Here is a 115343-nt window from a genome sequence, read left to right on the forward strand (position 1 = left end):
GGCCGGGAGGAACCGCGTCCGAGTGCCCGGACACGCGGACGTTCGGCGGGCGAAAGGGGGCGTCGGACGGCAGTCTGAACCCAGCGTCCGCACCCGCTGTCTCCTGGGCGTTCACCTGCTCATTCGGGCGCTCGTTCGGGGTCCTGAAAACTCATGTGTTGCAGGCGGCGGCAAGCGGGGTTCCGGCGGAAAAATGCGGCTCCCGCGAAGGTAGGCTCGACAGCGTCCGAGGGCATTTCCGGCCCCCGGCATTCGACATGTGGAGAGGAGCCCTGACCCAGGGTGAGCACCAAGCCGACCACCACAGGTCTTGAGTGGACCGAATTGGACCAGCGGGCTGTCGATACCGTCCGCGTTCTGGCCGCAGACGCCGTGCAGAAGGTCGGTAACGGCCACCCGGGCACGGCCATGAGCCTGGCGCCTGCCGCCTACACCCTCTTCCAGAAGGTCATGCGGCACGACCCCGCCGACCCGGACTGGACCGGCCGTGACCGGTTCGTGCTGTCCGCCGGCCACTCGTCCCTGACCCTCTACATCCAGCTCTACCTCGCCGGTTTCGGCCTGGAGCTGGATGACCTGAAGGCCTTCCGCACCTGGGGCTCCAAGACCCCGGGCCACCCGGAGTACGGCCACACCGTGGGTGTCGAGACCACCACCGGCCCGCTGGGCCAGGGCGTGGCCAACGCAGTGGGCATGGCGATGGCCGCCCGGTACGAGCGCGGCCTGTTCGACCCCGAGGCCGCCCCCGGCACCTCGCCGTTCGACCACCACATCTACGCCATCGCCGGCGACGGCTGCCTCCAGGAGGGCATCTCCGCCGAGGCGTCCTCGATGGCCGGGCACCAGAAGCTCGGCAACCTGATCATGCTGTGGGACGACAACCACATCTCGATCGAGGGCGACACCGAGACCGCGATCTCCGAGGACACGGTCAAGCGGTACGAGGCGTACGGCTGGCACGTCCAGCGCGTGGAGCCGAAGGAGAACGGCGACCTCGACCCCGAGGCGCTGTACGCGGCGATCGAGGCGGCCAAGGCCGAGACCGAGCGCCCGTCCTTCATCGCGATGCGCTCGATCATCGCCTGGCCGGCCCCCAACGCCCAGAACACCGAGGCCGCGCACGGCTCGGCGCTCGGCGGCGAGGAGGTCGCGGCCACCAAGCGCGTCCTCGGCTTCGACCCCGAGAAGGACTTCGAGGTCTCCGACGAGGTCCTGTCGCACACCCGTGCGCTGGCCGACCGCGCCCGTGACGCCAAGACCGAGTGGGAGAAGTCCTTCGGCGAGTGGCGGACCGCCAACCCCGAGCGCGCGCAGGAGTTCGAGCGCATCCGCGCCGGCAAGCTGCCGGCCGGCTGGGAGGACCAGCTGCCCTGCTTCGAGACCGGCAAGGCGGTGGCCACCCGTGCCGCCTCCGGCAAGGTCCTGCAGGCGCTGGGCGAGGTCATCCCCGAGCTGTGGGGCGGCTCCGCCGACCTCGCCGGCTCGAACAACACCACCATCGACAAGAACTCCTCGTTCCTGCCGGTGGGCAACCCGCTGCCGGAGGCCGACCCGTACGGCCGCACGATCCACTTCGGTATCCGTGAGCACTCCATGGCCGCGGAGATGAACGGCATCGCGCTGCACGGCAACACCCGCATCTACGGCGGCACCTTCCTGGTGTTCTCCGACTACATGCGCAACGCCGTGCGCCTGTCCGCCCTGATGCACCTGCCGGTCACGTACGTGTGGACGCACGACTCGATCGGTCTGGGCGAGGACGGCCCGACCCACCAGCCGGTGGAGCACCTGGCCTCGCTGCGCGCCATCCCCGGCCTCAACGTCGTCCGCCCCGCGGACGCCAACGAGACCGCGCTGGCCTGGGCCGAGATCAACAAGCGCTGGACCAAGGAGTTCGGCAAGGGCGCCCCGCACGGCCTCGCGCTGACCCGCCAGGGCGTGCCGACGTACGAGCCCAACGCCGAGGGCGTCGCCAAGGGCGGTTACGTCCTGTTCGACGCCGAGGGCGGCGAGCCGCAGGCGGTGCTGATCGCCACCGGTTCCGAGGTGCACCTCGCGGTCGAGGCGCGTGAGCAGCTGCAGGCCGCCGGCGTCCCGACGCGCGTCGTCTCGATGCCGTGCGTGGAGTGGTTCGAGGAGCAGGACCAGGCGTACAAGGACTCCGTCCTGCCGCCGGCCGTCAAGGCTCGCGTGGCCGTCGAGGCGGGCATCGGCCTGACCTGGCACAAGTACGTGGGCGACGCCGGCCGCATCGTCTCGCTGGAGCACTTCGGTGCCTCGGCCGACGGCAAGGTCCTCTTCCGCGAGTTCGGCTTCACGCCCGAGAACGTGGCCGCCGCCGCGCGGGAATCGATCGACGCCGCCGCGCGCTGACGCCCATAGACGACAAGTAGGAGATGCAATTCCCATGACAGACGCACTCAAGCGCCTTTCCGACGAAGGCGTTGCGATCTGGCTGGACGACCTGTCGCGCAAGCGCATCACGTCCGGCAACCTCGCCGAGCTGATCGACCAGAGCCACGTGGTGGGTGTCACCACCAACCCGTCGATCTTCCAGAAGGCGATCTCCTCGGGTGACGGCTACGAGCAGCAGGTCTCCGACCTCGCGGCCCGCAAGGTCACCGTCGAGGAAGCCATCCGCATGATCACCACTGCGGACGTGCGCGACGCGGCCGACATCCTGCGGCCGGTCTTCGACGCCACCGACGGCCAGGACGGCCGGGTGTCCATCGAGGTCGACCCGCGCCTGGCACACAACACCAAGGCGACCGTCGCCGAGGCCAAGCAGCTGGCCTGGCTGGTGGACCGCCCGAACACGCTCATCAAGATCCCGGCGACCAAGGCGGGCCTGCCCGCGATCACCGAGGTCATCGGCAAGGGCATCAGCGTCAACGTCACGCTGATCTTCTCGCTGGAGCGCTACCGCGAGGTCATGGACGCCTACCTGGCCGGCCTGGAGAAGGCCAAGTCGCTGGGTCTGGAGCTGGACAAGATCCACTCCGTGGCCTCCTTCTTCGTGTCCCGCGTGGACACCGAGATCGACAAGCGCCTGGACGGCGTCGGCACCGACGAGGCCAAGGCCCTCAAGGGCAAGTCGGCGCTCGCCAACGCCCGCCTGGCCTACCAGGCGTACGAGGAGGTCTTCTCCTCGGACCGCTGGGCCGCCCTGGAGAAGGCCGGCGCCAACAAGCAGCGTCCGCTGTGGGCCTCCACCGGCGTGAAGGACCCGGAGCTCAAGGACACGCTGTACGTCGAGCAGCTGGTCGCGCCGAACACGGTCAACACCATGCCGGAAGCCACCCTGGAAGCCTCCGCCGACCACGCCGACATCACGGGTGACACCGTGCGCGGCGGGTACGAGCAGGCGCAGGCCGACATCGACGCGCTCGCCAAGGTGGGCGTCTCGTACGACGAGGTCGTGCAGCTTCTTGAGGACGAGGGCGTCGACAAGTTCGAGGCGGCCTGGAACGACCTGCTCAAGTCGACCGAGGCGGAGCTGAAGCGCCTCGCTCCTTCGGAGGGCTGAGACTCTTGTCAAGCAGCAATCCGCTGCGTGACGCCGCGGACCGACGGCTCCCGCGTATCGCGGGGCCGTCGGGCCTCGTCATCTTCGGCGTCACGGGCGATTTGTCACGTAAAAAGCTGATGCCCGCCGTTTACGACCTTGCCAACCGCGGCCTCCTCCCGCCGGGCTTCTCGCTCATCGGCTTCGCCCGCCGCGACTGGGAGAACGAGGACTTCGCCCAGGTCGTGCACGACGCGGTCAAGGAACACTCGCGCACCCCCTTCCGCGAGGAGGTCTGGCAGCAGCTCAGCCAGGGCATGCGCTTCGTCCAGGGCAACTTCGACGACGACGCGGCCTTCGAGCAGCTCAAGTCCACGATCCAGGACCTGGACAAGGCGCAGGGCACCGGCGGCAACTTCGCCTTCTACCTGTCCGTGCCGCCCAAGTTCTTCCCCACGGTCGTCCAGCAGCTCAAGAACCACGGGCTCGCCGACCAGAAGGACGGCTCCTGGCGCCGCGCGGTCATCGAGAAGCCCTTCGGCCACGACCTGGAGAGCGCCCGCGAGCTCAACCAGGTCGTCCACGAGGTCTTCCCGCCCGAGTCGGTCTTCCGGATCGACCACTACCTGGGCAAGGAGACGGTCCAGAACATCCTGGCGCTGCGCTTCGCCAACACGATGTTCGAGCCTCTGTGGAACCGCTCCTACGTGGACCACGTACAGATCACGATGGCCGAGGACATCGGCATCGGCGGCCGCGCCGGCTACTACGACGGCATCGGCGCCGCGCGTGACGTGATCCAGAACCACCTCCTCCAGCTGCTCGCGCTGACCGCCATGGAGGAGCCCGCCTCCTTCGACGCGGACGCGCTGGTCGCGGAGAAGGCCAAGGTCCTCGGCGCCGTCCGGCTGCCCAAGGACCTGGGCAAGGAGACGGTGCGCGCGCAGTACGCGGAAGGCTGGCAGGGCGGCGAGAAGGCCGTCGGCTACCTCCAGGAAGAGGGCATCGACCCCCAGTCGAAGACCGACACCTACGCCGCGATCAAGCTGGGCATCGACAACCGCCGCTGGGCGGGCGTGCCCTTCTACCTGCGCACCGGCAAGCGCCTGGGCCGCCGCGTCACCGAGATCGCGGTCGTCTTCCAGCGCGCCCCGCACTCCCCCTTCGACCACACGGCCACCGAGGAGCTGGGGCAGAACGCCCTGGTCATCCGGGTGCAGCCGGACGAGGGCGTAACCGTCCGGTTCGGCTCGAAGGTCCCGGGTACCTCGATGGAGGTGCGGGACGTGTCGATGGACTTCGCGTACGGCGAGTCCTTCACGGAGTCCAGCCCCGAGGCGTACGAGCGCCTGATCCTGGACGTCCTCCTCGGCGACGCCAACCTCTTCCCGCGCACGGAGGAGGTCGAGCTGTCCTGGAAGATCCTCGACCCGATCGAGCAGTACTGGGACAAGCACGGCAAGCCCGCGCAGTACCCGGCGGGTACCTGGGGCCCCGTCGAGGCGGACGAAATGCTCGCACGAGACGGACGGAGCTGGCGTCGGCCATGAAGATCGATCTCACCGAAACCACGGCCAGCAAGATCAATAAGGCGCTGGTCCAGGGCCGCCGTGCCATCGGCACACCGGCCGTCGGCATGGTGCTCACCCTCGTCATCGTCACCGACGAGGAGAACGCCTACGACGCGGTCAGGGCCGCCAACAACGCCTCGCGCGAGCACCCCTCGCGCACCCTGGTCGTCATCAAGCGCGTCAGCCGCTCCCCGCGGGACCGCGCCAAGCCGCGCCTCGACGCCGAGGTCCGGGTCGGCGCGGACGCAGGTACGGGCGAGACGGTCGTCCTGCGGCTGCACGGCGAGGCCATCAACCACGCCCAGTCCGTCGTACTGCCGCTGCTGCTGCCGGACGCCCCCGTGGTGGTCTGGTGGCCCGTCGGCGGCCCGACCGACCCGGCCAACGACCCGCTCGGGTCGCTCGCCCAGCGCCGCGTCACCGACACCTACGCCACCGAGCAGCCGGTCCGGGAACTGACCGCGCGCGCCGCGGCGTACACCCCCGGCGACACCGACCTGGCCTGGACCCGCATCACGCCCTGGCGTTCGATGCTGGCCGCCGCGCTCGACCAGCAGCCGAGCGAGGTCACCTCGGTCACGGTCGAGGGCGAGGAGTTCAACCCCAGCTGCGAGCTGCTGGCCATGTGGCTCGCGGACCGGCTGCACGTCCCCGTCGAGCGGACGCTCTCCGCCGGCCCCGGCCTGACGGCCGTCCGTATGGAGACCAAGAACGGCCCGATCGTGCTGGACCGCCCGGACGGCGCGATGGCCACGCTGTGCATGACCGGCCAGCCGGACCGCGCGGTGGCGCTGCAGCGGCGGGAGACCGCCGAGCTGCTCGCCGAGGAGCTGCGCCGGCTCGACCCGGACGACACCTACGCGTCCGCGCTGAACTACGGCGTGGAGCGGCTGGGTTCGTACAAGGACGCCCAGCCCGGCGTCTCGGCGAAGACCGTCGAGGCCGCCGAGCAGGAGGCCGAGGCCGAGCCGCAGTCCGCCGAGGACGCCCCCAAGGGCAAGGCCGCAGCCAAGAAGGCGCCCGCGAAGAAGGCGGCCGCCAAGTGAGCGCGCCGCAGGTCGTCGTCCACCGCGACAAGGAGCTGATGGCCAAGGCCGCCGCGGCCCGGCTGATCACGAAGATCGTGGACGCCCAGGCGGCGCGCGGCTCCGCGTCCGTCGTCCTGACCGGCGGCCGCAACGGCAACGGGCTGCTCGCGGCCCTCGCCGAGGCGCCCGCGCGGGACGCGGTGGACTGGTCGCGGCTGGACCTGTGGTGGGGCGACGAGCGGTTCCTGCCCGAGGGCGACCCGGAGCGCAACCACACCCAGGCCCGCAAGGCGCTGCTGGACAGCGTCCCGCTGGACCCGGCGCGGGTCCATGTGATGGCGCCGTCCGACGGCGGGTACGGCAACGACGCGGACGCCGCGGCGGAGGCGTACGCCGCCGCCCTGGCGGCCGCCGCGGGACCGGAGGACCACGGGCCCGTCCCGTCCTTCGACGTCCTCCTGCTGGGCGTCGGCCCGGACACCCACGTCGCCTCGCTCTTCCCCGAGCACCCGGCGACGCGGGAGACCGAGCGGACGGTGGTCGGCGTGCACGGCGCACCCAAGCCGCCGCCCACCCGGATCTCGCTGACCCTGCCCGCCATCCGCGCGGCGCGGGAGGTCTGGCTGCTCGCGGCGGGCGAGGACAAGGCGAACGCGGCCGCGATGGCCCTCTCCGGCGCGGGCGAGATACAGACGCCCGCGGCGGGTGCGTACGGCCGCAGCCGTACGCTCTGGCTGCTGGACGAGGCGGCCGCCTCCCAGCTGCCGCGGGACCTGTACCCGCCGGCCTCGGCCTGAGGGACAGCGGCAGCCGCACGACGAACGGCCCGGCTCCCACGGTGGATTCACCGTGGGAGCCGGGCCGTCGCCGTGTCCGGGACCGGACGCGGCCGCTCAGCGGCTCAGCGGCTCACGAAGCGCGCTCCCGCTCCTGCCGCACCATGGCGTTGGCCAGCCGTGCCGGGTCCTGGAGGTCGCCCACCGCGACGCCGTCGACGTCCTCGTCGAGGGTGTTGTACGGGCCGAGAGCGGCCTCCTTGTCGCCCTGCTCCACTTCGAGGTGCCGGGCGGCCACCTCCTGCTGCTTGGCCGCGGGCTGGGCCACCAGCCACTCGCGGTTCTCCGGGGTCAGCAGGTTCAGAAAGCTCAAGAGCGCGTCTTCGTGCATCGCTGTCAGCGCCCCCGCATCTGGCGGTACGTGGCGACCAGCGACTTCGTCGAGGCGTCCAGGCCCTCGACCGCGGCCCCCTCGGTCAGTGCGGGCTCCACGCGCTTGGCGAGGACCTTGCCGAGCTCCACGCCCCACTGGTCGAAGGAGTCGATGTTCCAGATCGCGCCCTGGACGAACACCTTGTGCTCGTAGAGAGCGATCAGCTGGCCCAGCACGGACGGGCTGAGCTCCTTGGCCAGGATGGTCGTGGAGGGGCGGTTGCCCTGGAACGTCTTGTGCGTCACCAGCTCCTCGGGCACGCCCTCGGCCCGCACCTGCTCCGGCGTCTTGCCGAAGGCCAGCGCCTGGCCCTGCGCGAAGAGGTTGGCCATCAGCAGGTCGTGCTGGGCGACCAGACCGGGCTGCAGGTCCTCGACCGGCTGCGCGAAGCCGAGGAAGTCCACCGGGATCATCTTCGTGCCCTGGTGCAGCAGCTGGTAGTACGCGTGCTGGCCGTTCGTGCCGGGCGTGCCCCAGACCACCGGACCGGTCTGCCAGGACACCTCCTGGCCGTCCCGGCCCACGTACTTGCCGTTGGACTCCATGTCCAGCTGCTGGAGGTACGCGGTGAACTTGGAGAGGTAGTGGCTGTACGGCAGGACCGCGTGCGACTGCGCGTCCCAGAAGTTGCCGTACCAGACGCCGAGCAGGCCGAGCAGCAGCGGCGCGTTCTCCTCCAGGGGCGCGCAGCGGAAGTGCTCGTCGATCAGGTGGAAGCCGGCCAGCATCTCGCGGAAGTGCTCCGGGCCGATCGCGATCATCAGCGACAGGCCGATGGCGGAGTCGTACGAGTAACGGCCGCCGACCCAGTCCCAGAACTCGAACATGTTGGACGTGTCGATGCCGAACTCGGCGACCTTCTCGGCGTTGGTGGACAGCGCCACGAAGTGCTTGGCCACGGCCTCTTCACCGGCGCCCAGGCCGGCCAGCAGCCAGTCCCGGGCCGACTTCGCGTTGGTGATCGTCTCGATGGTGGTGAACGTCTTCGAGGCGATGATGAAGAGCGTCTCGGCCGGGTCCAGGTCGCGCACGGCCTCGTGCAGGTCGGCGCCGTCGACGTTGGAGACGAACCGGAACTGCAGGTCGCGGTCGGAGTACGCGCGCAGCGCCTCGTACGCCATCGCCGGTCCCAGGTCCGAGCCGCCGATGCCGACGTTGACGACGGTCTTGATGCGCTTGCCGGTGTGGCCCTTCCAGTCGCCGTGGCGGACCCGGTCGGCGAACGTGGACATCTTGGTGAGGACGTGCTGCACGGCCGGGACGACGTTCTCGCCGTCGACCTCGATGTCGGCCGAGCCGGGCGCGCGCAGCGCGGTGTGCAGCACCGCGCGGTTCTCGGTGATATTGATCTTCTCGCCGCGGAACATGGCGTCCCGCAGCTCGGTGACCTTCGTCGCGGCGGCCAGCTCGCGCAGCAGCCGCAGCGTCTCGTCGGTCACCAGGTGCTTGGAGTAGTCCAGGTGCAGGTCGCCGACCTGGAGCGTGTACCGCTCCGCACGGCCCGGGTCCTGCTCGAACAGCTCTCGCAGATGTGTGCTCGCGAGCTGTTCGCGGTGCTTCCCCAGGGCCGCCCACTCGGACGTCTGGTCGAGCCTGCTGCGGCCATCTGCGTTCATCTCGGACATCAGCCTTCTTTGGTCTCGTATCGGCCCCGCCATCCCCCAACCTAATTGATCAGGCGACGAGATGAGATGTCCGCCCGCCGTCGAACGGCTGACGCGCGGGTGTCCGTACCGCATTCACCTGCGAGGCCACTCGAACAGCGGAACGCGAGCGGCCCGGCAGGAAGGCCGAAACCCTCCGGCCGGGCCGGTGTACACGTCTGCCGATGCGTCGGTCGTCCTCAGATCTCGCCGCGGAGCTTGGCGAGCGCCTCCGCGAGAATCGCCTCGCCGTCCGCGTCCGTGCGGCGCTCCCGTACGTACGCCAGGTGCGTCTTGTACGGCTCGGTGCGCGGCGGGTCCGGCGGGTTGTCCCGGTCCTTGCCTGCGGGGAAGCCACAGCGCGGGCAGTCCCAGGTGTCAGGAATCTGCGCGTCGCCGGCGAAGCTGGGCTGCGTCTCGTGCCCGTTGGAGCACCAGAAGGAGATGCGGATGCGCGGCGCGGACTCGCCCCGCTCGGCCTCCCCCATCGGCCCCGCCCCGACCCGACTTCCTCGGATCGCGTTGCCACTTGCCACGGTCGTAACTCCCTGCGTCATGGTGCTGCGAAGCCTCGATGGGAGCCTCCGCTGCGGGCGCCCAGTCTACGTAAGGCCCAACGCGCGTCCAGTGACAGGAGTTACCCGGCCACGGAAGGACGCCGCACTCATGATAAGCCGCGTCCCCGACAGAGTGTCAGCTCTTGAGTGACAGACCGGCGTCGTCAGCTGTCCGGCTTCAGTCGTCAGCTGTCCAGCTTCATCAGGATGCCGAGGACGACGATGCAGGCGAACCAGAGCAGGCCGACGACGATGGTGATGCGGTCGAGGTTCCGCTCGGCGACGGAGGAACCGCCGACCGAGGACTGCATGCCGCCACCGAACATGTCGGACAGGCCGCCGCCCTTCCCCTTGTGCATGAGCACCAGCATCATCAGCAGCACGCTGAAGACGATGAGGGCGATCGAGAATCCCATGACCACTGGTGGACCAACTCTCTGAGGACTGGCGGACGGAAGAACAGGCGGATCTGACGCTGTGGGGCCGGGGCGGTGTCGTGTGACACCAGGACCCGGCCCCGACAGCCTACGACGGGCCGGGCCCGTCGTCATAGCTGCTGCTCACGGTGGTACGGAGCGCAGCGTGACCGCTACTGGTCGCGGAATCGAACGATCTTGACGAACTCGTCGGCGTCCAGCGCGGCGCCGCCGATCAGCGCGCCGTCGACGTCCGGCTGCGCCATGATCGCCCCGACGTTCCCGGACTTCACCGAGCCGCCGTACTGGATGCGCACCTTGTCGGCGAGCTCCTGGCTGTACAGCTCCGCGAGGCGGCCGCGGATCGCACCGCAGACCTCCTGCGCGTCCTCCGGGGTGGCGACCTCGCCGGTGCCGATGGCCCACACCGGCTCGTACGCGATCACGATGGTCTCGGCCTGCTCGGCCGGGACGCCCTCCAGCGCGCCGTCCACCTGGGCGAGGGTGTGCTGGACCTGGTTGCCCGCCTTGCGGACGTCCAGGCCCTCACCGACGCACAGGATCGGCGTGATGCCGTGCTTGAAGGCGGCCTTGACCTTGGCGTTGCAGACGGCCTCGTCCTCGCCGTGGTACTGGCGGCGCTCGCTGTGGCCGATGGCCACGTACGCGCACTTCAGCTTGGCGAGCATCGGGCCGGAGACCTCACCGGTGAAGGCACCGGAGTCGTGCGCCGAGATGTCCTGGGCGCCGTACTTGATCTTCAGCTTGTCGCCGTCGACCAGGGTCTGCACCGAACGGATGTCGGTGAAGGGCGGCAGGACCGCGACCTCGACGGCCTCGTAGTCCTTGTCGGTGAGCGCGAAGGCGAGCTTCTGGACGTGGGCGATGGCCTCGAGGTGGTTGAGGTTCATCTTCCAGTTGCCCGCCATCAGCGGGGTACGGCTACTCACGTTTGTTCAGTCCTCCAGAGCGGCGAGGCCGGGGAGCGTCTTGCCTTCGAGGTATTCGAGGCTGGCGCCGCCACCGGTCGAGATGTGGCCGAAAGCATTCTCGTCGAAACCGAGCAGGCGTACGGCAGCGGCCGAGTCGCCGCCGCCGACGACGGTGAAGGCTTCCGAGTCGAGCAGGCCCTGCGCGACGGCCTTGGTGCCGTTCGCGTAGTCCGGGTGCTCGAAGACACCCATCGGACCGTTCCAGAAGATGGTGGCCGCGTCCTTGAGCTTGGCGGCGTACAGCTCCCGGGTCTTCGGGCCGATGTCCAGGCCCTCCTGGTCGGCCGGGATCGCGTCCGCGGCGACCGTACCGGGGTTCGCCGGGGCCTTGGTCTTCAGGTCGGGGAAGTCGGCCGAGACCATGACGTCGACGGGCAGGACGAACTCCACGCCCTTCTTCTCGGCGCGCGCCAGGTACTCCAGGACGGCCGGGACCTGGTCCTCCTGCAGCAGCGACTTGCCGACCTCGTGGCCCTTGGCCTTGAGGAAGGTGTACGCCATGCCGCCGCCGATCAGGATGCGGTCGGCCTTCTCCAGGAGGTGGTCGATGACGCCGAGCTTGTCGGAGACCTTGGCGCCGCCGAGCACGACTGCGTACGGGCGCTTGACGTCCTCGGTGAGCTTCTTCAGGACCGTGACCTCGGCGGCGATCAGGTCGCCGGCGGCGTGCGGGAGGCGGGCCGGCAGGTCGTACACCGAGGCGTGCTTGCGGTGCACGGCGCCGAAGCCGTCGCCGACGTACAGGTCGGCCAGCTGCGCCAGCTGGTCCGCGAACGCGCCGCGCTCGGCGTCGTCCTTGCTGGTCTCGCCCGCGTTGAAGCGGAGGTTCTCCAGGACGGCCACCTGGCCGTCGGCGAGGCCCGCCACGGTCGCCCGCGCGGACTCGCCGACCGTGTCGGTGGCGAACGCGACGTCCTGGCCGAGCAGTTCGCCCAGCCGCTCGGCCGCGGGGGCGAGCGAGAAGGCCGGGTCCGGGGCGCCCTTGGGGCGGCCCAGGTGCGAGGCGACGACCACGCGGGCGCCCGCGGCGGCGAGCTTGGCGATGGTCGGCTGCACGGCGCGGATGCGGCCGTCGTCGGTGATGGTGGTGCCGTCCAGCGGCACGTTCAGGTCGGCGCGGACGAAGACCCGCTTCCCCGCTACCTGAAGGTCGTCGATCGTCTTCATGGTGACTCCGTGGCTCCGTTCGGAAAGTCAGTCATGGGACGGGGCCCGTACGACGCGTCATCACGTCGTACGAGCCCCGTCCTCACCGGTTCACTGATCTTGTCAGAGCTGGCCGCCGACGAAGACGGTCAGGTCGACCAGGCGGTTCGAGTAGCCCCACTCGTTGTCGTACCAGCCGACGACCTTGACCTGCTTGCCCTGGGCCATGGTGAGGCCGGAGTCGAAGGTGCAGGAGGCCGGGGTGTTCACGATGTCCGAGGAGACGATCGGGTCCTCGGTGAACTCCAGGTAGCCCTTGAGCTGACCCTCGGCGGCCTTCTGGAAGGCGGCGTTGATCTCGTCGGCGGTGACCTCGCGGTCCAGCTCCAGGACGAGGTCGGTGACCGAGCCGGTGGGCACGGGCACGCGCATCGCGATGCCGTCCAGCTTGCCCTTGAGCTGCGGGAGGACCAGCGCGGTGGCCTTGGCGGCACCGGTGGAGGTCGGGATGATGTTCTCCGCGGCGGCGCGGGCGCGGCGCAGGTCCTTGTGCGGGAAGTCCAGGATGCGCTGGTCGTTGGTGTACGCGTGGACCGTGGTCATCATGCCCTTGACGATGCCGAAGTTCTCGTCGAGAACCTTGGCCATCGGCGCCACACAGTTGGTGGTGCAGGAGGCGTTCGAGATGACGTCGTGCTTGTCGGCCTCGTACTTGTCCTGGTTGACACCCATCACGATGGTGATGTCCTCGTCCTTGGCCGGAGCCGAGATGAGGACCTTCTTCGCGCCACCGGCGAGGTGCTTGGCGGCGTCCTCGCGCTTGGTGAAGATGCCGGTCGACTCGATCACGATGTCGACGCCCAGCTCGCCCCACGGGATGTCGGCGGGGTTGCGCTCGGAGAGCACCTTGATGGTGCGCTCGCCGACGGTGATGGTGTCGGCGGTGTGCGACACGTCCTGCTTCAGACGACCCAGGATGGTGTCGTACTTGAGCAGGTGGGCGGTGGTCGCGGTGTCACCCAGGTCGTTGACAGCCACGATCTCGATGTCCGCACCCTGCTCAAGCAGCGCGCGGAAGTAGTTGCGACCGATGCGGCCAAAGCCGTTGATGCCTACGCGGATCGTCACGAAACCGATCTCCTCGTTGGTACGGCGGTTTGTGCACCGCCGAGCTGTATGGGATGTCCCCGACCGCCTCCGACCCTACCCCCTGTACGAGACGTACGTGACATTGACATGGGGCTCTCCATCTGCTCAAGTGAGCGCCCTTGAGCCCCTCTGACGCCCTTGCGTAAACGGCCCCTCATCAGTACGCACGCGCCCCCGGCACCCAGTGCGGGTGCCGGGGGCGCGTACTGACAAGTAGCGATCCGGTTCAGCCGACCATGCCCTCCGCGAGGTCGTCGGCGAGGTTGGATTCCGTACCCGGAATGCCGAGGTCCTGTGCGCGCTTGTCGGCCATCGCGAGGAGTCGGCGGATGCGGCCCGCGACCGCGTCCTTCGTCAGCGGCGGGTCGGCGAGCGCGCCGAGCTCCTCCAGGGACGCCTGCTTGTGCTCCATGCGCAGCCGGCCGGCCGCCGCGAGGTGCTCCGGCACCTCCTCGCCGAGGATCTCCAGCGCGCGCTGCACACGGGCCCCCGCGGCGACCGCGGCCCGCGCCGAGCGGCGGAGGTTGGCGTCGTCGAAGTTCGCGAGGCGGTTGGCCGTGGCCCGCACCTCGCGGCGCATTCTGCGCTCCTCCCAGGCCAGCACCGACTCATGAGCGCCGAGTCGCGTCAACAGCGCGCCGATCGCGTCACCGTCACGGACCACCACCCGGTCCACGCCGCGCACCTCGCGGGCCTTGGCCGCGATGCCGAGCCGGCGGGCCGCGCCGACCAGCGCGAGCGCCGCCTCGGGGCCCGGGCAGGTCACCTCCAGGGAGGAGGAGCGGCCGGGCTCGGTGAGCGAGCCGTGCGCCAGGAACGCGCCGCGCCAGGCGGCCTCCGCGTCACAGGTGGCCCCCGAGACCACCTGCGGGGGCAGGCCCCGGATGGGGCGGCCGCGGCCGTCGACCAGGCCGGTCTGGCGCGCGAGCTGATCGCCGCCCGCCACGACACGGACGACGTACCGGCTGCCGCGCCGCAGTCCGCCGGGCGCCATCACCACCAGGTCCGAGGAGTGCCCGAAGATCTCCAGGATGTCCTTGCGGAGCCGCCGGGCCGCGATGCCCGTGTCCAGCTCCGCCTCGATCACGATGCGCCCGCTGACCAGGTGCAACCCGCCGGCGAACCGCAGGATCGACGAGACCTCCGACTTCCGGCAGCAGGTCCGGGTGACGGGGAGCCGGGAGATTTCATCCTTCACCGCTGCCGTCATCGCCATGGGCCGATCCTTCCATGCATCCGAAAAATACGGTCGTACGCGGCAGCCAGCAGCTCCGGATCGTGCCGGGCGGAACCGCCACCGGGTTTCCCCTGGTGAGCGCTGCCTTGCGCGGCCACAGCCGCCAGCTCGACCGCGCTGCCGAACAGCTCCTTGGCCGCTCCGGTCAGAGACTCCCGGTCGGGCACGGCGTCCTGATCGGCCAGCACCACGTCGAAGGCGAGTTTAGGGGCGTGTCGGGCCAAAACCTCCAAATGACGCTGCGGGGAAAACCCGTCCGTCTCCCCCGGCTGGGGTGCGAGGTTCAACGAGAGAACCTTACGGGCCTTGGTCTCCTCCAGCGCCTCGCGCAGCTGCGGCACCAGGAGATGCGGGATCACGGAGGAGAACCAGGAGCCGGGGCCGAGCACCACCCAGTCGGCGTCCCGGACCGCCTCGACGGCCTCCGGGACGGCCGGCGGGGCCTCCGGGACGACGTGCACGGACTGCACCTCGCCCCGGGTGAGCGCGACCGTGGCCTGGCCGCGGACGGTGGAGACCTCGTCCGGGCGGTCCTCGTGATGGCCCTTGACCAGGGCCTGCAGCTCCAGCGGTACGGCGGACATCGGGAGCACCCGGCCGTGCGCGCCCAGCAGCTTGCCGACCAGGTCCAGCGCCTGGACGTGATCGCCCAGCTGTTCCCACAGGGCGACGATCAGGAGATTGCCCACCGCGTGGTCGTGCAGCTCGCCGCCGCTGATGAAACGGTGCTGGATAACCCGGGCCCAGGTCTGGCCCCAGTCGTCGTCACCGCACAGCGCCGCCAGGGCCTTGCGCAGATCGCCCGGCGGCAGCACGCCCAGCTCGTCGCGGAGCCGGCCGCTGGAGCCGCCGTCGTCGGCGACGGTGACCACGGCGGTCAGATCGCGCGTGATGCGGCGCAGCGCGGCGAGCGAGGCGGACAGGCCCATGCCACCGCCGAGGGCGACGACCTTCGGGGTCGCGCCCTTCTGCGTGCTGCCCCGTACGAGCCGGCTCACGCGGCGCATCCGGGGCGTACGGCTGGTCACTCGCGCCCCATGTCCCGGTGGACGACGACCGTCTCGACTCCTTCGGAGACCAGCCGGCGGGCGAGCTTCTCCGACATGGCGACGCTGCGGTGCTTGCCGCCCGTGCAGCCGACCGCGATCGTCACGTACCGCTTGCCCTCGCGGCGGTACCCCTCGGCGACGATGCGCAGCAGCTCGGCGTAGCCGTCCAGGAACTCCTTGGACCCGGGCTGGCTGAAGACGTAGTTCGACACCTCTTCGTTCAGGCCCGTGTACGGCCGCAGCTCCGGGACCCAGTGCGGGTTCGGGATGAAGCGGCAGTCCACCACGAGGTCGGCGTCGACCGGCAGGCCGTACTTGAAGCCGAAGGACATCACCGTCGCGCGCAGCTCCGGGACCTCCTCGCCGGCGAACTGGGCGTCCATCTTGGCGCGCAGCTCGTGGACGTTCAGGCTGGAGGTGTCGATCACCAGGTCGGCGTCGCCGCGCAGCTCGCGCAGCAGGTCGCGCTCGGCGGCGATGCCGTCGACGATGCGGCCGTCGCCCTGCAGCGGATGCGGGCGGCGGACCGACTCGAAGCGGCGGACCAGCGCCTCGTCGGAGGACTCCAGGAAGACGATCCGGCGCTTGACCTGCGCGGCGTCCAGCGCGGCCAGGGACTCCTTGAGGTTGTCGAAGAAGCGCCGGCCGCGGACGTCGACGACCACCGCGATACGGGCGACATTGCCCTGCGAGCGGGCGCCGAGGTCGACCATCGGAGGAATGAGCTCGGGCGGGATGTTGTCGACCACGAACCAGCCGAGGTCCTCCAGGCACTTCGCGGCCGTGCTCCGCCCCGCGCCCGACATCCCGGAGATGATCACCAACTCGGGGATCGCGGGGCTGCGGTCCTGGTCGTCACGGATCGGCTCCGCACTCGCCTGCGCGCCGTCTCTGCCGGTCTGCTGCTCGGGGCTGCTGTCGCTCATCGTTCCTGTCCCTGTTCCGAAGGCAACGCGGCCTGCGGTGCCTCCTCATCATCAATGATCTCTCCGGTGGCGGTGTTGACCGCCGGGGCGGCCGGAGCGGCCTGGGCCAGGGTCGCCGCGACGGTCTCGGCGGTCTTGCGCCCGACGCCGGGCACCTCGCAGATCTCCTCGATCGTGGCCCCCTTGAGTTTCTTCAGGGAACCGAAGTGCTTCAGGAGGGCCTGGCGGCGACTCTCGCCGAGCCCCGGCACCGTGTCCAGAGGGCTTGCCGTGAGCCGCTTGCCCCGCTTGTTGCGCTGGTAGGCGATGGCGAAGCGGTGTGCCTCGTCACGGACGCGCTGCAGGATGTACAGGCCCTCGCTCGTCCGGGGCAGCACGACCGGGTCCTCCTCACCGGGGACCCAGACCTCCTCCAGGCGCTTGGCCAGTCCGCAGACCGCGACGTCCTCGATGCCCAGCTCCTCCAGGGCCCGCTGCGCCGCGGCGACCTGCGGCCGGCCGCCGTCCACGACGACCAGCTGCGGCGGGTACGCGAACCGCTTCGGGCGGCCCTCCTCGTCCTTCGGGCCCGGCGCGGCCCCGGAGAGGTCCGCGGGGCCCGGCACGCCCCCGGAGACCAGGTCCGCGGCGTCCGGCCCGGTCTCCTCCTCCCACTCGCCGGTCTTCTGCTTCTCCGCGAGGTACCGCTTGAAGCGGCGGGAGATCACTTCGTGCATCGACCGGACGTCGTCCTGGCCCGCGAAGCTCTTGATCTGGAAGCGTCTGTACTCGCTCTTCCGCGCCAGCCCGTCCTCGAAGACGACCATCGACGCCACCACGTCGTCGCCCTGCAGATGCGAAATGTCGAAGCACTCGATGCGCAGCGGCACCGAGTCCAGCTCCAACGCCTCGGCGATCTCCTCCAGCGCCCGGGAGCGGGTGGTCAGGTCCGAGGCGCGCTTGGTCTTGTGCAGGGCCAGCGCCTGCTGGGCATTGCGCTGGACCGTGGCCATCAGGTCCTTCTTGTCGCCGCGCTGCGGGATGCGCAGCGAGACGTTCGACCCGCGGCGCTCCGCCAGCCACTGCTGGATCGGCTCGACGGGGTCGGGCAGCGCCGGTACCAGGACCTCCTTGGGCACGGCGTCGCCGCGCTCCTCGCCGTACAGCTGCTGCAGGGCGTGCTCCACGAGGGCCGCGGTGTCGACGTTCTCGACCTTGTCGGTGACCCAGCCGCGCTGGCCGCGCACCCGGCCGCCGCGCACGTGGAAGATCTGGACGGCGGCTTCCAGCTCGTCCTCGGCGAGCGCGATGAGGTCGGCGTCGGTGGCGTCGGCGAGCACCACGGCGCTCTTCTCCATGGCCCGCTTCAGCGCCTCTATGTCGTCACGCAGCCGGGCGGCCCGCTCGTACTCCATCTCCTCGGCGGCCTCCGTCATCAGCCGCTCCAGGCGGCGGATGTACGCGCCCGTGCGCCCGGCCATGAAGTCGCAGAACTCCTCGGCCAGTTCGCGGTGCTCCTCGGCCGAGACCCGCTCGACGCAGGGGGCCGAGCACTTGCCGATGTACCCGAGGAGGCAGGGGCGGCCGATCTGGGCCGACCGCTTGAAGACGCCCGCGGAGCACGTCCGTACGGGGAAGACCCGCAGCATCAGGTCGACGGTCTCGCGGATCGCCCAGGCATGGCCGTACGGACCGAAGTACCGCACGCCCTTCTTCTTGGCGCCGCGCATGACCTGGACCCGCGGGAACTCCTCGTTGAGCGTGACGGCCAGATACGGATAGCTCTTGTCGTCGCGGTACTTGACGTTGAACCGCGGGTCGAACTCCTTGATCCAGGTGTACTCCAGCTGGAGCGCCTCGACCTCGGTGGAGACGACGGTCCACTCCACGGACGCGGCGGTGGTGACCATCGTGCGCGTGCGCGGGTGGAGATTCGCCAGGTCCTGGAAGTAGCTCGACAGGCGCTGACGCAGGCTCTTGGCCTTGCCTACGTAGATCACCCGCCGGTGCTCGTCACGGAACTTATAGACCCCCGGCGAGTCGGGGATCTGTCCCGGCTTGGGTCGATAGCTGCTGGGGTCTGCCATGTCCGCCACCCTACTGGTGACCACTGACAACCCGGCGCCGGTCCGCGCTGCCGGCCCGCGAGCGTTGGCCCGAGCTCTCGCCCCCCGCCCCCACCCCCGCTCTCCCCCCTAAGGGGGGAGGAGAGCTGGGGGCGGGGGAGGGTAAGGGGGTGGGGGAGGGTAAGGGGGTGGGGGAGGCAGCCTCGACTCAGCGCCGCCGCAGCTTGCGCCCCATGACCGTGCCGCCGAGTGCCAGCGCGGCGAGGGTGCCGAGCGCGGTCAGCACGGCGACCAGCGGACCGCTGTCGTCCGGGGCCGCGGCGGCCGAGACCGGCTCCGGCGCGTCCTTCCGTACGGCGGGCCCGGACGCCGCACGCTCCCCGTAACCGCCCGCCTCGCCCCGCCGGTCGTAAGCCGAGCCGGGCAGCTTGTCCCCGTACGCCGCGTGCACCCGCTTCTGATACGCGGCGACGGTGGCCCCGGACGCGCCGACCGCCCGCTTCGCGTCCGCGTCCAGCGGCAGCACGCGGTCGCCGCGCTGGACGTACCAGGCGTCGATCTGCGGCTCGCGGAAGAGCGTGCCGCCCGTCGCCTCCGCCTTCGCCGCGTACGCCGTCTCGTCGGCGCCGGTGGCGATGTTCACCACCTTCCAGGTGTCCGCGCCCGCCGTCCGTACGGTCCACACCGACGCCTCCTGGCCGTCCACGGAGACGGCCTTACTGGCGAGGAAGTCCAGCTTCGCGACCGGGGCGCCGGAGCGGCCCCGTACGAAGTCCGGCGACAGCCCGTATACGGGCACGGTAGCGCCCTCGATGCGCGGCGCCGCGGCCTTCACGCCCACCTTGCCGTCGCGGGCGAAGAAGCGGGCGAGGGTCTTGAGGGTGCCGGGGGCGCTCGCCGCTTCGTGGGCGGCGGCCACGCTCGCCGCGGCCGGCGCCCTGGGCGGCGCGGGGGTGTCGGCGGCCGACGCGGCCTGCGGGGCGAGGGCGGCGAGCGCGGTGGTCAGCGCCGCGGTGAGGGCGCCCCGCTGCATGTTCCGGTACGTCATCGCCTCAGGCTCCGATCCGGTAGAGGGAGTGCGTCCAGGAGAACTCGCTGCCGTTGACGTAGTACCGGTAATCGCCCCAGTTGTAGCGGTGGTTGTCGGGCCAGGGGTCGCCCCAGTACACCCAGTTGTTCGCGGTGTCGAAGCCGTACAGGACGTGCATGTGGCCGCCCCCGGAGGACCACTGGATGCGGGTCTCCACGGGCCTGTTGGCGTTGATCTCGCTCTGTACGGTGCTGTAGTTGAGGTAGCCGCTGACGTAGCTGCCGGGGTTGATGCCGGCCCAGTCCAGGCCGTTCTGCACATCGCCGAGCGTGGCCTGGTTGTTGGGGCAGGTGGTGCCCTGCTGACGCCCGAAGGAGGCGTTGCAGAACTGGTTCTGGCTGTAGTTGCGGCCGAACCAGGTGGCGATGGTGTTGCCGGAGGCCGCCCAGCACCAGTTGCTGTACTGCTGGGCCTGCATGGTGATGTTCAGCTTCTTGCTCGCGAGCGCGGTGTCGGGGGCGGCCGTCGCCGTCGCGGCGGGGATGCCGGTGAGGACGGCGGCGACGGCCGCGATCAGGGGCCAGCTGCGGCGCGTGGCACGGGGAGGGGACTGGCGTGTGCGGCGGGACGTTCGGTGCATGGCGGTCCTCCCGAGGGGGGTGGGAAGAGGGAGAGGAACGCATCCGGATGATGCTGAGGAGCATCGGGTGTTGTCCGGGGCAGGTCAACACGCTTCAATGCGGGGTGACGCAGGGGTGTGGACGGACGGGCCCTGATGTGAACGTCCCCTGCCCGGCGATCTGCGAGGAACGGACCGCGCCGGCGGGATGTGTTGACTCCGGTTGTGAACGTTCACCCCGCGCACCGGAGGGTTGGCAATGGCACAGGACACCGCCGCATCGGCCGGGCTGGCGCAGGTGCTGCGCACCGGCCCGTTCCACCTGGCGCTGCGCGCTGCGCTGGCCGAACGCGGCCTCGCCCTGCACCGCGTGCAGTACAAGCTCGCGCAGCGCGGCATCAAGGTCGGCGTCACCAGCCTCAGTTACTGGCAGCAGGGCGCCCGCCGCCCGCAGCGCCCCGAGTCGCTGCGCGCGGTGACCGCGCTGGAAGAGGTACTGGAGCTGCCGGCCGGCGCGCTCACCAGGCTGCTGGAGTCGCAGACCCCGGTGTACCCGGACATCGAGCGCCCTACGGGCCGTTCGTACCGCACCCTGACCGAGGACTCCGACGTCGTACGGAAGCTCCTCGCCGACCTGGGCGCCCCTACGGACGGCGGGCTGCACACCGTGGGGCAGTCCGAGCGGGTCCTCATAGGGGCCCGCCGCGAGCTGCTGGACCGCGAGTCGCAGCAGGTGGTGCGCGCGCACCGGGACGGCGTCGACCGGTACCTCGCCATCCACTGCGGCGACGAGGGCGCCGACCCGGCGCGGATGACGGTCAGGGCGACGGAGAACTGCCGGCTGGGCCGCGTGCGGCACGTCCCCGAAGCGCCGCTGCTGGTCGCCGAGCTGCTCTTCGACACCCGGCTGCGGGCCGGCGACACGTACGTCTTCTCCTACGGGTTCCGCGATGGCACCGCGGGCGAGAGCAGCGAGTACTTCCGCGGCTTCCCCTTCCCCGGCGGGCAGTACGTCCTTCAGGTGCGCTTCGACGAGGCGGCGCTTCCTGTGCGCTGCGGCCGCTTCGCCCAGGCGTCGACGACCGCGCCGCGCACCGCCCGCCAGGAGCTGACGCTGAGCGGGCAGCACCGCGCCGTCCACCTGGTGGACCAGTCGGTACGGCCCGGACTGCTCGGGATCGAGTGGGACTGGGGGTGATGCGGCGCTGCCCTTCGGGGCGTGCGGACGAGGGCCCCCGAAGGGCTCAGCCCGCGATCAGCTTGCCGCCCTTGACCTTGACCGGGACCTCCTCCAGCGGCACGGTCGCCGGTCCCTGCACGGGCTTCCCCGTGGCCACGTCGAACCGGCTGCCGTGCAGCGGGCAGGTCGCCACTTCTTTGTCGAGCTTGTTCAGGACCGAGCCCGCATGCGTGCACACCGAGCTGAAGCACTTGAACTCGCCCTTGGCGGGCTGCGAGACGACCAGCTTCTGCTCGGGGTAGAGCTTGGCGCCGCCCACCGGTACCGCGTCGGCCGCGCCCAGCTCCGTCTCCTGGGTGGGCGCCTTCGGGACCGAGCCCGACCCCGAGCCGTCCGTGGAGCACGCGGCGGCGCCGACGCACGCGATCCCCGCGAGCGCGGCCCCTCGCAGCACGGTACGGCGGTGGAGGGGCTCGCTCATGGTCTTTACTCCTGCTCTCAGGGGGTGGCGCTGCCCGACGATACCGGGGCGGAATCCGCGGCCCCGACCGGGTCCGCGGTACCCCGGAGCAGGTCCTGTTCGATCTCCTCCAGGCTGCGCCCCTTCGTCTCCGGGAGCAGCTTCCGCACGAACACGAAGGCGAGGAAGGTCATCACCGCAAAGAAGAGGAAGTTGGCGCCTGCCCCGAAGGTGTCCAGGAGCGAGGGGAACGCCAGCGCGACCGCCATGTTGAACAGCCAGTTGAAGATCACGCACAGACCGACCGCCGCCGCGCGCAGCCGCATCGGGAACAGCTCGGGCAGCATCACCCACTGCACCGGCCCCCAGGAGACGGCGAACGACGCGATGTAGAGCCCGATCCCGAGGAGCGTGAGGGTGGACAGCAGCGCGCCGTACCCCAGCCCGCTCAGGTTGGTGACGGCCAGCACCACCATCGCCACGCACATGCCCAGCGCGCCCCACAGGAGCAGCGGCTTGCGCCCCTTGCGGTCGATCAGCCGCATGGCGGGCAGCGTCATCAGCATGTTCAGCGCGCCGACCCCCATGGTGGCGATGATCGCGCCGCTGTCCCCGAAGCCGACGTTGGTCAGCAGCCGGGGCGCGTAGTAGATGATCGTGTTGATGCCGACGAAGTTCTGGAAGAACACCAGCAGCATCCCGACCACGAAGACCGGCCGCAGCTTCGGCGACAGCAGATGCCGGAAGGTCAGGTCCTCGGTCTGCTCGCGCTCGGTCCGTACGGTCTCCTCGATCTCGGCCAGTTCGGCGCGGGCCGCCTCGCCCTCGCCGCGCAGTTGGAACAGCACCCGCCGCGCCTCGTCGCCGCGCCCCTTGCCGACCAGCCAGCGCGGGCTCTCCGGCTGCGTGATGATGCCGACCGCCAGCACCGCGGCCGGGACCACGCCGAGCCCGATCATCCAGCGCCAGGCGCCGGAGTCGTGGAAGAGGTAGTCGGTGACGTACGCGAGGAAGATGCCGACCGTGACCAGCAGCTGCATCAGCGAGGCCAGCCCGCCGCGCACATGCTTGGGTGCGAGCTCGGTCAGGTACAGCGGGACGACGACGGACGCGATGCCGACGCCGATGCCGAGGACGAAGCGGAAGACGATCAGCGCCCACACGTCCATGGAGAGCGCCGCGCCGAGCGTGCCGAGGATGAAGACCCCGGAGGCGGCGAGGATCAGCCGGCGGCGGCCCCAGGAGTCCGACAGCCGCCCGGACAGGCCGGCGCCCAGCATCGCGCCGACCAGCAGCCCGGAGACGACCATGCCCTCCAGTAGCGGGCTCATCGGGATGTCCCGCTTGATGTAGAGCAGCGCGCCGGAGATGACGCCCGTGTCGTAGCCCCAGAGGATGCCGCCGAGGGCGCCGAAGACCCAGATCAGCGCGTTCTTGAAGCGCGCGGCACCGGCGGGCGCGGGCGCGGTGCTCGTGGACATGCCCGTCATGCCTTCCTCACCTGGTTCGGCGCGATGTGGATCTTGCGGCCGGTACCGGCCTTGAAGCGCCCGACGGCCTCGTCGAAGTCCTCCAGCCCGAAGACGTCGCTGACCAGCGGGTCCAGGTCGAGCCCGGAGGCGAGTACGTCGATGGCGGGCTGGAAGCTGTTGTGCACGGCCATCGACCCGATGATGTCGATCTCGCTGTTGTAGACGAGGTACGGCGAGAACGCGGCCTTACGGGCCGGGTCGCTCACCCCGAACTGCAGGAACGTGCCGCCCTTGCGGACCCTGCCGAGCCCGTCCTCGATGGCGGGGATCGCGCCGGTCGCGTCCACGACCACCTCGAAGCCCGGTCCCTTGCCCCGCGCGAGCTTGTCCGCGCTGGTCACGGCCGCGTCCAGGCCGAACGACTCGGCGAACTCCAGCCGCTCCTCGTTCAGGTCCACCACCGATACGGAGGCGGCGCCCGCGGTCCGTACAAGCGCGGCCATCATCAGGCCCATCGTGCCCGCGCCGTAGATCAGGTAGTGCTCGCCGGGGCGGCGCGGCAGCCGGTTCAGCCCGTGCACCGCGCAGGACAGCGGCTCTATCAGCCCGGCCGCGGCCTCGGAGAACGACTCGGGGAGCACATAACAGCAGCGGGCCGGCACGGCGACCCGCTCGGCGAAGCCGCCGGCCTGCGTGACGCCGATCGCGCGGTAGTCCTCGCAGAGGTTGCCGCGGCCGATCCGGCAGTAATGACAGGCGCCGCACGGCATGTTGGGGTCCACGGCGACCCGGTCGCCGACGTTCGGCGCGGCGACGCCCTCGCCCACCGCGATCACCTCGCCCGTCAGCTCGTGCCCGGGGATCACCGGGTACGTCACGGGCGGCAGCTCGCCGCCGAGGATGTGCATGTCCGTCCCGCACAGCCCGCACGAGGAGACGCTGACGACGACCTCGCCGGGTTCCGGCCGGGGATCCGGCACGTCGGCCGGGGCGGCTCGGCCCGGCTCGGTGACCACGACAGCGCGCATACGGCGCCTCCACTTCGTTGTGTCGGTCTGCTGCTGGTGCCGCGTGTGCGGCTCGGTGCCGCGTAGTACGGCTCGGTGCCGCGTCCCTCGGCGGCTCGGTGCCGCGTTCTGCGGCGGCTCGGTGGCGGCACGCTAGCTCGCGCGTAAACGCTTACGCAAGCGTTTACGTCGTGCTTCCGATGCGTTACGGTTTCCCCACGATCAGCACGCCGTCGGACACGTCGGCCACTCGGGAGGACGGCATCGGATGGCGACGATGATGGATGTCGCGCGCCGCGCGGGGGTCTCCGTCGCGACGGTCTCGCACGTACTGAACGAGACCCGCCCCGTACGCCCCGACACCCGCACCGCCGTCCTCGAAGCGATCGACGCGCTGGGCTACACGCACAACACGCTCGCCCGCTCCCTCGTCACCTCCCGCACCCGCTCCATCGGCCTGGCCGTCTCCGCGATCAGCAACCCGTACTTCACCGAGATCCTCCAGGGCGTCGAGGCCGGCGCCCTGGAGGCCGGGTACAGCCTGCTGATCGCCGACCCGCACGACGACCCGGTACACGAACGCAAGGTCGTTCAGCTGCTGCACGAGCGCCGTGTGGACGGCATGATCGTCGCGCCGTCCGCGGAGCCCGCGGAGCTGGTGGAGTACGTCCGCCGGCGCGAGGTCCCGACCGTCTTCCTGGATCGCCTCGTCGACGACGCGTACGACCAGGTGTGCGCCGAGAGCACCGGGCCGATACGGCAGTTGGTCGAGCACCTGGCCGACCTCGGGCACACCCGGATCGGCCTGATCGCGGGCCTGCCGGGGCTGAGCACGACCACCGAGCGCGTCGCCGGGTACCGCGAAGGGCTGCGGTCCCGCGGGCTGCCGTTCGCGCCGGAGCTGCTCGCGGGCGGCAACTCCGAGGCGGAGGGCGCCGAGGACGCCACCCGGCACCTCCTCGCGGCGCCCGAACCGCCCACCGCCGTGATCACCGCCAACAACGCCATGACCATCGGGGCGTTGAAGGCCCTGCGCGAACTGGGCCTGGACGTACCGCGCGACATCGCCCTCGCCTGCTTCGACGACTTCTCCTGGGCGGACCTCTTCTCGCCCCGGCTGACCGCGATCTCCCAGCCCAGCAAGGAGATCGGCACCGCGGCGGTCGGCCTCCTGCTCGACCGCCTGGAAAACCCTGCGCGCACACCGCGCACGCTCCGACTGCCGTGCACGTTCGTGCACCGGGAGTCCTGCGGGTGCACGGGATGACGACCCGCGCACAACGGACGACCACCGCCGCCCGGCTCGTCCCCGCACCCGCCTGCGCCCGTTGCCGTACCGGAGCGCCCGTCGGCGCCCGTCGTCGTACCGCAGCGCCCGTCATCATGCGTCGCACCGCGCCCGTCGGCACGCGTAGTACCGCAGCGCCCGTCGTCACGTCGCGCCGGCCGGCGCGCCCGGACACCAGCCCCGCCTCGGAAAGGACCTCCTCGTGATCGTCGTCGCCGGCGAAGCCCTTATCGATCTCGTGCCTGCGAGCACGCTCGGCCCCGCGAGCGCGGCGGACGTCGGGCGCGCGCCCGCGGCCGGCGCGGACAGCACGCCGGGCGCGGACAGCGCGGCGCTGCCCGCGCTGTCACCGCAGCGGGGCGGCGGCCCGTACAACACCGCGGTCGCGCTGGGCCGGCTCGGCTCGCCCGCCGCCTTCTGCTCGCGGGTCTCGACGGACTCCTTCGGCGCGTCACTGCTGGACGGCCTGCACGCGGCCGGCGTGGACACCTCGCTGGTCCAGCGCGGCGCCGAGCCCACCACGCTCGCGCTCGCCGACATCAGCCCCGACGGCTCGGCCGGCTACGGCTTCTACGTCGAGGGCACCGCCGACCGCCTCTTCACCCTGCCGCCCGCCCTCCCCGACGACGTGCGCGCCCTCTCCCTGGGCACCTGCTCGCTGGTACTGGAACCGGGCGCGAGCGCGTACGAAGCGCTGATGCGGCGCGAGGCGGCCCGCGGCGTCTTCACCGCGCTGGACCCGAACATCCGCGCCGGCCTGATCCCCGACCCGGACGCCTACCGCGCCCGCTTCCGCTCCTGGCTCCCGCACATCGCGCTGCTGAAGCTCTCGGAGGAGGACGCCCGGTGGCTGGCCGGCGCGGAGGACCTGCCCGAGGCGGCTGCCGCCGACGCGGTGGCCGGATCGGTGAAGGAGTGGCTGGCCGCGGGGCCCGCTGCCGTGGTGCTCACCCGGGGCGGCGACGGCCTGACCGCCGCGACCCCGGCCGGCGAGGTGACCGTACCGGGCGTACGCGTCGAGGTCGTGGACACGATCGGCGCAGGCGACACGGTCAACGCGGCGCTGCTGCACCGCCTGGACGCACACCACGCGCTCTCCCCCACCGCGCTGGCCCGCCTGAACGCGGAGGCCTGGCGCGACATCCTCACCTTCGCCGCCCGCGCCGCGGCCCTCACCTGCTCCCGCGCGGGCGCGGAACCTCCGTACGCGTCGGACTTGGCCTGAGGGCCTGCTGGGGGCGGCGGGGCGGTTGCTCAGCGGCGGCGCCGCCGGGTGGCCGACTGCGGCCACTGCGCCCGACCGCGGTCGGTGCGTACCGCCCCCCGCCGCTCGGGCCGGCGGCTCGGGCCGACCACTCACCTCGGCCACCCACGCCGACCGCGTCGGCCACTCACGCCAGCGACAGGAAGAGCTTCTCCAGCTTGGCGCGCATTTCGTCGCGCTCCATCTGCGGGGCCGCGCCCTCGGCCTCGCCCGTCAGGCAGTGCTCCAGCCCCGTGGCGATGATCGCGAAACCGGCCCGGTCCAGCGCGCGGGAGGCGGCGGCCAGCTGCGTGACGACCTCTTCGCAGGACCGGCCCTGCTCGATCATCCCTATGACCCCGGAGATCTGCCCCTGGGCCCGGCGCAGCCGGTTGACGGCGCCTTTCAGTTCCTCTGCTGGCAGCTCCACGGCCTTTCCTTTCCACGAATACCCCCGCGGGTATGGTAGCGCTGGTCCTTGCACCCGCATTCCCGGTACGTCCGCGAGAGGAACCGCATGGCCACCCCCGCCGCACCCCTGTCGGTCGAAGATCTCCGCCCCCGTCTGCACGAGCTCACACTCATCGACGTCCGCACCCCCGGCGAGTACGCCTCCGGACACATCCCCGGCGCCCTCAACGTGCCCCTCGACCAGCTCGACCAGGCCGTACCGACCCTCCGCTCGGTCACCGCGCGCGGACCGCTCGCCGTGGTCTGCGCGGGCGGCAACCGTTCCGCCACCGCCTGCGACCTGCTCGCCGACGCCGGGGTCACCGCCGCCTCGGTGACCGGCGGCACCAGCGCCTGGGCCGCCGGCGGCCACCCGCTGGACCACCCCGCCGACGGCCGTGCCGTCTGGCCCATGGAGCGCCAGGTCCGGCTGGCCGCCGGGGCGATCGTGCTGGCCGGTGTACTCGCCGACCGCGTCCTGCCGGGTGCGAAGTACCTGTCCGCCGCCCTCGGTGCCGGCCTGGTCTTCTCCGCCGTGACCGACACCTGCGGCATGGCCAAGGTCCTCGGCAGGCTCCCGTACAACCGCCGCCCCGCCGCACTCCCATCCCTCACCACCACCCTCCGCACCCTGGAGAGCTGAGGCTCACGTCGGCCGCGCCCCCGGCGCGGAGGGCGGCCCCCCTTCCATCCCTCAGGACTTCTTCTTCGGCTTCACCGCCTTCGTCGCCGCCTTCTTCGTCGCCGTCTTCTTCGTCACGGTCTTCTTCGCCGGCGCTTCCGCGGCCACCGTCTTCTTGGCCGCGGTCCGCTTCGTCACCGTCTTCTTGGCCGCCGTCTTCGCCGCCGCCGACGTGGACTTCTTCGCCGTCGAGCGCTTCGCCGGCGCGCCCTTCGACGAGGCCGCGTCGCTGACCCGGTCGCCGAGGATGTCCCGCAGGAACTTGCCGGTGTGGCTGGCCGGGACCCCCGCGACCTGCTCGGGCGTGCCCTCTGCGACCACGAGGCCGCCGCCGCTGCCGCCCTCCGGGCCCATGTCCACGACCCAGTCCGCCGTCTTGATCACATCGAGGTTGTGCTCGATGACGATCACGGAGTTGCCCTTGTCGACCAGCCCGGACAGCACACGGATCAGCTTGTTGATGTCCTCGAAGTGCAGACCGGTCGTCGGCTCGTCCAGGACGTAGACCGTGCGTCCCGTGGACCGCTTCTGCAGCTCCGACGCCAGCTTCACGCGCTGCGCCTCACCGCCGGAGAGCGTCGGCGCGGGCTGCCCGAGCCGGACGTACCCGAGGCCGACCTCGTTGAGCGTCTTCAGGTGCCGGGAGATCGTCGGCACCGCCTCGAAGAAGTCCATCGCCTCCTCGATCGGCATGTCCAGCACCTCGGCGATGGACTTGCCCTTGTAATGCACCTCCAGCGTCTCGCGGTTGTACCGCGCCCCGTGGCACACCTCGCACGGGACGTACACATCCGGCAGGAAGTTCATCTCGATCTTGATCGTGCCGTCGCCCGAGCAGTTCTCGCAGCGGCCGCCCTTGACGTTGAAGGAGAAGCGGCCCGGCAGATAGCCGCGGACCTTCGCCTCCATCGTCTCCGCGAACAGCTTGCGGACGTGGTCGAAGACGCCGGTGTACGTCGCCGGGTTCGACCGCGGCGTGCGGCCGATGGGCGACTGGTCGACGTGCACGACCTTGTCGACCAGGTCGTCGCCCTCGACCCGGGTGTGCCGTCCCGGCACCGACTTGGCGCCGTTCAGCTCCCGCGCCAGGTGGGTGTAGAGGATGTCGTTGACCAGCGTCGACTTGCCCGATCCGGAGACGCCCGTGACGGCGGTCAGCACTCCCAGCGGGAAGGACACGTCGATGTCGCGGAGGTTGTTCTCCTTCGCGCCGTGCACGGTGAGGCGGCGCTCGAAGTCCACGGGCCGGCGCACGCCCGGCGTCGGGATGACCTTCTTCCCCGACAGATACTGACCGGTCGCCGACTCCTCGTTGGTCAGCAGCTCCTTCAACGGACCGCTGTGCACGACCTTGCCGCCGTGCTCACCGGCGCCGGGGCCGATGTCCACCACCCAGTCCGAGGTCTTGATGGTGTCCTCGTCGTGCTCGACGACGATCAGGGTGTTGCCGAGGTCCCGGAGCCGGACCAGGGTCTCGATGAGGCGGTGGTTGTCCCGCTGGTGCAGGCCGATGGACGGCTCGTCGAGCACGTACAGCACGCCGACCAGCCCGGAGCCGATCTGGGTGGCGAGCCGGATGCGCTGGGCCTCGCCGCCGGAGAGGGTGCCGGCCGCGCGGTTCAGCGAGAGGTAGTCCAGGCCGACGTCGACCAGGAACCGCAGCCGCTCGTTGACCTCCTTCAGCACCCGCTCGGCGATCTTCTTCTGCCGGGCGTCCAGCGTCATGTCGCGCAGGAAGTCGGCGCAGTCGCTGATCGACATGGCGGCGACATCGGCGATGGACTTGTCCTGCACCGTGACAGCCAGCACGATCGGCTTCAGCCGCGTGCCCTCACAGGCCGGGCAGGGCACCTCGCGCATATAGCCCTCGAAGCGCTCGCGGCTGGAGTCGCTCTCCGCCTCGGAGTGCCGCCGCCGGACGAACGGCAGGGCGCCCTCGAACGGGGTGGTGTACCGGCGCTCGCGGCCGTAGCGGTTCCGGTAGCGCACCTCGATCTGTGTGCGGTGGCCGTTGAGCAGGGCCTTCTTGGCGCGCTGCGGCAGCCCGGCCCACGGGATGTCGGTACGGAAGCCGAGCGCGTCGGCGAGCGCGCCGATCAGCCGGCCGAAGTACTCCCGGTTGTGGCCGTGCGACCAGGGGTGGATGGCGCCCTCGTCGAGCGACTTCTCCTCGTCCGGGACGATGAGCTCGGGGTCGACCTCCATGCGCGTACCGATGCCCGTGCACTCCGGGCAGGCGCCGAAGGGCGAGTTGAAGGAGAAGGAGCGCGGCTCCAGCTCCTCGAACGACAGGTCGTCGTACGGGCAGTAGAGGTGCTCCGAGTACATCCGCTCGCGCTGCGGATCGTCGGCGTCCAGGTCGACGAAGTCGAGGATGACCATGCCGCCGGAGAGGCCGAGCGCGGTCTCGACGGAGTCGGTCAGCCGGCGCTTGGCGGTCTCCTTGACCGTGAGGCGGTCCACGACCACCTCGATCGTGTGCTTCTCCTGCTTCTTCAGCTTGGGCGGCTCGGAGAGCTGGATCGTCTCGCCGTCGACCCGGGCCCGGCTGTATCCCTTGGCCTGCAGGTCGGAGAAGAGGTCGACGAACTCGCCCTTGCGCTCGCGGACCAGCGGCGAGAGCACCTGGAACCGGCTGCCCTCGGGCAGCTCCAGCACCTTGTCCACGATGGCCTGCGGCGACTGGCGGGCGATCGGCCGGCGGCACTCGGGGCAGTGCGGCTTGCCGATGCGGGCGAAGAGCAGGCGGAGGTAGTCGTAGACCTCGGTGATCGTGCCGACCGTGGAGCGCGGGTTGCGCGAGGTCGACTTCTGGTCGATCGAGACCGCCGGGGACAGGCCCTCGATGAAGTCCACGTCGGGCTTGTCCATCTGCCCGAGGAACTGCCGGGCGTACGAGGACAGCGACTCGACGTAGCGCCGCTGGCCCTCGGCGAAGATCGTGTCGAACGCGAGCGAGGACTTGCCCGACCCGGAGAGGCCCGTGAACACGATGAGGGAGTCGCGGGGGAGGTCGAGCGAGACGTTGCGGAGATTGTGCTCGCGAGCGCCACGGACGATGAGACGGTCTGTCACGCCGGTCGGCACCTTTCGTGAGAGGGGCGGGGTGCCGCGCACCCCCGCCCCAGGGTATGGGGGCCGCCGCGGCAATGTCTGTCGATGTCGTTTCGATGCCACACACGAGCCTATAGCACGTGCATTCGATTTACGGTCTCCGCCGACCGGGTTCACCCAAAGGTGTGGCCGGACGGCGTTCCGCTGACGCGAAGGCGCCGGTGACCCGGCGCACGACCGCGGAGCGGCCTGCTGCAGGGCGGAACCGGACGCCTGGACACGCCGCGCCGAACGCCTGCTCACGACGGCGCCGGACGTCGGATCCCACCGCGTCCATCACCGTAGCGCCAGGGTCTGACAACGCCGGTCCCCGAACCGATCGCAGCGCCACTGACCTGCGCGTATGCGCCCGAGGACCGACGAGCGCCCGGCCATGGACACCTCGTACGCGCGACCCGACGCACCCCTCCTGCAACACCGGAACCGGCCCGGACCTTCCCCCGCCGCGTGCCCGGACCGTCGCGCGCTCCCGGCTGGCGACGTGCGCCGACTCCCGCCGTGACGGCGGTGGCGCTAGCTTCGGACCATGACCGACACCGCACAGGAATTCGCGTACGACGCGGCAGCCGTCCACGCCGCCACCGACCGCCTGCTGGTCTCCGTGGCCAAGCTCGACGACGAGGCCGTCGGGGAGCCGTCCCTGCTGCCCGGCTGGTCCCGCGGCCATGTGCTCGCCCACCTCGCCCGCAACGCGGACGCGCTCGCCAACCTCTTCGCGTGGGCGCGTACGGGCATCCGCACGCCCATGTACCCCACGCCGGCGGCCCGCGACGCCGACATCGAGCGGGACGCCGACCGGCCGCTCGCCGCTCACCTGGAAGACCTGCGGTCCAGCGCCGAGCGCTGGGAGACGGCGTGCTCGGCCCTGGGGCCCGAGCGCCTGGCGTACGAGGTGGAGATGCGCAACGGCGTCGTGGAGCGGGCCGGGCGGCTGCCGTTCCGCCGGCTCGCCGAGGTCGAGCTGCACCACGTGGACCTCGGCGTCGGCTACACGGTCGAGCATCTGGCGACGGAGTACGTGGACGCCGAGCTGGCCTTCCTCGCGGAGCAGCGGCTGAAGGGGCACCCGGACGTCGCCGCCCTCGAGCTGCGCACCAACGACGGGCGGAGCTGGCGGACGGGCCGCGCCGACGGCGCCCCGCTCACCGTCAGCGGTTCCCCGTCCGCGCTCGTCGGCTGGCTCACCGGCCGCTCCAAGGGCGCCGGCCTCACCACCGCCGACGGCGCCGCCCTGCCCGCGCTGCCGGACCGCTGACCGGGCGTCGGCCGGTGCCGCGGGTACACCCCCGGAGGCGGTGCTTCCCGGGCCCCGGCCAGTAGGCTGCGGGCATGGCGTACACCGGAGCAGTCAAGGTCGGCGGACCGGCCGACGTACACGAGCTGACCGATCTGATGATCTCCAAGGTCGCGGTCGGTCCGATGAACAACAACGCCTACTTGCTGCGCTGCCGCGCGACCGATACGCAGGTGCTGATCGACGCCGCCGCGGAGCCCGCAACGCTCCTCGGGCTGATCGGCGAGAGTGGCATCACCTCGGTCATCACCACGCACCGGCACCAGGACCACTGGGGGGCGCTGCGCGAGGTCGTCGACGCGACCGGTGCCCGGACCTTCGCGGGCCGCTACGACGCCGAGGGCATTCCCGTACCGACGGACGTCCCGGTCGAGGACGGCGACACCATCAGCGTCGGACGGGTCACGCTCACCGCCCGCCATCTGGTCGGCCACACCCCCGGCAGCATCGCCCTGGTCTACGACGACCCGCACGGCCACCCGCACGTCTTCACGGGCGACTGCCTCTTCCCCGGCGGGGTCGGCAACACCTGGGGCGAGGCGAAGAACTTCGCCAGCCTGATCGACGATGTCGAGAACAAGCTCTTCGCGCGGCTGCCGGACGAGACCTGGGTCTACCCGGGCCATGGCGCGGACACCACGCTCGGCGCCGAGCGCCCGCACCTCGCGGAGTGGCGCGAGCGCGGCTGGTAACAGACACCGGAAACGACAACGGCGCGGTGTACGGGCGAGAGGCCCGCACACCGCGCACTGTTGTACCGCGGCGACGCCTCGGTCAGGCGCCTATGGAGTCCTTGTCCTTGCCCTCCGCGCCGCCGGCGGCGGCCTCGGCCTGCGCCTGCTTCTTCGACGCGCGCAGGCTGGTGATCGTCGTGATGACCAGCACGGCGCAGATGACGCCCAGCGAGACCGGGATGCTGATCTCCGGGACGTGCACCCCGGACTCGTGCAGCGCGTGCAGCACCAGCTTCACGCCGATGAAGCCGAGGATGACCGACAGGCCGTACGAAAGGTGGACCAGCTTCTTCAGCAGTCCGCCGATGAGGAAGTACAGCTGCCGCAGACCCATCAGGGCGAAAGCGTTGGCCGTGAAGACGATGTACGGGTCCTGGGTGAGACCGAAGATCGCGGGGATCGAGTCCAGCGCGAAGAGGACGTCGGTGGTGCCGATCGCCAGCATGACGATCAGCATCGGCGTCATCAGGCGCTTGCCGTTCTCCACGATGAACAGCTTCGTGCCGTGGTACTTGTCGGTCGACGGGAAGCGCCGCTCGACCATCTTCAGGAAGCGGTTCTCCTCGAACTCCTCGTCCTGCTCCTCGGCACGCGCCTCCTGGATGAGCTTCCAGGCCGTCCAGATGAGGAAGGCGCCGAAGATGTAGAAGACCCAGGAGAAGTTGGCGATGATCGCCGCGCCGGCACCGATGAAGACGGCCCGCAGCACCAGTGCGATCAGCACGCCGATCATCAGCACTCGCTGCTGGTATATCGACGGCACCGCGAACTTCGCCATGATCAGGACGAAGACGAAGAGGTTGTCGACGCTCAGCGACTTCTCGGTGATGAAGCCGGCGAAGAACTCACCGGCCGGCTGTCCGCCGCCGAACAGGAGGAGCCCGAGCCCGAAGAGGGCGGCGAGCGCGATCCAGACACCGGTCCAGATACCGGCTTCCTTGATGCTCACGTCGTGCGGCTTGCGGCCGCCGATGAAGAAATCGGCGGCGATGAGGGCGCACAGACCAAGAATGGTCAGCACCCACAGGTTCAGGGAAACGTCCACTGCTCCTCCGGCAGATTCGTAACGGCACTCACAGCGTCGTCGCTGCCGGAGGTCTCTTCCGCCCCGAGATCGCGCACCTGCTCCGCGACGCTGAGTGGGCCGGCGCCCCGGGATCTCCAACCGATCCGTGATGACGGGTACGCCGCAGGCGGGAATACTCCCCTCCGCACAAATGAGCGTAAAGGAACACCATGGAAAAGTAAAGAGTTGGACAAAAGCGCTGGTCGGGGCGGGTGCACGGGAAAGATCTGCCGTCCTCTCGATACACCGGTAGGCGCACGGGCCTCGCCCGTACGCCTACCGTTTCCCCGCTCCCCCGCCTACTTCAGCCCTGCCTCCCTCATCTGGCGCAGCTCCTTCTTCAGCTCGCTCACCTCGTCGCGCAGCCGGGCGGCGACCTCGAACTGGAGCTCCGCGGCGGCCGCCCGCATGCGGTCCGTCATCTCCTCGATCATCTCGGCCAGCTCGGCGGCGGGCCGGTCCGTCGGCACGCCGTCCCCGGCCTTGCCCTTCGCGCCCTTCTTGGCGCCCTTGCCGGCCTTCTCGGCGGCACCGCCCAGCGCCGGCACCGGCGCCTTGCCCTTGGCGTCCTTGCCGTCGGCCGCCTTGCGGTACCCCGTGCCCAGCAGCTCCTGCGTGTCGACGTCCTCGCGCGCGATCGTCGCGACGATGTCGTTGATCTTCTTGCGGAGCGGCTGGGGGTCGATGCCGTTCGCCTTGTTGTACGCGAGCTGCTTCTCGCGGCGCCGGTTGGTCTCGTCGATGGCCTTCGCCATCGCCGGGGTGACCTTGTCCGCGTACATGTGGACCTGGCCCGAGACGTTGCGCGCCGCACGGCCGATCGTCTGGATCAGGGACGTGCCGGACCGGAGGAAGCCCTCCTTGTCGGCATCGAGGATCGCCACCAGGGAGACCTCAGGCAGGTCCAGGCCCTCCCGGAGGAGGTTGATGCCGACCAGCACGTCGTACTCGCCGGCCCGCAGCTCACGGAGCAGCTCCACCCGGCGCAGCGTGTCCACGTCGCTGTGCAGATAGCGCACCTGGATGCCGAGCTCCAGGAAGTAGTCCGTGAGGTCCTCGGCCATCTTCTTGGTGAGGGTCGTGACCAGGACGCGCTCGTCCTTCTCGGTGCGCGTGCGGATCTCGTGGACCAGGTCGTCGATCTGTCCGTCGGTGGGCTTGACGACCACCTCCGGGTCGACGAGGCCGGTCGGGCGGATGATCTGCTCCACGTGGCCGTCGCCGCGCGAGAGCTCGTACGGCCCGGGCGTCGCGGAGAGGTAGACGGCCTGCCCGATCCGCTCCTGGAACTCCTCCCACTTCAGCGGGCGGTTGTCCAGCGCGGACGGCAGCCGGAAGCCGTGGTCGACCAGGGTCCGCTTCCGGGAGGCGTCGCCCTCGTACATCGCGCCGATCTGCGGCACCGTGACGTGCGACTCGTCGATGACCAGGAGGAAGTCCTCCGGGAAGTAGTCGAGGAGGGTGTTCGGCGCGGAGCCCCGCTCGCGGCCGTCGATGTGCAGCGAGTAGTTCTCGATGCCGGAGCACGTGCCGATCTGGCGCATCATCTCGATGTCGTACGTGGTCCGCATGCGCAGCCGCTGGGCCTCCAGGAGCTTGCCCTGCTTCTCCATCGTGGCGAGCTGCTCGGCGAGCTCGGCCTCGATGCCGGCGATCGCCTTCTCCATGCGCTCGGGGCCCGCCACGTAGTGGCTCGCGGGGAAGACGTACAGCTGCTGGTCGTCGCTGATGACCTCGCCGGTCAGCGGGTGGAGGGTCGAGAGCGCCTCGATCTCGTCGCCGAACATCTCGATACGGACGGCCAGCTCTTCGTAGACCGGGAAGATCTCGATGGTGTCGCCGCGCACCCGGAAGGTGCCGCGGGTGAACGCCACATCGTTGCGCGTGTACTGGATGTCCACGAAGCGGCGCAGCAGCTGGTCGCGGTCGATCTCCTCGCCGACCTTCAGGGGCACCATCCGGTCGACGTACTCCTGGGGCGTGCCCAGGCCGTAGATGCACGACACGGAGGAGACCACGATCACGTCCCGCCGGGTGAGCAGCGAATTGGTCGCCGAGTGGCGCAGCCGCTCGACTTCCTCGTTGATCGAGGAGTCCTTCTCGATGTACGTGTCGGACTGCGGGACGTACGCCTCGGGCTGGTAGTAGTCGTAGTACGAGACGAAGTACTCGACGGCGTTGTTCGGCAGGAGCTCGCGGAATTCGTTGGCGAGCTGGGCCGCGAGGGTCTTGTTCGGCGCCATGACGAGGGTCGGGCGCTGCAGCTTCTCGATCATCCACGCGGTCGTCGCCGACTTGCCGGTGCCGGTCGCGCCCAGCAGGACGACGTCCTTCTCACCGCCGCGGATGCGCTGCTCCAGCTCGGCGATGGCCGCCGGCTGGTCGCCACTGGGCTGGTACGGGCTGACGACCTCGAAAGGCGCCACCGTGCGTTCGATCTGGGAAACGGGCCGCATGGAACCCACCGTACGACCCACCACTGACAACCGGCGTCCATAACGCCGGCGCCGATGCCGCGGAAGCGTCCGCACACCCGCCGCCACGAGGCACTTCTCGCTTCAGGACGCACTTCCCGCCCGTGCGGCCCTGATGGTCACCGGCTCCTCCCGGCTCCCCCTGGCCGCGCCGTCGCTGCGCACTTGTGGCGGCACGGCCGGACGCAAGAGGTGAACCGGCCAAAGCCGCCCCTCACCCAAAAGGCGACGATCTGCCACCAGGCGCCCCGGAACAGCGGCCAAGCGCCGGTTTCCCCGGCCTTGGCCGGAAACTCCGTTGCGTGATCATGCAGTCGAAATCGTCCCCGTACGGTCCCAAACCCGGGACACACGACACTTCTCGTTCAATTTATGTCTATCCCTGACCTATCTTCCAGTACACCGCCGCTGGGAACCTGCCGCCGACCGCCCCCCGCCGACGTCGAATCCGAGGAGTCCGTATGCATATTCGGCCTGCCGCCGCTGCTGCCGGCGCGCTCGTGGGGCTGACGGCGCTCTGCCTCCCCACTGCCGCCCAGGCCGCGGACCACCCGCACAGACCGGTCACCGTCGCGCACAGAGGAGCCTCGGCCTACGCGCCCGAGAACACCATCGCCGCAGTCGACGCCGCGCACCGTATGGGTGTCGCCTGGGTGGAGAACGACGTCCAGCGCACCAAGGACGGCAAGTTGATCGTCATGCACGACACGACGCTCAACCGCACGACCAACGTCGAGGAGGTGTTCCCCGACCGGGCTCCCTGGAAGATCTCCGACTTCACCCTCGGCGAGATCGAGAAGCTGGACGCGGGCAGCTGGTTCAACGCGAAGTTCAAGGGTGAGCGGGTCCCCACGCTCAAGCGCTACATGGACGCGGTCAGCCACAACGACCAGAAGCTGCTGATGGAGCTGAAGGCGCCCGAGCTCTACTCCGGCATCGAGGCGCAGGTCCTGAAGGAGCTACGGGAGCAGGGCTGGCTGGACCGGCAGCACGTGAAGCACCGGCTCATCATCCAGAGCTTCAACGCCGACTCGGTCAAGAAGGTGCACGAACTGCGCCCGGCCGTCAAGACGGGCTTCCTGGGTACGCCGGCCATCGCCGACCTGCCCAAGTACGCGAAGTTCACGGACCAGATCAATCCCAGCTACAAGACGCTCAACATGGCGTACGTCTCGGCCGTGCACGCGTTCCAGGGCGCGCACGGACGCCCGCTGGAGGTCTACACCTGGACCGTCAACGACGCGGCCAACGCCAAGAAGGTCGCGAGCTGGGGCGTCGACGGCATCATCACCAACACCCCGGACGTCGTGCGGGACGCCCTGAAGGACTCCGGGTTCCTGGTCCCGGCCGCGTAATCCGCCGCGCCTCGGGGGTGCTCACGGCTTCGCCGGCTCCTCTCCACGGCGATTGTCAGTGGGGGGTCCTAGGCTGAAGCCGTGACCATTTCCGAGGAACAGACGACTTCCGAGGAGCGCGAGCGGCCGCCGCGCGACTGGGCCTGGCGCATGCTGGACACCCCCATCGGCCCGCTCCTGCTCGCGGGCACCGACGCCGGTCTGGCCCTGGTCGTCTTCCACGCCGACGACAGGGCCCGGGCCAGGTCGCTCGCCCGGCTGCGCGGCGCGTTCGGCGCCGAGCCGGTCGCCGCGATACCGGCGGTGGACACGGCCGCCGCGGAGCTCGTCGCGTACTTCGCCGGTGAGCTGCGGGACTTCACGGTGCCGCTGGACTGGTCGCTGTCCTCGGGATTCAACGAGCGGGTGCTGCGCGAGCTGGCCGCCCGCGTGCCGTACGGCACGGTCGTCGGCTATCAGGACCTGGCCGACCGGGTCGGCGAGCCGGGTGCAGCGCGCGCGGTCGGCGCCGCCATGGGCTCCAATCCGCTGCCGGTCGTCGTGCCGTGCCACCGCGTCGTCGAGAGCGGCGGCGGACTCGGCGGCTTCGGCGGCGGCCGGGAGACCAAGCGGCAGCTCCTGGCCCTGGAAGGAGTACTGCCGCAGCCGCTCTTCTGACCGCAGGGGCCTCTCTGCTGTCCGGCGAGGCCGCCGTTCCGTGCCGTACCTGCTCCGCCACGCCTGCCCTGCGAAAGGTCCCGCACATGTCCCGTCAGGTCGCCCTGCTCCGCGGCATCAACGTCGGAGGGCATCACAAGTTCCCCGTGGCACGGCAGCGCGCACTGATGGCGGAGCTGGGCTACGAGGACGTCACCGTCCTCCTCCAGACCGGCAACATCGTCTTCGCGGACCCCGGCGTTCCTCCGGAGGAGACCGCGCGCGCCCTGGAGGCCGGTTTCGCGGCCGCGCTGGGCTTCTCCGTACCGGTCATGGTCCGCACCCGCGACGACATCGCCGCCGCCGTCGCGGCCAATCCGTTCCCGGAGGCGGTGGCCGACCCCAAAACGCTGCACGTCACGTTTCTGTCGGAGCCGCCCGCCGACACGGCCCCGCTGGGCTCCCTGGACCTGGCCGGGTACGCGCCCGACACCTTCCGGCTGCTCGGCCGCGAGCTGTACCTCTGGTGCCCGGAGGGCATGGGGCGTTCGAGGCTCGCCGCGGCCGTCACGGCGGCGAGTCAGAAGCTGGGCGTCACGGCCACCGCCCGCAACTGGAACACCGTCAACAAGATTCTGGCCGTGGCCGACGGCGGCTGACGCCCCGGTACGCGCGGGTTCAGCGCCAGCCGTACCGCTCCCGCAGCCGGTTCACGACCAGGTTGAAGCGGCCCCGGTCCAGCGCGCAGGCCTCCCGCCGCATCCCGTCCGGATGCACCCTCAGCACCCGGTCGAGGGCGATCCACGAAGGGCGCCCGGCGCGGTCCCAGGGCCCGGAGCCGATCGCCACCCACTCCCGGTCGTCGTGCCGCTTGCTGGACAGCTGTACGGCGAGCAGCGTGCCCGTCCGCTCGCGGGCGACGACCAGTACGGGCCGGTCCTTGCCGCGCCCGTCGTTCTCCTCGTACGGCACCCAGGTCCACACGATCTCGCCGGGGTCCGGGTCGCCGTCGGGGTCCGGCGCGTACACCGTCCGTACCGCGCCGACCGTCCGCGGCCGCGCCTCCACGGTCGCCGTCGCTCCGGTGCTGCCCGGCAGCGCCGTCGCCCGCTCGCCCACTTCGTCGATTGCCATGGCCTCACGGTAACGGCCAGTGGATCAAGGCCCGATGAGGCCCCGTCAGCGGACTGATCGGTCCGGATACCTCCCTACTGGATCGGTTCGGATACGTCCCTACCGGCCGAGACCGAAGCCGCTCCATGCCGGGCGGTTCGGATCGTCGGCCCGTACGACGACGTCGGCGGCCTCCCGGGGCCCCACCTCCGCCTCGTACCGCGCGAACGCCGGCAACGTCCACCGCTCGCCCGCCTCCGTGCGCCGCTCCAGCGCGCCCGGCGACAGCCCGAGGTGCACGGTCAGGTCGAACGGGAACCACTGCCCGAGCAGCAACGGCCCGTGCAGGATCAGCACGCCGCCGGGCGGCAGCCCGACGTACGGGCTGCGCGTCGCCCGGTCCCGCTCCGGGTCCCACAGGTCCGGGAGCACCCGGCCGCTGCCCCCGGCCTCCAGCGGGTTGAACACCTCCCGCCACAGCGCCTGCCGGTCGAACCACTCGTCGTAGTACGCGTCCGGATCGTGCCGCCCGTACTCCAGACGCAGCGACGCCGGCCGCAGGAACCCGTAGGTGCCGCTCTTCTGTACGAAACGGCCGCGCAGCCGCAGCGCTTCGGCGAGCCGCCCGGCCAGCTCCCCGGGGCGGGCGGCGGGGGCCGCGTCGATGCCCACCCTCAGCCAGGGACTGCCGTCCTCTGCCGTCCTGCCCGCCACCTCCTCGGCGAGCGCATCGGTCAGCCGTTCCCAGGTGATCGCTTCGAGCCGCACGCCGTCATTCTGCCTCCGCGGCCCGCCTCTGCCCATCGTTGACCTCCGGCGCCGGGTAGTTGATCATGAAGCGGGAAGCTCTCCGGCCGCACGGACAGCCGGCCGGCGGGCTTCCTCCCTTCAGCCGTCCAGGAGACGCCGGGCCAGCGCGAGATGATCGGTGGGCTTCCGGAGCGGGGCCCGGCTGCGGTGCGCGGCCGTGCGTTCGACGACGGTCGTGCCGGTCTCGGCCTCGAGGGCCGGGGCGTAACCGGCCGCACGCAGGGCGTCCAGGGTGGGGCCCGGCTCCTGCGCGCTGACCAGCACGGTCGGCGCGATCGCCCGCAGCCCGAGGTCACGCAGCGCCCGGTGGGCGGTCAGCTCATGGACGAGCGCGGCATCGTCGGAGCGGATGCAGCAGCCGGCGCGCACGACCCGTATGCGCCCGTGCGTACGCGCCGTGTCCTTGATCAGATATGTCAGCGGATGCGGCAGCGGCCCCGTGGCGGACACCGCGGTCAGCTCGTCGATCAGCGCGTCAGCGGTGCGGCCCGCGTCCAGTGCCCGGCGGACGGAGGCACCGCTGAACCGCCACGCGGTGGCGCTGTCGTCGGACTCGCGGTCGGCAGCGAGCGCGAGCAGGGCGGACAGCTCGGCCGAGGGCGGCCCCGGCACGATGGCCGTCAGATCGCCCTGGAACAGGGCCTGTTCGAGCGGCGGCGGAAGCAGCGTACGCAGTGCCGCGCGCAACGGGGCGGGGTCGGCTGCCTCCTCCGTACGAAGGAGGGCCCGGCCGACGGGCGTGAGCGTCCCGTAGGCGACGAGGCCCAGGAAGGCGGCCTCGTCGAGCGTGTGGGCGGCGCGTTCGAGGATCATCGGCTCGTCGGCGACGGCCAGCGGGCGGTGCCAGCCGGCAACCGCCACCAGAGGCCGCAGCGCCTCCAGCGACGACGCGTCCGGTGCCGGGATCGGGACGCCGGGACCGGGCGCGGCACAGCCATCGGTGGCCGTGTCCGTGCTGGTGGCGAGGGCGGCGAGGAGGCCGTGGCGCAGGGCGGGCGCGCGGCGGTCGTCACCACGCTCCAGGGCTGTCGGCGTCTCCCCGAACGGCGTCCACGTCGCGATCGCCCAGTGCCGGGCCCACGCGGTGAGGACCGGCAGCAGCCGCTCACCGGGCGGCAGCGCGAGCCAGTCGTCGTACCCGCTGGTGGGCAGCGCGACGGTGCCCGTGGGCGTACGGCTCAGGGCGATCAGGTCGGCCGCGAGCACGAGATCGAGCAGCAGCCGGGTACGTGGCTCGGAGGCGCCGGCCGCCTTCGCCAGCCGCCTGATCTCTCGCACGGCGGGCCCGCCCGACTTGCGCAGCACGGCGGGCTGTACCGCCAGCGCGGCGAGCAGCCGCTCCAGGGCCCCGGCGAGCGCGGCGGCCGCCGCCTGCGACTCGGCCGTCAGGGCCCGCTCCTCGACCGGTGGTGCCGTGGCCGCCGGGGACGCCGGCGAAGGTTCGGGCTCGAACGCGCCGAGGTCGTGACCGCCGATCAGCTGTGTCGTACGGGGCGGTACGACGACCCGGCCGTCCTCCGTAGGCGCGGCGAGCCCCACCTCGTACAGCGCCTCCAACGCCGCCCCGACGGCGTCCCGTTCCCCACCGAACGCCGCGTACACATCCGCCACCGGCACCGGCTCCGCCGCCAGGTCCGGGAAGGCCAGGCTGTGGGCCATGAGGGACTGATAGCCGGCGCCCGGATCGGGGGCGGCCGGCCCGTGCGCGGCCTCCCGGGCGCGCTCCTGGCTTATCCGGGCCGTCGCGGCCAGCACCTGGAGGCACGGCCGGTCGAGCCCCAGCACTACTTGGTGCAGCGTTTCGTACGACCACAGGGAGGCGGCCAGTTCACGGAGGCGGGCCGGCGCGGGGCGGCGCGAGAGGGGCTCGGCGTGCCGGGCGAGGAGCGCGGCGAGCTGCTCGGGCGTGCGCCGCGCAAGAGCGTTGGTGAGTGTGTCGAGACCTTCCACGGGGTGACTCTCTTCGGTCGTCTCTTCGGTCGCGTCAGTCGTCTGCTGAGTTGTCTACTTCGTCGGGGCGTCTGCTGAGTCGGCTACTCCGTCGCGAGCAGCGGGGTGAGGGCGCCCACGGGGTCGGCGTCGGCGCGTCCGGTGGGCCACCAGTCCTCCGTCCCGGGGTCGGATTCGTACGGATACCAGCGGCCGTCGCGGCCGAAGCGCAGCTGTATGCCGCGGTCGGCGTCCGTGAGGTGGTTGTGCCGGGGCCGCAACGAGGGGAGGTCGGCGGCCGACAGGGCACTGCGGGCGCGGTCGAAGTCACCGGCCGGCGGGTCCCACGTCGCCTCCAGAAGGCGCAGACCTTCCGGCCCGCCCTGCCGCCAGGCGGCCACGGCCCGCGCGACGTCGCTCACCGGACGGTCAGTGGCCTCGGCGACGCCGCGGTAGATCTCCCTCGTGCTGGCGGTCAGCCCCGAGGTGGGGTGCGCCCCGGCAACCAGCCGGATCGCGTCCTCCCAGAGGGTACGGGCGGGGAACGGCGAGGCGGCCTCGGTGGACGCTTCGCCGGGTGGGACGGGCACTGCCTGGGCGTCGGCCAGGCAGGCGCGGGCCCGGGCGGCGGCATCGGCGGCCAGCAGTTCGATGGCGGCCGGGTCGATGGCCGGGTCGTCGGCCGTCGGCAGCACGAGGGGCCGCCCGGGATGGGCCGGTACGGGCAGCGGTGGGGGCAGCGGCGGACGGTCCCGTACTTGAAGGGCTGCGCGGGCCGGTACTCCGGGGAGCGTCGCGCGGGCCGCCCGTTCGGAGTGGGCACTGTGGGTGGCGTTCCGGCGCGAGAGGTCGTCGAGCAGCTCCCGCTCGCCGCGTCCGCGCATGAGGAGCAGCACGAACGGGTCGGCGTCCAGCAGCCGGGCGGCCTGGAAACAGAGCGCCGCGGCATGCTTGCACGGATGCCCGCGGTCGGGACACGAACAGCGCGGTACAAGATCGCCGGGGCCCGGCAGCAGCCGCACGCCCACCTCGTCCTGCCGCTCGGCCAGGGCCCGCGGCAGCGTCCTGCCCAACAGGGACGCCAGGTGGGCGGGCCGGGCGGCGACACCGTCGAGGAACGCTTCCCACGCCTCGTCCGTGAAGGGCCGCAACCGGAGCTCGGCCCGGTACGGATACGGTCGGCTGCCCGTCACCGGAGCGGAGATACGGCCCGGGGCCACGGTGATCCGGCCGACGTGCCCGCCGCTCGCGTAGTCCCGGCCGCGTGCGAGCCGCGCCGTGTCGAGCGCCGTGCTCTCCAGCGCATCGAGCCATGCTCGCCCCCACCAGGTCTCGGCGAACTCCTGACCGTCCCCGCCACCGGCCGCCCCCACGGGGAACACCCGAGCCCGCCCCGCCCCATGGCTCGGCGTCTCGGCTCCGTCGCCCTGCGCGGACGCAGTCGCAGTCGCAGTCGCAGCCACAGCCGGCGCCGAAGCCTCCGAAGCCGCATCGCGTTTCCTGTTTGCGGGCTTCCTGTCTGCGGGCTTCTCGTCTTCCCGTGCCTCAGCGCCGCGGGCCTCACCACCGAGGACCTCACCGTCGCGGGCCTGCTTCTGCCCCGCGCGTGACACCGCTTGGCGAGCCCGCTCCGCAGCCGCGCTCCGGCGCACAGCCCCCTGCCCCGCGCCCTCGTTGACCGCCCCCGCGCCCTCGGCCACCACCGGGGACGCCTGCGTCGGAGATGCCTGCCCCTGCGGCGCCCGCTTCTGGACCGGCTGCTTTTGGGAGGCCCGCACCCGGGCACGCCTCGCTTCTCCGGCCGCCTGCTTCAACGCCTGCCGGGCCCGCTCCGCTCCCTGGCTCCGGCCTTCCGCTCCGTCACTGTCCGCGCCCGCCGAGGGGCCGTTGGCTGCCGCGTCAGCCGACGGTGGAGTCGGCTGCGGGGCCGGCTGCGGAGCGGGCTGTCGGGGCTCTTCCGGCTCACGAACGGCGCGCCCGGGCCCCTGCCCCGTACGCCGCACAGCCTGCCGCGCACGTTCGGCTGCCTCACTTCGCCGCCCGGAGCCGGGCCCGGCCCCGGATTCCTCGGCTTCGGCGACCCGCTGCACGCCGTCACGCGCGCCCGCCTCCCCGTCCGCACCGCGCCCGGCCCCGTCCCCCGGCGCATCCTCGGCATCCCGGTCGCGGGCCGCCTCCGCGGCGGCCTCACGCGCCCGCGCAATGGCCCGACCGCGCTCCAACTCCCGGCGGACCCGCTCCAGTCCCTCGCCCGCGGCCGCCCCCCGCTGCTTCTCGTCACCCAGGCCGTACTGGTCGTTCTGCTCACTCGGGTCGCGCCCATCGTGCTGCTCATGGCTGCTCATGCCGACCTCCTCAGCGTGACGAGGTCGGAGAGCTCCGCGTCCGTGAGTTCGGTCAGGGCCGCCTCGCCACCGGTGAGCACCGCCTCGGCCAAAGAACGCTTGGCGGCGAGCAGTTCGGCGATCCGGTCCTCCACGGTCCCCTCCGTGACCAGTCGGTGCACCTGGACAGGCTGCGTCTGCCCGATCCGGTAGGCCCGGTCGGTCGCCTGCTCCTCCACGGCCGGATTCCACCAGCGGTCGTAATGGATCACATGGCCGGCGCGGGTGAGGTTCAGCCCCGTACCCGCCGCCTTCAACGACAGGAGAAACACCGGAACTTCGCCCGCCTGGAAACGATCGACCATCGCCTCCCGCTGCGCGACCGGTGTCCCGCCGTGCAGCAGCTGAGTGGGCACACCGCGGGCCCTGAGATGCTCCTCGAGAAGGCGCGCCATCTCCACGTACTGCGTGAAGACCAGCGCCGCGCCGTCCTCCGCGAGGATCGTGTCCAGCAGTTCGTCGAGCAGTTCGAGCTTCCCAGAGCGCGCGGTGAGGCCGGGCGCGGCCTCCTTCAGGTACTGCGCCGGGTGGTTGCAGATCTGTTTGAGCACGGTGAGCAGCTTCATCACCAGACCGCGCCGCGCCATGCCGTCAGCCGCCTCGATCCGGGTGAGCGTCTCGCGGACAGCCGCTTCGTACAGCGCCACCTGTTCGCGGCCGAGCGGCACCGGGTGGTCGGTCTCCGTCTTCGGGGGCAGCTCGGGCGCGATACCGGGGTCGGACTTCTTCCGCCGCAGGATGAACGGCCGTACGAGCCGGGCGAGGCGTTCCGCGGCGCCCGGCACCTCACCGCCTTCGATGTCGCGGGCGTGCAGGGCCCGGAAGGCCTTGAGCGGCCCGAGCAGTCCGGGTGTCGTCCAGTCGAGCAGGGCCCACAGCTCGGAGAGGTTGTTCTCCACGGGTGTACCGGTGAGGGCGACCCGCGCGGGCGCCTTGATCGTGCGCAGCGCCTTGGCCGTGGTGGACTGCGGATTCTTCACATGCTGCGCCTCGTCGGCGACGACCAGCCCCCATGCACACTCGGCCAGCCTCTTGGCGCTGCTGCGCATCGTGCCGTACGTGGTGAGGACGAAGCCGCCCTTCAGGTCCTCCAGACTGCGGCCGGTGCCATGGAAGCGCCGCACGGGGACGCCGGGGGCGAACCGCTCGATCTCCCGCTGCCAGTTCCCGAGCAGCGAGGCCGGGCAGACCACGAGGGTGGGGTCGGGGTGGTCGCGGTGGAGGTGCAGCGCGATGGTGGTGACGGTCTTGCCCAGGCCCATGTCGTCGGCGAGGCAGCCGCCGAGCCCGAGTGCGGTCATGCGGTCCAGCCAGGCCAGGCCGCGGAGCTGATAGTCCCGGAGGGTGGCGTGGAGGCCGGCGGGCTTCTCCAGCGGCACGGCGTCAGTGGTGAGCCGTGTACGGAGGTGGGCGAGCTCTCCGAGCGGTACGACGTCGACGCGCTCCCCGTCGACCTCGGTCTCACCGGCCAGCGTCACGGCGAGCGCCTCTGTGGGATCGAGGTATCCCAGCTCCCTCTTGCGGGCCTTGCGTACGAGGGCGGGGTCCACGAGCACCCACTGGTCCCGCAGCCGCACGAGGGGACGGTGCGCCTCTGCCAGTACATTCATCTCCGCGTCGCTCAACGGGGAGCCGCCGAGCGCCATCTGCCATTCGAAGCGCAGCAGCCGCTCGGCATCGAAGAAGCCGAACCCGTCCGCCGCAGAACCGGGCGCGGGCCGCACAACAGCGGTGGTGGTCAGCCCCCGGGCCAGCTCCTTGGGCCAGTGAACGGCGACCCCCGCTGCCTTTAGGCGCGGCGCGGCATCACCCAGCAGCTCGTAGAGCTCTTCTTCGTCGAGCGGCAGGACATCGGGGACGGGGCGGTCCAGCAGCCGGCCGAGCGGCGCCCAGACGCGGGCCGCCCTGCGCAGCGCGAGCAGCGCGTCCACCTGCGCGCGCGGCCCGAAGCCGTCGGGCGCCTCCCCTTCCCACAGTTCCCGCGCGTCCGCGACCAGCGTCGGGTCGGTGAGATGGCTGACCTGCAGAACCGCCGCCGCGGCCCCGGCCCTGCCACTCGCCCCGTAATCGCCTGCGTCGCCATCCCCGGCCCCCTCTGCTGCCTCCCCCTCCGAGTCCTCCTCCGCCGAGATGTCGAACAGCTCGTGTGCCGACAGGTCCAGCCGCAGCGAGATCCGTACACCGCTGTCCACACCCGCCGCGACCTCCGCCGCCCAGTCCCGCGCGCCGGGCAACCGCTGCGCAACGGCCGCGGCGAACGGGGCGCCCGCCACATGCACCGCGGCCGGCGTGCGCGGCAGGACATCGACGACGGCATCGACGAAGGCGCGCACCAGGGCGTTCGGCGCATGCAGTTGGAGGGGCTTGCTGCCGGGCACCGGTACGGCATGGGCCTCGGCGGGCATGGCGGCGGCGATCGCCCGCAGCTGCGCGGCATCCTCGGCATCCAGCGGCCCGGCGCGCCAGGCGTCCACGTCATCGGCGGTGAGGCCCGGGAGCATACGGCCGCGCGCCACCAGGTGGAGCGCCTGCAAGGCGGCCGCGCCCCAGCAGGCGGTGGCCGGATGAGCCGTCGGATCATGGCGCGCGCGGACGAGGACCGGCAGGGCTTCGGCAACGCTCAGTTCGAGCGCAGGAACCGTACGACTGCGGACGGAATTCCCGTGCCGCCGCACGACCCTCAGCTCCGTGGCTTCCGCCGCTCCCGGGGGCTCGGGAAGCGGCTCACCCTCCGGACTCCAGAAAGCGATCTTCCCGGCACGCGGCAGCTCGGCCGGCAGAAACACCGCCGCATACCGGATCACACCCTGCGACGCCGAGGCCGGGCCGACACGACCGTCGAGGAACGGCCCGGACGGCGCGGCGCCGCTCGACCGGGCCTGCCCGGTCGCCTCCCGCGCGCTCATCTCCCGCCGTCTCGCCATGCCGTTCCGTTCGTGTCGTACTCCGACTCGTGAGTCTACGGTCGCCTCCATCAGCTCCCCCTCCCGTCCAGGCACGCGACTGCTGCCGCGGAGCCGCGACCCTGCGTGAAAACCATGGAAGCAGACGGCACTGACAATCCCGCCGGAACGATCACCAAGCCAGTTATCCACAGGCAAAACCGCTGGTCAGAAATTTCTTGCCCACCGAGCCCAACGATCCGCTACCGTTCAACCGTCAGTTACTCACCGTGACTGCGGGTGTGTGCTGAGCAAGCCGCCGAGCCGTCCCCCGCCTCACCGAATCCGAATCCGAATCCGAATGCCCGTAGCCAAGACATGCCACAGGAGCCCCCAATGACCACCGACCAGCCCTCCTCACTCATCACCACGCCGGCAACATCCCCATCCCCCGCCGCGCACAGGCGCGCTCCCCACACACCACGCACCCGAAGCCGCCCACCCGACACGCACCACCGCGACGGCCCGGACGGACCTACGCTTCGTGCTCCGCACTCCCCCACCTCTGAGCAGCTGGCCGCCGCCGACGCCTTCCACGCGGGCGACCACCTCGTGCTCCAGGCCGGCGCGGGCACAGGCAAGACGACGACCTTGGCGATACTGGCCCGCAGCACACGCCGACCCGGCCGCTACCTCGCGTTCAACAAGGCCATCGCGCAGGATGCCGCCCGGCGATTCCCCGCACACGTCACGTGCAGTACAGCCCATTCCCTGGCGTACGCGGCCGTGGGCCATCGGTTCCAGCGACGGATGAACGCACCGCGCCAGGCAGGCTGGCGGACCGGCTCCGCCCTGGGCATCGACACCGACTACCGGCTCCGAATCGGTACGCGAACGCTGAGCAGCAAGGCCCTCTCATACACAGTCCTGCGCACCGTCACCGAATTCTGCCGCTCCGCCGACCCAGTACTGATCCCTGCCCATGTGCCTCGCCTGCGCGGCGCCGAATCCGACCCGTTGCACAGCCAGCTGGCGCACGCCGTCCTCCCGTACGCCCGCAAGGCATGGGCCGATCTTCAGGACCCCGACCGTGGCGCCGTCCGCTTCGAACACGATCACTACCTCAAGATGTGGGCACTGAGCGCACCTGTCATCCAGACCGATTTCCTGCTTCTCGACGAAGCCCAGGACACCAATCCCGTGGTCGAGCAGGTCTTCAGCGCCCAGCGTGCGCACGCTCAACTGGTGCTCGTCGGTGACTCGGCGCAGGCGATCTACGGCTGGCGGGGCGCACGCGACGTGATGACCGGCTTCCGCGGCACGCAGCTCACGCTCTCCCAGTCGTTCCGATTCGGGCCCGCACTCGCAGCAGCGGCGAATCGCTGGCTGGCCATCGTCGACGCTCCCGTCCGGCTCATCGGCTCGCCACTCCTCGATACCGAGCTGGGACCTGTTTCCCGTCCCGATGCCGTGCTCTGCCGGTCCAATGCGGGCGCGATGGCGGAAGTCATGAGGCTGCTGTCGGACGGGCGCAGAGTCGGCCTGGCAGGTGGCGGCGACTCCCTGACAGCGCTGGCCCGGGCCGCGTACGAACTCCAGCGCGGCAACCGGACCACCCACCCCGAACTGACGCTCTTCGAATCCTGGGAGGAGCTGCGGGAGTACGCCACCGCAGACCCGTCCGGACGAGACCTCCTGCCGCTCGTCGAACTCCTCGACGAACACAGCGCGGAGAGCGTCCTCCGCGCACTGGGATGCCTTTCGAGCGAGGACAGGGCCGAAATCACGGTTTCGACCGCCCATCGAGCGAAGGGCCGCGAGTGGTCGAGCGTACGCATCGCAGCCGACTTCACGGAGCCGGACGAACTGGAGGACATCGGCGAGGACGGAGAACCGCTTCCGGGCCCGGTCGACCTCGATGAGGCACGGCTGGCGTATGTGGCGATCACCAGGGCAAGGAAGCGACTCGATCTGGGCGGACTGTCCTGGATCAACAGCCACCCGGCCGGCGATGCACTCATGCACCCTCACGCACCACGGAAGGTAACGACACAACCACCGGACATCGCATCTCCGCGAGCCGTCCAAAGTTATCCACAGGCCAGCCAAGGGGCGTGACGGACGGACCGAACCGGAGGATCCTTAAGGAAGAGAAAGCCGCTCGGGTAGGAAAGAAACCCAGGTCAGCGCGCAATGGCGTAATGCGTGCGGCGGCCTCGCCGACACCTACGCCGAGCCCCGCACCCCCTCAACATCGAAACGACCGGAGGCGACCAGAAGACAGACACAAAACGGTCAGATGCGAGAGACAGAGAGTGACGGGCGCGGCACCTCGGCGACGACGAGCACCAGACTTCCGAGGCAGGGATACGTGGTGAGTGGTGATGCGTACGGGCAATGAGCCCCTGGAGGCACGGAGTCTGCTGAAGACGCGGCGCGCTCTGGCGCTGTGGGGGCTGATATGGGCGGCGGTGGGCGTGGCCGTCTTCGTGGTGGTCGATCGTCCCGGCTGGGCTGCCGGCTGTGCGGTCGTGGCGGCCCTGGCTGCGACGGACCTTGCGATCGTATGCCGCCATATACGCCAGGGGCCGCACTACCAGCCCGGCAAGAACGTGCCACCGTACGAGCCGGACCGCGGTCGCAATGAGTTCACCGGCGGGGGACGCGGTGGAGCGGGGCCTGGTGTGGGACCCGATGCGGGGCCGGATGTGGGGCCTGACCGGGGGGTAGAGGGGCGCGAGGGGCGTGGGGGGCGCGGGAGGCCTTGGTGAGGGATCCGGTGAACTAAAGACCTCGGCGAGGGACAAACGAAGACAAGAAGTCAGGGGGAGGAGGGGTGGGGGTGGGGGGGCGGGCCCCCGGGGGCGGGACCCGTCCGACGGGAGGCGAGCCCCCTGCGACAGGAGACGGGCCCCATCCGAGAGAGAAAGGCTCCCCACCCTCACTCCCCACTGTCCGCCCTCACTCCCCCGCATCATCCCCCGGCAGCGGGAAACGTGCTGCTTCGATGAAGTCCGGGCGGGGGTCCAGCGCGGCGGCGAGTCGGAAGTGGCGCAGCGCCTCGTCCCGGCGGTTGGCGCGCTCAAGGGTGCGACCCAAGGCGAAGTGGGCGAACGCGTTGTCGGGCTCTCGTTCCAAAACGACCTGGAACTCCAGCTCGGCAGGGCGCAGTTGAGCGGCCAGGAAGAAGGCGCGGGCTCGTAGCAGTCGGGCGGCGGTGTTCTCCGGATGAGCGGCGATGACCGGGTCCAGGAGTTTCACCGCGCCCCGCGGATCGCGCGCGGACAGCAGTTGTTCGGCTGCCCGGAAGTCGATGACATGCGTCTCGGGGGTGCGCTCGGTCACGGCCGTCTCCTCTCCGACACGTACGGACTCACCGCATACCGTTGGGGTACCGGCGGCATGCGTACCGGCGACTCGCCACGAGCAGGTGGGCAGGTGGTTCATCGCCTGCGGGCAGCCCGTATCGCCGACCGCCCGGTCGCTATGTGGGGCACAACAAACCCGGCCGTCACCGCATTCCCTACGCCCGCCACATCATCGGCTGCGCACGCCGTACGCCCACCACCGACGCTCAGCGCCACACAGCGAACTCCCCCAACACACCCCGCAAAAGGCCGAAGCCCACCCCCTACAAACTCACGTGATAAGCCTTCCGCAGCGTCTCGTGCACCGTCCACCGAGTCCGGTCCCCCTCGCGCAGGAAGCACGCATCACCGGGCCCCACCTCGAGGACCGAACCGCCCTCGACCTCGATGGTGGCGCGGCCGGAGACCACCACGAACAGTTCGTTGGCCTCGATGTCGGTCACGACGCCCGGTGTGATCTGCCAGATGCCGCGGACCTGCTTGCCGTCCGGGGATTCCCAGAGCACCTTGCCGGTGACGACCGGATCGCCGGAGACGATCTGGTCCGGGTCGAGCGCTTCGGGCTCCAGTTCGGCGTCCGGTATGCCGGGGACATTGACGACGAACGAGGCGGGGGCAAGATCGGAAGCAGTCATGGCGTGAGGCTACCGCTCGGTCTCAGCGGGCCCGCAGCCGCTCCCAGATCTCCCGCACCTGCGGCTCCAGGGCTTCCAGCGGACCGTCGTTGTCGATGACGAGGTCAGCGATCGCGAGCCGCTGTTCCCGGGTGGCCTGGGCGCTCATGCGGGCCTTCGCCTCGTCCTCGGTCATACCGCGCAGCGCGACAAGCCGCCGCAGCTGGGTTTCCGGGGCGGCGTCGACCACGACGACCGTGTCGTACAGGGGCGCGAGGCCGTTCTCGGTCAGCAGGGGTACGTCGTGGACGACCACCGCGTCCTGGCCGGCCGCGGCCTCCAGTTCGGCGGAGCGGGCACCGACGAGGGGGTGCACGATGGCGTTCAGCGCCTTGAGCCTGTCGGGGTCGGCGAAGACGAGGGCGCCCAGTTTGGGCCGGTCCAGGGTGCCGTCCGGCGTCAGTACGTCCGTACCGAACGCCTCGACGACGGCGGCGAGACCGGGCGTGCCCGGTTCGACGACCTCCCGCGCGATCTTGTCCGCGTCCACGATCACCGCGCCGTACGACGCGAGCAGCCGCGACACCTCGCTCTTGCCTGCGCCGATGCCGCCTGTAAGCCCCACCTTCACCATGGGGCCCACGCTATACGGCACCCCGACTCCCGCCCAGAGCCGGACCCGCTCCGTCCCGCTCCGAGCCGGCGTGCGCTGGCCGGCTCCCCCTCTCGAGCCCCCACCCCGCCAAGCGCCTCCACCCCGTCAAACGCCCCTCCCCCTCCCAAGGTTCCCTCAGATGCCCCCGTCGCCCATGTCCCGTTCCCGGTCGGCCAGGAAGGCTTCCAGTTCGCGGCCGATTTCCTCGGCGGACGGGAGTTCGGCGGGCTCAGCCACAAGGTTGCCGCGGGTTTCGGCGCCGGCCGCCGCGTCGTACTGGTGCTCAAGCCCGCTGACCAGCGCGACCAGTTCCTCGTCGCCCTCCGAGAGCTGCCGTTCGATCTCCTCCTGAGTACGCAGCGCTTCGGTGCGCAGGGTGTGCGCGGCACTCGGCAGGACCAGGCCCGTTGCCGCGGTGACCGTCTCCAGCGCGGTGAGCGCGGCGTCCGGGTAGGCGGAGCGCGCGACGTAGTGCGGTACGTGGGCGGCGACGCCCAGCACATCGTGTCCGGCCTCCGCGAGGCGGTACTCGATCAGCGCTTCGACGCTGCCGGGAACCTGCGCCTGCTCGAAGAGGTCGCGGTGGCCCGGGGTCAGGTCGGTGCGGTTGCCGTGCGGGGTGATCCCTACGGGGCGGGTGTGCGGGACGCCCATCGGGATGCCGTGGAAGCTGACCGAGAGGCGTACGTTCAGCCGCTCGACGGTCTCTCGTACAGCCGCCGTGAAGCGTTCCCATTCCACGTCCGGTTCGGGACCGGAGAGCAGCAGGAAGGGCGCGCCCGTGGCGTCGTGGACGAGGCGCAGCTCGATGCTGGGCGTCTCGTACGAGGACCACTGGCCGCGGTCGAAGGTGAGCATCGGGCGGCGGGCCCGGTAGTCGACCAGCCGGTCGTGGTCGAAGCGGGCGACGACCTGGTGTGGCAGCCCCTCCAGGAGGGACTCGACAATCTGGTCACCGGCTTCGCCGGCGTCGATGTAGCCGTCGAAGTGGTACAGGAGCACCAGCCCGGCGGAGTCGCGGGAGGCTATCGCGTCGACCGCCGCGAGCCCGCTCGGCTCCCATTCGTACAAATCCTGGGGATCCAACACAGTGACCGCTCCTCTTCGATGTCCGTCCCGCACAACGCGCCGCGGGGCTCGGGCATTCCCGGTCCTTACGTCATCACCCGCTCGTGCGGCGCCGTCACCACTTTTCGCGCCGGGGAGCGTTGGCGTTGCTCTTCGTGAACGGCTCGACGGACACGCCCGGTTCGCGGCAGTACTGAAGGCCGCCCCACCGGGTCACCCGCACCGCCGGCCAGAAGGCCGAACAGAAGACCAAACACCACGAAGGCCCGCCCCCAAAGGGAGCGGGCCTTCGTGTCGCTATCGGCTAGCGCCTAGCGGTGAGCGTTCAGCTCTGGCCGCCGGCCAGCTTCTCGCGGAGCGCGGCAAGGGCCTCGTCCGACGCCAGGGCGCCGGAGTTGTCCGCCGACTCCGAGGAGTACGAGCCGCCGGAGACGTTGCCGCCGCCGCCCTGGCCACCGGCCGCCGGCGCCGCAGCGCCCTCGGCCGCAGCCTGCTCGTCGGCCTCGCGCGACTTGATGACCTGGGCCTGGTGCTGCTCGAAGCGCTGCTGCGCCTCGGCGTACTGGTTCTCCCACGCCTCGCGCTGCGCCTCGTAGCCCTCGAGCCAGTCGTTGGTCTCGGGGTCGAAGCCCTCGGGGTAGATGTAGTTGCCCTGGTCGTCGTAGGACGCGGCCATGCCGTACAGGGTCGGGTCGAACTCGACCGCCGACGGGTCGGCACCGAAGGACTCGTTGGCCTGCTTCAGCGAGAGGCTGATGCGGCGGCGCTCGAGGTCGATGTCGATGACCTTGACGAAGATCTCGTCGTTGACCTGGACGACCTGCTCCGGGATCTCCACGTGGCGCTCGGCCAGCTCGGAGATGTGGACCAGGCCCTCGATGCCCTCGTCGACGCGGACGAACGCACCGAACGGAACGAGCTTGGTGACCTTACCCGGGACGACCTGACCGATCTGGTGGGTCCGGGCGAACTGCTGCCACGGGTCTTCCTGGGTCGCCTTGAGCGACAGGGACACGCGCTCGCGGTCCATGTCGACGTCCAGGACCTCGACCGTGACCTCCTGGCCGACCTCGACGACCTCGGAGGGGTGGTCGATGTGCTTCCAGGACAGCTCGGAGACGTGGACCAGACCGTCGACGCCACCCAGGTCCACGAAGGCACCGAAGTTGACGATCGAGGAGACGACGCCGGAGCGCACCTGACCCTTCTGGAGGGTGGTGAGGAAGGTCTGGCGGACCTCGCTCTGGGTCTGCTCGAGCCAGGCACGGCGGGACAGGACCACGTTGTTGCGGTTCTTGTCCAGCTCGATGATCTTGGCCTCGAGCTCCTTGCCCACGTAGGGCTGAAGGTCGCGGACGCGGCGCATCTCGACCAGGGAGGCGGGGAGGAAGCCGCGGAGGCCGATGTCGAGGATGAGACCACCCTTGACGACCTCGATGACGGTACCGGTGACGATCCCGTCCTCTTCCTTGATCTTCTCGATGGTGCCCCAGGCGCGCTCGTACTGGGCACGCTTCTTCGAGAGGATCAGGCGGCCTTCCTTGTCCTCCTTCTGGAGAACCAGGGCCTCGATCTCGTCACCGACGGCGACGACCTCGTTCGGGTCGACGTCGTGCTTGATGGAGAGCTCGCGGCTGGGGATGACGCCTTCGGTCTTGTAACCGATGTCGAGCAGGACCTCGTCCCGGTCGACCTTCACGATGACGCCGTCGACGATGTCGCCGTCGTTGAAGTACTTGATCGTCTCGTCGATCGCGGCGAGGAAGGCTTCCTCGTTACCGATGTCGTTGACCGCAACCTGCGGGGTGGTGGCGGTGGTCTCGGTGCTGCTCGTCATGTGGGAAAGGGCTCCGGTACGGACATTGAAGTCGTAGGTACTGCTACGCCGAGAGCCTTTATCGCTTCTGCAGAAGTCGACAGCAATGAGGCGCGCTTCCGAATTTCCGAAAAATCCGGTCAGCGCCTCGAAACCGAGGGGACATGCAACAGATGCAAGCGCGACCTGCTCCGTCTGAGGTGCGCAGGCCCGCAGCGCAACTTGTAGCATACGGGGGCAGCCGGACACGGTCAATGCGCGAAGGCCCACACCGCGGGCGGATCGCCGCATAACCGGCACACGCCGGGCGTGAGAAGACTCGCTCGGCCTTGTCGTCGCAGGCCACGGGGGCCCGACGAAGATCCTCACAGGACTGCGACCAGCCGGCCCCGTGAACCTCAGAAACTACAAGCTTTAACGAACAATACGACGACGGGCGCGATGAACCAACACGACGACTCCGCAGTCACGGGCTCCGCGGCCACGGCGACCGGCCCCGCGGCCTGGGACGACGCCGAGGCCGTACGGCGCACCACCGGGGAGGCGGAGAGCAGCCGGGCCAGCCGCGGCTGGTGGGACCGCAACGCCGACGAGTACCAGAGCGAGCACGGTGCGTTCCTGGGGGACGACCGCTTCGTATGGGGGCCGGAGGGGCTGGATGAGGCAGAAGCGGGCCTTCTGGGGCCGGCCACCGAGCTCAAGGGCCTGCGCGTCCTGGAGATCGGTGCGGGCGCGGCGCAGTGTTCGCGCTGGCTGGCCGCTCAGGGGGCGCACCCGGTGGCGCTGGACCTCTCGCACCGGCAGCTGCAGCACGCCCTCCGGATCGGCGGGGACCTGCCGGAGCACGGTACGGAGGCGCCGGGTGTGGCTCTCGTACAGGCCGACGCCGGGGTGCTTCCGTTTGCGGACGGCAGTTTCGATCTCGCGTGCTCGGCGTACGGGGCGGTGCCGTTCGTGGCCGATCCGGTGCGGGTCTTCCGCGAGGTGCACCGGGTGCTGCGGCCGGGCGGCCGGTGGGTCTTCTCGGTGACGCACCCGATCCGCTGGGCCTTCCCGGACGAGCCGGGCCCCGAGGGGCTGTCCGTCGCGGCGTCCTACTTCGACCGCGTGCCCTACGTGGAGCAGGACGCGCAGGGCAACGCGGTGTACGTGGAGCACCACCGCACGCTGGGTGACAGGGTGCGTGACGTGGTGGCCGCGGGCTTCCGCCTGGAGGACCTGGTGGAGCCGGAGTGGCCGGCGTGGAACACCCAGGAGTGGGGTGGCTGGTCGCCCCTTCGGGGCGGGCTGATCCCGGGTACGGCCATCTTCGTGTGCCGGCGGGACCCGTAGGCGCGCGGCCGTCCTTGCAGGCCGTCGCAGAGCTCTCCCCGATGCGCGGCGTCACAGCGCCTCCGGTGGGTCGTCGGCCCCGCGAGACACTGGGCGGGTGATCCGCCGCGATGAACTCGATGCTCTGCCCGTACGGTCCGCGCTGCCCGCTCTTCAGGAGGCGCTGGAGGGTGCCGGGACCGCTGTCCTGTGCGCGCCTCCGGGGACCGGCAAGACGACTCTCGTACCGCTGGCGCTGGCGGGTCTTACGGAGGACGGTGCGCCTGTACGCAAGGTGATCGTCGCGGAGCCGCGGCGGATCGCGGCGCGTGCTGCGGCGCGGCGGATGGCGTGGTTGCTCGGGGAGCGCGTGGGCGAGCGCGTGGGGTTCACCGTGCGCGGGGAGCGCGCGGTGGGGGCGCGCACTGTCGTGGAGGTGGTGACGACGGGCGTCCTGCTCCAGCGGCTCCAGCGTGATCAGGAACTCCCGGGCGTGGACATCGTTGTACTGGATGAATGCCACGAGCGGCATCTCGACGCGGACACGGCGGCGGCGTTCCTGCTGGACGTGCGGGAAGCGTTGCGGCCGGAGCTGCGGCTGGTGGCGGCGTCGGCGACCACGGACGCGGAGGGCTGGTCGCGGCTGATGGGGGACGCGCCGGTGGTGGCGGCGCAGGGGGTGTCGCATCCGGTGGAGACGGTGTGGGCGCCGCCGGAGCGGCCGGTGCGTCCGGCGCACGGCATGCGGGTGGATCCGGCGCTGCTGACGCATGTGGCGTCGGTGGTGCGGCGGGCGGTGCGTGAGCGGGAGGGGGATGTGCTGTGTTTCCTGCCGGGCGTGGGCGAGATCGCGCGGGTGGCGGGGCAGCTGGCGGATCAGGGTTCTGCCGGGGTCGAGGTGCTGCAGGTGCACGGCCGGGCGCCGGCGGCCGTGCAGGACGCGGTGCTGGCCGGTTCGGGTGACCGGCGGCGGATCGTGCTGGCCACGTCGGTGGCGGAGTCGAGCCTGACGGTGCCCGGGGTGCGCGTGGTGGTCGACTGCGGGCTGGCGCGCGAGCCGCGGATGGATCACGCGCGGGGGCTGAGCGCGCTGACGACGGTACGGGCGTCCCGAGCGGCGGCGCGGCAGCGGGCCGGCCGCGCGGGGCGCGAGGCGCCCGGTGTGGTCTATCGCTGCTGGTCGGAGGGGGAGGACGGGCGGCTGCCGCGCTTCCCGTCCCCGGAGATCAAGGTCGCGGACCTGACGGCGTTCGCGTTGCAGGCCGCGTGCTGGGGCGATCCGGGCGCCGCGGGACTTGCGCTGCTGGACGCGCCGCCGGCCGGGGCGATGGCGGCGGCGCGGGACGTCCTGACCGCGGTGGGCGCGGTGGACGCGGCCGGGCGGGCGACGGAGCGCGGCGTACGAATGGCCCGGCTCGGCCTGCATCCGCGGCTGGCGCGGGCGCTGCTGGACGGCGCGGCGCAGGTCGGGGCGCGGCGGGCTGCCGAGGTCGTCGCGCTGCTGAGCGAGGAGCCGCCGCGCGAGTACGGCGACGATCTCGCCGACGCCTGGCGCACGGCCCGCCGCGGACGGGACGCGTACGCCGCCCGGTGGCGGCAGGAGGCCCGCCGACTGGCCTCCGCGCTGTCCGGTGCGTCGGGCACCGAGGGCGCCCCGGAGGGCGGCGTACAGGCACCCGGCACGGCCGCCACGGTGGCCCGCGAGGAGAGCGATGACGCCGTGGCCGGGGTCGTGGCGGCGCTGGCGTTCCCCGAGCGGGTGGCCCGTCGGCGCGGCGAGGGTGCGTACGTGATGGCCTCGGGGACGGGTGCCGAGGTCGGGGAAGGGTCGCGGCTGCGGAGCGCGGAGTGGCTGGCGGTGGCGGTCGCGGACCGGCCCGTGACGGCGGCGTCCGCGCGGGTGCGGCTCGCTGCCGTGATCGACGAGGAGACCGCGCGGGCGGCCGCGGGGGCGCTGTTCGCCGAGGCCGAGGAGGTCGGCTGGGCGGACGGGGACGTGGTCGCGCGGAGCGTGGCGCGGCTCGGCGCGATCGAGCTGGTGTCGCGGCCGCTGCGGGACGCGGATCCGGCGCTCGTACGGGAGGCGCTGGTGGACGGGCTGCGCAGCGAAGGGCTCGGGCTGCTGCGCTGGTCGGAGGGGGCGCGCTCGCTCCGGGAGCGCATGGCGTTCCTGCACCGGGAGCTGGGCGCGCCGTGGGCGGATGTCGCGGACGAGGCGTTGCTGGCGCGCCGGGACGAGTGGCTGGAGCCGGAGCTGGGGCGGGCGCGGCGGCGCGCCGATCTGGCGCGGATCGACGCGGGCCAGGCGCTGTCGCGGCTGCTGCCGTGGGCGAGCGGCGATTCGGCGCGCTTCGACGAGCTGGCTCCGGAGCGCATCGAGGTGCCCAGCGGTTCGCGGGTCCGGGTGGAGTACGGCGGCGATCAGCCGGTGCTGGCGGTGAAGCTGCAGGAGATGTTCGGGCTGCGGGAGTCGCCGCGGGTGGCGGGCGGCCGGGTGCCGGTACTGGTTCATCTGCTGTCGCCCGCGGGGCGCCCGGCGGCCGTCACCGCCGACCTCGCCTCCTTCTGGCGCGACGGCTACCGCTCCGTGCGGGCGGAGCTGCGCGGCCGCTATCCGAAGCACCCGTGGCCCGAGGACCCGGCGACGGCCGAGCCGACGCGTCATACGAAGGCCCGGATGCAACGGCGCTGACGGCGCACGACCGGGCTGACAGCAGCGCCACGGGAGCTCAGGCGGTCATGGCGCGCCCTCCCGGGCGCCGCCCGCGCGCCTCCAGGTACAGGCTCATGGCCAGGAGCGCGGCGCCCGTGGTGAGCAGGCCCCAGGGCAGGTAGCTGGTGAGCAGCAGGACGAGGGTGCGCTGGGAGGAGACCAGGTCCACGGTGGCGGCCAGGTAGTCGGGGCGCATCTTCACGTGCCCGGCGAACGCGGTGACCTTGCCGCCGCCGGGCAGCAGGTCGCCGCCGCGCAGTTCCTCCTTGTGGATCTCCTCGCCGTTGATGGGCGCGCCGGTGACGGGCTCCACCCAGAACATCCGCTTGGTGGTGTACCAGCGGGTGGTGCCCATCTTCTCGACGGATTCCGGGGTGACGCCCTTGACCGGCATCTTCTTGGGGAGCGGGACCTTGGTCCAGGGGATGGTCTGTTCGAAGTAGTAGACGTCGAGGCCCTGGAAGCGGCGGGTGCCCTTGTAGTGGATGGGCGCCGAGGTGCGGGTCTGGGCGTCGAAGTAGTTGTAGTCGCGTTTCTCGGTGAGGAAGGGCCACTTGTACTCGATGCCGTCGCGGCGCACCGGCTCGCCGTCGACCGCCTCGCCCTTCGCGTGCACCGGTTCCTGGGTGTGCGCGTCGAAGATGTAGCGCTCGGGGATCTCGGAGACCATCTTGCCGTCGGGGCCGGCCACGTAGGAGAGCGCATCCCAGACGACGACGTCGCGGTCGACGGTGCGTTCGACCTTTTCGGAGGCTTCGACGTTGCCCTTCAGCGTCTGCACGATGCTGATCTTCGGGACCTTCTCGGCCTTCATGGTGCCGTAGTCGATGAGGGTGGCGGGCTTGGCTTCCAGGACCATCTCCTGGTACTGGCTCGGCGGGATCTTGGCGAGCCGGGGGAAGGCGTACCACCGCATCAGGGGGGCCAGGGCGGTGCAGAAGACGGCGAGGGCGAGCAGAACGAGGCTGGCCTTACGGCGCATGACGGCAGCCTCCTCAGGGGTGCTCGGGGACGGTGGTCCGCAGGGGCTCGGGGGACGTCCGCCCTTCGGGGGCGCCGATGGCCGTCATGGTGAAGACCAGGGCGAGGGCAGCGGCCAGCCCGATCGCGGCTGCTGTGAGGGCACGCATGCTGGGCCTCCCGTTCGACTGCGGGCTCCCTCGCCATAACTGACGGCGCGTCAGCACGGCGAGGCTGGGGCACCGTAGCAACGGGCGGCGCAGATGAGAACACGTTGCACCGAGGAGCAGGCGAGGACCGGCATGCGGAGCAGGGGCGCGACGCCTGCGCGTCACGCCCCTGCACCGCGTATCAGCGCGGGCGTCAGCCCACCTTGAGGTCCACCAGGAGCACCGCTCCGCCGGCCGTGGTGAGCCGCAGCTTGTATGTGCCGGAGTGGCTGTCGGTGAAGATCTGAGGCAGCTTCAGCAGGCCGTCGGCGTCGGTCTTCAGGCCGGTGAGCGTGCGTATCGGCGCGCCGTCGGCGTCCTTGAAGTACGGGCCTTCGGTGTTCTGCTCAGCCTTCGCGGGGTCGGCGGCGTCCCCGGCGATCATCGTGGCGGTGACGGCCACGCCGGCGGCGGCCTTGCCCTGGTAGGTCGCCTTCACCTCGATGGGATCGGCGTAGGAGGCGCCCTCCGCGGCTTCCATCTTCTGGTCGGAGGTGCGGGCCAGGGCGTCGGCCTGCCGGGCCTTGACGGTGGCGGTGAAGTCGGTGGCCGGCACGGCACGCCCCACTGCCGTCGCACGGACGGTGTACGTCCCGGCCTTCTCCCCCGCGACCAGCGCCGGGGCGGTGGCGAGGCCGTCCTTGTCCGTGGCCACGGTGACCTTGGCGGCGCCGCCCTCGAAGCGGGTGTCGCCGTCGCCGCGTATCTCGTACTGGACCTTCACGCCGGAGACCGTGCGGTCCTCGGTGTTCTTCGCGCGCACCTGGAGCCGGTCGGCGAACTTCTCGCCGGCGGTGGCGCTCCTGTCCTTGTCGCCTATGCGCTCCAGAGAGGCGAGGGGCGCGGGCTGGGAGGGCGAAGGCGTCGGCGTGGGCGACTCGTTGGAGCCGCCCGGGGTCGTGCCGGGCGACGAGCCGTCCTCGGAGTCCGAGCCGCCTCCGGAACTCGAACCGTCGCCGGGCGCGGGGCTCGGCTCGGGCTTCGTCCCGCCATCGGTGCCGGTGCCGTCCTTCCCCGAGGCGCCGTCAGCGTCCTTTCCGGAGTCGGCGTCCTTCCCGGAGCCGCCCTGGTCCTTGCCGCCCTTCGATGCGCCCCCGGAGCCGGCCTTGTGCGCACCGCCGCCTCCGGTGCCGGCACCGCCGCTGCGCGGTCCGGTCGGCAGGATGCCGGTGCCGTCGGGCACTTCGTGCGTGCCCTTGCGGTAGTACTCGTACCAGGACAGCACCGTGCGCAGGTATTCCTCGGAGTGGTTGTAGCCGAGGATCGCGCGGTTCATGTCCGCCTGGACCGACAGGTCGCGGTCGGCCGCGCACAGGTAGCGGCCGGCCGACAGGGCCGCGTCGTAGATGTTGTTGGGGTCGCTCGCGCCGTCGCCGTTGGCGTCCGTGCCCCACCTCGCCCAGGTGGAGGGGATGAACTGCATGGGGCCGACGGCGCGGTCGTGGGTGGTGTCATTGTCGAAGCGGCCGCGGTCGGTATCGATGATCCGGGCGAAGCCGTTGCCGTTGAGCTGGGGGCCGAGGATGGGCTGCAGCGTCGTGCCGTTCTCGTCCACGGCGCCGCCGCGGGCCTGTCCGGACTCGACCTTGCCGATCGCGGCGAGCAGCTCCCAGGGGAGGTTGCAGCCCGGATGGGACCGGGCGAGGGACGCCTCGGCCTCCTTGTACGCGGCGAGCACGGTCGCCGGTATGCCGGCCTCCGCGGGTCCGTTGGCCAGGGGTCCGTCCCCGCCCTGCCCCTTGCCGGGCGGCTGCGGGCTGACGAGCGGGGGCAGGTCGGTGTAGTACGAGGAGTCGCCGTCGATGGGGGTGCCGCCCCGAGGGGCTTCGCGGGAACTCCCGGCGGCGTCCGCGGCGTCGGGCGCCTGAGAGGCGGTCAGCGCGGCGAGCGCCAGCGCCACCACCACACTGGAGGCCGCTCCTTTGCGGAGCCGTCGGCCGAACTTGGCTGCCATGTCCCCTGTTCCCCCTCCGCGTTGACCCACCGCGCTGGATGCACGGTGCCGCGCTCCCGGCGCTGCAACGCACGCGACACTACGACAACTCCCCGCGCGCAGCTACCGTTCCCGGCTCGCCATCACTGTCTGCTCACATCCGGCATACTGCCTCGAATCGATCACTCGATCACGTCCAACGGTCGAGTCCGGTCAGGAGAGGGATCATGCCGTTCACACTCAGCCATGCCGCGGCGGTGCTGCCTGCCGTACGCCGCAACGGTACGGCGCGCGGGCCGCTGCTGGTGTCCGCGCTCGTCGCAGGGTCCTTCGCGCCGGATCTGACGTACTACGCGGACACGGTCGTGCCGGGTGCGATGGCCTACGGGGAATTCACGCACGCGCCGGCCGGTGTTCTCACCGTGGACACGCTGTGCGCGGCCCTGTTGGTCGGAGGCTGGCTGCTGCTGCGCGATCCGCTGCTCGCACTACTGCCGTCGAGGTGGCAAGGCAGGGTGGGGGCGCTGGTCCGTGGTTCGGGGCGGCAGGGGCTCTCCCGTGGGCGGTTCGCGCTGCGCTTCTGGTACTCCGCGGTGCTCGGCGCGCTCACACACGTCGCGTGGGACGCGTTCACCCACCCCGGGCGCTGGGGTGTCCGGCTGTTGCCCGTACTGCAGGAGCCGGTCGCCGGGTGGCCGGTGTACACGTACGTGCAGTACGGCACCTCGGCGGTCGCGCTCGTGGCCCTCGGGTGGTTCGTAGGCTCGGCGCTCCATCGGGCGCCGACGGGCGGCGCCCCCGAAGGGCTGCCCGCGCTCGGCAATCGGGGGCGGCTGCTGTGCTGCGCGCTGCTGACGCTGTCCGTACTGCTGGGCGCCGGGCACCGGGTGCTGCGAGCGCACGCGGTGTACGGCGGGGCGGCGACGTGGTTCGACTACGTACCGACGGCGCTCTTCGGGGCCGGCGCCGGGCTGGGCATGGCGCTTCCGGTGTGGGCGGCGGCGGTCCGCCTGAACGACTGCAGACGCCGCCGTGGACGGGGCGCTGCCGCCCCGGCGGAAAAGGCAGCGGCCGGGGGCCGATAAGGGCAGCTGCGTCCCTCACCGGCCCCCGGCCACCTCTGCACGGGTCAGTGCGCGGCGGACTCCCAGTCCCCGCCCGAGCCGACGGAGACGTCCAGCGGGGCGCGCAGCTCGACGGCACCGGCCATCTCGCGCCGTACCAGCTCCTCGACCTGCTTCTGCTCGCCGGGCGCCACCTCGACCACGATTTCGTCGTGGACCTGGAGCAGCATCCGGGAGGTGAGCCCGGCGGCGGTCAGCGCCTCGTCGACGCGCAGCATCGCGATCTTGACGATGTCCGCCGCGGTGCCCTGGATCGGGGCGTTCAGCGCCATCCGCTCGGCCATCTCGCGACGCTGGCGGTTGTCGCTGTTGAGGTCGGGCAGATAGCGGCGGCGGCCGAGCATGGTCTCGGTGTAGCCCGTGGCGCGGGCCCGGTCGACGACGTCCTGGAGGTAGTCCCGCACGCCACCGAAGCGCTCGAAGAAGTTGTCCATGAGCTTGCGGGCCTCGTCCGGCATGATGCCCAGCTGCTGGGACAGGCCGAACGCGGAGAGGCCGTACGCCAGCCCGTACGACATCGCCTTGATCTTGCGGCGCATCTCGGGGTCGACCTCGGTCTTGGGCACCGAGAAGACGTGCGAGGCCACCGTGGTGTGCAGGTCCTCACCGGAGGTGAACGCCTCGATGAGGCCCTCGTCCTCGGAGAGGTGCGCCATCACGCGCAGCTCGATCTGGCTGTAGTCCGCGGTCAGCAGCGTCTGATAGCCCTCGCCGACCACGAAGCCGCGGCGGATGGCGCGGCCCTCGTCCGTGCGGACGGGGATGTTCTGCAGGTTGGGGTCCGTGGAGGAGAGCCGGCCGGTCGCGGCCACCGTCTGGTTGAAGGTGGTGTGGATGCGGCCGTCCGCGGCGATGGTCTTGATCAGGCCCTCGACCGTCGTGCGCAGCTTGGCCTGCTCACGGTGGCGCAGCATGATCACGGGCAGTTCGTTGTCGGTCTGCGCCGCGAGCCAGGCGAGGGCGTCCGCGTCCGTGGTGAAGCCGGTCTTGGTCTTCTTGGTCTTGGGCAGGCCCAGCTCGTTGAAGAGGACTTCCTGGAGCTGCTTGGGCGAGCCGAGGTTGAACTCGTGTCCCGCGGCGGCGTGCGCCTCGGTGACGGCCTGCTGGACGGCGGCCGCGAACTGCTGCTCGATGCGCTCCAGCCAGCCGCGGTCGGCGGCGATGCCGGAGCGCTCCATACGGGCCAGCAGCACGCTGGTGGGCAGCTCGATGTCGCGCAGCAGGTCGGCGGCGCCGACCTCCTCCAGGCGCGTCTCGAAGGCGGCCCCGAGGTCGAGGACCGTACGCGCCTTGGCCATCAGGGCCTCGGCCTCGGCCTGCTCGTCGGCACCGAAGGCCAGCTGTCCGTCACCGGCCGCCGCGGGGGCCAGGTCACGGCCGAGGTACTCCACGGAGAGCGCGTCCAGCGCGAAGGAGCGCCGGCCGGGCTTGACCAGGTATGCAGCGAGGGCGGTGTCCATGGTGACGCCGTCGATCTCCCAGCCGTGCTCGGGGAAGATCCGCATCAGGCCCTTGGCGTTGTGCATCACCTTCGGGCGCTCGGGGTCCGCGATCCAGGCGGCGAACGCCTGGTCGTCGGCCTCGTCCAGCTGCGTCGGGTCGAACCAGACGGCGGGGCCGGCGGCGGTGGCCAGGGCGACCTCGGCGACCGAGCCGCTGCCCAGCTTCCAGGAATCGACCGTGGCGACACCGAGAAGGGCGCTGCCGTGCTCGGCGAGCCAGGGGGCGAGCTGCCCGGCGCCCGCGACGAGGCCGTCGATCTCGACGCCCGGCACGGGCTCGGTGGTGTCCGCGGCGTCCTCGGCTCCGGGGTCGACGGCCAGCAGGCGGTCGCGCAGGCCCTGGTTGCGGATCTCCAGCGCCTCCAGGAACACCGTGAGGGTCTTCCGGTCGTACCCCTCGCGCACCAGCTCGGCGGGGCCGCAGGGCAGCTCCACGTCGCGGACCATCTCGGTCAGCCGGCGGTTGAGCTTCACGGCCTCCAGATGATCACGGAAGTTCTGCCCGGCCTTGCCCTTGACCTCCTCGGCGCGCTCGCAGAGCTCCTGGAACGAACCGAACTGGTTGATCCACTTCGCGGCGGTCTTCTCGCCGACACCGGGGATGCCCGGCAGGTTGTCCGACGGGTCGCCGCGCAGCGCGGCGTAGTCCGGGTACTGCGCGGGGGTCAGGCCGTACTTCTCGAACACCTTCTCCGGGGTGAAGCGGGTCAGCTCCGAGACGCCCTTGGTGGGGTAGAGCACCGTGACGTGGTCGCTGACCAGCTGGAAGGCGTCCCGGTCACCCGTGACGATGGACACCTCGAAGCCCTGCTCGGTGGCCTGCGTGGCGAGCGTGGCGATGATGTCGTCCGCCTCGAAGCCGTCCGTGGCGAACCGCTTCACGTGCATCGCGTCCAGCAGCTCGCCGATCAGCTCCACCTGCCCCTTGAACTCGTCCGGGGTCTTGGAGCGATTGGCCTTGTAGTCGGGGAACTCCTCCGAGCGCCAGGTCTTGCGCGAGACGTCGAAGGCCACCGCGAAGTGGGTGGGCGCCTCGTCGCGCAGGGTGTTCGCCAGCATCGAGGCGAAGCCGTACACGGCATTCGTCGGTTGCCCCGTGGCGGTGGTGAAATTCTCCGCGGGCAGGGCGAAGAACGCCCGGTACGCCATGGAGTGCCCGTCCATCAGGAGCAGCCGGGGACGCCCTCCCTCCGCCGTCTCGCTGCCGGTCGTTTCGCTCTTCTTCGCTGCCTTTGCTGCCACGCCCCCGATCCTGCCACGCCCCACTGACAATCCCTGCCGCGACGGTCGCCCCGGCCGTTCCGGCGGGCACCTGTGGACAACGTCGTCACCCTCACCATTACGTCCTGTGGACGACCGGCCGACGGTCGGTGGCGCGTGGCAGGATCGATCACAGGCGGAAGGAACGCATGGAGACTTGTTCCATGCACAATCCGGATGCCTGAATGGTGATATACGGAACGGCTGCTCGCGCACGGCAGCTCGGCATCATCGGCACCCAGGGAGACCGCCATGGCAGGCAAAGCACCCGAGTCGGACCCGGTACAGGACGCACCCGAGGTCAGCGGCCCGAAGCACTCGGCCGTCGGCCTGCCCGCCATCACCAACGCGCTGCGCATCTCCCGACAGCAGATGGGCGTGAAGCGCACGGCCCTGACGCTGCTGCGCGTGAACCAGAAGGAAGGCTTCGACTGCCCCGGCTGCGCCTGGCCCGACCCCGACCACCGGCACGCGGCGGAGTTCTGCGAGAACGGCGCCAAGGCCGTCGCCGAGGAAGCCACCCTGCGCCGCGTCACGCCCGACTTCTTCGCCGCCCACTCCGTCGCCGACCTCGCGGGCCGCAGCGGCTACTGGCTCGGCCAGCAGGGCCGCCTCACCCAGCCCATGTACCTCGCCGAGGGCGCCACCCATTACGCCCCGGTGCCCTGGGAGCGCGCCTTCGACATCATCGCCGAGGAGCTGACCGGCCTGGTCTCCCCCGACGAGGCCGTCTTCTACACCTCCGGACGCACGAGCAATGAGGCCGCGTTCCTGTACCAGCTCTTCGCCCGCGAGTACGGCACGAACAACCTCCCCGACTGCTCGAACATGTGCCACGAGTCCTCCGGCTCGGCCCTCACCGAGACCATCGGCATCGGCAAGGGCAGCGTCTCCCTGGAGGATCTCCACAAGGCCGACCTGATCATCGTCGCCGGTCAGAACCCGGGCACGAACCACCCCCGCCAGCTCAGCGCCCTGGAGAAGGCCAAGGCCAACGGCGCGAAGATCATCTCGGTCAATCCGCTGCCCGAGGCCGGCCTGGAGCGCTTCAAGAACCCGCAGACCCCGCGCGGCCTGGCCGGCGGCGGCACCTCCCTCACCGACCTCTTCCTGCAGATCCGGCTCGGCGGCGACCAGGCCCTCTTCCGGGCGCTCAACCACCTCCTCCTGCAGACCGACGGCGCGCTCGACGAGGACTTCATCCGGGAGCACACCCACGGCTTCGAGGAGTTCGCCGCCGCCGCGGGCGACGGCCTGGACTGGGACGAGACCCTGCGGGCCACGGGCCTGACCCGCGCCGAGATCGACGAAGCGCTGCGCCTGGTCCTCGCCTCCAAGCGCACGATCGTCTGCTGGGCCATGGGCCTCACCCAGCACAAGCACTCCGTCCCCACCATCCGGGAAGTCGTCAACTTCCTGCTGCTGCGCGGCAACATCGGCCGCCCCGGTGCCGGCGTCTGCCCCGTCCGCGGCCACAGCAATGTCCAGGGCGACCGCACGATGGGCATCTTCGAGCGCCCCGCGCCCGCCTTCCTGGACGCCCTGGAGAAGGAGTTCGGCTTCGCGCCGCCCCGCGAGCACGGTTACGACGTCGTACGGGCCATCCGGGCGCTGCGCGACGGACAGGCCAAGGTCTTCTTCGCCATGGGCGGCAACTTCGTCTCCGCCACCCCCGACACCGAGGTCACCGAAGCCGCCGTGCGCCGGGCGAACCTCACCGTCCACGTCTCCACCAAGCTGAACCGCTCGCACGCCGTCACCGGCGCCCGCGCGCTGATCCTGCCCACCCTCGGCCGTACCGAGAAGGACCTCCAGGGCAGCGGCGAGCAGTTCGTCACCGTCGAGGACTCCATGGGCATGGTGCACGCCTCCCGCGGCCGCCTGGAGCCCGCGAGCCCGCACCTGCTGTCCGAGCCGGCCATCGTCTGCCGCCTCGCCCGCCGGGTCCTCGGCGAGAACAGCCGCATACCGTGGGAGGAGTTCGAGAAGGACTACGCCACGATCCGCGACCGCATCGCACGCGTCGTCCCCGGCTTCGAGGACTTCAACGCCCGCGTCGCGAGCCCGGACGGCTTCGCCCTGCCGCACGCCCCGCGCGATGACCGCCGCTTCCCCACCGCCACCGGCAAGGCCAACTTCACCGCGGCCCCGGTGGAGTTCCCCGCCGCCCCCGAAGGCCGGCTGCTCCTGCAGACGCTGCGCTCGCACGACCAGTACAACACCACGATCTACGGCCTGGACGACCGCTACCGAGGCATCAAGAACGGCCGCCGCGTCGTCCTGGTCCGCCCCGAGGACGCCCGTGCCCTCGGGCTCGCCGACGGCGCCTACACCGACCTCGTCAGCGAGTGGACCGACGGCAGCGAGCGCCGCGCCCCCGGCTTCCGGGTCGTCCACTACCCGACAGCGCGCGGCTGTGCCGCCGCCTACTACCCGGAGACGAATGTCCTGATCCCCCTGGACCACACCGCGGACACCAGCAACACCCCCGCCTCGAAGTCGGTGGTCGTCAGGCTGGAGCCGACCCAGCTCTGACATCCGCCCCACGCCTGGCCGCGCCCACGGCCCCTCCGGGGCCCGGGCGGGCCGGCGAGCGCGGCCGGGGGCCCAGCGGGACCGCCCTGGACGCTGCCGGCCGGACCTCCCACGGCAGCCCGGCCAGTGATGAGCCGCACAGCCCCAGCACCCCCGAACTGAGCGCGCGCTCAGTAGCCTGAGGGCGGCACGACGCCCGCCCCGTCCGGCCCACGGGCCGGGTCGGCCCCGTACGCGTACGGCCACACCACCCGGACACCGACGAACAGCGACCACGACGAGCAGCGCAAGCGAACGGAGCCGTACGCCATGGGCGAGCAGACCACGACCGCGTTCCCCCAGGAAGTCCTCGACCAGTGGGCCGGGGAGGGCCTGGACCTGCCCGCGCTGTTCTCCGCCGGCCACCTCGGCACGCGGATGAGCGTCCAGGTCGTGGAGGCAGCGCCGGAGCGGGTCGTCGGCACCATGCCCGTCGAAGGCAACACCCAGCCCTACGGCCTGCTGCACGGCGGCGCCTCCGCCGTCCTCGCCGAGACCCTCGGCTCGGTCGGCGCCATGCTGCACGGCGGCCCCGGCAAGCTCGCCGTCGGCGTCGACCTGAACTGCACCCACCACCGCGGCGTACGCACCGGCCTGGTCACCGGCGTCGCCACCCCCGTGCACCGCGGCCGCTCCACCGCGACGTACGAGATCGCCATCACCGACGAGCAGGGCAAGCGCGTCTGCAGCGCCCGCCTGACCTGCCTGCTGCGCGACGCTGAATCCCCGGCCCAGCCCTCCTGACCTGGCGATTCAGCCTCTGACGGCCTCGCGGCGGCCCCGCTCCGGAGACACCCGGAGCGGGGCCGCCGCGCGTTTCCCCCGCTCGCCTCCCCCGCCCTAACGCTGCGTAACCCGCGCAATGCGCCTCCGGCGCACGCCTCCCGCTCCGCAGCGGCGCCGCTCCCGTACCGCCGCCCGCACCGCATTCCGGACGCCCCGACCACGTCGTACGGCAAATCCCCTCGTAGAAGTGCAAGTTCACGCTCCGCCTGGCGCACACGCCCCATCGGTAAGGACCATCAGTACTAAACGCTCATCGAAGGTCATAACAAGAGCGTCACATCCTCGTCGGCGCCGATGCCCCGGCGAACGGGACCGCCTTACCATCACCGCCAGTCACCGCGCCGCCGGGCGCGCTGTACCAGCACGGCCTGTACCACCCCTTACAGCCCGGCGCGCGAACGGTCGCGCCACAGCGTGATCACGCCAGGGGAAAGGACTGATCGTGCGTCACCGTTCCTTGCTGATTCTCACCACCGCGGTAGCCGCCGGCGCCCTCACGCTCTCCGCGTGCGGCTCCCGCGGCGAAGACAAGAGCGGCGACGGCTCCAAGGCCACCGTCGTCATCGGCCTCGACGCCCCGCTCACCGGCGAACTCTCCGCCCTGGGCCAGGGCATCAAGAACTCCGCCGACCTCGCCGTGAAAAACGCCAACAAACAGAACGAGGTCGAGGGCGTCACCTTCGAACTGCGCCCCCTCGACGACAAGGCACTGCCCAACGCCGGCCAGCAGAACGCCACCAAACTCGCCGGCGACAAGGAAGTACTCGGCATCGTCGGCCCGCTGAACTCGGGCGTCGCCCAGTCCATGCAGCAGGTCGCGCAGTCCAACGGCGTCACCCTCATCTCCCCGGCCAACACCACGCCCGACCTCACCCAGGGCAAGAACTGGAAGAAGAACGACCGCAAGCGGCAGTTCTCCACCTACTTCCGCACCGCCACCACCGACGAGGTCCAGGGCGCGTTCGACGGCCAGTACGCCTACGAAAAGATGAAGGCCAAGACCGCCTACGTCATCGACGACCAGAAGACCTACGGCGTCGGCCTCGCCTCCTCCTTCAAGGACCAGTTCACCAAGCTCGGCGGCAAGATCGTCGGAACCGAGCACGTCAGCCCCGACGACCGTGACTTCAAGGCCGTCGTCGCCAAGGCCAAGGGCGCCAACCCCGACCTGGTCTTCTACGGCGGCGAATACCCCGCCTCCGGCCCGCTCAGCCAGCAGCTCAAGGACGGCGGCCTCGACGCCCCCCTCATGGGCGGCGACGGCATGTACAGCGCCGACTACATCGAACTGAACAAGAAGGCACAGGGCGACTACGCCTCCTCCGTCGGCAAGCCCGTCGAGCAGCTGCCCTCCGCCAAGAAGTTCATCGAGGACTACAAGGCCGCCGGCTACAAGGACCGCTACGAGGCATACGGCGGCTCCACCTACGACGCCACCTGGGCCATCATCCAGGCCGTCAAGCAGGTCGTCGCCGACAACAACGGCAAGCTCCCCGACGACGCCCGCAAGAAGGTCGTCGACGCCATGAACAAGGTCTCCTTCGACGGCGTCACCGGCAAGGTCGCCTTCGACAAGTACGGCGACACCACCAACACCATGATCACCGCCTACCAGGTCGACAACAAGCAGTGGAAGGCGCGCTTCAGCGCCGAGTTCAAGAAGTTCGACAAGAGCTGACCCGGCACCATCCGCCCGCACCGGCCGCGCCAGTCCCTCACCCCCACCTGGCGCGGCCCGGGCACACCGGCACACTCCCCGCCTGCCCGGCACACCGGCACCTTCCACACCCCACGGAGGCCCTGCGGTGAACGAACTGCCGCAACAGCTGGCCAACGGACTCATCCTCGGCGCGATGTACGGACTCATCGCGATCGGCTACACGATGGTCTACGGCATCGTCCAGCTCATCAACTTCGCCCACGGCGAGATCTTCATGGTCGGCGGCTTCGGCGCGCTCACCGTCTACCTCGCCCTCCCGCCCGGCATGTCCCTCATGGCGGCCCTCCCCCTCATGCTCATCGGCGGCATCGCCGTCTCCGTACTCGTCGGTGTGGCCGCCGAACGCTTCGCCTACCGCCCGCTGCGCGGCGCACCCCGCCTCGCCCCCCTCATCACCGCCATCGGCCTGTCCATCGCACTCCAGCAGGCCGTCTGGAAGTGGTACCCCGACGCCAAGAAGGCCCGGGTCTTCCCGCAGTTCAAGGGCGATGCCTTCGAGGTCCTGGGCGCCACCGTCCAGCGCGGCGACCTCTTCGTCCTCATCGCCGCCCCGATCTGCATGATCGCCCTCGGCTTCTTCGTCTCCAAGACCCGCAGCGGCCGCGCCATGCAGGCCACCGCCCAGGACCGCGACACCGCCGCCCTCATGGGCATCGACACCAACCGCATCATCGTCCTGGCCTTCGCCATCGGCGCCGCCTTCGCCGGCGTCGCCGCCGTCGCCTACGGGCTGCGCACCGGCGAGGTCCAGTTCCGTATGGGCTTCATCATGGGCCTCAAAGCCTTCACCGCGGCCGTACTCGGCGGCATCGGCAACATCTACGGCGCCATGCTCGGCGGCGTCGTCCTCGGCATCGCCGAAGCCCTCGCCACCGCCTACGTGGAATTCATCCCCGGCATGACCCAGTTCGGCGGCGGAGCCTGGAAAGACGTCTGGGCCTTCGTCCTCCTCATCCTCGTACTCCTCCTGCGACCACAGGGCCTGCTCGGCGAACGCGTCGCGGATCGGGCGTGATAGCGATGACCACCGCACCCACCACGAACCCCGCCGCCGCGGACACCCCCGCGACCACCCCCGGCCTCCTCCCCCTCCCCGCACGCGCCGCCCGCATCATCACCGCCGCCGGCGCCCTCGCCACCGCCGCCTCCACCAGCATGTCCTGGACCTGGAGCAGCGAATTCCCCGGCGACCTCACCTACTACGGCTCCCCCGCCGGACTCCAGCTCATCACCCTCACCGGTGCCCTGCTCACCCTCGCCTTCGCCCTCGCCGGCCTCGGCGTCCGCGGCCTGACCGTCCTCACCCCCGGCGGCCGCAACGCACCCGCCCTCCTCGCCGCCCTCGGCACCTTCGCCGCCACCTGGTTCACCCTCGCCGCCATCGCCGTACAGCTCGGCGGCCTGGTCAACCTCGAACCCGGCGGCTTCCTCGCCGGCATCACCTCACTGATCGCCCTCGCCGGCGCACTCGGCCTCCCCGCCGACCACACCCCCGGCACACCCCCGCACGGCCCGTGGCAGCGCTTCACCAACAGCTGCGCGGCCGTCCCCACCCCCCGGCCCGCCAAACAGCTCCCCGCCTGGGCCGAGATCCTCCTCATCGCCGTCGCCTTCGGCATCGGCCTCTACGCCTTCACCTACGGCATCGACGCCGAGGACGGACCCCCCTTCGTCGGCTACCTCCTCTTCGTCGCACTCGCCATCGCCGCCGTCCACCGCGCCGGCCTGATCAACCGCCTCACCGCACTCACCCACCGGCACCGCGGCATCGCACTCGTCGCCGCCTTCGTCGCCGCGGCCGCCTTCCCCTTCACCCAGGACACCGACGAGTACACGATCATCGGCGCCAACATCCTGATCTTCGCCACCGTCGCCCTGGGCCTCAACGTCGTCGTCGGCCTCGCCGGCCTCCTCGACCTCGGATACGTCGCCTTCCTCGGCGTCGGCGCCTACGCCGCGGCCCTCGTCTCCGGCTCCCCCGACTCCGCCCTCGGCATCCAACTCCCCTTCTGGGCAGCCCTCCTCACCGGAGCCGCCGCAGCCCTCGTCTTCGGCGTCCTCATCGGCGCCCCCACCCTGCGACTGCGCGGCGACTACCTCGCCATCGTCACCCTCGGCTTCGGCGAGATCTTCCGCATCGCCATGCTCAACCTCAACGGCACCACCGGACCCGACGTCACCAACGGCGCCATGGGCATCCCCAACGTCCCCAACCTGGAGATCTTCGGCTTCAACTTCGGCGAACCCCACACCATCCTCGGCGTGCCCATCGCCACCTACGGCAACTACTACCTCCTCATGATCCTCGTGACGGCCTTCGTCGTCCTCGTCTTCCGCCGCGCCGCCGCCTCCCGCATCGGACGCGCCTGGATCGCCATCCGCGAGGACGAAACCGCCGCCATCGCCATGGGCATCAACTCCTTCCGCCTGCGCCTGCTCGCCTTCGCCCTCGGCGCCGCCCTCGCCGGACTCGCCGGAACCGTCCATGCACACGTAGTAACGACCGTCACACCCGAGCAGTTCCAGTTCGCCGGACCGCAACCGCCCAACTCCGCCTTCCTCCTCGCCGCCGTCATCCTCGGCGGCATGGGCACCCTCAGCGGACCCCTCGTCGGCGCGGCACTCCTCTTCCTCATCCCCGCCAAGCTGGACTTCCTCCAGGACTACCAGCTGTTCCTCTTCGGCCTCGCCCTCGTCCTCCTCATGCGCTACCGGCCCGAAGGTCTCATCCCCGACCGCCGCAAGCAGCTCGAATTCCGCGAAACCGGCCAGCTCGACGTGCCGGACGTACCCGAACAGCGCCTGAGCGACAACACCACCGGCGCTACGAAGGCAGGGGCGTGAGGACCATGACCACACCCACCACCGTCACGAAGAGCAACGACGCCGTCCTCGAAGCCGCGGGCGTCACCATGCGGTTCGGCGGACTCACCGCCGTACGCGCCGTCGACCTCACCGTCGCCCCCGGCGAGATCGTCGGCCTCATCGGCCCCAACGGCGCCGGCAAAACCACCTTCTTCAACTGCCTCACCGGCCTCTACACCCCCACCGAAGGCACCGTCAGCTACAAAGGCACCCGCCTCTCCCACAAACCCCACCTCGTCACCCAGACCGGAGTCGCCCGCACCTTCCAGAACATCCGCCTCTTCGCCAACATGACCGTCCTGGAAAACGTCCTCGTAGGCCGCCACACCCGCACCAAAGAAGGCCTGTGGTCCGCGCTCCTACGAGGCCCCGGCTTCAAGAAAGCCGAACGCGGCAGCGAGGCCCGCGCCATGGAACTCCTCGAATTCACCGGCCTCGCCGCCAAACGCGACCACCTCGCCCGCAACCTCCCCTACGGCGAACAGCGCAAGCTCGAAATCGCCCGCGCGCTGGCGAGCGAGCCGGGCCTGCTGCTGCTGGACGAACCGACCGCCGGCATGAACCCCCAGGAGACCCGCGCCACCCAGAACCTCGTCCTCGCCATCCGCGACCAAGGCACCGCCGTCCTCGTCATCGAGCACGACATGCGCTTCATCTTCAACCTCTGCGACCGCGTCGCCGTCCTCGTCCAGGGCGAAAAACTCATCGAAGGCACCGCGGACGTCGTCCAGGCCGACGAACGCGTCGTCGCCGCATACCTTGGTACGCCCTTCGAAGGCGCACCGGGCGACGAGGAAGCCGCCGAGGTGGACGCGGCGGAGGCGCATGCAGCCGAGCCGCGGGCGGGCGGAGCGCGGCGGGCCGATGCAGCCGGTACGGCCAGTACGGCAAGTACCGAGCCACCGCCGACAGACGGCGCGGCCCCGGGTACGGGCACCGCGCCCGAGAACCCCCCGAACGGAGACGCGCGATGACCGCCCTGCTCGAAGTCGAGGACCTCCGCGTCGCCTACGGCAAGATCGAAGCCGTCAAGGGCATCTCCTTCACCGTCGAAGCCGGCCAGGTCGTCACCCTCATCGGCACCAACGGCGCAGGCAAAACCACCACCCTGCGCACCCTCTCCGGCCTCCTCAAACCACTCGCCGGAAAGATCACCTTCGACGGCGACGTACTCAACGGCGTCGCCCCCCACAAGATCGTCGAACGCGGCCTCGCCCACTCCCCCGAAGGCCGCCGCCTCTTCCCCCGCCTCACCATCGCCGAAAACCTCCAGCTCGGCGCCTTCCTCCGCAAGGACGGCACCGGCATAGAACGCGACATCCAGCGGATCTACGAGCTCTTCCCCATCCTCGGCGAACGCCGCAAACAAGCCTCCGGCACCCTCTCCGGCGGCGAACAACAGATGCTCGCCATGGGCCGCGCCCTGATGTCCCGCCCCAAGCTGCTCATGCTCGACGAGCCCTCCATGGGCCTCTCCCCGATCATGATGCAGAAGATCATGGAGACCATCCGCGAACTGCGCTCCCAGGGCACGACGATCCTCCTCGTCGAACAGAACGCCCAGGCCGCGCTCTCCCTCGCCGACCACGGCCACGTCATGGAGATCGGCAAGATCGTCCTCTCCGGCACCGGCCAGGACCTCCTCCACGACGAGTCGGTCCGCAAGGCGTACCTGGGCGAGGACTGACCCCTGTACGAGGGCAACGCCGAGGGCCGCACCGTCATCACGGTGCGGCCCTCGGCACAGCCCCTCTACGAGGCGGGCTGCTCCCTCACTCGGAGGGCTGCTCCTTCTCCTTCTGCTTCTTCTCCTCGGCGTCCTCGATGACCGCCTCGGCGACCTGCTGCATCGAGAGCCGGCGGTCCATCGACGTCTTCTGGATCCAGCGGAAGGCGGCGGGCTCGGTCAGCCCGTACTGCGTCTGCAGAATGCTCTTCGCACGGTCGACGAGCTTGCGCGTCTCCAGGCGCTGCGTGAGGTCCGCGACCTCCTTCTCCAGCGTCTGCAGCTCCGTGAACCGGCTCACGGCCATCTCGATCGCCGGCACGACGTCGCTCTTGGAGAACGGCTTGACGAGGTACGCCATGGCACCGGCGTCCCGCGCCCGCTCGACCAGCTCACGCTGGGAGAACGCGGTCAGCATCAGCACCGGGGCGATGCTCTCCTCGGCGATCTGCTCGGCCGCGGAGATGCCGTCGAGGACGGGCATCTTCACATCGAGGATCACCAGGTCGGGGCGGTGCTCACGGGCCAGCTCCACGGCCTTCGCGCCGTCACCGGCCTCGCCGACGACCGTGTAGCCCTCCTCCTCCAGCATCTCTTTGAGATCCAGGCGGATGAGCGCCTCGTCCTCGGCGATGACGACGCGGGTGGTCTGCGGCGGGACGTGCGACTGCTCGTCGGCGACGGGCTGCTCGGGCTCGGCGGCGCTCACGTGACTCCTCGTTCCAGGCAGGTGGTGCCCCACGAGCCTACCTATCTCCTGTATGTTTGGAGAACGGCGGGCCACCGCTCGCCTTTCTTTCAAAGGAAGCCCCGGTAGCCCAGCGGCAGAGGCGATGGTCTCAAACACCATGTAGCGTGGGTTCGAATCCCACCCGGGGCACTTTACCTTCATTTCGAAGACGCTGCGCCTGGTCGCTGATCTTCACTCCGTACGGTGAACACCTCTTCGATCCGACCCGCGATGGTAAAGATCACGCCACGATCTTCAGCGTGTACGACATCGCGACGCGCAAGCGCGCTCTCTCGCTCCTGGCGCAAGGCCGCAGTCTCAACTCCGTGAGCAAGCAGATGGGCATATCCCGCCATGCGATCACCAGATGGCAAACCCGGATCGAGCCCCTCCCGCGCACCCCGGATTGCGTTCGATGCAGCCTCACCCCTCGACCTCCGGACGACGCCGCCGCCTACGCCTACGTGCTCGGCCTCTATCTCGGCGACGGCCACATCATCTCCAAGCCCAGGCAGCACTACCTGAGTGTCACCTGCGCCGACGCATGGCCGGGTCTCATCGATGAAGCCGAATCGGCGATACGTCGAGTCATGCCCCGGTACACAGTGACGCGACTGCAACGGCAAGGATGCGCCGACGTCAAGTCGTTCACTCGCCACTGGACATGCCTGATACCCCAGCACGGGTCGGGCAAGAAGCACGATCGCCTCATCGCCCTGCAGCCCTGGCAACAGCAAGTCGTGGACACGCACCCGTGGCTATTCATCCGGGGACTCTTCCATTCCGACGGATGCCGCGTCACCAACTGGACGACCCGGACGGTCGGAGGTGAGCGCAAGCGGTACGAGTATCCGCGGTACTTCTTCACCAACCGATCCGCGGACATCCGGAAGCTGTGCTCCGACACCCTCGACAAGGTCGGCGTCGAGTGGCGAATCACCCGCCGCGGCAGCGAGCCGTACAACATCTCCGTGGCCCGACGTGGGCGTCCGTGGCGCTCACGGACGCCCACGTCGGGCCGAAGTACTGAACCGGGCCGCTACTTCAGCGAGTCGGCCTCGCCGATGTGGTGTACGCGGACCAGGTTCGTCGAACCGGGTACGCCGGGCGGGGAGCCGGCCGTGATGATCACGACGTCGCCGCGCTCGCAGCGGCCGATGCGGAGGAGTTGTTCGTCGACCTGGGCGACCATCTCGTCCGTGGAGTCGACGGTCGGGCCGAGGAACGTCTCGACGCCCCAGGTGAGGTTCAGCTGGGAGCGCGTGGCCGGCTCCGGCGTGAAGGCGAGGAGGGGGATCGGCGAGCGGTAGCGGGAGAGCCGCCGGACCGTGTCGCCGGACTGCGTGAAGGCCACGAGGAACTTCGCGCCGAGGAAGTCGCCCATCTCGGCGGCGGCGCGCGCCACCGCCCCGCCCTGCGTGCGCGGCTTGCTGGTCTCGGTGAGCGGCGGCAGCCCCTTGGCGAGGATGTCCTCCTCGGCGGCCTCGACGATGCGGCTCATCGTCCGGACGGTCTCGGTGGGGTACTTGCCGACGGACGTCTCCCCGGAGAGCATCACCGCGTCCGTGCCGTCGATGACGGCATTCGCGACGTCGGACGCTTCCGCGCGCGTCGGCCGGGAGTTGTCGATCATCGAGTCGAGCATCTGCGTGGCGACGATGACCGGCTTGGCATTGCGCTTGGCGAGCTTGACCGCCCGCTTCTGAACGATCGGGACCGTTTCGAGCGGCATTTCGACGCCCAGGTCACCGCGGGCGACCATGATGCCGTCGAACGCGGCGACGATGTCGTCGATGTTGTCGACCGCCTGGGGCTTCTCGACCTTGGCGATGACGGGGAGGAAGCGCCCCTCCTCGCGCATGATGCGGTGGACGTCCTCGATGTCGCGGCCGCTGCGTACGAAGGACAGCGCGATGACGTCGGCGCCGGTGCGCAGCGCCCAGCGGAGGTCGTCCTGGTCCTTTTCGGAGAGCGCGGGGACGGAGACGGCGACGCCGGGCAGGTTGAGGCCCTTGTGGTCGGAGACCATGCCGCCTTCGATGACGCGGGTGCGGACCTTGGGGCCGTCGACGCCGATGACTTCGAGGGTGACCTTGCCGTCGTCGACGAGGATGCGTTCGCCGGTGGTGACGTCGGCGGCGAGTCCCTCGTAGGTGGTGCCGCAGACGTGGCGGTCGCCTTCGGTATCGGGTTCGACGGTGATGGTGAATTCGTCGTCGCGTTCGAGGAGGACGGGGCCTTCTCGGAATCGGCCGAGGCGGATCTTCGGACCTTGAAGGTCGGCGAGTACGCCGACGCTGCGGCCGGTCTCGTCGGATGCCTTGCGGACCCGCTCGTAACGCGCCTCGTGGTCGGCGTAGGTGCCGTGGCTGAGGTTGAAGCGGGCCACGTCCATTCCGGCTTCGACGAGTGCCTTGATCTGCTCGTACGAATCTGTGGCGGGTCCCAGGGTGCAGACGATCTTTGCTCGGCGCATGGCGTCGACCCTATGACTTACCGGTGGGTAGAGAACTGTGGAGAAGTGACCGCCCAACGGCGGTGAAGTGAAAGGCTCTTGACAAGTATTGGAATGCGCGAGTCGCCGCTCCTATGAGCAGCTTTCGAGGCTTGCACGTGCGCTCGTACACGCATCCGCACGCCCCTCAAATGTACGCACGCCCCGCGAGGCTCCGCGTACACCCGTCACACGGCGGGCAACCTCACGTCACAGCACCGGCCGGGTCATCGTGAAGCGCGCGTTGACGTGTGCGTACACGGTCTGCTGCTGGGGTTCGAGGTCGAGCGCGGGGGCGGTTTCCTCGTGCGCTGCGCCCCCGTAGGCGGCGCGGGAGCGGAGCATCGGGTTGCCGGCGGGGGCGGCGTTCTCGGCGCCGATGTCGGCGAGTTCGACGAGCGCGTCGAGGCGCGCGCCAAGCGCTTCGGCGTACTCGCGGGCGCGCTGTACGGCTTCGCGTACGGCCTGCTGGCGGGCCTCGCGGTGGGCGGGCGAGTCGGGGCGCAGGTCCCACCAGGGGCCGGCGACGCGGGTGAGTTCCAGGTCGGCGAGGCGGGTGGCGAGTTCGCCGAGTGCGGTGAAGTCGGTGAGGGTGGCGGTGAGGTGGACGTTGCCGTGGTAGGCGCGTACGCGTTCGCCGCGGCCCTTGTGGGTGAGTTGGGGCGTGACGGTGAAGGCGCCGGTGGCGAGCTTTTCCACAGCTTCGCCGTAGCTCTTGACGAGGTCGAGCACTTCGGCGTTGCGGCGGGTGAGGTCCTGGAGCGCGGTGGCGCGGTCGGTACCGCGGGCCTGGACGGTGATGCCGATGCGGGCGATCTCGGGGGCGACGTCCAGGCGGGCTTCGCCGCGCACGGCGACGCGCGGGACGTCCGGGGTGCCGTACGGGAGGGCGTCGCCGGGGGTTCCGGCGGGGGCGGTGTCGGTGCTGGTGGTGGGCGCGTCGGTCATGTGGTGGGGGCTCCTTCTGGCGGCGCGGCGCGGCCTCGCTCCGGACGGCGTCCTGCTGCGCAGAGCCTCGCACGGCGGCGGGGGTTTGTCAGGCGAGTGCGGGAGCGGTCGGCGGCGCGGCGGTCATCTGATCGCAACCTGTGAGGGGTGTTGCGGGAGGGGCTCCTGCGCCAGAATCTACGCGCGTCGTTCACCCGAACGTGACGTCCATCTACGCGCGTTGTTCCGCTGTACGTCCAGTCGTACGCCAACGGTCCGCAGGGATGCGGACGGTCAAGGAGAGGTCATGCCGCTCGATCGCAGAACGTTTGTGGGAAGTTCCGTCGCCGCCGGTGCCGGGGTGGCGCTGACGAGCGCAAGTGCGCCGGCCGCCGCGGTGCCCACGGGGCACGGCGGCGGCAAGCGGTACGCGTTCACCGTCATGGGCACCACCGACCTGCACGGCAATGTCTTCAACTGGGATTACGCGACGGACGCGGAATTCGACGACGCGGCCCACAACGACGTCGGCCTGGCGAAGATTTCGACCCTGGTGAATGAGGTACGCGCCGAAAAGGGACGCGGCAACACCCTTCTCATCGACGCGGGCGACACCATCCAGGGCACGCAACTGGCGTACTACTACGCAAAGGTGGACCCGATCACCGGCGCGAACGGCCCGGTGCACCCGATGGCCCGGGCGATGAACGCCATTGGTTACGACGCCGCGGCGCTCGGCAATCACGAGTTCAATTACGGCATTCCGGTGCTGCGCAAGTTCGAGGAGAACTGCGACTTCCCGCTGCTGGGCGCGAACGCGGTGGACGCCAAGACGCTGCGCCCGGCGTTCCCTCCGTATGTCATCAAGCGGCTGCGCACGCCGCAGGGGCGGGACGTCCGGGTCGGCATTCTGGGGCTGACGAATCCCGGTATCGCGATCTGGGACAAGGCGCACGTGCAGGGGAAGATGGCGTTTCCCGGTCTGGAGGAGCAGGCCGCGAAGTGGGTTCCGCGGTTGCGGGCGCTGGGTGCGGACGTGGTGATCGTGGCCGCGCATTCCGGGTCGAGCGGCACGTCCTCGTACGGGGATCAGCTGCCGTACGTGGAGAATGCGGCGGCGTTGGTGGCGCAGCAGGTGCCGGGCATCGACGCGATTCTGGTGGGGCACGCGCATACGGAGATTGCGGAATACCGGGTGAAGAATGAGCGGACGGGCCGTGAGGTGGTGCTGTCGGAGCCTTTGAAGTGGGGGCAGCGGCTGACGTTGTTCGACATCGAGATGGCGTGGGAAAAGGGTCGTTGGTCGGTGGATTCGGTGTCGGCGCGGGTGCTGAACTCGAATGCGGCGGCGGAGGATGCGCGTATTTCGGGGCTGCTGCGTGATGCCCACGCGAAGGTGGTGCGTTATGTGAACCAGGTGATCGGGCGGTCGACGGCGCGGCTGTCCGCGGCGGAGGCTCCGTACAAGGACACTCCGGTGCTGGATTTCATCGCGTTCGTGCAGGCGGAGGTGGTGCGGAAGGCGCTGGCCGGGGGCGCGTACGCGGAGCTGCCGGTGGTGTCGCAGGCGTCGTGTTTCTCGCGTACGGCGGCGGTGCCGGCGGGGGATGTGACGATCCGGTCGATGGCGGCGCTGTATCCGTTCGACAATACGCTGGAGGCGCGAGTGTTGACCGGCGCGCAGCTGAAGGATTACTTGGAGTTCTCGGCGCGGTATTACGTGCGGACGCCGGCGGGTGGCGAGGTGGATCCGTCGAAGCTGACGAATGCGGATGGCATTCCGGATTACAACTATGACGCGGTGAGCGGCGTTTCGTACGAGATCGACATTGCGAAGCCGGCGGGGCAGCGGATCGGGAAGCTGGTGCGGGACGGGAAGCCGGTGGATCCGGCGGCCCGTTTCGTGTTGGCGGTGAACAATTATCGGGCGAGCGGTGGGGGGAATTTTCCGCATGTGGCGAAGGCGGAGCAGGTGTGGGTGACGTCGGACGAGATCCGGAATCTGATCATTGAGTGGGTGAAGCAGTCGGGCTCGATCGACGCGTCGCGTTTTGCGTCAGTGGACTGGAAGCTGACGCGGGACGGAGTTCCGGTCTTCTGACGGGCGTGTGGCGGCGGGCGGCTGGGGCTGGAGCCGCCGCCCGCCGGGGGCCTGCTGGTGGCCCGGTTGCGGTGTCAGGCCGAAGGTGGTGAAGGCGGTGCGGTCGGGGAGGGGGTAGGGCGTGGTGCCGGTGAGGTGGTTGAGGATGACGGCACTGCGCCAGGCGGCGAGGCCGAGGTCGGGGGCGCCGACGCCGTGGGTGTGGCGTTCGGCGTTCTGTACGTAGACGGAGCCGGTCACGCGGGTGTCGAGGTGCAGTCGGTGGTGGGCGTCGATGCGGGGGCGGCCGGCGGTGTCGCGGCGGAGGTAGGGGTCGAGGGCGCCGGTGAGGGCGTCGAGGCTGCGTTCACGGTAGCCGGTGGCGAGGACGACGGCGTCGGTGCTGAGCCGGCTGCGGGTGTGCTGGTGGGCGTGTTCCAGGTGGAGTTCGATGGTGTGGGTGCCGATGCGGCCCGCGGTGCGGACGGTGACTCCTGGGGTGAGGACGGCATCGGGCCAGCCGCCGTCGATGGTGCGTTCGTACAGCTCTTGGTGGATGGCGGCGATGGTGTCGTGGTCGATGCCTTTGTAGAGCTGCCATTGCTGGGGGACGAGCGTGTCGCGGGTGGCTTCGGGGAGGCCGTGGAAGTAGCGGGTGTGGTCGGGGGTGAATTGTTCGAGGCCGAGCTTGCTGTACTCCATGGGCGCGAAGGCGGGCGTGCGCGCCAGCCAGTGCAACCGTTCGTGACCTGTGGGGCGGTTGCGGAGCAGGTCGAGGAAGATCTCGGCGCCGGACTGGCCGGAGCCGATGACGGTGATGTGGTCGGCGGCGAGCAGGCGTTGGCGGTGGTCGAGGTAGTCGGCGGAGTGGATGACGGGGAGGGTGGGGGCGTCGGCGAGGGGCTGGAGCGGCTCGGGGACGTGGGGCGCGGTGCCGATGCCGAGGACGACGTTGCGGGCGTATGTCCTGCCGAGTGCTTCGGCCTCGCCCTCGGCGTCGAGCTGGGTGTGGTCGACCTCGAAGACGGCGTGTTCGGCGTTCCAGCGGAGGCCGTCGATCTGGTGGCGGAAGTGCAGGCCGGGGAGGTTTTCGCTGACCCAGCGGCAGTACGCGTCGTACTCGGCGCGGGGGGCGTGGAAGCGTTCGGCGAAGTAGAAGGGGTAGAGCCGGTCGCGGTGCCTGAGGTAGTTCAGGAAGCTCCAGGGGCTGGTGGGGTCGGCGAGGGTGACGAGGTCGGCGAGGAAGGGGACTTGGAGGGTGGCGCCGTCGATCATGAGGCCGGGGTGCCAGTGGAAGGCGGGCCGTTGGTCGTAGAAGGCGCAGGTCAGGTCGGTGAGCGGCGAGGCGAGGGCGGCGAGTGAGAGGTTGAAGGGGCCGATGCCGACGCCGACGAGGTCGAGGGGGGTGCGGGGGTCGGGGGTGGGGGCGGTGGTCATCGGGGGGTGTGGCCTTCCACTAGGTCGATGAGGGCGCGCAGGTCGTCGGGGTGCGCGTGGGGGTTGAGGAGGGTGGCCTTCAGCCAGAGGCCGGTGGGGGTGGTGGCGCGGCCCAGTACGGCGCGGCCGTCGTGCAGGAGGCGGCGGCGGATGGTGGCGACGGTGGTGTCGTCGGCGCCGGTGGGGCGGAAGAGGACAGTGGTGAGGGTGGGGCGTGAGTGCAGTTCGAGGGTGGGGCGTGCCTCGATGAGGTCGGCGAGGGTGCGGGCGGCGGTGACGGTGCGGTCGACGAGGTCGGCGATGCCGCGGCGGCCGAGTGCTTTGAGGGTGACGGCGATCTTGAGGATGTCGGGGCGGCGGGTGGTGCGCAGCGAACGGCCGAGCAGGTCGGGGAGGCCGGCTTCGGTGTCGTCGTCGGCGTTGAGGTAGTCCGCGCGGTGGTCGAGGGGGGTGAGGTCGCGGGCGTCGGGGACGGCGAGGAATCCGGCGGCGACCGGCTGCCAGCCGAGTTTGTGCAGGTCGAGGGTGACGGTGTGGGCGCGGTGCAGGCCGGTGAGCAGGTGCCGGTGGGTGTCGCTGAAGAGGACCGGTCCGCCGTACGCGGCGTCGATGTGGAACCGGGCGCCGTGTGCGGCGGCGACGTCGGCGAGGGCGGGCAGCGGGTCGATCGCACCGGAGTCGGTGGTGCCGGCGGTGGCGACGACGAGGAGGGGTCCGGTCAGGCGGTCGAGCGCCGCCGCCAGGTCGCCGGGGTCGAGCGTGCCGTCGGGCGTGGGAACGGTGACGGGCGCGGGCAGTCCGAGCAGCCATGCCGCCCGGTGGATGCTGTGGTGCGCGTTGGCTCCGCAGACGACTTGCAGGGGCGGCCCGGTGGGTGCGGTGGGGCCGGGCTGTGACGGGTGTGGGGTGTGTGGGTGAGCGGCGAGGTGCGGGTGGGCGCCGTTGTGCGGGCGGGCGGGGTGCTCGGGGCCGTGGCCGGTCCGGTCACCGACGCGATGCCCGTCCGTGTGCGCACCGCCCGGACCCGAACCACCCGGTCCCGAGCCGTGCGCCAGGCCTTGGCAGGGACCGTACGGGGGCGAGTACGGAGCTGTGTACGAGGGCGTGTACGCGGCCGCTCCCTGTGAAGCGGGGGTGCGGTGCTCGCGGGCGGCGCGCTCCGGGTCGGCCTCCTGCCCCCATACGGAGTGGCCCTGAGCCGTGTACTCCTGGGCCGCTCGCTCCCTGGCCAGCAGTACGGCGAGTTGGTTCGACTCGGTACCGCCCGTGGTCACCAGGGCTTCGGCGTCGGGCCCCTGCGGGTGCACGAGCTCGGCGAGGGCGCGGGTGGTCAGGGCTTCCAGCTCGGACGCGGCGGGGGCCTGGTCCCAGGAGTCCATGGAGGGGTTGAGGGCCGAGGCGGCGAGGTCGGCGGCGGTGGCGAGGGCGAGCGGCGGGCAGTGCAGGTGCGCGGCGCAGTGCGGGTCGGCGGGGTCGGCGGCCCCGGCGGCGAGCGTACGGACGACCGCGCGCAGGGCGGCGTGCGGTCCGGCGCCGGTGTCCTGGAGGAGCGGCGCGCACGCCTCGCGCACGGCGTCCGCGACGCTCTCGGGGCCGCCTGTCGGCAGCGGTCCGCCGCGCTCGGCGGCCCCGGTGGCCAGGGCGTCGAGCACGGTGTCCAGCAGCGGCCGCAGCGCCTTGGCCCCTTGCGGGCCGCCGGCCAACTCGGGGGTGGCGGGGGCGTCAGTAGCGGGTGTGTCGGGGAGCGTAAGCGGAGGGGGCTGAGCGGGGACCGGTACGGGGGCCGGCTCCGGGGGCAGAACGGGTTCGCGGGCCTTTGCGGGACTTGTGGGACTGGGAGAGCTCGCGGGACTTGAGGGGCTTGCGGGGGTGCGATCGCCTGGGGCCGGGGCGCCTGGGGCGGGCACAGGCATGGATGTGCCCTTCTTGTCGGGGAATCGATTGGTTTAGGGCGACCTAAGTTACTTCCGGTGTCGAGTACTTCGCCGAGATGCGGGTGGAGTCCACTCGCACGAGGGACACGCGTAAGGGTTGCGGCGAACGGATCTGGTATGGGCCCCGCCCCACACCGTCCGCCGCCACTCCCGCACCCCGGCAAAGCACTCAAGGTGCCCTGAGGGCCCTGGACTTCCCCCCTGTCTCAGCCCTGAGCGTCCCGCACGGCCAACGCGCGGCGGAGGTCGTCGAGCTGGTCGGCGAGCTTGCGCCGGAGGGCGGGAGTGGGCTCGGCGTCGCGCAGGCACGCCTCGCCGAGCCGGAGGGTTGCCGCCTCGACGAGCGGTGCGGGGAACGCGTACCGGCCGGCGGCCTCGGCCAGGGCCGGGCCTCGGCGTTCGGCGAGGGTGACGGCGTCGGTGAAGTACCGCTCCACGTAGGGGCGTACGAGCTCGGCCTGCTCGGGCGCCCAGAAGCCGGTGGCGGTGGCGGTGAACAGGTAGGTGGACAGGTCGTCGGTGGTGTCGGTGGTGAACATGGCGTCCCAGGCGGTCTTCTTGGCGGCCGGGTCGGGAAGCGCGGCGTGGCAGCGGGCGGCGCCTTCCTTGCCGCTGGCGCTGGGGTCGCGGGTCAGTTCGGCGTCGATGGCGGCGGGGGTGGTGGCGCCGAGGACGGCGAGGCGGCCGAGGATGCGCCAGCGCAGTTCGGGGTCGAGGGCGGGGCCGCCGGGGACGCTGTCACCGTCGAGCCAGTCCTGGATGCCTTCGGGTGTGGTGGCGCTGTCGATGAAGGTGCGGACGGCTGCCAGGCGGAGGCCCTGCCCATCGCCGTTCTCGCTGCCTTCGGTGCGGCGGAGGATGTCGCGGCAGAGGTCGGCGAGGGTGGTGAGGGCGGCGGGGCGGTCGGCCGCGGGGAGGTAGCGGTCGGCGATCTGGCTGCGGGCGAAGGCCAGTACGCCCTGGACAAGGGCGGTGTCGGTCTCGTACGGGAGGTGAGTGCGGACGGCTTCGAGGTAGGCGGCGGGGGGCAGTTCGCCGTCGCGGACCATGTCGCGGGCGGCGTTCCAGACCACGGCGCGGGTGAGGGGGTCGGGGAGGCCCGAGAGGGCGGTCTGTGCGGTGGTCCAGGAGGTGGGGTCGAGGCGGACCTTGGCGTAGGTGAGGTCGCCATCATTGAGGAGGACGAGGTCGGGGCGGCGGCCCGGGATGGTGTGGGTGCGGTCTCCGGGCAGGTCGTGGGTGAGGGGGGTGCGGGGGACGAGGCGGCCGGGGGTGGTGGGGTCCTGGTCGTAGAGGCCAATGGTGAGGTGGTGCGGGCGGTCACCCTCGTGGGTGACGGTGAGGGTCCAGGAGCCGTCGGTGGTCTCGTCGATGGCGGGGGTGAGGGTGTCGACTCCGGTGGTGCGCAGCCACTTGTCGGCCCAGGCGTGGACGTCGCGGTCGGTGGCGCGGGCGAGGGAGTCGGTGAAGTCGGCGAGGGTGGCGTTGCCGAAGCGGTGCCGGGCGAAGTGGTCGTTGATGCCGGCGAGGAAGTCCTTTTCGCCCATCCAGGCGACGAGTTGGCGCAGTGCGGAGGCGCCCTTGGCGTAGGAGATGCCGTCGAAGTTGAGGAAGGCGGAGGCGGTGTCGGGGACGGCGTCGGGGGCGGGGGCGACAGGGTGGGTGGAGGGTCGCTGGTCGGCGTCGTATCCCCAGCTCTTGCGGGCGACGCCGAAGTCGGTCCAGGTGTCGGTGAAGTGGGTGGCTTCGCTGAGGACTTGGTATCCCATGTACTCGGCGAAGGACTCGTTGAGCCAGATGTCGTCCCACCAGGCGAGGGTGACGAGGTCGCCGAACCACATGTGGGCCATTTCGTGGGCGATGACCATGCCGCGGGTCTGGCGCTCGGTGTCGGTGACGGCGGAGCGGTAGACGAATTCGTCGCGGAAGGTGACGAGTCCTGGGTTCTCCATGGCGCCGGCGTTGAATTCGGGGACGAACGCCTGGTCGTAGGAGTCGAAGGGGTAGGGCTCGTCGAAGAGCTGGTGGTAGCGGTCGTAGCAGCGGCGGGTGATGTCGAGGATTTCGTCGGCGTCGGCGTTGAGGTAGGGCGCGAGGGAGCGGCGGCAGTGGATGCCGAAGGGGAGGCCGGCGTGCTCGGTGCGGACGGAGTGCCAGGGACCTGCGGCGACGGCGACCAGGTAGGTGCTGATGGGCGGCGTGGGCGCGAGGGTCCAGTGGCCTTCGGGGGTGCGGGTGGCGCGGGAGTTGCCGAGGACGGTCCAGCCGTCGGGGGCGGTGACGGTGAGGGCGAAGACGGCTTTGAGGTCGGGCTGGTCGAAGGCGGGGAAGACGCGCTGGACGTCTTCCATGAACAGCTGGGTGTAGACGTAGGTCTCGCCGTCGGCGGGGTCGGTGAAGCGGTGCATGCCTTCGCCGGTGCGGGAGTACCGCATGGTGGCTTCGACGTGCAGCTCGTGCTCGCCGGGGGTGAGGCCGGTGAGCGGGAAGTGGTTGTCCTGCAGGTCGGCGGGGTCGAGGGGGCGGCCGTCGAGGGTGATGCTGTGCAGGTGGTCGGGCTTGAGGTCGAGAAAGGTGTCGCCCGGAGTGCGCGCGCTGAAGCGGATGGCCGTGCGGGTGGTGAAGTGCTCCTCGCCGGTGGTCAGGTCGAGGTCGATGTCGTAGTGGTGGACGTCGAGGATGCGGGCTCGGGTTTGCGCTTCGTCGCGCGTCAATGCGGGCATGGCGTCATGCTGCCGCAGGCCGGCAGTTTCGCGCACCCATGCCTCCGAGCCTGTGGATAACTCGCCGGGCGGCAGCTCCGCCATGGGTCCGGGACGGCTGCGGGGGACGCGTCGCGGTGGGTGTACGGCTTCGCGCCGGGCCGATCCGACCGTTAAGTGTCCGGGCTTCTCAGTACTAAGATTTCCGGAAGATCACGGCCGGGTGCCCGGCCCGAGGGGCGAGCCCGGGGAGGGTGCCGAGATGGCGAGGAAGACGGCGGCGCTGGACGCGGTGGCCGGCATCATCGAGGACTGGCGGCGGGAGCGGCCGGAGCTGGACACCTCGCCACTGGAGGTGCTGGCGCGGCTGCACCGTACGTTCCTGCGGTACAGCGCGAAGCTGACGGCTTCGGTGGAGTCGCACGGCCTGTCGGTGGCCGGGTTCGACGTGCTGACGGCGCTGCGCAGGGCGGGGAAGCCGTACCGGCGTACGGCGGGCCAGCTGGCCGATTCGGGGCTGATCTCGTCGGCGGGTGTGACGCTGCGGATCGACCGGCTGGAGAAGGACGGCCTGATCGTGCGGGAGCGGGACCCGGAGGACCGGCGGGTGGTGCGGTCGCGGCTGACGGAGGAGGGCCTGGCCAAGATCGACGCGTTGTTCGCCGAGCATCTGGAGAACGAACGGCGGATGCTGGCCGGCCTCTCCCCCGCCGAGTGCCGTCAGCTGGCGCGGCTGCTGTCGAAGCTGGAGCGGTCGATCACGGAGTCGGGTGCGGCGGAGCCGGACTCGTCGTCCGGGGGCTGACCGGCGGCTCTTCGGTGGCGGGCGGGCCGGGCCGGAGCAGGAGCCATGCCCCGCAGATCAGCGTGATGGCCTGGGCGCCGATCAGCAGCGCGTATCCGGCGCCGAAGCTGTGGCCGCCGCCGAGGGCGATGGCGGCTCCCATGGCGGTGGGCATGAAGGCGGAGACGAGGTTGCCGACGCCGTTGACCACTCCGTAGGCGCTGCCGACCGTACCGGCCAGCGCGTGCCGCTGTACGAGGGTGGGGATGGCCGGGCCCTGCAGGCCCCAGAAGCCGCCCGCCAGGACGAGTCCGGTGGCGGCGAGCCAGGCGGCGTCCGCGGTGATGACGAGCAGGACGCAGCTTCCGGTACCGAGCGCGCCGACGACGAACAGCAGGGGCAGCCTGCGGGCGGACAGCTTGTCGATGAGGAAGCCACCGAGGAACCCGGAAGCCAGGCTCATCAGGAACGGCAGCGCGGAGACAGCGCCCATCTGGGCGAGGGAGAAGTGGCGTTCCTGAAGGAGGTACGCCGGCAGCCAGGAGCTGCTCCCCCACAGGTAGGCCAGGGTGGCGATCTCGATGAGCAGGATGCAGCCGAGGCGCGGGGTGCGCAGGGCTTCGCGCAGGGTGGCCGCGACGCCGCGCCGCGGTCCCGAAGGGGCGTGCCCGGCTCTCCTCTCCCCCGCTTGCCGGCGTTCCCGTATGAACAGCGCGATGAGTGGCAGCCCGATCGCGGCGTTGAGGAGCGCGAGGAGCACGAAGGACGTGTGCCAGTCGTAGCGGTGGACGAGGTAGGTGATCAGGGGCAGCCCGACGGCGGTGCCCAGGGAGACGCCCATGGAGCTGACGGCGTTGGGCCTGCCCACCTCGTGCGGCGCGAAGTGCTCCTTGACGTACATCGTCTTGAGCGAGAACAGCGGCCCTTCGGACACGCCCAGCAGGAAGCGGAGGGCGATGAACATCAGGGCGCCGAGCGCATAAGGAGAGAGCAGGGTGAGTGCTGCCCACAGGCCGACGCTCACCAATAGGCCGCGCCGCGCCCCCAGGGCGGATTCGTACAGCGGGGTGAGGAAGAAGGCGGCGAGTCCGTATCCGATGAGGAAGACGGTCATCAGGGCGCCTTGGAGGACGCGGTCGCCGGTCATCCCGAAGTGGTCGGTGAAGGCGCGGTCGGTGATCAGTACGGAGACGTTGACGCGGTCGACGTAGGAGATCAGGACGATGGCGAGCAGGCTGAGGACGCCCGCCCACCGCCGCGGGGAGGCCGTGGCGGTGGGCGGTGCGGCGGTCGGCGCCACCGGTGTCAGCCGCCGGCGGGGGCGGTCGCCGCGGCGGGCTCCGGGGAGGCGAGCGCGGCGGCCTGCTGTTCGGCCGCGGTCCGGTAGAGGCGGCGCAGCCGTACGACACCGAGGTCGTGCTGGTAGAGGTTCTCGGCCTGGTCGGCGTCGTGCGGCATGGCCTCCAGCATGACGCGGTCCTGTTCGAGCACTTCCCAGTGACGCTTCTCGATGAGCGTGCGGTACAGGAAGCGCCAGGTGTCGCGCTGCCAGCCGGTGACCTTGCGGTAGCGCCAGAAGAAGACGCCGCTGCGGTGCTCGTCCACGGGGCAGATCATGCCGACGATCCCGAAGGGGCCGCCGGGGCCCGCGGACGGCGGGTACGGGATGGACAGGTCGACCCAGTCGATACCGGTGCGGCACAGTTCGACCCAGTCGAAGTTGACGCCGCGCTGGTCGGTCTTCTCGAAGAAATAACCGCGGTCGGTCTCCCGGATGCGGAACTTCGCGGTGGTGTCGCCGTCGAACATCGTGTGCGACTCGTGGTGCAGGAACTGGCCGTGCATCGGGTCGAGGAGGTTCTCCATGCCGAACCGCCAGGGCACGTCCCACTCGGCGTAGCAGAGGATGGCCTCCGTACCGGGGTCGGTGAGCGGTTCGGGGAGGGTCAGTTCGCACGGCTCCGGGTGCTGCTCGTCTCCGAAGTAGGCGAGGATCGCGCCGCCGACCTCGCGTACGGGGAGGCTGGTGACGAGCTTCTTGCCCTCCAGGTTGCAGCCGGGCAGGCCCGGTACGGAGGAGACCGTGCCGTCACCCTCGACCTCGACGCCGTGGTACCAGCAGGCCACGCGGTCCCCGAGGTGCTTGCCGAGAGAGAGCCGGGCGCCCCGGTGCGGGCAGCGGTCGGCGAGCATGTGGAGGGTGCCGTCGGCGCGCCGGAAGAGGAGCCAGTCCTCTCCGAGGGCGGTGACCTTGCGCATGCCTCCGGGGGCGACGAAATGGGACGGCACTACGGGGTGCCACTGGTTGCGCAGCCCGGTGGCGTAGATGTGCTCGGCGGTGGCGGCGGTGCCGGCCTTGGTGTGGGTGAGGGTCATGTCAGGCTCCCAGGCGGTGCATCTCGGCGCGGAAGGTGTCCTCGGTCCAGGGGGCGCCGTCGGGGGCGTGCACCTGCCGGGAGTTGAGGCCGCGGACGACATCGGCGAGCTCGTGGCCTTCGTTGGTGAAGACCTCTTCGAGGGTCGCGGCGAGCTTGTACTCGTACGGGGTGGGCTCGTGCGTACGGGACTGGTGGACGTCCAGGTACGGCCAGGGGGTCATCGGTGCCTCCGGTGTCTACAAGGCGAGCGGGGTGGCTTTACAGGTCCAGGACGAGGCGGTCGGAGGCACAGCGCGAGACGCAGATCATCATGGTCGCGTTCGCCGCGTGCTCGGCCTCGCTGAGGAGGAAGTCGCGGTGGTCGGGGACGCCTTCGAGGACGCGGGTCTCGCAGCTGCCGCAGATGCCGTCGCGGCAGGAGCTCTCGGCCTGCAGGCCGGCGGCCTCCACAGCTTCGAGGATCGAGGTGTCCGCACCGACGCTGAGCGTCGTTCCCGAGCGGCGGCACTCGACTTCGAAGGCGCTGTCGTCGCCGCTGCGCTCCACAACGGGCGCGGCGAAGCGCTCCACCCGGAGCTGTGCGGCGGGGCAGCGATCCTCGACGGCGACGAGCAGCGGCTCGGGGCCGCAGCAGTACACGAGGGTGTGGTCGTCGAGGCCGGTCAGGGCGGCGTCGAGGTCGATGTGGCCGTGTTCGTCCTGGGGGTGGAGGACGAGTTCGCCGCCTCCTTGCTCGGCGAGGTCGGCGAGTTCGCTGCCGAAGGCCATCGAGGCGCGGCTGCGGCCCCCGTGGACGAGTCGCCAGGGCACGCCCTTACGGGTGGCCTCGCGGGCCATGGCCAGCAACGGGGTGATGCCGATGCCGCCGGCGATGAACAGGTACGCGGGCGCGTCGGCGAGCGCGAAGTGGTTGCGGGGACCGACGGCGGTGACGGTCTGTCCGGGGCGCAGCTGGGTGTGGACGAAGCGGGAACCTCCGCGGGAGGCCGGTTCGTTGAGGACTCCGAGGCGGTAGCGCGTGGTGTCGAGGGGGTCGCCGCACAGGGAGTACTGCCGGGTGTGGCCGCCGACGTGCAGGTCGAGGTGGGCGCCGGGCTGCCAGGCGGGCAGGGGCTTGCCCTCGGGGTGGACGAGGTCGACGGAGAGGACGCCGTCGGCTTCCCAGGTCATGCGGTGGACGAGCAGGTCGAGGCGGGGCTCGGCGGCCGTGGCCTGGTCAGGGGCGCCCGGCCGGGTGTCGTTGCTGGTCATGGCGTCGGCCTCCTCACGCGGTGGGGATCTTGACGGGCGGGGTGAACGGGTTCTTCATCGGGCCGAGCGCGTTGAGGTCGACCTCGACGAGGGTGGGGTCGCCGGAGGCGACGGCCTCGGTGAGGACGGGCGCCGCGTCGGCCTCGGCGGCGATCCGGGCGTAGGGCAGGCCGCAGGCACGGGCCAGGAGGGAGAAGTCGGGGGTGGTGAGGTCGACCCCGGAGCGGCGCTCGCTGTAGCGGTCCTGCATGTTGCGCAGCACGCCGTAGCCGCCGTCGTTGAAGACGAGGAGGGTGAGCGCGGGCCGCTCCTGGGCGAGGGTGAGGAGCTCCCCGAGGTGCACGGCGAGGCCGCCGTCACCGGCCATGACGACGGTCGGTTCGTCCGGCCGTGCGAGTGCGGCGCCGAGGCCCATGCCCAGGCCCTGGCCGATGCCGCCGCCGCGCGGGAAGACGTTGTCGCGCGGGTCGTAGATCTCCAGCAGGCGGTTGCCCCAGCTGCTGGACGGGATGGTGACATCGCGGGCGATGACGGCGCGGCGCGGCAGGGCTGCACGCAGCGCGTCGCAGACGGCGGCCTGCGGCCCGATGCCGTCGTGCAGGGCGGCGCGTACGTCCTCGCGTACGGAGGTGACGCGGGCGGTCCAGCCGGGCTCGGCGCTACCGGTCGCGGGGCCCTCGCTGGGCGTCTGCGGCCCCTCGGGCAGGCGGGCGAGCAGGGCGCCGAGTACGGCGTGCGCGTCGCCGTGCAGTGCGTGCTGCGCCGGGTAGACGCGCCCCAGGGCGGCGGCGTCGACGTCGATCTGGAGGTGCGTTTCGGGCAGGGCGAGCGAGTAGTCGCCGGTCTCGTTGGAGCGGAAGTGGGTGCCGATGGTGAGCAGGACGTCGGCGTCGGCGAGCAGGGCGCGGCCCGCCGGTGTGGTGGCGAAGTTGCCGATGACCTGCGGGTGGTCCTCGGGGACGGCGCCGCGGCCGGAGTTGGAGGTGAACAGTCCGGCGCCGGTGCGCGCCAGCAGCTCGGCGAGCCGGTCCCCGGCCCCGCACGCGCCACCGCCTGCCCAGATCAAGGGCCTGCAGGCGCCGGCCAGCAGCCGTGCGGCGGCGTCGAGTTCGGCCGCCTCCGGGTGCGCCGTCTCCGGGGGCACGACGGTGACCTGCTCGTCCTGCTGCGGCGCGTACTGCAGGTCGATCGGCCACTCCACGCTCGCCGGGCCACCGGGTGCGCGCAGGGCGGCGCGGGCCGCCTCTCGTAGTACGCGTCCCGCGGCGTCCGTGGAGGGCACGGTCGCAGCGTATGTAGAGACCGCGCGCAACATGGCGAGCTGGTCCTTGGTCTCGTGGATGAAGCCGCGGCCGCTGCCGAGGTACTGGCTTTCGATCTGGCCGGTGACGTGCAGGACGGCGGTGCCGGAGCTGAGCGCTTCGATGAGCGACCCGGCGGCGTTGCCGGCGCCGGTACCGGTGGAGGTGAGGGCGCAGCCTATGGAGCCGCGGGCGCGTCCGTAGGCGTCGGCGGCGTTCACCGCGGTGGCTTCGTGGCGTACGGGCACGAAGCGCAGCTCACGGTCGACGGCTTCGACGAGCGGCAGGTTGTGGACGCTGACGATGCCGAACACGGTGTCGATGCCGAGTTCGCGCAGGACGGCGACGAGGAGGTCGCCTCCGGTGGGATGGTGCGTCATGGAGGCTCCTCAGAGGATGCCGCGGCCGACTCCGCCGCAGACGTCGATGCTGGTTCCGGTGATGTAGGAGGCGCGCGGCGAGAGGAGGGCCAGTACCGCGTAGGCGACTTCCTCGGCGCGGCCGAGGCGGCCGAGGGCGATGCCGCGGTCGGCGGCCAGTTCGGCCTGCCACTCCTCGTAGGTGAGCCCGCTGTCGGCGGCGGCGTGCCGGCGTGTCCACTGTCCGGTGTCGATCAGCCCGAGGCATACGGAGTTGACGCGGATGCCGTCGGGGGCGAGTTCCCGGGCGAGGTTGGCGGAGAGGTTCAGGATGCCGGCGCGGGCGGCGCTGGTGGTGATGAGGCGGGGTTCGGGCTGCTTGGCCAGTACGGCGTTGATGTTGACGATGCCGGCGGCGTCGGAGGCGCGCAGGTGCGGAAGGGCGGCGTGCAGCGGGTTGAGTACGCCGGCGAACTTCAGCTCCAGTTCGTCGCGCCAGTCCTCCTCGGTGGTCTCCGCGAGGCGCTTCATACGGGACTGCCCGGCGTTGTTGACCAGGCCGTCCAGTGTGCCGAAGTGGTCGGCGGCGCGGGTCACGAAGTCGCGTACGGCGGTGGCGTCCCGCACGTCGCAGACGCCGGTCAGCAGCCGGTCGGTGCCTGCTCCGAGGCGGGCCGCGGCCTTGTCGAGGCGGTCGGCGTCGCGGCCGCAGGTGGCGACGCGTGCGCCTTCGTCCAGGAGGGCGCGGACCGTGGCCAGGCCGACGCCCGAGCTGCCGCCGGTGACCAGTACGGTGCGGTCGGCGAGGCCCAGGTCCATGGGAGTTCCTTCGGTGGTGGTGAGCGGTACGGAGTGCCCGGGGAGGCCGGTGGTGGCCGCGCGGGCCGATGCGCCGGGCAGGTTGATCAGTGCATGGTGAAGCCGCCGTTGACGGCGATCACCTGTCCCGTGAGGTAGCGGGATTCCTCGCCGAGCAGGAAGGCGACGACACCGGTGAGGTCGTCCGGCTGCTGGGTCCGGGAGATGGCCCGGTTGAGCCGGTAGAGCTCGTGGCGCTCCGCGGGGACGTTCTCGGTCGCCTCGCACTCGGTGATGCCGGGCGCGACGGCGTTGACGGTGATGCCGCGGTCTCCCAGCTCACGGGCCATCGCACGGGTGAGGGCGATGACGGCCCCCTTGGAGGCGATGTAGTGGGCCAGCCGCGGGGAACCGTACAGAGCGGCGTCCGACGCGAGGTTGACGATGCGGCCGCTGCCCCCGGCGAGAAGCTGGGGCAGCAGGGCGCGGGCGACGAGCCACGGACCGCGGGCGTTGACCGTCATGATCCGGTCCCAGGCGTCGATGCCGATGTCCTGGAACTCCTTGCCGCCCACGCCGTTGGCGAGGCCGGCGTTGTTGACCACGCCGTGCAGCGGCCCCAGCTCGGCGACCCGCTCCGCCATCGCCGCGACCGAATCCGGGTCGGCGACGTCGCACGGGACGAAGTGAGCGTCGCGGCCCTCGGCGCGCAGCTCGTCGGCCACCCGCGTGCCCCGCTCGGCGTCGAGTTCGGCGAGCACGACGCGGTGTCCGTCCGCGGCGGCCCGGCGGGCCATGGCCTCCCCCAGGCCACGGCCGGCGCCGGTGATGACGACGGTGCGCATCAGTCGCGGGTGACGCCGTGCATCGGCGAGTGCTCGGGGTAGGTGGGGACCTGCGGCTTCTGCGTGCCGATGACGACGCAGAAGAGGGCGTCGGTGTCGCCCTCGTTCTTGAGGGACCGGGCCACACCGGCCGGCACGACGATCATGTCGCGGTACCCGAGCGTGCGGTACTCGACCTCGTCCTTGCCGCGGTGGATACCGACCCTGACCTGGCCCTCCAGGACGAAGAACGCCTCTTCGACGTCGTGGTGGGTGTGCTCGGGGCCCTCGGCGCCGGGCGGCAGCAGCATGTTGGAGAAGGTGAAGCCGCCGGACGGCAGGACGCGGTTGTCGCCCTCGTGGTTACCGGTGGCGCCGGAGCCGACGTACCGGATCTGGGCACGGCGGTACTGGTCACCGGCCTTGGCCTGGAAGGCCAGGGTGTTCCAGTCGGGCTCGCGGGAGTCCTTGGTGGCGATCAGGGAGTCGGTGTAGCGGGCGAGGTCGCCGCCGTTGTCGTAGTCGGTGGTGGTGATGGGCATGGCTACAACTTCCTTTTGTCGTACTAATGGGCGGGGCTGTGGACAGTCCTCAGCCGGCTTCGGCGATTCCTGCTGAAATTCGGAGGTGGGCGAGAACCCACGCGTCGAAGGCATCGGGCTGTTCCTGGTTCGCGAGGTGACCGGCGTCCTTGACGATCACGTACACGGAGGAATGGAGGCCTGCTGTGAGCGTCTGGCTCGCTTCGATACCGGTGACCCGGTCCTGGTCACCGCAGAGCACCAACGTGGGCGCCACGACGGCGGCGAGGTCGGCGATACGCAGATCGGTGGCGGCCATCGACTCGGCGGCGTAGCGGTAGCCGGGCAGCCGCACGGAGCGCGCCATGGTTTCGGTGACGCGCTGGACGAGAGCGTCGGGAGCGGCGTCGGAGACCAGGCGGGGGCCGCGCCGTTCGGCGAAGGCGCGGGGGCCGGCTTCGGCCAGCTCGTCGGCCCGCGCCCGCATCGCTTCCGCCTTCGCCGGGTCGGTCCCCGAGCCGGCGCTGGAATCGGCCACGATCAGAGAGGAGACGAGTTCGGGGTGGCGGGTGGCGAGCCGCACGGCGATGACGCCACCCCAGGAGACCCCGAGCACATGAGCGCGGCCGCCACGCTGCCGGATGAGGGCTGCGGCGGTATCGGCGAAGTCGTCGAGCGTGAACGGACCTGCCGGGTCGGCGGACTTGGCGTAGCCCGGCGCGTCCCAGGCCACCACGCGCACGTACCGGCTCAGCGTGGCGAGCTGCGGCGCGAACGCGGCGGAGGAGGACCCGATCCCGTGCAGACACAGCAGTACAGGACCACTGTCGCCGGCTTCCTCGACGTACAGCCCGGCGAGATCGTAAGGAGACGACATGGAAGGAACGGACGCCCCGATGGCCTCAGACGAAGTGGGGGACGCGGACGAGGAAGGGAGAGTGCGATGAGCGGTACGGCCGGTCATAGGATCTGCCCCCTCCGCCCGGCGAGGGCGCCGAGGCTGCGCAGTACCGCGTACGGCACGACCTGGCTGGTGGCGGGGTTGCCGGGGTCGGGGAGGTGCTGCACTTCGAAGCGGTAGACACCGTGACTGCCGGACGCCTCGATGACGTGCCGAGTGTGCTGGGCCGCCGGGTCGGCGACGACATGGACGCGTACGGCATCCAGGTCGCCGACGGCCAACGCGACGGAGGCGGCGACGTTGGTGGACTTCGGGAACTTCACCGGCACGTCGCGGGCGGTGCCGCGCATGACCTCGACCGGTCCGGTGGCCGTGCGCATCCGGTGCAGCAAGTCCTCGTCCATCCAGGGCTGTTCGAGGGTGCTGGGCAGCTTGGTGGTGGTGAGGGTGACGTCGGTGAGCCGGCCGAGGGAGCGTACGGCCTGCAGCAGGTCCAGGCCGCCGACGGCACCGCCGGTGAAGTACACACGCCCCGGGCCGGCGGCGAGGAGAGCGGAGGTGAGGTCCTCATCGGTGAGCGCACCGGTGGAGGCGATGAGGAGGTCGGTACCGGAGCGCAGGACTCGTTCGCCCCACTCGCGGACGACGCTCTGGCCCGCCGCTTCGACGATGAGGTCGCACTGGTCGAGGGCGTCCTCGAAGGAGAGCTGAGGTACGGGGGCATCGCCGAGAGCACGGTTGTCGATGATGCAGATCAGCTCGGCGCCGGGGACGTTCCCCTCGGCGAGCGCGGTGCCCACGACGCGGCCGATGGCGCCCCAGCCGACGAGGCCAACCTTGCGGGTGGTGGGGGGCGTGGCGGGTGCCGGCGAGGCGGTGCGTGCTGTGGTTGTCGGAGGGAGGGTTGCCGAGGGGGCGGTCGGCGTAGTGGTCGAAGCGTTCGCCGAGGGAGCAGTTGACGTGGTGGTCGAAGAGTTCGCCGAGGAGGTCGTGGCTGTGGTTGCCGAGGGGAGAGTCGACGTGGTGGTCGACGTCGGGTTGTGCGTGGTGGTCGGGCGTGTCATGCGGGGATCTCCTGGGGGGCCGGCTGGGTGAGGGGGCCGGGGTCGGGGTGACCGGCCATGTGGGAGCGGATCTCCTGTGACGGGGGGCCTGCGGTGCCCCACAGGTCGGACAGCTCCGGTACCCGGCGCCAGACGCGGGCGATCCAGGCGTCCTCGACGATCTGGGCGACCTCGGAGGTGTATTCGCAGACGAGACCGGAAGGGTCGGTGAAGTAGGAAAAGGTGTTGTTACCGGGTCCGTGTCGCCCCGGCCCCCACTGAGGGTTGATGCCGTGGTGGCGCAGCCGGCCCAGACCGCGCATGAAGTGGTCGACCGAGCTCATCTCGTACGCGACGTGGTTGAGGGAGGCCCATTCGGCCTGGTTGAAGGCGATGCAGTGGTGGTCCGCGTTGCAGCGCAGGAACGCCATCTGGTGTTCCGACCAGTCCGAGACCCGCAGGCCCAGGACATCGCAGTAGAAGGCGACGGCGGCGTCGATGTCGGTGGTGTTGAGGACGGCATGGGTGACGCCGACCGGGACGGCGCCGTCGCGCCCCCGCGGGGCGACGGCCTCGACCTGGGCGCTGATCTCGATGAGCCGGTGCTCGGGGTCGGTGAAGCGGAGGCCGTAGCCACCGCCGACCTGGTCCAGCGGGCCGGGGCCGGTGACGGGCGTGATGCCGCGGGCGAGCAGTCGGCGGGCGGCTTCGTCGACCTCCGCGGGGGTGGCGACGGCGAAGGCGATCCGGCCGAGTCCGGTGCGGTCGGCGCGGGTCAGCTGGAGGACGTGGTGCTCGTCGCCCGTGCCGCGCAGCCAGCGTGCGCCCCGGTCACCCTCGACGGCCTCCAGGCCCCAGACCTCCTGGTAGAAGTCGGCGGCTTCGGTGAAGGCGGGGGTGAACAGTTCGACGCACCGCAGGGAGCGCAGACGCGCAATGGGCTGCTGGGGCGGAGGCTGGTGCGGGGTACGGGACATCGCTGTCTCCAGTCGTACGGGGGGCGATGGGGCGGGGCGGTGGTGGGCTGATGGGGCGGGGGGGGGCGGTGGTGGGTTGGTGGCCGGTGGTGGGAGGTGGAGGCGGAGGGGGTGGGGGGGCGGGGGGCGGGGCCCCCGAAGGGGCGCGGGCGGACTCCGGCGGGTTGCGGGGCGGTGGTGGGTTGGTGGGGCGGTGGTGGGCTGGTGGTGGAGGCGGAGGAGGGCGGAGGGGGCGGGGCGGGCCCCCAGATCGGCTGCGGGGCGGGGCTCCGGGGCAGGGCCCCAATCTGCTGCGGGGCGGGGCTCCGAAGCGGGCCTCCCAAGGAACGGGTCAGCCGGAGCAGGCGGCTCAGGCGGACCAGGTAGGCCGGGCCGGTCAAGTGGCCCAGGGGAGGGGGCTGGATGAGGTGTTCCAGTAGAGGGACTTTTGGCGTTGGTGGGCGCGGATGCCGTCGCGGCCCTTTTCGCGGCCGAGGCCGCTGTCCTTCATGCCGCCGAAGGGGGTGGAGATGCTGAATTGCTTGTAGGTGTTGATCCAGACGGTTCCGGCGTCGATGCGGCGGGCGAGGCGCCAGGCGCGGGCGGCGTCCTTGGTCCACAGGCCGCAGGCCAGTCCGTAGACGGAGTCGTTGGCCTGGGTGACCAGGTCGTCCTCGTCGTCGAAGGGCAGGGCGACCAGGACCGGGCCGAAGATCTCTTCCTGGCAGGTGCGGGCGGAGTTCGGCAGGCCGTCGAGGATCGTGGGCAGGTAGTACGCGCCGTCGCGGTACTGCTCACCGTCCGGTACCGCGCCGCCGCACAGGACGCGGGCGCCTTCCTCGCGGGCGAGGTCGACGTACGCGGCGACGGCGTCCCGGTGCTTGTGGTGGACCAGGGGGGCGACCTGGGTGCTGGGGTCAGTGCCGGGGCCGATGCGGAGTTTGCGTGTACGGGCGACGAGTTCGGTGAGGAAGTGGTCGTACAGGGAGCGGGCGATGAAGAGGCGGGAGCCGGCGATGCAGCTCTGGCCGCTGGAGGAGAAGATGCCGAACATCACGCCGGCCAGGGCCTGTTCGACGTCGGCGTCTTCGAGGACGACGGTGGGTGACTTGCCGCCGAGTTCGAGGGAGACCGGCATCATCTTGTCGGCGGCGGCGTGCGCGAGGGTGCGGCCGGTGCGGGTACCGCCGGTGAAGGTGACCTTGCCGACCGCCGGGTGGCGGACGATCGCATCGCCGATGACGCGGCCGGGTCCGGGGAGTACGGAGAGCAGGGCCGTGGGCAGGTCGTACTCGGTCAGCGCGCGGTGGAGGATGCGGCCGAGGGCGAGGGAGACCAGCGGGGTCCATTCGGCGGGCTTGAGGAGTACGGCGTTGCCGGCGGCCAGGGCCGGGGCGAGTTTCTGGGCGTCGCTGGCGATGGGCGAGTTCCAGGGGGTGATGGCGCCGATGACGCCGATCGGTTCGTGGACGCTCATCGTGACGTACGGGCCGCGGGCGGGGGTGAGGGCGTCCTCGGCGGTCTCCAGGGCGGCGGCGGTGTAGCGGAAGGTGCCGGCGGCGCTGTGGACCAGGGCGCGTGTCTCGGTACGGGCCTTGCCGGTGTCGGCGGTCTGCAGGGCGGAGAGTTCTTCGGCCGCGTCTTCGATGAGGGCGGCGATGCGGTGCAGCAGGCGGGCGCGTTCGTGTGCGGGCAGGTCGCGCCAGGCCGGGTCGGCGGCGGCCCGCGCGGCGTGTTCGGCGGCTTCGTCGACGTCGGCGAGCGAAGCGCCGCGGAGGACGGTGAGGACCTGGCCGGTCGCCGGGTCGGTGGTGGTGATCGGAGCACCGCGCCCCGGCCGCCAGGCCCCGGCCGCGAGGATCTCGTCGGCCGGGAGGATGTACGTGGGGGACGTGGATGCGGAGGCCGTGTCTACGGCCGCCACATTCACGGTCGCCGCGTCCGCGGTGGTCGCGTCCGCGGTGGTCGCGTCCACGGCAGCCGCCGCCACGGAGCTCGCGTCCACGGGGGACGCCCCCACAGCGGCCGCGTCCCCGGGCATAGACGACGGAGCGGCAGCCCCGGTCGCCGCCGAAGCCCCGGCCGACGCGGAAGACCCCGGCGGCACCGAAGCCCCGGACGACGCGGAGATCCCGGACGACACGGAGGACTCGGACGCGGCGGAGGGCGCGGACGGCCCGGACGGCGCGGCGGGCCCCGCCGGCGTGGGCGGGATCGGGGGTTTGGGGGTCGAAGACATCGGTGGTTCCCCAGACATCGGTCGGTTCGCGGACATCGGCGAGTGGATGGGCACGGGGGGCGGATGCGGGAGGTTTACGTACGGTCACGGAGCTGAACGAGCGCGGACGGCCCGGAGCCCCGCAGGCTCCTGCGGACCCTCGCAGGCTCCTGCGGACCCTCGCGGGCCCCGCAGCCGTACACGCCCCATTCGGAGCAACTTCCGCGTAGTTCCACACGCTTCGGTTGCGGTCCGCGCCCGTGGCGGCACAAACGCGGAGCTTTCCTCGGTGCTGCTCTGCGTGCTGCTCTGCGTGCTTCTCTCAGTGCCAGGAATCTAAGCGCTTAAGTAATTGCCCGCAAGAGTCCCCGTCGAAAAATTTGCCTGAGCCAGACCCTTGACTTCCACACCCCTTGAGTCGGTAGAACTTAAGCCCTAAGACACTTGGCGCTTACGTACGGGACTCCCCCACTCCCGGCACCATGGGCCTCCTACGCCCCCTGCGCCCGCCCACTCCCCCCTTTCCCTCCCCCATCCCTCGCCCGTGCCCCGTGCCGGGTCTGGAGGAATCCCGGATGAGCCTTGACGCATCTCCGGGCCGTGACGCCGACGCCATCCGCGCCGGCATCGCCGCCCGGTTCGAACGTCTCCCCCTGTCCCGCTGGCACGTCACCGTCCGCATCGTCATCGGCATGGTGACCTTCTTCGAAGCCTTCGACCAGCTGCTGATCGCCTACGCCATGCCTGAGCTGCGCCAGGAGTGGCACCTCACGGACGGTGACGCCACCGCCGTCCTCACCATCGGTTCCCTCGGCATGCTCGTCGGCGCGCTCTTCTCGGGGCGGATGGCGGACCGCATCGGGCGTGTGAAGATCATCGCGATCTGTATCGGCGTGTCGGGGCTGTCCTCGCTCGCGCTGGCCTTGAGCCCGTCACCGACGCCCTTCATGCTGTTGCGCTTCGTGCAGGGCCTGGCGATCGGCGGTGAAGTGCCGGTCGCCGCGACCTTCATCAGCGAGATCACCCGCAGCTTCAAGCGCGGCCGCTTCGTGCTGCTGTACGAACTGGTCTTCCCCGCCGGCCTCACCATCGGAGCGGTGGCAGCGGCCTGGATCGTGCCGGCGCTGGGCTGGCGCTGGATGTACGCCGTGGCGGCCGTCCCGGGTCTACTCTGCATCCTCGTGCAGCGCACCGTCCCGGAGTCGCCGCGCTGGCTCGCCGACCGCGGCCGGATGCACGAGGCCGAGGCGACGATGGACCTGATCGAGACGAAGGTCGCCGCGGCGACGGGGGCCCCGCTCCCGCCGGTCGTCGCCACGATCCCCACCGCAGGCGCGGCGAGTACAACCAGTACGGCGAGTACGACGAACACAACGAGCACAACAAGTACGACGAGTACAAGCGGTACGACCGGCGCCACTGCGACAGTGCGTGCCGCCATCCCCGCCACCCCCGCCGAAGCCGCCGCGACCGGCGTGAAGGGGCTGTTCACGGGGCGGTACCGGCGTCGGACGCTGGTCATCGGGGCGCTGTGGTTCACCGGCTACTTCGTCAATTACGGCATTACGTCCTGGCTGCCGACGATCTACGGCAAGCAGTACGGGCTGTCGCTCTCCGATGCGCTGATGTACTCGACGGTCACCTCGGTCGCCGGTTTCTTCGGCTGTCTGCTGGTCGCGCTCACCGTCGACCTGATCGGGCGGCGCAAGGTCTTCGCGTTCTTCCTCGGCGGCGCGGCCGCGCTGCTGATCGTGCTCGGCGCGCTCGGTGCCCGTACGCCCGTGCAGGTACTGGTGTGGACCTCGCTCGCCGCGGTCTGCTTCTTCGGCTCGAACATCTGCCTGTACCTCTACACGCCCGAGCTGTACCCGACGCGGATGCGGGCACTGGGCTGCAGCGTCGGCGGCGCGCTCAACCGGCTCGGCGTGATCCTCGGTCCGGTGCTGGTCGGGGCGATCTACGCGGGCGGGGGCCAGGTCTCCGCGGTCTTCGTGACGCTGGGCGGAGTGGCCCTCGTGGGTGCGCTGGCCGCCGCGTTCTTCGCCGAGGAGACCACCAACCGGCCGCTGGAGGAAGTCTCCCCGTGACGGCCGGGCACCGGCCCCCTGCCTACCGCTGTACCGCCCCCGGAGCCACGCTACTCACCCCGCCCCCCTCACCACCGGCGGATCGTCCGGATCCGGGATCCTGGTGGACCAGCCACCCGGCACCGTCCGCCCCTGCTGAGTGCGGAAGCGGACCGGTGCGGTGCCGACCCTCCGGGTGAAGAGGCGGCTGAAGTAGGCCGGGTCGTCGTAGCCGACGCGGCGGGCCACCGCGGCGACCGGTAGTTCGGTGGCGGCGAGGAGTTCCTTGGCGCGGCCGAGGCGGATGCCGAGGAGGTAGTCCTTGGGGCTGCAGCCGGCGCCGCGGCGTACGGCGGTGCGCAGTTCGGCGGGGCTCATGCCGTGCCGGGCCGCGTGTTCGGCGACGGAGAGCGGCAGGAAGGCGTCCCGGGCCAGCGCTTGCAGGACCGGGTCGCCGTCGGCGTCGGTGTCGGCACGGGCGCGGCGCAGCGCGACGAGCAGTTCGTGTACCGCGGCGGAGGTCTCGACCTCCAGGAGGGGGTTGCCGCGGCGGGCGGCGCGGGCGATGCGGCCGATGGCGGCGCGCGCTGCGGCGGTGTCGGCGAGCGGTACGAGTGGCCGGTCGGGGCGGGGTTCTATGTAGCCGAGTTCGGTGTACGTGCTGGTGGCCGGGCCGGTGAAGTCGACGAAGCTCTCGTCCCAGCCGCTGTCCGGGTCGGCGCCGTAGTGGTGCGGGACGCCGGGGGTGAGCCAGAGGAGGGCGGGCGCGGTGACGGGGTGCCGGGTGCCGTCGGGGTCCGCGTACCAGCCGCCGCCCGCGTGGATGATCACGGCTACGTAGTGGTCGAGGGTGCGCGGCCCGACGGCGGGCAGCGTGCCGTGCTGGAGGCCGACGCCCAGGCAGACCAGGCCGAGCCGGTGGTGGACCGGGCTGGGCGTGAAGTAGCGCATCCAGGTGTGGTACACGCGGGCTCCTTCCGTCGGCCGGCCGCCTGCCCCGGCCGCCCGGGACGTTCCGTCCAAACAACGCCGATCTTTGTCCATGGACCGCCCGCCCCGCCAGGGGGTGAGCTGGTCCCGACGCGAGCCGGGCGGGGACGACGGGACGGACGACGTGGCAGACAGCAAGGCGGATGGCCAGACGAGTGACGTGCGGACAAGTGCGCCTCACGGGACCGACCGGCGGCGGGAATTCCTCGTCGAAGAGCGGGAGTTCACGCTGGACGGGCGGCCAGTACGGCTCCTGTCAGGGGCGCTGCACTACTTCCGGGTGCACGAGGGGCACTGGGACCACCGGCTGGCGATGCTGCGGGCGATGGGCCTGAACTGTGTGGAGACGTACGTACCGTGGAATCTGCACGAGCCGCGCCCTGGCGAGTTCCGGGAGTTGGCGGCGCTCGGCCGGTTCCTGGACGCGGTGCGGCGCGCAGGGCTGTTGGCGATCGTCCGGCCCGGCCCGTACATCTGTGCCGAGTGGGAGAACGGCGGGCTGCCGCACTGGCTGACCGGGCCGCTGGGGCGGCGGATACGTACGCGCGATCCGGAGTATCTCCGGGCGGTGGACGGGTGGCTGGCGGCGGTCCTGCCGCAGGTGGTGGCGCGGCAGTGCGACCGCGGCGGCCCGGTGATCATGGTCCAGGTGGAGAACGAGTACGGCTCCTACGGCTCGGACGCCGCCTACCTCGCGCATCTCACCGACCGGCTGCGCGCGCTCGGCGTGACCGTGCCGCTGTTCACCTCCGACGGCCCGGAGGACCACATGCTGACGGGCGGGAGCGTGCCGGGCGTGCTCGCGACGGTCAACTTCGGGTCCGGCGCGCGGGAGGCGTTCGCGACGCTGCGCCGCCACCGGCCGGACGGGCCGCTGATGTGCATGGAGTTCTGGTGCGGGTGGTTCTCCCACTGGAGCGCCGGGCCGGAGGACGGAGACGCCGCGGCTGCACGGGATCCGGAGGACGCCGCGAACGCACTGCGCGAGGTCCTGGAGTGCGGTGCGTCGGTGAACATCTACATGGCGCACGGCGGGACGAGTTTCGGCGGCTGGGCGGGGGCGAACCGGGGCGGTGCGCTGCAGGACGGCGCGCTGCTGCCGACCGTGACGTCGTACGACTACGACGCGCCCGTCGACGAGCGGGGCAGGCCGACGGCGAAGTTCTGGCGGTTCAGGGAGGTGCTGGCGCCGTACGCCGACGGGCCGCTGCCGGAACCGCCCGCGCCGCAGCCGGTGCTGGCCGCGCCGGCGGAGGTGCGGCTGACGGGCTGGGCGCCGATGGACGCGGTACTGGACGGGCTGGGCGGTCCCGAGCTGCGGTCGGGGGCGCCGCCGACGTTCGAGGAGCTGGACGTGGACCGCGGGGTAGTGCGGTACCGGACACGGGTGCCGGGACCGCGGGGGCCGTACGAGCTGCGGGTCCGGGGGTTGCGGGACCGGGCGGTGACGTTCGTGGCCGGGGTGCCGGGGCCCGTACTGGACACCGAGGAGGCCGTGCTCGGGCCGGTGCCGGGCCCGGCGGAGGCGGAGCTGTGGGTGGAGTCGCTGGGGCGGGTCAACTACGGGCCGCGGCTGGGCGAGCCGAAGGGCATCACGGGCGGGGTGCTGCACGAGCGGCAGTACGTGCACGACGTACGGGCGCGCGGGCTGCGGCTGGACGCGCTGGAGGACGCGGGGGCGGTGGGGAAGTTGGCCTTCGGGGCGGGCCCCGGGGCGGGGGCGCGTGGGCTGCATCGCGGAACCGTGACCGTGCCGGTCGGCGGTGTCGGGGACGCGCTGCTGGAGCTGCCCGGCTGGACGCGGGGCTTCGTATGGATCGGCGGCTTCCCGCTGGGACGGTACTGGTCAGCAGGCCCGCAGCGCGCACTGTACGTACCGGGCCCGTGCCTGCGCGAGGGCCCGAACGAGGTGCTCGTACTGGAGCTTGAGGGGACCGACCAGGGGGCGGGGGCACCGCGGCTGGTGCCTTGAAGCGTGCCGCCGGGCCCGCCCCCCCCCGAACGGCTCACACCTCCCTGACCTCGAACCCGTCCAGCACGAACTCCGCCTTCCCGTCGCCTCCGGTCTTCCGCAGCCCCACCCACGCCTCGCCCTTCTCCGGCGCGGTGAACTCGTAGGAGTGGACGGTGGGTCCGGTGGCGACGGGGAGCGGGGTGCGGCTCAGCTCGCGCGCCGCCGGATCGTCCACCGCCGTGACCCAGGCGTACTGGTCCGCCTTCTCGTTCTCGTACCGGAAGGTGACCCGGTAACGGCGCCCCGGTGCGAAGCGCACGGTGTGCGGCACGGTCCGGTAGACCAGTCCGCCGTTCTCGCCGCGCGACTTCAGCGACTGGCCGCCGTCGATCACATCGTCGATGGCCTTGCCGTTCCAGCCGCGCTGGGTGTAGGGCGCGTGCCGCTGGGCGATGTGGGTGCGCGGGTCGTTCGCGCCGCCCGCGTCGCCCTTCACGAAGACGCCCCAGCCCTGCGGCACGTGCTCGAAGTCCTCGTAGGCGAGGGTGCCGTCCTTCTCCGTACGGGAGGCGGCCACCACTCGTACGTTGTCGAAGCGGACGCGCGCCTGTCCGGCCGCCGCCTTCAGGGCCAGCGTCACCGGTCCGCCGCCCTCGGGAACGGTGAAGTAGGTGAACATCCGCTGGAAGCGGGTGCCGTGCTTGCGGTCGGCGGCGACGTAGTTACCGGCCGTGGAGGTCTCGGTCCAGTTGGCCGCGGTGACCCCGTCGGCGGTGCGTACAGTCAGCTCGGCGCGGCGCCGCTGCCCCGCCTTCTCGCCCACCTCGACCTGCACGGATGCCGCGTACGTACCGGGCGCGAGGCGGTCCAGGCGGCGGGCGACGGCCGCCGCGCCACCCGCGCCGATCACCAGCTCGTAGTCGCCCAGCGCGCTCGCGCGGACCGTCGCCGGGCCGCTCACCTGCCAGCCGTCGAGCGTGCCGGAGTGGAAGCCGGGGTCGGCCAGGCCGGTGCCCTCGCCCCAGCGGGGGTCCTCCTGGGGTGCGGCCCGCTCCTTGCGGACGACGTACGGGACGCCGGCCGCGGCCTCGATGGTGACCTTGCCGCCCTTGACCGGCAGCCGCTTCTCGTCGGCGCGGCCCTGGTCGGTGAGGCGGTACAGGTACACCGTCCCGGTCATCCAGCCGCGCGGCAACGTCCAGGTCGTCGTGCCGCCCTTGGGGTGGTAGTGGTACAGCTTCGCCGGATCGGTGGCGCGGCGCGGCTCCCACGGCAGCAGATACACCCCGTCGTCGTAGACCAAGCGGCCGTCCGTGGTGATGCGGCGCTTGCCGCCGTCGGCGTCGGAGACGACCGTGCGGGTCGGGCCCTCGAAGGTGATCTCGTGGTCGGTCCAGGTTTTGATGGGGTACGCCTGGAGGTACTTGGCGGGCAGGCTGTCCGTCCAGATCAGCCGGTAGAAAGCGGTCCAGTCGGTCTTGCCGACCCAGCCCTCGAAGTTGCCGGTGCGCGGGATGCCCAGCAGGGTCGGCCACTTGTCGGCGAAGACGTCCTTGTGGTGGTTCCGGACGAAGCGAATGAGCCGGGAGTTGATGCCCCGGGAGGTGTCCGGTCCGTAGTCGACTTCCGTCGCCCAGTGGGACCACAGCGCGGAGCGTTCCAGGCCGTGCCCCCATTCCGTGGTCACCAGCCACCCCTGGTCGCGCAGGTGGCGCTGGAGCCGGTCGGAGTTCCAGCCGGACTCGCGGAAGACGTCGATGTAGAGCATGTTCAGGGCCGGGTCGGTCTCGTCGCGGAGCTGCTGGAAGCGCGCTGCGATGTCGCCGGAGACCAGATCGCGGCGGGCGTCGATGCGGTAGGACTGGTCGAGCCAGTCCCACTGCTCGTTGTTCTTGTCGACGAGCGTCTCGGAGAAGGCGTTGGCGACGGGGTAGGACTCGGTGGCGTTGACGTGGACGGCGAAGTCGCTGTTCCACTTCTTTCCGGCGCGGACCAGGGCGTTGAGGTCCTTCAGGCCGCCCGCGCGCTGGTTGTAGTTGCCGCCGTAGTCCGGGTGCGCCGAATCGTGCCCCTCCGACTGATACCCCTTCAGCAGCGTGAACTGCCGCAGTCCGTCCGTCGCGAGGGAGATCCGCTTGACGTTGTCGAGGGTGGCGAGGAACGGATTGGTGGCCTGGCTGGCGAAGTTGAAGGGGATGTGCGGGACGACGCGCAGATGCTGCTCGTCCGCGCCGAGCGGCATGACCATGATGTCGCGCAGCGCGATGGCGGCGTCCTGCCAGTCGACGCGGCCGTCGCCGTTGCGGTCGCGGGTGAGGATCACGGTGGCGTAGGGCAGCGGTTCGGTGGCGTCCACGGGCGCGGTGGCCGCGCGGTGGGTCCACTGGCCGCACGCGAGCCGCGCCTCGACGTGGCCGTCGCGCTGTACGGTCTGCCGCCAGAGTCGGCCGTTCTCCCAGGTCGTGGTGGCGGAGGGCTTGTCGTGGACGGTGTTGGTTTCCACGGCGGCGGCCAGCTTGTCGGTGGCGACCACGGCGTACGCGCAGCCCAGGGGCGCGGCGTCGGCGGGCGTGCCGTCCGTGACCCGGACGAGGGTGTCGCCGCTCTTGGCCTTGTCCAGCTCGATCCGGGCCGCGAGGAGCGTCGCGCCGGGCTGGTCGCTGCGGACGCTGAGCAGCGCGAGCGCGGGGATCTGCAGGGTGCCGACGCGCAGCGCGGCGGTGTCGGCGATCCTCGTGACCCGCCAGTGGACCTGCCAGCCCTCGACCGCGATCTCCACGCCGATCTCGGTGCCGCCGTCGAAGGCGAGGGTGTAGGCGATGCGGTCGGTGGAGGGCCGCGCGGTGACCTCGGGAGTGCGGGGCGTGCCGTCGATGACGACCTGGGTGACCGGCGTCGCCTGTCCGTGCAGCACGGCGCCGGTACCGGTGTCGGTGTACGCGAGGACGCGCGGGAAGGCGGTGTCCACGCGGACCTGGAGCTGATCGGAGCGGAGCACGGCCTCGCCCGCCCTCGGCGCCGCGTACGCGGACGCGGCGCCGAGGGGCAGCGCGGTGCCGAGGGCGGCGAGCGCGGTGGTGGCGACGACGGTCCTGCGGCTGGGGTTGCGCCCGTCACCTGTGGGTTCGTTCACGCGCACGGTCCTCCTTCGCACCGGTACTGGCTGTCGCCGGACAGCGTGCTGCGCGTGCGACGGATGCGCCCATGGACAAAGAAGGGACAGATGTTGGACTAACGGGCGGCGCCACCACGCGCGGCACCGCCCGCGACGGGTCAGCCGCCGAGCTGCGCGGCACCCTTCTTGATGTCCGCGGCGAACGCGCTCACCTCGGTGTACACGCCGGGCTTGCCCGGCCGCGCGCAGCCCTCGCCCCAGCTGACGATGCCGACCTGGAGCCACTCGCCGGCGTCGTCCTTGCGGAACATCGGGCCGCCGGAGTCGCCCTGGCAGGTGTCCACGCCGCCGGTGTCCAGCTTGCCGGCGCAGATCTCCTCGCCGGGCGTCAGGTCGGCGCCGTACGCCTGCTCGCAGGTGGCGTCGTCGATGAACGGCACCTCGGCCTTGAGCAGGTACCGCTGCTGCTGGCCGCCCTCCTTGTCGGCGCCCCATCCGGCTATCGTGAAGTCGCCGGTGTTGAACTTGTCGTCCTCGGCGATCTTCAGGGTGGGGAGGTTATCGATCGGCTTGGCGAGCTTGATCAGCGCCCAGTCCTTGCCCTTGCCGTCGTAGCCCGGAGCCTGCAGGACCTCGGTGGACTTCACCTTCACGGCGGCGGAGTCCTTGAGGTCCACGACGCCGGCGGTGGCCGTGATCGAGGTGTTCGGGCCGCTGCCGTCCACGCAGTGAGCGGCGGTCAGTACGACGTCCTTGGCGTACAGCGCGCCGCCGCAGCCCATCGACAGCCGCACCATGAACGGGAATTCGCCCTGCTTTGCGGGGGTGCCGCCGACGACCGTCGGGCGGTCGCCGCCGTCCCGGGCGGGGGTCTCCGCACTGGCCGTGCCGGGCTGGAGGCTGACGGCGGCGAGTGCCACGGCTCCGATGGCGGTCGCTCTCTTGATGTGCTTCAGGTAGCTCAACGGGCTTCCTTTCGTGGGGGGTTGCGCGCCAAAGACTGGCTGTCAATGACGGGCTCATGCCAACACCGGACCCGGTGTCCACCGCCGCGTGGAACAAGAACCGGCAAAAGAACCGGCGGCAAAAACGGCAGCGCACGAAAAGGCGTCCGGACCCGGTGGGGGCGAGCCCGTAAAGCGCCCTGTGATTATGTGGAACGCGCGACAAGTGTGACAAGAGTGTCCAGCCGCTCAATTCCCCTGCCACCGTGGGCAGTACGTCCCGTACCGTCCGGTCAGCGCCGCCCGTACAGTGGTCGGGTGGCAGTGGGAGACACCCGTCCCGGCAGCGAGGTCGTGCACGGCTATCCGCATCTGGAGACGGTCCGGGCGGCCGTGACCGCGCTGTACAAACGGATGTCGTACGACACCGTGCGCACCTTCGAGACCGCCGTGCCGCCCGTCGACGCGGCGTTCGGCGACGAGGAGGATCTGCACCTGGGCGTGGCGCGGGTGGCCCGGGCGATGGTGGCGCATCTGCGGCTGCCGGACGCCCGCATGATCGTCTCGTTCCGCGGGATGCGGCACGCGGCGCACGTCGAACTGACCGCGGGCCCCGAGTACTTCATCGAGCTCAACGACCGCTTCCGCAACCACCGCCGGGACATCGCCGCCGCGCTCGCGCACGAGGTGATGCACATCTACCTGCACCGCCTCGGCCTGTCCTTCCCCGGCACGCACGCCAACGAGATCCTCACCGACACCGCGACCGCCTACCTCGGCGCGGGCTGGCTGCTGCTGGACGCCTACCGCGAGCACGGCACGTCCTCGCAGAAGCTGGGCTACCTCACCCCCGAGGAGTTCGGCTACGTCCTCGCCAAGCGGGCGCTGTTCTTCGGCGAGGACCCGGCGCCGTGGTTCACCAGCCCGCAGGCGTACGACGCCTACCGCGCGGGGCGGCTGCGGGCGCTGCACGACACCCGGCAGCCGCCGCTGGCCGCCGCGGGCCGGGCCGACCGGTGGCGGTACGCGAAGGACCGGCGCGCCGCGCGGGTGCCGCGCCGCTCCCCCGGCCCGCCGCCGGACGCCGGCTACGCCTTCGACGGTCCGGGCCCGCTCCGCGTCTCCTTCCCGTGCCCGGTCTGCCACCAGCGCATCCGGCTCCCCGTACGCGGCCCCCTCCGCGCCCGCTGCGCCCTGTGCCGCACGGAGCTGGAGTGCGACACGTAGGAGCTGCGGGCGGCGGCCCGCGCCGGTGAGGCTTCGAGCGCGCTCCAGCGCCTAGGCTCGCCGGTATGAGCCCTTCCATCGCGACGAACAAGAAGGTCGAACTCCCCGAGCTGCTGGAGTTCGTCCGGCCCCGGCACCGTGCCATCCTGCTGACCCGCCGGTCCGACGGCACCCCTCAGGGCTCGCCGTTGACCTGCGGCGTGGACGACTCGGGGCGGATCGTGATCTCGACGTACCCGGAGCGTGCCAAGGTACGCAATGCGCGCCGCGCGCCGTCCGTCAGCCTGATCGTCCTCTCCGACGAGTGGAACGGCCCCTGGGTGCAGGTCGACGGGGAGGCCGAGGTCCTCGACGCGCCGGACTCGGTCGAGCCGCTGGTGGAGTACTTCCGCAACATCTCCGGTGAGCACCCGGACTGGGACGAGTACCGCGCGGCCATGATCAAGCAGGGCAAGTCGATCATCCGGATCACGCCCCGGCGCTGGGGTCCGATCGCCACGGGCGGCTTCCCGGCCCGGCTGGTGGAGGACGAGGGCTGAGCCCCGGCAACTGAATACATGTGCGGCGCCTGCCCTCACCGGTCGGGGAAGGGGCAGGCGCCGCATCTCTGTTCCGTACGCCGTTGTACGGGACACTCAGGGCCGTACGGGCATCACACCGCCAGGGCGCGGTCCGTCGGCTTGATCGGGGCGGGCAGCGAGGAGGCGCCGGTCAGGAAGCGGTCCACGCCCTTGGCCGCGGAGCGGCCCTCGGCGATGGCCCACACGATCAGCGACTGGCCGCGGCCCGCGTCACCGGCGACGAAGACGCCGGGGACGTTGGTCTCGAACTCGGCGTTGCGCGCGATGTTGCCGCGCTCGTCCAGCTCCAGGCCGAACTGCTCGACGAGGCCGTTCTCCTTGTCGGTGCCGGTGAAGCCCATGGCGAGGGTGACCAGCTGGGCGGGGATCTTCCGCTCGGTGCCGGGCTTCTGCTCCAGCTTGCCGTCCTTGAACTCCACCTCGACCAGGTGCAGTGCCTGGACGTTGCCGTCCTCGTCGCCCTCGAAGTGGGTGGTGTTCACGGAGTAGATCCGCTCGCCGCCCTCCTCGTGCGCGGAGGTGACCTTGTAGAGCATCGGGAACGTCGGCCAGGGCTGGCCCTCGTTCCGCTCCTCGCCCGGCTTGGGCATGATCTCCAGCTGGGTCACGGAGGCCGCGCCCTGGCGGTGGGCCGTGCCGACGCAGTCCGCGCCGGTGTCACCGCCGCCGATGACCACCACGTGCTTGCCCTCGGCGGTGATGGGGGGCGTCGTCAGGTCGCCCTCCTGCACCTTGTTGGCCAGCGGCAGGTACTCCATCGCGAAGTGGATGCCGTTGAGCTCACGGCCGGGGACCGGCAGGTCGCGGGAGGTGGTCGAGCCCGCGGCGATCACGACGGCGTCGTAGCGACGGCGCAGCTTCGCGGCGTCGATGTCGCGGCCGATCTCCGTCTCGGTGCGGAACTTGGTGCCCTCCGCGCGCATCTGCTCGATACGGCGGTTGATGTGCCGCTTCTCCATCTTGAACTCGGGGATGCCGTAGCGGAGGAGACCACCGATACGGTCCGCGCGCTCGTAGACGGCGACGGTGTGACCCGCGCGGGTCAGCTGCTGGGCGGCGGCGAGACCCGCCGGGCCCGAGCCGATGACGGCGACGGTCTTGCCGGACAGGCGCTCGGGCGGCTGCGGGGTGACGTCCCCGTTGTCCCACGCCTTGTCGATGATGGAGACCTCGACGTTCTTGATGGTCACCGGCGGCTGGTTGATGCCCAGCACACAGGCGGCCTCGCACGGCGCGGGGCAGAGGCGACCGGTGAACTCCGGGAAGTTGTTGGTCGCGTGCAGCCGCTCGCTCGCGGCCTCCCAGTCGTTGCGGTACGCGTAGTCGTTCCACTCGGGGATGAGGTTCCCCAGCGGACAGCCGTTGTGGCAGAACGGGATGCCGCAGTCCATGCAGCGCGACGCCTGCTTGCTGATGATCGGCAGCAGGGAGCCGGGCCGGTAGACCTCGTTCCAGTCCTTGACCCGCTCCTCGACGGGACGGGTCTCGGCGACCTCGCGGTCGTGGTTCAGGAAGCCCTTGGGGTCAGCCATTGGTCGCCGCCTCCATCATCTTCTCGTGGGTCGCGGACTCGGAGAGTCCGGCCTGCTCAGCGGCGTCCTTGGCGGCGAGCACTGCCTTGTACGTGGGCGGGATGACCTTGCTGAAGCGCGCGGCCGCGGCATCCCAGTCGGCGAGGAGCTTCTCGGCGACGGTGGAGCCGGTCTCCTCGTGATGGCGGCGCACCACGTCGTGCAGCCACTGCTTGTCGGTCTCGTCCAGCGTGTCGTGGACCGCGTCGACGAGCTCCTTGTTGACGTTGGCCTTGTCCAGGTCGATGACGTAGGCGAAACCGCCGGACATGCCGGCCGCGAAGTTGCGGCCCGTCTCACCGAGCACGACCGCGTTACCGCCGGTCATGTACTCACAGCCGTGGTCGCCCACGCCCTCGGAGACCACCGTGGCGCCGGAGTTGCGGACGCAGAAGCGCTCGCCGACCCGGCCGCGGAGGTAGAGCTCGCCGCCGGTGGCGCCGTAGGCGAGGGTGTTGCCCGCGATGGTGGAGTACTCGGCCAGGTGGTCGGCGCCGCGGTCCGGGCGGACGATGACGCGGCCGCCGGAGAGGCCCTTGCCGACGTAGTCGTTGGCGTCGCCCTCCAGGCGCAGCGTCACGCCGCGGGGCAGGAACGCGCCGAAGGACTGGCCGGCCGAGCCGGTGAAGGTGATGTCGATGGTGTCGTCGGGCAGGCCCGCGCCACCGAACTTCTTCGTCACCTCGTGGCCCAGCATGGTGCCGACCGTGCGGTTGATGTTGCGGATGGCGACCTGCGCCCGTACGGGCTGGGCCTCCTCCGCGGTGTCCGCGGCGAGCGCGTCGGCCGCCAGCTTGATGAGCTGGTTGTCCAGCGCCTTCTCCAGGCCGTGGTCCTGCACGGTGATCTGGTGGCGGACGGCGCCCTCGGGCAGCTCGGGCACGTGCAGCAGCGGGGCCAGGTCCAGGCCCTGCGCCTTCCAGTGGTTCACGGCCTGGGTGGTGTCCAGCAGCTCGGCGTGGCCGACGGCCTCCTCCAGGCTGCGGAAGCCCAGCTCGGCGAGGAGCTCGCGGACCTCCTCGGCGATGAACTGGAAGAAGTTGACGACGTACTCGGCCTTGCCGCTGAAGCGGTCGCGCAGCGTCGGGTTCTGCGTGGCGATGCCGACCGGGCAGGTGTCCAGGTGGCAGACGCGCATCATGACGCAGCCGGAGACCACCAGCGGGGCGGTCGCGAAGCCGTACTCCTCGGCGCCCAGCAGGGCGGCGATCACGACGTCACGGCCGGTCTTCAGCTGGCCGTCGGTCTGGACGACGATGCGGTCGCGCAGGCCGTTGAGCAGCAGCGTCTGCTGGGTCTCGGCGAGGCCGAGCTCCCAGGGGCCACCGGCGTGCTTCAGCGAGGTGAGCGGCGAGGCG

89 protein-coding genes and 1 tRNA gene (1 of these 90 running past the window's edge) are annotated in these 115343 nt (G+C 71.0%); 33 read left to right on the plus strand and 57 right to left on the minus strand.

The window, feature by feature from the left end:
• The first annotated feature begins 282 nt into the window (after positions 1-282).
• From tkt to pgl, 5 genes are read left to right on the plus strand one after another with little or no spacing between them, the layout of a single operon-like run.
• Positions 283-2373 (plus strand): transketolase, encoded by a 2091-nt coding sequence (gene tkt / locus AB0I82_RS07565; protein WP_363256211.1) that lies wholly within the window; start codon positions 283-285, stop codon positions 2371-2373.
• 34 nt (positions 2374-2407) lie between these two features.
• Positions 2408-3526, plus strand: coding sequence for a transaldolase (tal, locus tag AB0I82_RS07570; protein ID WP_363256212.1), 1119 nt, complete (start codon positions 2408-2410; stop codon positions 3524-3526).
• A 5-nt stretch (positions 3527-3531) separates the two neighbouring features.
• A complete protein-coding gene (zwf, locus tag AB0I82_RS07575) occupies positions 3532-5055 on the plus strand; it encodes a glucose-6-phosphate dehydrogenase (RefSeq protein WP_363256213.1) in 1524 nt (507 codons plus the stop codon).
• Positions 5052-6122, plus strand: coding sequence for a glucose-6-phosphate dehydrogenase assembly protein OpcA (gene opcA, locus AB0I82_RS07580; protein WP_363256214.1), 1071 nt, complete (start codon positions 5052-5054; stop codon positions 6120-6122). Before zwf ends, opcA begins: the two co-directional genes overlap by 4 nt.
• Positions 6119-6901: a 6-phosphogluconolactonase gene (gene pgl, locus AB0I82_RS07585; protein ID WP_363256215.1), complete on the plus strand. Its 783-nt coding sequence runs from the start codon at positions 6119-6121 to the stop codon at positions 6899-6901. The genes opcA and pgl overlap by 4 nt, the downstream gene beginning before the upstream one ends.
• A gap of 112 nt (positions 6902-7013) precedes the next feature.
• Here the strand turns inward: pgl and AB0I82_RS07590 are convergent, their stop codons facing one another.
• From AB0I82_RS07590 to AB0I82_RS07650, 13 genes are all read right to left on the minus strand, one after another.
• Positions 7014-7253: a hypothetical protein gene (locus AB0I82_RS07590; RefSeq protein WP_363256216.1), complete on the minus strand. Its 240-nt coding sequence runs from the start codon at positions 7251-7253 to the stop codon at positions 7014-7016.
• 23 nt (positions 7254-7276) lie between these two features.
• Positions 7277-8929 (minus strand): glucose-6-phosphate isomerase, encoded by a 1653-nt coding sequence (gene pgi, locus AB0I82_RS07595; RefSeq protein ID WP_363256890.1) that lies wholly within the window; start codon positions 8927-8929, stop codon positions 7277-7279.
• Positions 8930-9156: 227 nt separating this feature from the next.
• Positions 9157-9492, minus strand: a complete 336-nt coding sequence (locus AB0I82_RS07600; RefSeq protein WP_078600932.1) for an RNA polymerase-binding protein RbpA — start codon at positions 9490-9492, stop codon at positions 9157-9159.
• A gap of 206 nt (positions 9493-9698) precedes the next feature.
• Positions 9699-9929, minus strand: a complete 231-nt coding sequence (gene secG / locus AB0I82_RS07605; protein ID WP_363256217.1) for a preprotein translocase subunit SecG — start codon at positions 9927-9929, stop codon at positions 9699-9701.
• A gap of 173 nt (positions 9930-10102) precedes the next feature.
• Positions 10103-10879 (minus strand): triose-phosphate isomerase, encoded by a 777-nt coding sequence (gene tpiA / locus AB0I82_RS07610; protein ID WP_363256218.1) that lies wholly within the window; start codon positions 10877-10879, stop codon positions 10103-10105.
• A gap of 6 nt (positions 10880-10885) precedes the next feature.
• Complete coding sequence (locus AB0I82_RS07615) at positions 10886-12088, minus strand: phosphoglycerate kinase (protein ID WP_363256219.1); 1203 nt, start codon at positions 12086-12088, stop codon at positions 10886-10888.
• A gap of 102 nt (positions 12089-12190) precedes the next feature.
• Positions 12191-13195: a type I glyceraldehyde-3-phosphate dehydrogenase gene (gene gap, locus AB0I82_RS07620; RefSeq protein ID WP_363256220.1), complete on the minus strand. Its 1005-nt coding sequence runs from the start codon at positions 13193-13195 to the stop codon at positions 12191-12193.
• Positions 13196-13442: 247 nt separating this feature from the next.
• A complete protein-coding gene (gene whiA / locus AB0I82_RS07625; protein WP_030264446.1) occupies positions 13443-14432 on the minus strand; it encodes a DNA-binding protein WhiA in 990 nt (329 codons plus the stop codon).
• Entirely contained in the window at positions 14423-15481 is a 1059-nt protein-coding gene (gene yvcK, locus AB0I82_RS07630; RefSeq protein WP_363256221.1) for a uridine diphosphate-N-acetylglucosamine-binding protein YvcK, read from the minus strand. Before yvcK ends, whiA begins: the two co-directional genes overlap by 10 nt.
• Entirely contained in the window at positions 15478-16365 is an 888-nt protein-coding gene (gene rapZ, locus AB0I82_RS07635; RefSeq protein ID WP_030264439.1) for an RNase adapter RapZ, read from the minus strand. The genes yvcK and rapZ overlap by 4 nt, the downstream gene beginning before the upstream one ends.
• A 59-nt stretch (positions 16366-16424) precedes the next feature.
• On the minus strand, positions 16425-18494 hold the full coding sequence (uvrC, locus tag AB0I82_RS07640; RefSeq protein WP_363256222.1) for an excinuclease ABC subunit UvrC: 2070 nt from the start codon (positions 18492-18494) through the stop codon (positions 16425-16427).
• A 187-nt stretch (positions 18495-18681) separates the two neighbouring features.
• On the minus strand, positions 18682-19521 hold the full coding sequence (locus tag AB0I82_RS07645) for a hypothetical protein (protein WP_363256223.1): 840 nt from the start codon (positions 19519-19521) through the stop codon (positions 18682-18684).
• Between the two features lie 4 nt (positions 19522-19525).
• Positions 19526-20143 carry a papain-like cysteine protease family protein gene (locus tag AB0I82_RS07650; RefSeq protein ID WP_363256224.1) on the minus strand — a complete coding sequence of 206 codons (618 nt, stop codon included), beginning with the start codon at positions 20141-20143 and terminating at the stop codon, positions 19526-19528.
• Between the two features lie 238 nt (positions 20144-20381).
• On the opposite strand from AB0I82_RS07650, the gene AB0I82_RS07655 reads away from it, so the two are divergent.
• Positions 20382-21320 carry a hypothetical protein gene (locus AB0I82_RS07655; RefSeq protein WP_363256225.1) on the plus strand — a complete coding sequence of 313 codons (939 nt, stop codon included), beginning with the start codon at positions 20382-20384 and terminating at the stop codon, positions 21318-21320.
• 46 nt (positions 21321-21366) lie between these two features.
• On the opposite strand, the gene AB0I82_RS07660 is transcribed toward AB0I82_RS07655, so the two are convergent.
• From AB0I82_RS07660 to AB0I82_RS07670, 3 genes are read right to left on the minus strand one after another with little or no spacing between them, the layout of a single operon-like run.
• Complete coding sequence (locus AB0I82_RS07660; RefSeq protein ID WP_363256226.1) at positions 21367-21783, minus strand: Rieske (2Fe-2S) protein; 417 nt, start codon at positions 21781-21783, stop codon at positions 21367-21369.
• Between the two features lie 17 nt (positions 21784-21800).
• Positions 21801-23243, minus strand: a complete 1443-nt coding sequence (locus AB0I82_RS07665) for a sugar porter family MFS transporter (protein ID WP_363256228.1) — start codon at positions 23241-23243, stop codon at positions 21801-21803.
• 5 nt (positions 23244-23248) lie between these two features.
• Positions 23249-24262 (minus strand): zinc-dependent alcohol dehydrogenase family protein, encoded by a 1014-nt coding sequence (locus AB0I82_RS07670; protein ID WP_363256229.1) that lies wholly within the window; start codon positions 24260-24262, stop codon positions 23249-23251.
• A 247-nt stretch (positions 24263-24509) separates the two neighbouring features.
• Between AB0I82_RS07670 and AB0I82_RS07675 the strand changes: the two genes are divergently transcribed.
• Positions 24510-25508 carry a LacI family DNA-binding transcriptional regulator gene (locus AB0I82_RS07675; protein WP_363256230.1) on the plus strand — a complete coding sequence of 333 codons (999 nt, stop codon included), beginning with the start codon at positions 24510-24512 and terminating at the stop codon, positions 25506-25508.
• Between the two features lie 223 nt (positions 25509-25731).
• The gene (locus AB0I82_RS07680; RefSeq protein WP_363256231.1) at positions 25732-26754 is read left to right on the plus strand and encodes a carbohydrate kinase; all 1023 of its coding nucleotides are present in this window, start codon (positions 25732-25734) and stop codon (positions 26752-26754) included.
• Between the two features lie 166 nt (positions 26755-26920).
• Here AB0I82_RS07680 and AB0I82_RS07685 read toward each other — a convergent pair whose 3' ends face one another.
• The gene (locus AB0I82_RS07685; RefSeq protein ID WP_030264417.1) at positions 26921-27202 is read right to left on the minus strand and encodes a metal-sensitive transcriptional regulator; all 282 of its coding nucleotides are present in this window, start codon (positions 27200-27202) and stop codon (positions 26921-26923) included.
• An 87-nt stretch (positions 27203-27289) separates the two neighbouring features.
• Between AB0I82_RS07685 and AB0I82_RS07690 the strand changes: the two genes are divergently transcribed.
• Positions 27290-27865: a rhodanese-like domain-containing protein gene (locus tag AB0I82_RS07690; protein WP_363256232.1), complete on the plus strand. Its 576-nt coding sequence runs from the start codon at positions 27290-27292 to the stop codon at positions 27863-27865.
• A 51-nt stretch (positions 27866-27916) separates the two neighbouring features.
• Here the strand turns inward: AB0I82_RS07690 and uvrA are convergent, their stop codons facing one another.
• A complete protein-coding gene (uvrA, locus tag AB0I82_RS07695; protein ID WP_363256233.1) occupies positions 27917-30979 on the minus strand; it encodes an excinuclease ABC subunit UvrA in 3063 nt (1020 codons plus the stop codon).
• 565 nt (positions 30980-31544) lie between these two features.
• Here uvrA and AB0I82_RS07700 point away from each other — a divergent pair.
• Entirely contained in the window at positions 31545-32273 is a 729-nt protein-coding gene (locus AB0I82_RS07700) for a maleylpyruvate isomerase family mycothiol-dependent enzyme (RefSeq protein WP_363256234.1), read from the plus strand.
• A 74-nt stretch (positions 32274-32347) separates the two neighbouring features.
• Positions 32348-33004: an MBL fold metallo-hydrolase gene (locus tag AB0I82_RS07705; protein WP_363256235.1), complete on the plus strand. Its 657-nt coding sequence runs from the start codon at positions 32348-32350 to the stop codon at positions 33002-33004.
• A gap of 82 nt (positions 33005-33086) precedes the next feature.
• Here AB0I82_RS07705 and AB0I82_RS07710 read toward each other — a convergent pair whose 3' ends face one another.
• The gene (locus AB0I82_RS07710) at positions 33087-34091 is read right to left on the minus strand and encodes a TerC family protein (RefSeq protein WP_363256236.1); all 1005 of its coding nucleotides are present in this window, start codon (positions 34089-34091) and stop codon (positions 33087-33089) included.
• A gap of 320 nt (positions 34092-34411) precedes the next feature.
• On the minus strand, positions 34412-36568 hold the full coding sequence (gene uvrB / locus AB0I82_RS07715) for an excinuclease ABC subunit UvrB (protein ID WP_363256237.1): 2157 nt from the start codon (positions 36566-36568) through the stop codon (positions 34412-34414).
• Positions 36569-37047: 479 nt separating this feature from the next.
• On the opposite strand from uvrB, the gene AB0I82_RS07720 reads away from it, so the two are divergent.
• From AB0I82_RS07720 to AB0I82_RS07730, 3 genes are all read left to right on the plus strand, one after another.
• On the plus strand, positions 37048-37941 hold the full coding sequence (locus AB0I82_RS07720) for a glycerophosphodiester phosphodiesterase family protein (RefSeq protein WP_363256238.1): 894 nt from the start codon (positions 37048-37050) through the stop codon (positions 37939-37941).
• A gap of 150 nt (positions 37942-38091) precedes the next feature.
• Positions 38092-38598: a methylated-DNA--[protein]-cysteine S-methyltransferase gene (locus AB0I82_RS07725; RefSeq protein WP_363256892.1), complete on the plus strand. Its 507-nt coding sequence runs from the start codon at positions 38092-38094 to the stop codon at positions 38596-38598.
• An 86-nt stretch (positions 38599-38684) separates the two neighbouring features.
• Positions 38685-39236 carry a DUF1697 domain-containing protein gene (locus AB0I82_RS07730; RefSeq protein WP_363256239.1) on the plus strand — a complete coding sequence of 184 codons (552 nt, stop codon included), beginning with the start codon at positions 38685-38687 and terminating at the stop codon, positions 39234-39236.
• 19 nt (positions 39237-39255) lie between these two features.
• Here the strand turns inward: AB0I82_RS07730 and AB0I82_RS07735 are convergent, their stop codons facing one another.
• The 5 genes from AB0I82_RS07735 to AB0I82_RS07755 form a co-directional block, all read right to left on the minus strand.
• The gene (locus tag AB0I82_RS07735; protein ID WP_363256240.1) at positions 39256-39711 is read right to left on the minus strand and encodes a type II toxin-antitoxin system PemK/MazF family toxin; all 456 of its coding nucleotides are present in this window, start codon (positions 39709-39711) and stop codon (positions 39256-39258) included.
• A 99-nt stretch (positions 39712-39810) separates the two neighbouring features.
• A complete protein-coding gene (locus AB0I82_RS07740; RefSeq protein WP_363256241.1) occupies positions 39811-40458 on the minus strand; it encodes a uridine kinase in 648 nt (215 codons plus the stop codon).
• A gap of 120 nt (positions 40459-40578) precedes the next feature.
• Positions 40579-42450 (minus strand): helicase-associated domain-containing protein, encoded by a 1872-nt coding sequence (locus tag AB0I82_RS07745; RefSeq protein WP_363256242.1) that lies wholly within the window; start codon positions 42448-42450, stop codon positions 40579-40581.
• A gap of 83 nt (positions 42451-42533) precedes the next feature.
• Positions 42534-43802, minus strand: a complete 1269-nt coding sequence (locus AB0I82_RS07750) for an SWIM zinc finger family protein (RefSeq protein WP_363256243.1) — start codon at positions 43800-43802, stop codon at positions 42534-42536.
• A gap of 968 nt (positions 43803-44770) precedes the next feature.
• Positions 44771-47737 (minus strand): DEAD/DEAH box helicase, encoded by a 2967-nt coding sequence (locus AB0I82_RS07755; protein WP_363256244.1) that lies wholly within the window; start codon positions 47735-47737, stop codon positions 44771-44773.
• Between the two features lie 531 nt (positions 47738-48268).
• Between AB0I82_RS07755 and AB0I82_RS07760 the strand changes: the two genes are divergently transcribed.
• Both AB0I82_RS07760 and AB0I82_RS07765 read left to right on the plus strand, forming a co-directional pair.
• On the plus strand, positions 48269-49813 hold the full coding sequence (locus tag AB0I82_RS07760) for a UvrD-helicase domain-containing protein (RefSeq protein ID WP_363256893.1): 1545 nt from the start codon (positions 48269-48271) through the stop codon (positions 49811-49813).
• Between the two features lie 266 nt (positions 49814-50079).
• Entirely contained in the window at positions 50080-50466 is a 387-nt protein-coding gene (locus AB0I82_RS07765) for a DUF6343 family protein (RefSeq protein WP_363256894.1), read from the plus strand.
• A gap of 190 nt (positions 50467-50656) precedes the next feature.
• On the opposite strand, the gene AB0I82_RS07770 is transcribed toward AB0I82_RS07765, so the two are convergent.
• The 5 genes from AB0I82_RS07770 to rpsA form a co-directional block, all read right to left on the minus strand.
• Positions 50657-51040: a tetratricopeptide repeat protein gene (locus AB0I82_RS07770; protein ID WP_363256245.1), complete on the minus strand. Its 384-nt coding sequence runs from the start codon at positions 51038-51040 to the stop codon at positions 50657-50659.
• A gap of 286 nt (positions 51041-51326) precedes the next feature.
• Positions 51327-51698: a cupin domain-containing protein gene (locus AB0I82_RS07775; protein WP_363256246.1), complete on the minus strand. Its 372-nt coding sequence runs from the start codon at positions 51696-51698 to the stop codon at positions 51327-51329.
• A gap of 22 nt (positions 51699-51720) precedes the next feature.
• The gene (gene coaE / locus AB0I82_RS07780; RefSeq protein WP_363256247.1) at positions 51721-52311 is read right to left on the minus strand and encodes a dephospho-CoA kinase; all 591 of its coding nucleotides are present in this window, start codon (positions 52309-52311) and stop codon (positions 51721-51723) included.
• 156 nt (positions 52312-52467) lie between these two features.
• On the minus strand, positions 52468-53421 hold the full coding sequence (locus AB0I82_RS07785; RefSeq protein ID WP_363256248.1) for a PAC2 family protein: 954 nt from the start codon (positions 53419-53421) through the stop codon (positions 52468-52470).
• Positions 53422-53725: 304 nt separating this feature from the next.
• Positions 53726-55237, minus strand: coding sequence for a 30S ribosomal protein S1 (gene rpsA, locus AB0I82_RS07790; RefSeq protein ID WP_363256249.1), 1512 nt, complete (start codon positions 55235-55237; stop codon positions 53726-53728).
• A 420-nt stretch (positions 55238-55657) separates the two neighbouring features.
• On the opposite strand from rpsA, the gene AB0I82_RS07795 reads away from it, so the two are divergent.
• Both AB0I82_RS07795 and hrpB read left to right on the plus strand, forming a co-directional pair.
• Positions 55658-56548, plus strand: coding sequence for a class I SAM-dependent methyltransferase (locus tag AB0I82_RS07795; RefSeq protein WP_363256250.1), 891 nt, complete (start codon positions 55658-55660; stop codon positions 56546-56548).
• A 97-nt stretch (positions 56549-56645) separates the two neighbouring features.
• Positions 56646-59219, plus strand: coding sequence for an ATP-dependent helicase HrpB (hrpB, locus tag AB0I82_RS07800; RefSeq protein WP_363256251.1), 2574 nt, complete (start codon positions 56646-56648; stop codon positions 59217-59219).
• 37 nt (positions 59220-59256) lie between these two features.
• Here hrpB and AB0I82_RS07805 read toward each other — a convergent pair whose 3' ends face one another.
• The 3 genes from AB0I82_RS07805 to AB0I82_RS07815 all read right to left on the minus strand — a co-directional run bounded on the left by AB0I82_RS07805 (position 59257) and on the right by AB0I82_RS07815 (position 62363).
• The gene (locus AB0I82_RS07805) at positions 59257-60222 is read right to left on the minus strand and encodes a DUF3068 domain-containing protein (RefSeq protein WP_363256252.1); all 966 of its coding nucleotides are present in this window, start codon (positions 60220-60222) and stop codon (positions 59257-59259) included.
• A gap of 13 nt (positions 60223-60235) precedes the next feature.
• A complete protein-coding gene (locus AB0I82_RS07810) occupies positions 60236-60370 on the minus strand; it encodes an SPW_0924 family protein (protein WP_106975605.1) in 135 nt (44 codons plus the stop codon).
• Positions 60371-60563: 193 nt separating this feature from the next.
• The gene (locus AB0I82_RS07815) at positions 60564-62363 is read right to left on the minus strand and encodes a lytic murein transglycosylase (RefSeq protein ID WP_363256253.1); all 1800 of its coding nucleotides are present in this window, start codon (positions 62361-62363) and stop codon (positions 60564-60566) included.
• A gap of 206 nt (positions 62364-62569) precedes the next feature.
• On the opposite strand from AB0I82_RS07815, the gene AB0I82_RS07820 reads away from it, so the two are divergent.
• Complete coding sequence (locus tag AB0I82_RS07820) at positions 62570-63427, plus strand: DUF4184 family protein (protein WP_363256254.1); 858 nt, start codon at positions 62570-62572, stop codon at positions 63425-63427.
• Positions 63428-63471: 44 nt separating this feature from the next.
• Here AB0I82_RS07820 and polA read toward each other — a convergent pair whose 3' ends face one another.
• Positions 63472-66210 (minus strand): DNA polymerase I, encoded by a 2739-nt coding sequence (gene polA / locus AB0I82_RS07825; protein ID WP_363256255.1) that lies wholly within the window; start codon positions 66208-66210, stop codon positions 63472-63474.
• Between the two features lie 270 nt (positions 66211-66480).
• On the opposite strand from polA, the gene AB0I82_RS07830 reads away from it, so the two are divergent.
• The 7 genes from AB0I82_RS07830 to AB0I82_RS07860 all read left to right on the plus strand — a co-directional run bounded on the left by AB0I82_RS07830 (position 66481) and on the right by AB0I82_RS07860 (position 75860).
• Positions 66481-68763, plus strand: a complete 2283-nt coding sequence (locus AB0I82_RS07830; RefSeq protein WP_363256257.1) for an FdhF/YdeP family oxidoreductase — start codon at positions 66481-66483, stop codon at positions 68761-68763.
• Positions 68764-69072: 309 nt separating this feature from the next.
• Complete coding sequence (locus AB0I82_RS07835) at positions 69073-69546, plus strand: hotdog fold thioesterase (RefSeq protein WP_363256258.1); 474 nt, start codon at positions 69073-69075, stop codon at positions 69544-69546.
• 499 nt (positions 69547-70045) lie between these two features.
• A complete protein-coding gene (locus tag AB0I82_RS07840; protein ID WP_363256895.1) occupies positions 70046-71266 on the plus strand; it encodes a branched-chain amino acid ABC transporter substrate-binding protein in 1221 nt (406 codons plus the stop codon).
• Between the two features lie 127 nt (positions 71267-71393).
• Complete coding sequence (locus AB0I82_RS07845; RefSeq protein WP_363256259.1) at positions 71394-72323, plus strand: branched-chain amino acid ABC transporter permease; 930 nt, start codon at positions 71394-71396, stop codon at positions 72321-72323.
• Positions 72324-72328: 5 nt separating this feature from the next.
• Complete coding sequence (locus AB0I82_RS07850) at positions 72329-74152, plus strand: branched-chain amino acid ABC transporter permease (RefSeq protein WP_363256260.1); 1824 nt, start codon at positions 72329-72331, stop codon at positions 74150-74152.
• A 5-nt stretch (positions 74153-74157) separates the two neighbouring features.
• Entirely contained in the window at positions 74158-75147 is a 990-nt protein-coding gene (locus AB0I82_RS07855; protein WP_363256261.1) for an ABC transporter ATP-binding protein, read from the plus strand.
• Positions 75144-75860, plus strand: a complete 717-nt coding sequence (locus AB0I82_RS07860; RefSeq protein WP_363256262.1) for an ABC transporter ATP-binding protein — start codon at positions 75144-75146, stop codon at positions 75858-75860. Before AB0I82_RS07855 ends, AB0I82_RS07860 begins: the two co-directional genes overlap by 4 nt.
• 85 nt (positions 75861-75945) lie before the next feature.
• Here the strand turns inward: AB0I82_RS07860 and AB0I82_RS07865 are convergent, their stop codons facing one another.
• A complete protein-coding gene (locus AB0I82_RS07865; protein WP_363256263.1) occupies positions 75946-76608 on the minus strand; it encodes a response regulator in 663 nt (220 codons plus the stop codon).
• Positions 76609-76706: 98 nt separating this feature from the next.
• Between AB0I82_RS07865 and AB0I82_RS07870 the strand changes: the two genes are divergently transcribed.
• Positions 76707-76779: transfer RNA gene (locus AB0I82_RS07870), tRNA-Leu, on the plus strand.
• A gap of 889 nt (positions 76780-77668) precedes the next feature.
• On the opposite strand, the gene pyk is transcribed toward AB0I82_RS07870, so the two are convergent.
• Positions 77669-79105, minus strand: coding sequence for a pyruvate kinase (gene pyk / locus AB0I82_RS07875; RefSeq protein WP_363256264.1), 1437 nt, complete (start codon positions 79103-79105; stop codon positions 77669-77671).
• 228 nt (positions 79106-79333) lie between these two features.
• A complete protein-coding gene (locus tag AB0I82_RS07880) occupies positions 79334-80071 on the minus strand; it encodes an SIMPL domain-containing protein (RefSeq protein ID WP_363256265.1) in 738 nt (245 codons plus the stop codon).
• 286 nt (positions 80072-80357) lie between these two features.
• Between AB0I82_RS07880 and AB0I82_RS07885 the strand changes: the two genes are divergently transcribed.
• Complete coding sequence (locus tag AB0I82_RS07885) at positions 80358-82151, plus strand: 5'-nucleotidase C-terminal domain-containing protein (protein WP_363256266.1); 1794 nt, start codon at positions 80358-80360, stop codon at positions 82149-82151.
• Here AB0I82_RS07885 and AB0I82_RS07890 read toward each other — a convergent pair.
• The 3 genes from AB0I82_RS07890 to pepN form a co-directional block, all read right to left on the minus strand.
• Positions 82107-83567: a SidA/IucD/PvdA family monooxygenase gene (locus AB0I82_RS07890; RefSeq protein WP_363256267.1), complete on the minus strand. Its 1461-nt coding sequence runs from the start codon at positions 83565-83567 to the stop codon at positions 82107-82109. The genes AB0I82_RS07885 and AB0I82_RS07890 overlap by 45 nt on opposite strands.
• The gene (locus AB0I82_RS07895; protein ID WP_363256268.1) at positions 83564-85270 is read right to left on the minus strand and encodes a pyridoxal-dependent decarboxylase; all 1707 of its coding nucleotides are present in this window, start codon (positions 85268-85270) and stop codon (positions 83564-83566) included. The genes AB0I82_RS07890 and AB0I82_RS07895 overlap by 4 nt, the downstream gene beginning before the upstream one ends.
• Before the next feature lie 437 nt (positions 85271-85707).
• Positions 85708-88224 (minus strand): aminopeptidase N, encoded by a 2517-nt coding sequence (pepN, locus tag AB0I82_RS07900; RefSeq protein WP_363256269.1) that lies wholly within the window; start codon positions 88222-88224, stop codon positions 85708-85710.
• Positions 88225-88465: 241 nt separating this feature from the next.
• Here pepN and AB0I82_RS07905 point away from each other — a divergent pair, with 241 nt between their 5' ends.
• Positions 88466-89008, plus strand: a complete 543-nt coding sequence (locus AB0I82_RS07905; protein WP_363256270.1) for a MarR family transcriptional regulator — start codon at positions 88466-88468, stop codon at positions 89006-89008.
• On the opposite strand, the gene AB0I82_RS07910 is transcribed toward AB0I82_RS07905, so the two are convergent.
• The 12 genes from AB0I82_RS07910 to AB0I82_RS07965 all read right to left on the minus strand — a co-directional run bounded on the left by AB0I82_RS07910 (position 88962) and on the right by AB0I82_RS07965 (position 101180).
• On the minus strand, positions 88962-90287 hold the full coding sequence (locus AB0I82_RS07910; RefSeq protein ID WP_363256271.1) for an MFS transporter: 1326 nt from the start codon (positions 90285-90287) through the stop codon (positions 88962-88964). The genes AB0I82_RS07905 and AB0I82_RS07910 overlap by 47 nt on opposite strands.
• A 5-nt stretch (positions 90288-90292) precedes the next feature.
• Complete coding sequence (locus AB0I82_RS07915) at positions 90293-91363, minus strand: aromatic ring-hydroxylating dioxygenase subunit alpha (RefSeq protein ID WP_363256272.1); 1071 nt, start codon at positions 91361-91363, stop codon at positions 90293-90295.
• A gap of 1 nt (position 91364) precedes the next feature.
• Positions 91365-91586 (minus strand): recombinase-like helix-turn-helix domain-containing protein, encoded by a 222-nt coding sequence (locus tag AB0I82_RS07920; protein ID WP_363256273.1) that lies wholly within the window; start codon positions 91584-91586, stop codon positions 91365-91367.
• Positions 91587-91623: 37 nt separating this feature from the next.
• A complete protein-coding gene (locus AB0I82_RS07925) occupies positions 91624-92616 on the minus strand; it encodes a PDR/VanB family oxidoreductase (protein ID WP_363256274.1) in 993 nt (330 codons plus the stop codon).
• A gap of 13 nt (positions 92617-92629) precedes the next feature.
• Entirely contained in the window at positions 92630-94297 is a 1668-nt protein-coding gene (locus AB0I82_RS07930; RefSeq protein ID WP_363256275.1) for a thiamine pyrophosphate-binding protein, read from the minus strand.
• 9 nt (positions 94298-94306) lie between these two features.
• Positions 94307-95095: an SDR family oxidoreductase gene (locus tag AB0I82_RS07935; protein ID WP_363256276.1), complete on the minus strand. Its 789-nt coding sequence runs from the start codon at positions 95093-95095 to the stop codon at positions 94307-94309.
• Between the two features lie 86 nt (positions 95096-95181).
• A complete protein-coding gene (locus tag AB0I82_RS07940; RefSeq protein WP_363256277.1) occupies positions 95182-95919 on the minus strand; it encodes an SDR family oxidoreductase in 738 nt (245 codons plus the stop codon).
• Positions 95919-96440 (minus strand): cupin domain-containing protein, encoded by a 522-nt coding sequence (locus AB0I82_RS07945; protein WP_030256295.1) that lies wholly within the window; start codon positions 96438-96440, stop codon positions 95919-95921. Before AB0I82_RS07945 ends, AB0I82_RS07940 begins: the two co-directional genes overlap by 1 nt.
• 49 nt (positions 96441-96489) lie before the next feature.
• Positions 96490-97296, minus strand: a complete 807-nt coding sequence (locus tag AB0I82_RS07950) for an alpha/beta fold hydrolase (protein ID WP_363256278.1) — start codon at positions 97294-97296, stop codon at positions 96490-96492.
• Positions 97297-97379: 83 nt separating this feature from the next.
• Entirely contained in the window at positions 97380-98132 is a 753-nt protein-coding gene (locus tag AB0I82_RS07955) for an aspartate dehydrogenase domain-containing protein (protein WP_363256896.1), read from the minus strand.
• A 248-nt stretch (positions 98133-98380) separates the two neighbouring features.
• Positions 98381-99340 (minus strand): VOC family protein, encoded by a 960-nt coding sequence (locus AB0I82_RS07960; protein WP_363256279.1) that lies wholly within the window; start codon positions 99338-99340, stop codon positions 98381-98383.
• Between the two features lie 376 nt (positions 99341-99716).
• On the minus strand, positions 99717-101180 hold the full coding sequence (locus AB0I82_RS07965; protein ID WP_363256897.1) for an aldehyde dehydrogenase: 1464 nt from the start codon (positions 101178-101180) through the stop codon (positions 99717-99719).
• Positions 101181-102112: 932 nt separating this feature from the next.
• Here AB0I82_RS07965 and AB0I82_RS07970 point away from each other — a divergent pair.
• Positions 102113-103624 carry an MFS transporter gene (locus AB0I82_RS07970; protein ID WP_363256280.1) on the plus strand — a complete coding sequence of 504 codons (1512 nt, stop codon included), beginning with the start codon at positions 102113-102115 and terminating at the stop codon, positions 103622-103624.
• A 54-nt stretch (positions 103625-103678) separates the two neighbouring features.
• On the opposite strand, the gene AB0I82_RS07975 is transcribed toward AB0I82_RS07970, so the two are convergent.
• Positions 103679-104569 carry an AraC family transcriptional regulator gene (locus AB0I82_RS07975; RefSeq protein WP_363256281.1) on the minus strand — a complete coding sequence of 297 codons (891 nt, stop codon included), beginning with the start codon at positions 104567-104569 and terminating at the stop codon, positions 103679-103681.
• A 253-nt stretch (positions 104570-104822) separates the two neighbouring features.
• Between AB0I82_RS07975 and AB0I82_RS07980 the strand changes: the two genes are divergently transcribed.
• The gene (locus AB0I82_RS07980) at positions 104823-106565 is read left to right on the plus strand and encodes a beta-galactosidase family protein (RefSeq protein WP_363256898.1); all 1743 of its coding nucleotides are present in this window, start codon (positions 104823-104825) and stop codon (positions 106563-106565) included.
• A gap of 34 nt (positions 106566-106599) precedes the next feature.
• Here AB0I82_RS07980 and AB0I82_RS07985 read toward each other — a convergent pair whose 3' ends face one another.
• Positions 106600-109680: an endo-alpha-N-acetylgalactosaminidase family protein gene (locus tag AB0I82_RS07985; RefSeq protein WP_363256282.1), complete on the minus strand. Its 3081-nt coding sequence runs from the start codon at positions 109678-109680 to the stop codon at positions 106600-106602.
• Positions 109681-109820: 140 nt separating this feature from the next.
• Positions 109821-110627, minus strand: a complete 807-nt coding sequence (locus AB0I82_RS07990) for a serine protease (protein ID WP_363256283.1) — start codon at positions 110625-110627, stop codon at positions 109821-109823.
• A 303-nt stretch (positions 110628-110930) separates the two neighbouring features.
• Between AB0I82_RS07990 and AB0I82_RS07995 the strand changes: the two genes are divergently transcribed.
• A complete protein-coding gene (locus AB0I82_RS07995) occupies positions 110931-111833 on the plus strand; it encodes a hypothetical protein (RefSeq protein ID WP_363256899.1) in 903 nt (300 codons plus the stop codon).
• Positions 111834-111898: 65 nt separating this feature from the next.
• Complete coding sequence (locus tag AB0I82_RS08000) at positions 111899-112372, plus strand: PPOX class F420-dependent oxidoreductase (RefSeq protein ID WP_363256284.1); 474 nt, start codon at positions 111899-111901, stop codon at positions 112370-112372.
• A gap of 113 nt (positions 112373-112485) precedes the next feature.
• Here the strand turns inward: AB0I82_RS08000 and AB0I82_RS08005 are convergent, their stop codons facing one another.
• Positions 112486-113946: a glutamate synthase subunit beta gene (locus tag AB0I82_RS08005; protein ID WP_363256285.1), complete on the minus strand. Its 1461-nt coding sequence runs from the start codon at positions 113944-113946 to the stop codon at positions 112486-112488.
• Positions 113939-115343, minus strand: partial view of a glutamate synthase large subunit gene (gltB, locus tag AB0I82_RS08010; protein ID WP_363256900.1) — the 3' portion only. Its footprint extends 3146 nt past the window's final position; only the last 1405 of its 4551 coding nucleotides appear in the window; the start codon falls outside the window, past its right edge; it ends in the stop codon at positions 113939-113941. Before gltB ends, AB0I82_RS08005 begins: the two co-directional genes overlap by 8 nt.

Source organism: Streptomyces sp. NPDC050315 (genome assembly GCF_040655775.1).
Taxonomy (GTDB): Bacteria; Actinomycetota; Actinomycetes; order Streptomycetales; family Streptomycetaceae; genus Streptomyces.

Coding starts and splice junctions, on each gene's coding strand:
- tal (WP_363256212.1), top strand. CDS start 2,408: ATGACAGACGCACTCAAGCGCCTTTCCGACGAAGGCGTTGCGATCTGG.
- opcA (WP_363256214.1), top strand. CDS start 5,052: ATGAAGATCGATCTCACCGAAACCACGGCCAGCAAGATCAATAAGGCG.
- pgi (WP_363256890.1), bottom strand. CDS start 8,929: ATGAACGCAGATGGCCGCAGCAGGCTCGACCAGACGTCCGAGTGGGCG.
- secG (WP_363256217.1), bottom strand. CDS start 9,929: ATGGGATTCTCGATCGCCCTCATCGTCTTCAGCGTGCTGCTGATGATG.
- AB0I82_RS07615 (WP_363256219.1), bottom strand. CDS start 12,088: ATGAAGACGATCGACGACCTTCAGGTAGCGGGGAAGCGGGTCTTCGTC.
- whiA (WP_030264446.1), bottom strand. CDS start 14,432: ATGGCGATGACGGCAGCGGTGAAGGATGAAATCTCCCGGCTCCCCGTC.
- uvrC (WP_363256222.1), bottom strand. CDS start 18,494: ATGGCAGACCCCAGCAGCTATCGACCCAAGCCGGGACAGATCCCCGAC.
- AB0I82_RS07645 (WP_363256223.1), bottom strand. CDS start 19,521: ATGACGTACCGGAACATGCAGCGGGGCGCCCTCACCGCGGCGCTGACC.
- AB0I82_RS07650 (WP_363256224.1), bottom strand. CDS start 20,143: ATGCACCGAACGTCCCGCCGCACACGCCAGTCCCCTCCCCGTGCCACG.
- AB0I82_RS07655 (WP_363256225.1), top strand. CDS start 20,382: ATGGCACAGGACACCGCCGCATCGGCCGGGCTGGCGCAGGTGCTGCGC.
- AB0I82_RS07660 (WP_363256226.1), bottom strand. CDS start 21,783: ATGAGCGAGCCCCTCCACCGCCGTACCGTGCTGCGAGGGGCCGCGCTC.
- AB0I82_RS07665 (WP_363256228.1), bottom strand. CDS start 23,243: ATGTCCACGAGCACCGCGCCCGCGCCCGCCGGTGCCGCGCGCTTCAAG.
- AB0I82_RS07670 (WP_363256229.1), bottom strand. CDS start 24,262: ATGCGCGCTGTCGTGGTCACCGAGCCGGGCCGAGCCGCCCCGGCCGAC.
- AB0I82_RS07675 (WP_363256230.1), top strand. CDS start 24,510: ATGGCGACGATGATGGATGTCGCGCGCCGCGCGGGGGTCTCCGTCGCG.
- AB0I82_RS07690 (WP_363256232.1), top strand. CDS start 27,290: ATGGCCACCCCCGCCGCACCCCTGTCGGTCGAAGATCTCCGCCCCCGT.
- AB0I82_RS07700 (WP_363256234.1), top strand. CDS start 31,545: ATGACCGACACCGCACAGGAATTCGCGTACGACGCGGCAGCCGTCCAC.
- AB0I82_RS07705 (WP_363256235.1), top strand. CDS start 32,348: ATGGCGTACACCGGAGCAGTCAAGGTCGGCGGACCGGCCGACGTACAC.
- uvrB (WP_363256237.1), bottom strand. CDS start 36,568: ATGCGGCCCGTTTCCCAGATCGAACGCACGGTGGCGCCTTTCGAGGTC.
- AB0I82_RS07720 (WP_363256238.1), top strand. CDS start 37,048: ATGCATATTCGGCCTGCCGCCGCTGCTGCCGGCGCGCTCGTGGGGCTG.
- AB0I82_RS07725 (WP_363256892.1), top strand. CDS start 38,092: ATGCTGGACACCCCCATCGGCCCGCTCCTGCTCGCGGGCACCGACGCC.
- AB0I82_RS07730 (WP_363256239.1), top strand. CDS start 38,685: ATGTCCCGTCAGGTCGCCCTGCTCCGCGGCATCAACGTCGGAGGGCAT.
- AB0I82_RS07735 (WP_363256240.1), bottom strand. CDS start 39,711: ATGGCAATCGACGAAGTGGGCGAGCGGGCGACGGCGCTGCCGGGCAGC.
- AB0I82_RS07755 (WP_363256244.1), bottom strand. CDS start 47,737: ATGGCGAGACGGCGGGAGATGAGCGCGCGGGAGGCGACCGGGCAGGCC.
- AB0I82_RS07765 (WP_363256894.1), top strand. CDS start 50,080: ATGCGTACGGGCAATGAGCCCCTGGAGGCACGGAGTCTGCTGAAGACG.
- AB0I82_RS07775 (WP_363256246.1), bottom strand. CDS start 51,698: ATGACTGCTTCCGATCTTGCCCCCGCCTCGTTCGTCGTCAATGTCCCC.
- coaE (WP_363256247.1), bottom strand. CDS start 52,311: ATGGTGAAGGTGGGGCTTACAGGCGGCATCGGCGCAGGCAAGAGCGAG.
- rpsA (WP_363256249.1), bottom strand. CDS start 55,237: ATGACGAGCAGCACCGAGACCACCGCCACCACCCCGCAGGTTGCGGTC.
- AB0I82_RS07795 (WP_363256250.1), top strand. CDS start 55,658: ATGAACCAACACGACGACTCCGCAGTCACGGGCTCCGCGGCCACGGCG.
- AB0I82_RS07805 (WP_363256252.1), bottom strand. CDS start 60,222: ATGCGCCGTAAGGCCAGCCTCGTTCTGCTCGCCCTCGCCGTCTTCTGC.
- AB0I82_RS07810 (WP_106975605.1), bottom strand. CDS start 60,370: ATGCGTGCCCTCACAGCAGCCGCGATCGGGCTGGCCGCTGCCCTCGCC.
- AB0I82_RS07815 (WP_363256253.1), bottom strand. CDS start 62,363: ATGGCAGCCAAGTTCGGCCGACGGCTCCGCAAAGGAGCGGCCTCCAGT.
- AB0I82_RS07820 (WP_363256254.1), top strand. CDS start 62,570: ATGCCGTTCACACTCAGCCATGCCGCGGCGGTGCTGCCTGCCGTACGC.
- AB0I82_RS07830 (WP_363256257.1), top strand. CDS start 66,481: ATGGCAGGCAAAGCACCCGAGTCGGACCCGGTACAGGACGCACCCGAG.
- AB0I82_RS07835 (WP_363256258.1), top strand. CDS start 69,073: ATGGGCGAGCAGACCACGACCGCGTTCCCCCAGGAAGTCCTCGACCAG.
- AB0I82_RS07850 (WP_363256260.1), top strand. CDS start 72,329: ATGACCACCGCACCCACCACGAACCCCGCCGCCGCGGACACCCCCGCG.
- AB0I82_RS07855 (WP_363256261.1), top strand. CDS start 74,158: ATGACCACACCCACCACCGTCACGAAGAGCAACGACGCCGTCCTCGAA.
- AB0I82_RS07860 (WP_363256262.1), top strand. CDS start 75,144: ATGACCGCCCTGCTCGAAGTCGAGGACCTCCGCGTCGCCTACGGCAAG.
- pyk (WP_363256264.1), bottom strand. CDS start 79,105: ATGCGCCGAGCAAAGATCGTCTGCACCCTGGGACCCGCCACAGATTCG.
- AB0I82_RS07880 (WP_363256265.1), bottom strand. CDS start 80,071: ATGACCGACGCGCCCACCACCAGCACCGACACCGCCCCCGCCGGAACC.
- AB0I82_RS07885 (WP_363256266.1), top strand. CDS start 80,358: ATGCCGCTCGATCGCAGAACGTTTGTGGGAAGTTCCGTCGCCGCCGGT.
- AB0I82_RS07890 (WP_363256267.1), bottom strand. CDS start 83,567: ATGACCACCGCCCCCACCCCCGACCCCCGCACCCCCCTCGACCTCGTC.
- pepN (WP_363256269.1), bottom strand. CDS start 88,224: ATGCCCGCATTGACGCGCGACGAAGCGCAAACCCGAGCCCGCATCCTC.
- AB0I82_RS07905 (WP_363256270.1), top strand. CDS start 88,466: ATGGCGAGGAAGACGGCGGCGCTGGACGCGGTGGCCGGCATCATCGAG.
- AB0I82_RS07915 (WP_363256272.1), bottom strand. CDS start 91,363: ATGACCCTCACCCACACCAAGGCCGGCACCGCCGCCACCGCCGAGCAC.
- AB0I82_RS07920 (WP_363256273.1), bottom strand. CDS start 91,586: ATGACCCCCTGGCCGTACCTGGACGTCCACCAGTCCCGTACGCACGAG.
- AB0I82_RS07925 (WP_363256274.1), bottom strand. CDS start 92,616: ATGACCAGCAACGACACCCGGCCGGGCGCCCCTGACCAGGCCACGGCC.
- AB0I82_RS07930 (WP_363256275.1), bottom strand. CDS start 94,297: ATGACGCACCATCCCACCGGAGGCGACCTCCTCGTCGCCGTCCTGCGC.
- AB0I82_RS07935 (WP_363256276.1), bottom strand. CDS start 95,095: ATGGACCTGGGCCTCGCCGACCGCACCGTACTGGTCACCGGCGGCAGC.
- AB0I82_RS07940 (WP_363256277.1), bottom strand. CDS start 95,919: ATGCGCACCGTCGTCATCACCGGCGCCGGCCGTGGCCTGGGGGAGGCC.
- AB0I82_RS07945 (WP_030256295.1), bottom strand. CDS start 96,440: ATGCCCATCACCACCACCGACTACGACAACGGCGGCGACCTCGCCCGC.
- AB0I82_RS07950 (WP_363256278.1), bottom strand. CDS start 97,296: ATGTCGTCTCCTTACGATCTCGCCGGGCTGTACGTCGAGGAAGCCGGC.
- AB0I82_RS07960 (WP_363256279.1), bottom strand. CDS start 99,340: ATGTCCCGTACCCCGCACCAGCCTCCGCCCCAGCAGCCCATTGCGCGT.
- AB0I82_RS07970 (WP_363256280.1), top strand. CDS start 102,113: ATGAGCCTTGACGCATCTCCGGGCCGTGACGCCGACGCCATCCGCGCC.
- AB0I82_RS08000 (WP_363256284.1), top strand. CDS start 111,899: ATGAGCCCTTCCATCGCGACGAACAAGAAGGTCGAACTCCCCGAGCTG.
- AB0I82_RS08005 (WP_363256285.1), bottom strand. CDS start 113,946: ATGGCTGACCCCAAGGGCTTCCTGAACCACGACCGCGAGGTCGCCGAG.